Source organism: Streptomyces abyssalis, from assembly GCF_001751365.1.
GTDB lineage: Bacteria > Actinomycetota > Actinomycetes > Streptomycetales > Streptomycetaceae > Streptomyces > Streptomyces abyssalis.
Window position 1 is genome coordinate 57531 of record NZ_LJGT01000039.1, and the last position, 90479, is coordinate 148009.

Annotated in this window: 71 protein-coding genes, 2 tRNA genes and 2 pseudogenes (1 of these 75 only partly in view); 36 read left to right on the forward strand and 39 right to left on the reverse strand. The window is 71.4% G+C overall.

Annotated elements, in window-relative coordinates:
- Positions 1-835 carry the 5' portion of an allantoate amidohydrolase gene (locus tag AN215_RS14645; protein ID WP_070013938.1) on the reverse strand. Its footprint begins 395 nt before the window's first position, so the window shows 835 of its 1230 coding nt (coding positions 1-835); its start codon is at positions 833-835; its stop codon lies off the left edge, out of view.
- Positions 836-1200: 365 nt separating this feature from the next.
- On the reverse strand, positions 1201-2943 hold the full coding sequence (hutU, locus tag AN215_RS14650; RefSeq protein ID WP_079123053.1) for a urocanate hydratase: 1743 nt from the start codon (positions 2941-2943) through the stop codon (positions 1201-1203).
- A gap of 138 nt (positions 2944-3081) precedes the next feature.
- On the opposite strand from hutU, the gene AN215_RS14655 reads away from it, so the two are divergent.
- Positions 3082-4602: a type III PLP-dependent enzyme domain-containing protein gene (locus AN215_RS14655; protein WP_079123054.1), complete on the forward strand. Its 1521-nt coding sequence runs from the start codon at positions 3082-3084 to the stop codon at positions 4600-4602.
- 22 nt (positions 4603-4624) lie between these two features.
- On the opposite strand, the gene AN215_RS14660 is transcribed toward AN215_RS14655, so the two are convergent.
- A complete protein-coding gene (locus AN215_RS14660; protein ID WP_070013936.1) occupies positions 4625-5578 on the reverse strand; it encodes a LysR family transcriptional regulator in 954 nt (317 codons plus the stop codon).
- 118 nt (positions 5579-5696) lie between these two features.
- Between AN215_RS14660 and AN215_RS14665 the strand changes: the two genes are divergently transcribed.
- Positions 5697-5915 carry a hypothetical protein gene (locus AN215_RS14665; RefSeq protein WP_070013480.1) on the forward strand — a complete coding sequence of 73 codons (219 nt, stop codon included), beginning with the start codon at positions 5697-5699 and terminating at the stop codon, positions 5913-5915.
- A gap of 42 nt (positions 5916-5957) precedes the next feature.
- Here AN215_RS14665 and AN215_RS14670 read toward each other — a convergent pair whose 3' ends face one another.
- Positions 5958-7133: a 5-methyltetrahydropteroyltriglutamate--homocysteine S-methyltransferase gene (locus AN215_RS14670; protein WP_079123055.1), complete on the reverse strand. Its 1176-nt coding sequence runs from the start codon at positions 7131-7133 to the stop codon at positions 5958-5960.
- A gap of 227 nt (positions 7134-7360) precedes the next feature.
- Between AN215_RS14670 and AN215_RS14675 the strand changes: the two genes are divergently transcribed.
- Together AN215_RS14675 and AN215_RS14680 are read left to right on the forward strand one after the other, a co-directional pair.
- On the forward strand, positions 7361-8740 hold the full coding sequence (locus tag AN215_RS14675; protein WP_070013479.1) for an APC family permease: 1380 nt from the start codon (positions 7361-7363) through the stop codon (positions 8738-8740).
- 107 nt (positions 8741-8847) lie between these two features.
- Positions 8848-9594, forward strand: coding sequence for a maleylpyruvate isomerase family mycothiol-dependent enzyme (locus AN215_RS14680; RefSeq protein ID WP_070013477.1), 747 nt, complete (start codon positions 8848-8850; stop codon positions 9592-9594).
- Positions 9595-9835: 241 nt separating this feature from the next.
- Here the strand turns inward: AN215_RS14680 and AN215_RS14685 are convergent, their stop codons facing one another.
- Both AN215_RS14685 and AN215_RS14690 read right to left on the reverse strand, forming a co-directional pair.
- A complete protein-coding gene (locus tag AN215_RS14685; protein ID WP_070013476.1) occupies positions 9836-10687 on the reverse strand; it encodes a MurR/RpiR family transcriptional regulator in 852 nt (283 codons plus the stop codon).
- A 94-nt stretch (positions 10688-10781) separates the two neighbouring features.
- Entirely contained in the window at positions 10782-12302 is a 1521-nt protein-coding gene (locus AN215_RS14690) for an aromatic amino acid lyase (RefSeq protein ID WP_070013475.1), read from the reverse strand.
- Positions 12303-12438: 136 nt separating this feature from the next.
- Between AN215_RS14690 and AN215_RS14695 the strand changes: the two genes are divergently transcribed.
- Genes AN215_RS14695 through AN215_RS14720 form a run of 6 tightly spaced genes read left to right on the forward strand, consistent with a single transcriptional unit; the run spans position 12439 to position 18095 of the window.
- On the forward strand, positions 12439-13698 hold the full coding sequence (locus AN215_RS14695) for an ABC transporter ATP-binding protein (RefSeq protein WP_079123056.1): 1260 nt from the start codon (positions 12439-12441) through the stop codon (positions 13696-13698).
- A gap of 41 nt (positions 13699-13739) precedes the next feature.
- Complete coding sequence (locus tag AN215_RS14700) at positions 13740-14444, forward strand: ABC transporter permease (protein WP_079123067.1); 705 nt, start codon at positions 13740-13742, stop codon at positions 14442-14444.
- 3 nt (positions 14445-14447) lie between these two features.
- Positions 14448-15119: an ABC transporter permease gene (locus AN215_RS14705; RefSeq protein ID WP_070013474.1), complete on the forward strand. Its 672-nt coding sequence runs from the start codon at positions 14448-14450 to the stop codon at positions 15117-15119.
- Positions 15120-15148: 29 nt separating this feature from the next.
- A complete protein-coding gene (locus tag AN215_RS14710) occupies positions 15149-16102 on the forward strand; it encodes an ABC transporter substrate-binding protein (protein WP_070013473.1) in 954 nt (317 codons plus the stop codon).
- 33 nt (positions 16103-16135) lie between these two features.
- A complete protein-coding gene (locus AN215_RS14715) occupies positions 16136-17644 on the forward strand; it encodes a purine-cytosine permease family protein (protein WP_171904201.1) in 1509 nt (502 codons plus the stop codon).
- A 10-nt stretch (positions 17645-17654) separates the two neighbouring features.
- Positions 17655-18095: a hypothetical protein gene (locus AN215_RS14720; protein ID WP_070013472.1), complete on the forward strand. Its 441-nt coding sequence runs from the start codon at positions 17655-17657 to the stop codon at positions 18093-18095.
- A gap of 451 nt (positions 18096-18546) precedes the next feature.
- Here the strand turns inward: AN215_RS14720 and AN215_RS14725 are convergent, their stop codons facing one another.
- Complete coding sequence (locus tag AN215_RS14725; protein ID WP_070013471.1) at positions 18547-19938, reverse strand: cystathionine beta-synthase; 1392 nt, start codon at positions 19936-19938, stop codon at positions 18547-18549.
- A gap of 355 nt (positions 19939-20293) precedes the next feature.
- Between AN215_RS14725 and AN215_RS14730 the strand changes: the two genes are divergently transcribed.
- The 4 genes and pseudogenes from AN215_RS14730 (at position 20294) to AN215_RS14745 (ending at position 25231) form a co-directional block, all read left to right on the forward strand.
- Positions 20294-21322, forward strand: a complete 1029-nt coding sequence (locus AN215_RS14730) for an SGNH/GDSL hydrolase family protein (RefSeq protein WP_070013470.1) — start codon at positions 20294-20296, stop codon at positions 21320-21322.
- Between the two features lie 807 nt (positions 21323-22129).
- A pseudogene (locus AN215_RS14735) lies at positions 22130-22612 on the forward strand (thiolase family protein); the annotation flags it as partial.
- 292 nt (positions 22613-22904) lie between these two features.
- Complete coding sequence (locus AN215_RS14740) at positions 22905-24125, forward strand: acetyl-CoA C-acetyltransferase (protein ID WP_070013469.1); 1221 nt, start codon at positions 22905-22907, stop codon at positions 24123-24125.
- 212 nt (positions 24126-24337) lie between these two features.
- Complete coding sequence (locus AN215_RS14745) at positions 24338-25231, forward strand: hypothetical protein (protein WP_070013468.1); 894 nt, start codon at positions 24338-24340, stop codon at positions 25229-25231.
- Here the strand turns inward: AN215_RS14745 and AN215_RS14750 are convergent.
- Complete coding sequence (locus AN215_RS14750; protein WP_070013934.1) at positions 25215-25553, reverse strand: hypothetical protein; 339 nt, start codon at positions 25551-25553, stop codon at positions 25215-25217. The genes AN215_RS14745 and AN215_RS14750 overlap by 17 nt on opposite strands.
- Positions 25554-25651: 98 nt before the next feature.
- Here AN215_RS14750 and AN215_RS14755 point away from each other — a divergent pair, with 98 nt between their 5' ends.
- Positions 25652-25879 (forward strand): DUF4287 domain-containing protein, encoded by a 228-nt coding sequence (locus AN215_RS14755; protein ID WP_070013933.1) that lies wholly within the window; start codon positions 25652-25654, stop codon positions 25877-25879.
- Between the two features lie 103 nt (positions 25880-25982).
- Here the strand turns inward: AN215_RS14755 and AN215_RS14760 are convergent, their stop codons facing one another.
- The gene (locus AN215_RS14760) at positions 25983-26840 is read right to left on the reverse strand and encodes a Bax inhibitor-1/YccA family protein (protein ID WP_070013467.1); all 858 of its coding nucleotides are present in this window, start codon (positions 26838-26840) and stop codon (positions 25983-25985) included.
- 742 nt (positions 26841-27582) lie between these two features.
- Between AN215_RS14760 and AN215_RS14765 the strand changes: the two genes are divergently transcribed.
- Together AN215_RS14765 and AN215_RS14770 are read left to right on the forward strand one after the other, a co-directional pair.
- A complete protein-coding gene (locus tag AN215_RS14765; protein WP_139140745.1) occupies positions 27583-28068 on the forward strand; it encodes a DUF6153 family protein in 486 nt (161 codons plus the stop codon).
- Between the two features lie 88 nt (positions 28069-28156).
- On the forward strand, positions 28157-28795 hold the full coding sequence (locus tag AN215_RS14770) for a DUF305 domain-containing protein (RefSeq protein WP_070013465.1): 639 nt from the start codon (positions 28157-28159) through the stop codon (positions 28793-28795).
- Here AN215_RS14770 and AN215_RS29590 read toward each other — a convergent pair.
- Together AN215_RS29590 and AN215_RS14775 are read right to left on the reverse strand one after the other, a co-directional pair.
- Positions 28748-28999, reverse strand: coding sequence for a hypothetical protein (locus AN215_RS29590; protein ID WP_070013464.1), 252 nt, complete (start codon positions 28997-28999; stop codon positions 28748-28750). The genes AN215_RS14770 and AN215_RS29590 overlap by 48 nt on opposite strands.
- 28 nt (positions 29000-29027) lie before the next feature.
- The gene (locus AN215_RS14775) at positions 29028-29825 is read right to left on the reverse strand and encodes an SAM-dependent methyltransferase (protein ID WP_070013463.1); all 798 of its coding nucleotides are present in this window, start codon (positions 29823-29825) and stop codon (positions 29028-29030) included.
- Between the two features lie 178 nt (positions 29826-30003).
- On the opposite strand from AN215_RS14775, the gene AN215_RS14780 reads away from it, so the two are divergent.
- Entirely contained in the window at positions 30004-31611 is a 1608-nt protein-coding gene (locus AN215_RS14780) for an MFS transporter (RefSeq protein ID WP_079123059.1), read from the forward strand.
- A gap of 330 nt (positions 31612-31941) precedes the next feature.
- Here AN215_RS14780 and AN215_RS14785 read toward each other — a convergent pair whose 3' ends face one another.
- Positions 31942-32844, reverse strand: coding sequence for a DMT family transporter (locus AN215_RS14785; protein WP_070013932.1), 903 nt, complete (start codon positions 32842-32844; stop codon positions 31942-31944).
- Positions 32845-33111: 267 nt separating this feature from the next.
- Here AN215_RS14785 and AN215_RS14790 point away from each other — a divergent pair, with 267 nt between their 5' ends.
- Positions 33112-33438, forward strand: coding sequence for a hypothetical protein (locus tag AN215_RS14790; RefSeq protein WP_070013461.1), 327 nt, complete (start codon positions 33112-33114; stop codon positions 33436-33438).
- Between the two features lie 279 nt (positions 33439-33717).
- The gene (locus AN215_RS14795; RefSeq protein WP_070013460.1) at positions 33718-36150 is read left to right on the forward strand and encodes a SpoIIE family protein phosphatase; all 2433 of its coding nucleotides are present in this window, start codon (positions 33718-33720) and stop codon (positions 36148-36150) included.
- A 137-nt stretch (positions 36151-36287) separates the two neighbouring features.
- Here AN215_RS14795 and AN215_RS14800 read toward each other — a convergent pair whose 3' ends face one another.
- Both AN215_RS14800 and AN215_RS14805 read right to left on the reverse strand, forming a co-directional pair.
- Positions 36288-36713, reverse strand: coding sequence for an LAETG motif-containing sortase-dependent surface protein (locus AN215_RS14800; protein WP_070013459.1), 426 nt, complete (start codon positions 36711-36713; stop codon positions 36288-36290).
- 354 nt (positions 36714-37067) lie between these two features.
- Positions 37068-37153 (reverse strand) — tRNA-Leu (locus AN215_RS14805).
- Positions 37154-37617: 464 nt separating this feature from the next.
- Between AN215_RS14805 and AN215_RS14810 the strand changes: the two genes are divergently transcribed.
- Positions 37618-38409: an ABC transporter ATP-binding protein gene (locus tag AN215_RS14810; protein ID WP_070013458.1), complete on the forward strand. Its 792-nt coding sequence runs from the start codon at positions 37618-37620 to the stop codon at positions 38407-38409.
- Positions 38410-38526: 117 nt separating this feature from the next.
- Complete coding sequence (locus AN215_RS14815) at positions 38527-41082, forward strand: ABC transporter permease (RefSeq protein WP_070013457.1); 2556 nt, start codon at positions 38527-38529, stop codon at positions 41080-41082.
- Positions 41083-41237: 155 nt separating this feature from the next.
- On the opposite strand, the gene AN215_RS14820 is transcribed toward AN215_RS14815, so the two are convergent.
- The 4 genes from AN215_RS14820 to AN215_RS14835 are packed head-to-tail and all read right to left on the reverse strand — an operon-like array spanning position 41238 to position 45777.
- A complete protein-coding gene (locus AN215_RS14820; protein WP_070013456.1) occupies positions 41238-42434 on the reverse strand; it encodes a Gfo/Idh/MocA family protein in 1197 nt (398 codons plus the stop codon).
- Positions 42435-42492: 58 nt separating this feature from the next.
- Entirely contained in the window at positions 42493-43848 is a 1356-nt protein-coding gene (locus AN215_RS14825; RefSeq protein ID WP_420856236.1) for an ABC transporter substrate-binding protein, read from the reverse strand.
- Positions 43849-43892: 44 nt separating this feature from the next.
- On the reverse strand, positions 43893-44840 hold the full coding sequence (locus tag AN215_RS14830) for a carbohydrate ABC transporter permease (protein ID WP_070013455.1): 948 nt from the start codon (positions 44838-44840) through the stop codon (positions 43893-43895).
- A 28-nt stretch (positions 44841-44868) separates the two neighbouring features.
- A complete protein-coding gene (locus AN215_RS14835) occupies positions 44869-45777 on the reverse strand; it encodes a carbohydrate ABC transporter permease (protein ID WP_245694502.1) in 909 nt (302 codons plus the stop codon).
- A 207-nt stretch (positions 45778-45984) separates the two neighbouring features.
- Between AN215_RS14835 and AN215_RS14840 the strand changes: the two genes are divergently transcribed.
- Positions 45985-47178 carry an ROK family transcriptional regulator gene (locus AN215_RS14840; RefSeq protein WP_245694503.1) on the forward strand — a complete coding sequence of 398 codons (1194 nt, stop codon included), beginning with the start codon at positions 45985-45987 and terminating at the stop codon, positions 47176-47178.
- Between the two features lie 111 nt (positions 47179-47289).
- On the opposite strand, the gene AN215_RS14845 is transcribed toward AN215_RS14840, so the two are convergent.
- From AN215_RS14845 to AN215_RS14895, 11 genes are all read right to left on the reverse strand, one after another.
- A complete protein-coding gene (locus AN215_RS14845; RefSeq protein ID WP_070031184.1) occupies positions 47290-48630 on the reverse strand; it encodes an SAM-dependent methyltransferase in 1341 nt (446 codons plus the stop codon).
- A gap of 239 nt (positions 48631-48869) precedes the next feature.
- Positions 48870-50294 (reverse strand): NAD(P)/FAD-dependent oxidoreductase, encoded by a 1425-nt coding sequence (locus AN215_RS14850; protein WP_070031185.1) that lies wholly within the window; start codon positions 50292-50294, stop codon positions 48870-48872.
- A gap of 428 nt (positions 50295-50722) precedes the next feature.
- Positions 50723-51649, reverse strand: a complete 927-nt coding sequence (locus AN215_RS14855) for a Ppx/GppA phosphatase family protein (RefSeq protein WP_070013451.1) — start codon at positions 51647-51649, stop codon at positions 50723-50725.
- A 73-nt stretch (positions 51650-51722) separates the two neighbouring features.
- Positions 51723-52262 carry a DUF501 domain-containing protein gene (locus AN215_RS14860; RefSeq protein ID WP_070013450.1) on the reverse strand — a complete coding sequence of 180 codons (540 nt, stop codon included), beginning with the start codon at positions 52260-52262 and terminating at the stop codon, positions 51723-51725.
- A gap of 73 nt (positions 52263-52335) precedes the next feature.
- Positions 52336-52845: an FtsB family cell division protein gene (locus AN215_RS14865; RefSeq protein WP_070013449.1), complete on the reverse strand. Its 510-nt coding sequence runs from the start codon at positions 52843-52845 to the stop codon at positions 52336-52338.
- Between the two features lie 210 nt (positions 52846-53055).
- On the reverse strand, positions 53056-54336 hold the full coding sequence (gene eno / locus AN215_RS14870; protein ID WP_070013448.1) for a phosphopyruvate hydratase: 1281 nt from the start codon (positions 54334-54336) through the stop codon (positions 53056-53058).
- Positions 54337-54695: 359 nt separating this feature from the next.
- Entirely contained in the window at positions 54696-55676 is a 981-nt protein-coding gene (locus AN215_RS30660; protein WP_171904202.1) for a transglycosylase family protein, read from the reverse strand.
- A 350-nt stretch (positions 55677-56026) separates the two neighbouring features.
- The gene (locus tag AN215_RS14880; RefSeq protein WP_070013928.1) at positions 56027-57277 is read right to left on the reverse strand and encodes a cytochrome P450 family protein; all 1251 of its coding nucleotides are present in this window, start codon (positions 57275-57277) and stop codon (positions 56027-56029) included.
- A gap of 273 nt (positions 57278-57550) precedes the next feature.
- A complete protein-coding gene (locus AN215_RS14885; RefSeq protein ID WP_070013447.1) occupies positions 57551-57940 on the reverse strand; it encodes a DUF6479 family protein in 390 nt (129 codons plus the stop codon).
- Positions 57941-58478: 538 nt separating this feature from the next.
- On the reverse strand, positions 58479-59504 hold the full coding sequence (locus AN215_RS14890; protein WP_420856235.1) for a nucleoside triphosphate pyrophosphohydrolase: 1026 nt from the start codon (positions 59502-59504) through the stop codon (positions 58479-58481).
- 106 nt (positions 59505-59610) lie between these two features.
- Entirely contained in the window at positions 59611-60303 is a 693-nt protein-coding gene (locus AN215_RS14895; protein WP_070013445.1) for a SurA N-terminal domain-containing protein, read from the reverse strand.
- Positions 60304-60706: 403 nt separating this feature from the next.
- Between AN215_RS14895 and AN215_RS14900 the strand changes: the two genes are divergently transcribed.
- Both AN215_RS14900 and AN215_RS14905 read left to right on the forward strand, forming a co-directional pair.
- Positions 60707-61924: an alpha/beta hydrolase family protein gene (locus tag AN215_RS14900; protein WP_070013444.1), complete on the forward strand. Its 1218-nt coding sequence runs from the start codon at positions 60707-60709 to the stop codon at positions 61922-61924.
- A gap of 179 nt (positions 61925-62103) precedes the next feature.
- Entirely contained in the window at positions 62104-63459 is a 1356-nt protein-coding gene (locus AN215_RS14905) for an acyltransferase family protein (RefSeq protein WP_107374379.1), read from the forward strand.
- Here the strand turns inward: AN215_RS14905 and mfd are convergent.
- The 4 genes from mfd to AN215_RS14925 all read right to left on the reverse strand — a co-directional run bounded on the left by mfd (position 63437) and on the right by AN215_RS14925 (position 71414).
- Complete coding sequence (gene mfd / locus AN215_RS14910) at positions 63437-67027, reverse strand: transcription-repair coupling factor (RefSeq protein WP_070013442.1); 3591 nt, start codon at positions 67025-67027, stop codon at positions 63437-63439. The genes AN215_RS14905 and mfd overlap by 23 nt on opposite strands.
- Before the next feature lie 268 nt (positions 67028-67295).
- Positions 67296-67658, reverse strand: a complete 363-nt coding sequence (locus AN215_RS14915) for a hypothetical protein (RefSeq protein WP_070013441.1) — start codon at positions 67656-67658, stop codon at positions 67296-67298.
- Positions 67659-67875: 217 nt separating this feature from the next.
- A complete protein-coding gene (locus AN215_RS14920; protein WP_070013440.1) occupies positions 67876-70455 on the reverse strand; it encodes an ABC transporter permease in 2580 nt (859 codons plus the stop codon).
- Entirely contained in the window at positions 70452-71414 is a 963-nt protein-coding gene (locus tag AN215_RS14925) for an ABC transporter ATP-binding protein (protein WP_079123062.1), read from the reverse strand. The genes AN215_RS14920 and AN215_RS14925 overlap by 4 nt, the downstream gene beginning before the upstream one ends.
- 642 nt (positions 71415-72056) lie before the next feature.
- Here AN215_RS14925 and AN215_RS14930 point away from each other — a divergent pair.
- Positions 72057-72506 carry a DUF485 domain-containing protein gene (locus AN215_RS14930; protein ID WP_070013439.1) on the forward strand — a complete coding sequence of 150 codons (450 nt, stop codon included), beginning with the start codon at positions 72057-72059 and terminating at the stop codon, positions 72504-72506.
- Positions 72503-74119 (forward strand): sodium/solute symporter, encoded by a 1617-nt coding sequence (locus tag AN215_RS14935; RefSeq protein ID WP_070013438.1) that lies wholly within the window; start codon positions 72503-72505, stop codon positions 74117-74119. Before AN215_RS14930 ends, AN215_RS14935 begins: the two co-directional genes overlap by 4 nt.
- Positions 74120-74299: 180 nt before the next feature.
- Here the strand turns inward: AN215_RS14935 and AN215_RS14940 are convergent, their stop codons facing one another.
- From AN215_RS14940 to AN215_RS14960, 5 genes are all read right to left on the reverse strand, one after another.
- Positions 74300-75313: a hypothetical protein gene (locus tag AN215_RS14940; protein ID WP_070013437.1), complete on the reverse strand. Its 1014-nt coding sequence runs from the start codon at positions 75311-75313 to the stop codon at positions 74300-74302.
- Between the two features lie 336 nt (positions 75314-75649).
- Positions 75650-76306 (reverse strand): maleylpyruvate isomerase N-terminal domain-containing protein, encoded by a 657-nt coding sequence (locus tag AN215_RS14945; protein ID WP_070013927.1) that lies wholly within the window; start codon positions 76304-76306, stop codon positions 75650-75652.
- A 176-nt stretch (positions 76307-76482) separates the two neighbouring features.
- Positions 76483-79005, reverse strand: coding sequence for an SUKH-4 family immunity protein (locus AN215_RS14950; protein ID WP_070031186.1), 2523 nt, complete (start codon positions 79003-79005; stop codon positions 76483-76485).
- Between the two features lie 33 nt (positions 79006-79038).
- Positions 79039-80031 (reverse strand): SMI1/KNR4 family protein, encoded by a 993-nt coding sequence (locus tag AN215_RS14955; protein ID WP_070013435.1) that lies wholly within the window; start codon positions 80029-80031, stop codon positions 79039-79041.
- Positions 80032-80274: 243 nt separating this feature from the next.
- A complete protein-coding gene (locus AN215_RS14960) occupies positions 80275-81066 on the reverse strand; it encodes a hypothetical protein (RefSeq protein ID WP_070013434.1) in 792 nt (263 codons plus the stop codon).
- 300 nt (positions 81067-81366) lie between these two features.
- Between AN215_RS14960 and AN215_RS14965 the strand changes: the two genes are divergently transcribed.
- Both AN215_RS14965 and AN215_RS14970 read left to right on the forward strand, forming a co-directional pair.
- Complete coding sequence (locus AN215_RS14965) at positions 81367-82023, forward strand: YwqJ-related putative deaminase (protein WP_079123063.1); 657 nt, start codon at positions 81367-81369, stop codon at positions 82021-82023.
- A complete protein-coding gene (locus tag AN215_RS14970; protein ID WP_070013433.1) occupies positions 82020-82571 on the forward strand; it encodes an SUKH-3 domain-containing protein in 552 nt (183 codons plus the stop codon). The genes AN215_RS14965 and AN215_RS14970 overlap by 4 nt, the downstream gene beginning before the upstream one ends.
- 119 nt (positions 82572-82690) lie before the next feature.
- Here AN215_RS14970 and AN215_RS14975 read toward each other — a convergent pair whose 3' ends face one another.
- A complete protein-coding gene (locus AN215_RS14975) occupies positions 82691-84232 on the reverse strand; it encodes a sensor histidine kinase (protein WP_070013432.1) in 1542 nt (513 codons plus the stop codon).
- Positions 84233-84439: 207 nt separating this feature from the next.
- Here AN215_RS14975 and AN215_RS14980 point away from each other — a divergent pair.
- The 7 genes and pseudogenes from AN215_RS14980 to AN215_RS15010 form a co-directional block, all read left to right on the forward strand.
- Positions 84440-85127: pseudogene (locus AN215_RS14980) on the forward strand (hypothetical protein); the annotation flags it as partial.
- A 5-nt stretch (positions 85128-85132) separates the two neighbouring features.
- Positions 85133-85203, forward strand: a tRNA-Gln gene (locus AN215_RS14985).
- Positions 85204-85335: 132 nt separating this feature from the next.
- Positions 85336-86838 carry a bifunctional UDP-N-acetylglucosamine diphosphorylase/glucosamine-1-phosphate N-acetyltransferase GlmU gene (glmU, locus tag AN215_RS14990; protein WP_070013430.1) on the forward strand — a complete coding sequence of 501 codons (1503 nt, stop codon included), beginning with the start codon at positions 85336-85338 and terminating at the stop codon, positions 86836-86838.
- 96 nt (positions 86839-86934) lie between these two features.
- Positions 86935-87912 carry a ribose-phosphate diphosphokinase gene (locus AN215_RS14995; RefSeq protein WP_070013426.1) on the forward strand — a complete coding sequence of 326 codons (978 nt, stop codon included), beginning with the start codon at positions 86935-86937 and terminating at the stop codon, positions 87910-87912.
- A 393-nt stretch (positions 87913-88305) separates the two neighbouring features.
- Positions 88306-88914, forward strand: a complete 609-nt coding sequence (locus tag AN215_RS15000) for a 50S ribosomal protein L25/general stress protein Ctc (RefSeq protein ID WP_070013425.1) — start codon at positions 88306-88308, stop codon at positions 88912-88914.
- Positions 88915-89045: 131 nt separating this feature from the next.
- Positions 89046-89681, forward strand: a complete 636-nt coding sequence (gene pth / locus AN215_RS15005; RefSeq protein ID WP_070013424.1) for an aminoacyl-tRNA hydrolase — start codon at positions 89046-89048, stop codon at positions 89679-89681.
- A 148-nt stretch (positions 89682-89829) separates the two neighbouring features.
- Positions 89830-90378, forward strand: a complete 549-nt coding sequence (locus tag AN215_RS15010; protein ID WP_070013423.1) for a hypothetical protein — start codon at positions 89830-89832, stop codon at positions 90376-90378.
- Positions 90379-90479 lie beyond the last annotated feature (101 nt).

Below are 90479 nucleotides of genomic sequence, written 5' to 3' on the forward strand. Positions count from 1 at the left end.
CGTTGACGCCGTTGGGTTCGGCGGCGACCTTGCCGAAGGTCGCGAGGGCCCCGGCGCGCTCCGCCTCCGCGCGGGCGGCGAGCACGGTGCCGGCGTAGGTGAGCATCGGGTCGCGGCGGTCCTCCAGCCGGGTGGTGCCCGCGTGGTTGGCCTCGCCGTGGAAGTCGAACCGCCAGCGGCCGTGCGGCCAGATCGCCGAGGCCACGCCCACGGGGCAGCCGCCCGGCCCGGCGGCGTCCAGGGCGCGCGGGCCGGCGAGAGCACGTCCCTGCTCGATGTGGAGTTCGACGAACGCGCCGATGCGGGCGAGCCGTTCGGGATCGGGACCGATCGCGTCCGGGTCCTGCCCCGCACGCTCCATGGCCTGCGGCAGGGTGACGCCGTCGCCGTCGCGCAGCTCCCGCGCGTGCTCCGGCGTCAGCCCGCCCACGCTGAGACGGGAGCCGACGCACGCAAGCCCGAAGCGTGCGCCCTCCTCGTCCGTGAAGTTGACGATGCCCAGTGGTGCCGTGAACCGGGCGCCCCTGGCCCGCAGTTCGTCGAGCGCGGCGAAGGCGGAGACGACGCCCAGCGGGCCGTCGAAGGCGCCTCCGTCGGGAACCGAGTCCAGGTGGGAGCCGGTGACGACGGCGTTCCCGAGGGCGATCTCCTCCGCGCTCCGTACACCCAGCCACGCCCACTGGTTGCCGTTGCGGTCCGACTCGCAGGCCAGGCCGCGGGATTCGGCCTGGGCGCGGAACCACGCGCGGCAGTCGGCGTCCGCGCCCGTCCACGCGTAACGGCGGTAGCCGCCGCTGTCCCGGTGCCGGCCGACGGGAGCCAGGTCCCGCCACATCTCGTGGAACGAGGCGGGCGCGGGCGGACCCGGGGCCGCCTGTGCGCCCGGCAGGCGTGGCTCCGTACGGACGACGGGCGGCCGCTCCCCACGGCCGCCGCTCCGGCCGGACGCCGGGGCGCGGTCGCCACGACCGCCCACACCCGGTACGGGGTCGCCGTCGACGGAGCGGCGCGCGGGACCCGACGAGTCCGCTGCGCCCGACGCGCCGGGCGTCCGCGCGGCCCCGGTTCCGGACTCCGATCCCGCAGTGGCCTGAGCACCCGTGCCTGCCGGGGACGCGGCCCCGGCCTCGCACCCGGCGCCGCCGCCTGCCCCGGCGGGGCTCCGCGGGGATGTCTCGGCGCCCTCACCGTTCCGCGAGGTCACGCGGCCTCACCACCGTCGCCGTGGGTCCCGCCGCCACCGGCCGCGGCATCCGCGCCGGGCGCGCCCCGCGTGCCCTCCCGCATCGGCACCCGCACGTCCCGTTCGGCGGCGATCTCCTCGGCACGCTCGTACCCGGCGTCCACATGCCGTACGACGCCCATGCCCGGGTCGTTCGTCAGCACCCGGCGCAGCTTCTCCCCCGCCAGCGCCGTCCCGTCGGCCACCGTGACCTGCCCGGCGTGGATCGAGCGGCCCATGCCGACGCCGCCGCCGTGGTGGATCGAGACCCAGGTCGCCCCGGACGAGGCGTTGACCATGGCGTTCAGCAGCGGCCAGTCGGCGATCGCGTCCGAACCGTCGAGCATCGCCTCGGTCTCCCGGTACGGGGAGGCCACCGAGCCGCAGTCCAGATGGTCGCGTCCCAGCACCAGCGGCGCGGAGAGCTCACCGCTCGCCACCATGTCGTTGAAGCGCTCGCCCGCGCGGTCCCGTTCGCCGTAGCCGAGCCAGCAGATGCGGGCAGGCAGCCCCTGGTAGTGGACACGCTCACCGGCGAGCCTCAGCCAGCGGGCGAGCGACTCGTTCTGCGGGGACTCGCTCGCGGGGAACAGCTCCAGCAGCGCGCGGTCCGTCGCCGCGATGTCCTTCGGATCGCCCGAGAGCGCCGCCCAGCGGAAGGGGCCCTTGCCCTCGCAGAACAGCGGCCGGATATACGCCGGTACGAAGCCGGGGAAGTCGAACGCCCGCCCGTAGCCGTGCAGTTGGGCCTCGCCCCGGATGGAGTTGCCGTAGTCGAAGACCTCGGCACCCGCGTCCATGAAGCCGACCATCGCCTCCACGTGCCGGGCCATCGACTCCCGCGCCCGCCGGGTGAAGTCGGCGGGCTTGTCCGCCGCGTACCGCGCCATGTCGTCGAAGTCGACGCCCACGGGCAGATACGCCAGCGGGTCGTGCGCGCTGGTCTGGTCGGTGACGATGTCGACCGGGGCGCCCCGGTCGAGCAGTTGCGGCACCACCTCGGCGGCGTTGCCGAGCACGCCGACGGAGAGCGGGCGGCGCTCGTCGCGGGCCTTCGTCGCCAACTCCAGTGCGTGGTCGAGGGAATGGGCCCGCACGTCCAGGTAGCCGTGGCCGATGCGGCGCTCGATGCGCGAGGGATCGCACTCGACGCAGACGGCCACGCCGCCGTTCATCGTCACCGCGAGCGGCTGCGCGCCGCCCATGCCGCCGAGCCCCGCGGTCAGCGTGATCGTGCCTGCCAGGGTGCCGCCGAACCTCTTGGCGGCGACGGCGGCGAACGTCTCGTACGTGCCCTGCAGGATTCCCTGTGTGCCGATGTAGATCCACGAACCGGCCGTCATCTGCCCGTACATGGTGAGCCCGAGGGCGTCCAGCCGCCGGAACTCCTCCCAGTTGGCCCAGTCCCCGACGAGGTTGGAGTTGGCGAGCAGCACGCGCGGCGCCCACTCGTGCGTGCGCATGACGCCCACGGGGCGGCCCGACTGCACCAGCATCGTCTCGTCGTCGCCGAGGGTGCGCAGCGTGCGGACCATGGCGTCGAAGGAGGCCCAGTCGCGGGCGGCCTTGCCCGTGCCGCCGTAGACGACGAGGTTGTCGGGGTGTTCGGCGACCTCGGGGTCGAGATTGTTCTGCAGCATCCGCAGGGCGGCTTCCTGCGGCCACCCCCGGGCACTCAGTTCGCTGCCGCGCGGCGCCCGTACGGGTCGCGGTCCTGACATCTCCCGTGCCTCCCTGGTGTGTGCTGTCCCGGCTCCCCCGGCAGTCAGTTATTCACACACTCTACGGAGTGAATAGACCTAGTCAACATCGCGAGTGGTCCAGACCCCTGCGGGACGCGGACGTGTTTGGCTTGTCGTATGCACGACTCAAGCAGCAGCCCCGCCACCACTGCCTTCGCAGCCTCCTCGGGCTCCGCGGGCTCTCCGGCTTCCACGGCCCCTGAGACCGCCGCGGCATCCGCCCCTGCCGCGGCCTCCGCCGGGGCGGCCGCGCTCGCCGCACGCCGCGACCTGGCCGTACGCGCCGCCGTCGAGCAGGGCCTGGTCACCGAGGACCGGCATCCGATCGCCGCACTGCTCGACGTCCAGGCGATACGGGAGGCCGCCGGCGCCCTCCGCGCCGCGTTCGACGGCGTGAGCGCCCTCGGCCAGAGCGTCCAGCACACCTTCGCCGTGAAGGCCGCCTCGCTCGTGCCCGTCCTGCGGCTGCTCGCCGACGAGGGCATCGGCGCCGAGGTCGCCAGCCCGGGCGAGCTGGCCCTGGCCCGTGCGGCCGGAGTACCGGCCGGGCAGACGGTGCTGGACTCCCCCGCCAAGACCGTCAGCGAGCTGCGTGAGGCCCTCGTCCTCGGCATCGCCCTCAACGCCGACAACCCGGAGGAGCTGGCCCGCCTCGACGGGCTGATCACGCCCGGCGGGCCCGCTCCCTCGCCGGTGGGCCTCCGCGTCAACCCGCAGATCGGCGAGGGCGCCATCGGGGCCATGAGCACCGCCACCGCGACCTCGAAGTTCGGCGTCGCGCTCCACGACCCGGGGGCCCGCGAATGGGTCGTACGGGCATACCGGGAACGCCCCTGGCTGACCCGGCTCCACTCGCACGTCGGCTCGCAGGGCATGCCGCTGGAGCTGATGGCGGAGGGCGCGCGGGCCACGTACGAACTCGCCGAGGAGATCAACGCGGCCACCGGCCGGCGCCAGATCGACACCCTCGACCTGGGAGGCGGGCTCCCGGTCAACTTCGGCAGCGACGAGATGACGCCCTCGTTCGACGAGTACGCGCGGCTGCTCGCCGCGACCGTGCCCGGGCTCTTCGACGGGCGGTACGGCATCGTCACCGAGTTCGGGCGTGCGCTGCTGGCCAAGGCGGGCACGGTCCTCGCCCGCGTGGAGTACGCGAAGTCGGCGGGCGGGCGGCCCATCGCGGTCACCCACGCGGGCGCACAGATCGCGGTGCGTACGGTCTTCACGCCGGACGCCTGGCCGCTGCGGGTCGCCGCGTACGACGCCGGCGGCGGGCCCAAGCACGGCGACGAGGCCGCTCAGGACGTCGCGGGGCCGTGCTGCTTCGCGGGCGACCTGGTGGCCCGCGACCGGATGCTGCCGCGCCTGGAGGCGGGCGACCACGTGGGGCTCCTGGACACGGGCGCCTACTACTTCTCCAACCCGTTCGGCTACAACTCCCTGCCGTGGCCGGGGGTCTACGGCTTCACGGTGTCCGGCGGCGGACAGGGGCCCGAGTCAGGGTCCGGGGCCGGGTCCGGCCGTGCGGGTACGGCGGACTCCGCGGTGAACTTCGCGCCCGTACGGGAGCCGCAGTCGCTCGCGGACATCGTCGAGGGTTCGGGCGGGGCCCACAGGGACGCACTGCGGGACGCGTGAGCCCTCGCCCCGCGGAGCACCCTCACACCGCGGGTCCGGCCCCCGCGCCGGCAACGGACAGGCCCTGCTTCGCGGCGAGTTCGCCGAGCAGGGCGAGGGCGGCGGCGATGGCGGGATGCCCGTCGCTGCCGCACCGCACGACGCTCAGGAAGCGCCTGGAGGGCACGTGCCGTCCTGTCAGCGGCGTACGCACGAGGTCCAGGTGCGGAGGCAGTTGAGCCAGGCGCGGCACGAGGGCGACGCCCAGCCCGTGGGAGACGAGCGCGGCGACGAGGCTCCACTCGCGCGCCTCGTGCGCCACGTCCGGCGTGAACCCGGCGCTGCGGCAGGCGGCCAGCACGAGATGGCGTGCGGAGCAGCCGCTGAAGGGCATGCCGAGGATCCAGGGTTCGGCGGCGAGTTCCTCGAGCGCGGGGCCGTGCTCCCCGGCCAGCGGGTGGCCGGCGGTGGTGAGCAGGTCGAACGGGTCGTCCAGCAGCGGGCGCTGGTCGAAGCGCCGGTCGTTGAGCGGAGGGTTCTCCGGCATGGCCTCCACCACCGCGAGGTCCGTGTCGCCGGAGAACAACAGGTCGAAGCAGTCGAGCGGTTCGGCCTCCCGCACCCTTACGGTCAGCTCCGGCCAGCTGTGGTGGAGCTGCACCGCGAGGGGCGCCAGCAGCGCGGACGCGGCGCTCGGGAATGCGGCGGTGCGCAGCACTCCGCTCGGCTCGCCCTCGGCGGTGGCGCGCAGGTCGGCCTCCGTGCGCTGCCACAGCTCCTCGATGGCGTCGGCGTTCCTGAGAAGGGCGTGGGCGGCCTCCGTCAGCCGCACCCGCCGCCCCTGCGGCTGAAGCAGCACCACGCCGAGCTCCTTGCCGAGCTGGCGCACCTGCTGGGAGACGGCCGACGGGGTCAGGTGCACGGCCCCGGCAGCCGCCGTGACCGTGCCGTACTCCGCGATCGCCCTGAGAACCGTGAGACGCCGCAGATCAATCATGTAACCGTTGTACACGGTTCAGTGAAGAAATCGAACCTGGACCTGAACGATCTGTTCCCGGCACGCTGGCTGGTGCGAAGGCGTCACCGGCGCACCACGACGAACCGGGAGGCAGGAAGTGTCCGACTGCCCGTACTGCGGATGGCCCGACGACGAGCCCGTCCGGAATCTGTCCGAGCACCCGACGGGTGACGGCGTTCTCTTCTGGACGCGCTGCGCCTGCGGCTCCGTGCAGGCCAGGGTGCTCACCGGCGGCACCGTCAGGATCGTGACGCGGGGGAAGCCGGCGGGCCCGCGCACGGCGGCCCCGCGTACGGGCACCCGCGTCGACTGCTGAACGGGGACCGGGGCCGCCGGCGGCGTTCCGTTGCGGCCGGACTCAGCCCCACACCTCTTCCGCCGTCTCGACGATCAGCCTCAGCTTCGCCAACTGGTCGTCGATCGTGAGGTTGTTGCCCTCCAGGGTGGAGGAGAAGCCGCACTGCGGCGACAGGCAGAGCTGGTCGATGTCGACATAGCGGGACGCCTCCTCGATGCGGCGCTTGAGCTCGTCCTTGCTCTCCAGTTCGGGCCGCTTGCTCGTCACGAGCCCGAGCACGACCTGCTTGCCCTTCGGTACGAAGCGCAGCGGTTCGAAGCCGCCCGAGCGTTCGTCGTCGAACTCCAGGAAGAAGCCGTCGACGTCCAGTCCGCCGAAGAGCGCCTCGGCGACGAAGTCGTAACCGCCCGAAGCCACCCACGACGAGGCGAAGTTGCCCCGGCACATGTGCGTGGTGACACGCAGGTCGCCCGGACGGTCCGCGATCGCGCGGTTGATGTTGGCGATGTACGTCTCGTGCTGGTGCTCGGGGTCGCCGCCGATCTCGGCGACGTGGCGGCGCTGTTCGGGGTCGTTGAGGTAGGCGAGGCTGGTGTCGTCGAGCTGCAGGTAGCGGCAGCCGAGGTCGTAGACGCCGCGCACCTGTGCCGCGTACGCCTCGGTGAGGTCCGTCCAGAAGGACTCCATGTCCGGGTAGACGGCCTCGTCGATCGAGGCGCGGCCGCCCCGGTAGTGGACCATGCTGGGCGAGGGGATGGTCAGCTTCGGGGTCGTACCCTCCGCGACGGCGTCACGGAGGAAGGCGAAGTGGTCGGCGAAGATCGTCCGTTCCAGCCGCACCCGCTCGTCGACGTGCGCGGAGGGCGGCGCCCACTCGATGTCGCCGTCCGCGTTGTGGAACTTCACCCGCAGGTTGCCGTCCTGGACCTTGTTGATCCCGCCGAGCGAGTAGATGAAGTCCATGTGCCAGGACTGCCGCCGGAACTCGCCGTCCGTCGCACCCCGCAGCCCGGCCTCCCGCTGCAGCCGCACCACCTCGCGGATCGCCTCGTCCTCGGCGGCGCGCAGCTCGGAGGCGTCGATCCGCCCCGCCCCGTGGTCCTCGCGTGCGCGCTTGAGGGCGGCGGGCCGCAGCAGGCTGCCGACGTGGTCGGCGCGGAAGGGCGGCAGCGTCCGCGCGCCGCTCGTGGTAGCGGTCGTGGCAGCGGGCCTGGGCGTCGTCGGCTCTGACGTCATGGGGTGTCCCTTCTCCCGGTGGAGAACTCACCCTGCTCCGGAGTGGTCCATTCCTCAACCAGGTGTTCCGTTGTCCGGAAGTCCGTTCCGCACTCGCAGGGTTTCCGGACCGCGCGCCTGCGCTGCCGCGGCGGCAGCCGAGGGCGGTCGCTGAAAGGAAAACGACCGCATGAACGTACGGAGATGATCGGAGCCTGGATGCCCACGGCGGTGGGAAACTACAGCGCATGCCCGATTCTCACGAAGCCCCTGACGCCAAGAGCCCCACTCCCGGCGCGTCCTCGGAGGACACTCCTCTGGTCCGCGCCATCGGCCCGAAGCTGCTGATCCTCTTCATCGTCGGCGACATCCTCGGCACCGGCATCTACGCCACCACGGGGAAGGTCGCGGGCAAGGTCGGGGGCGCGCTGTGGCTGCCGTTCGCCATCGGGTTCGTGGTGGCGCTGCTGACGGCCGCCTCGTACGCGGAACTCGTCGGCAAATATCCGCGGGCCGCCGGCGCCGCGCTCTACACCCAGCGGGCGTTCAAGGTCCCCTTCCTGACCTTCATCGTGGCGTTCATGGTGATGTGCTCGGGGCTGTCGTCGGCGAGCGCCGCCGCCCTCGCCTTCGCCGGCGACTATCTGAGCGCCCTCGTCGACGTACCGCCCACGCTCGTCGCGATCCTCTTCGTCCTCGCGCTGGCCGCCCTCAACCTGCGCGGCGTCTCGGAGTCGGTGAAGACGAACGTCGTGCTCACCCTCGTCGAGCTGAGCGGCCTGCTGATCATCATCGCGATCGGCGTGTACGCGGTGTTCGCGGGCGAGGGCGACCCCGGCCGTCTCGGGGACATCCAGACGTCGGGCGACACCGGATACGCGGTGCTGACGGGCGTCATGGGCGCGACCGCGCTCGGCTTCTTCGCGTTCGTCGGCTTCGAGGACTCGGTCAACATGGCTGAGGAGACGGTCGATCCCGCCCGCAACTTCCCCCGGGCGCTGTTCATCGGCGTGGCCGTCACCGGCACCATCTACGTGCTGGTGGCGCTGGTCTCCTCACTGCTGGTGGACTTCCGGGTGCTGGAGAAGTCCAGCGGGCCGCTGCTGGAGGTGGTCGAGGCCGGCGGGGTGAGCTTCCCTCCCGAACTCTTCGCCGTCATCGCCCTGTTCGCCGTCAGCAACTCCGCGCTGATCAACATCATGATGGCCTCGCGGCTCTGCTACGGCATGGCCAACGAAGGCATCCTGCCCGCCGCCATGGGCCGTGTGCTGCCCGCCCGGCGCACCCCGGTCGCGGGCATCGTCTTCGTCTCGCTGCTGGCCGTCGCGCTCGTCTCGACCGGCGAGATCGAAGGGCTCGGCGACACGACGTCGTTCCTGCTGCTGTGCGTCTTCGCGGTCGTCAACGTGGCCGTCCTGGTACTGCGCAAGGACCGCGTGCAGCACCGCCACTTCCGCACCCCGACCGTCCTGCCCGTCGTCGGCACGCTCGCCACGGCCCTGCTGGCCAGCCCGCTCGCGGACCGCGCTGCGGACGTGTACGTACGGGCGGGGCTGCTCGTCGCACTCGGCATCGTCCTGTGGGCCGTGAACAGGGCGTTCCTGGGAATCGCCGCGCGGCGCCGATGAGTTCGCGTCCTCCCGCCGGTCGGTACGGGTGAGAGAAACGGGGCCCTGCGGGCAGGGCCGAAGAGGATTCGGGACGGCGGCGGCCGGGAGAGGCAGGCGGGAGGGCGATGGATGACGGCACGCCGAACGCGGGCGCCGCGTTGCTGGAGCGGGCGCTCGGGTACGCGCTCTGCGCCGTACGGCCGGTGACACCGGGAGCGCTGGAACGCCCCACGCCGTGCGGCCGCTGGGATCTGCGGGCGCTGCTGTGGCACACCAACGACTCGCTCGCGGCGCTCTGCGAAGGGGTCGAGGACGGGTACGTCGCGCTGGGACCGGCGGTCCCGGGCCGGGACGGTGTGCGCGGCGGTGTCCGCGTGGGTGAGCGGGGCGGTGACCCCGGCCGGGCTCCCGAGGGCGGTACGTACGGCGGCTCCGACGACCCCGCCACGGCCTTCCGTACGCGGGCGTCACGCCTCATGGGCGCATGGGCGGCCTCGGACGGACCCGCCGGCCGGCTCGTGGGCGTCGGCGACCTGCCGCTGACGGCCGCGGCCCTCGCCCGTACGGGGGCGCTGGAGATCGCCGTGCACGGGTGGGACATCGCGCAGGCCACCGGTCTGCCGCGGCCCGTACCGGCGGCGCTCGCCACCGCGCTGATGCGTACGGCACGGCAGCTGGTGCCCAGGCCCGCGGCGCGGCATCCGCTCTTCGGGCAGCCGCTCACCGTCGCCGCGGAGGCCGATCCGAGCGACCGGCTCGTGGCGTTCCTCGGCCGCGATCCGTACGGGGGGTGGCGCGGCGGCGCGCGGGACCGGGACGGGCGGGACCGGGACGGGCGGGGCGGCGCGGAGGACCCCACCGCCCCCGCCTAGCGGCACCCCGGCGGTCGTACGACGGTGCGGGCGTCCCCTTGCCTCGGGCCCGGAGGGCATGGCCCTGCGGGCGGCAGGCCGTACGCAGGCCCTCGAGCGAGCAGCTGCGGAGGCCGCACGCCGCAGCGCAGCGACCGCCGCGACGGCGGGAAACCACCACGGCGTCCGGCGGCGCCACGACCGCCGCGACCCGCTCGTTCAGCCGGCCCGCCGGGCACGGCCCGCCTCACTCCAGGCTGTGTCACTCCAAGAAGAGGCCGCGCTCGGCCGCCCCCGCGTCGAACTCCTCCAGCCTCGACTGCGCCTCCGGCAGCCCGTCGCACATCGCCTCCAGCAGCACCCGTCCCAGCAGCATCGGCGCACAGGCGGTGTCGAAGACGAGCCCCGTGCCGACGGCCGCCGGGAGCAGCAGGTCCTCGGGGTGCGCGACGGGCGCGAAGGCGCTGTCGGCGACGGTGACGATCCCCAGCCCCACGCCGCGCGCATGGTCCAGCGCCTCGGCGACTTCCTTCGGGTGACGCGGCAGCGCGAAGCACAGAAGCACGTCCGCGCCGGCCCGTACGCACCCGTCGACGCGGTCGGCCAGCATGCTGCCGCCCTCGTCCAGCAACCGCACGTCGGGGTGGACCTTGGAGGCGAAGTAGGCGAAGCCGCGCGCCTGCGCCGAGGCCGCGCGCAGCCCCAGCACCGGCAGCGTCGGACTCGCGGCGAGCATGCGGCCCGCACGCTCCACGGGAGCGGGGTCGGCCAGCAGCGCGGCAAGGTGCCGCAGGTTGTCGATCTCGGCGTGCACGGCCTGCTGGTAGGCGTTGTACGGATCGGGCTCGGCGTCCCCCGTGCCCGCGGCCGTCGCCGCGTCCGGCGCCGACTCGCGCAGGTGCCGGCGCAGCGCCGGGTAGCCGTCGAACCCGAGGGCGACGGCGAAGCGTGTGACGGAGGGCTGGCTCACCCCCGCCAGCTCGGCCAGCTCGACGCTGGAGAGGAAGGGCGCGTCGCCGGCCTGCCGCACCATGCAGTGCGCGATCCGCCGCTGGGTCGGCGTGAGCCTGTGCCCCTCGAAGAGCTTCAGCAGCCGCGCGCTCGCGCTGCTCATCCCGTCCTCCTGCGTTCGGTCGGTCGGCGGTAGGGCCGCGGGAGTGCGGCCGCGCCGTGTGGCCGCGGAACCGGACCGCGGAACCGGGCCGCGTTCACAGCGCCGAGAGCCGGTCGAGCAGACCGACGGCCACGTCTACATCATCGGACAGCGGGCGGTCGGCCATCTCGGGATCCAGCTCCGCCGCCGCCAGTTCGTAGGCCCGGCCGACCGGGAGCGCGGGATCGGGGACGGTACGGCGCTGACGCAACGCACGTATGGCCGCGACGAGTTCGCAGGCCAGCACCTGACGGTGGTGTTCGGGCATCCGCAAGGCGTGCCGGGCCGCCAGTGAGGCGAAGCTGGCCACTTCCTCCACCCCGCGGGAGAGCACGGCGTGGCCGAGTGAGGCCGGCTGAGCAAGGGAGGTCAGCTCGGCGAGCGCGGCGCCGGCCGCGTACTCGAGGATCATCACGCCGGAACTGGCCGGCGTGTCCTCGCTGAGGAAGGGACGCAGCCCCGTGATGCCGGGTTCGACGAGTGAGACGAGCCGGGCCGTGGACAGGCGGGCGGTCTGCAGCACGGCGAGCCGGAGGCCGTCGAGCGCGGCGGCTGCGTGCGCGGCGTAGAAGCTGCCGTGGTGCAGGGCGCCGTACACGCCCTGGGCGTCGGCGCTGATCAGAGGGTTCTCGGCGGCGGCGTTCAGATCGACGCCGAGCACACCGGCCAGCGTGCCGGCCGAGTCGAGCGCCGGCCCGTGTATCTGCGGCACGCAGCGGAATCCGTAGGGGTCCTGGATGCGTCCGCTGGGCGGGCCCGGCCGGTCGGGCGCACCGAGCAGCGCGCGCATCCGGGCGGCGGCGGCGACGGAACCGGGGTGCGGGCGCTCCCTGTGCACGGGTTCCGCGTACGCCTCGTAGGAGCCGCCGACCGCGAGCAGGGAGAGGGCGGCCACGACGAGCGAGGCGTTCTGCAGCCTGTCCAACTCATCGAGGGCGAGCGCCGACTGGCCGAGGGTCAGCGCGTTGCTGCTGATGAAGGCGAGCGCGTCGTTGCCGTCCAGAGGGACTGTCCGCGGCGGCGGACCGCCGGTCCAGGGCTGCTCGCCGAGGAGGGCGAGCCCCGTCTGGGCGAGGGCGGCGAGGTCTCCCGTACCGACGGCGCCGTGCTCCCGTACGACAGGGTGAGCGCCGCCTCGTACCGCCTCCAGGAGCGCGAGCACGATACGCGGATTGAGCCCGGCCCCTCCGGCGAGCAGCTGGTTCGCGCGGACGGCGAGCATGGCCCGCACCTCACGTGCGGGGATGGGACTGCCGGCGGCACCGGCGTGGCTGCGCAGCAGCCGCAGCCCGTGGCCCTCGGCGGTGGCGTCCACGTCGACGTCGCCGTCCGCGCGTACGGCGGCGCGCACGGCGTCGCCGCGGTTGGCGCCGACGCCGGTGTTGCGGCCGTAGACCCGTCCGGCGAGGGCGAGTTCGCGGGCCGCCTGCCAGGACTTCTCGACGCGGGCGAGCGCCTCGGGGCCGGGCTCGCCGAGTTCGGCGGAGCCGTGGGCGAGCTGGACGACAGCGGTGGTATTCAGCGTCCGGCCGTCCGGGACCACTCTTCGCGTGGTGTCCAAGATATGAGACGACATTCGCGTCCACCTCCTCTCACCATGGCTTCCGGCCCGGTCACCGCTGGTTCTGATTCCGCATGGCGGGCGTTGGTCACGCGCATTTCACACCCGGCCCTTGACAACTATTCAAGCCACAACGACTGTGCATGACTATATGCAGTCGGGCAAGGGACTCCGGATGATCAGCTTCGAGGCAGTCAGCAAGCACTATCCCAACGGCACCACCGCCGTCGACGACCTCACACTCGAACTCCCGGAAGGCGGCCTCACCGTCCTGGTCGGGTCGTCCGGCTGTGGCAAGACCACCACCCTGCGCATGATCAACCGGATGGTCGATCCGAGCGCCGGCACGGTCAGGGTGGCCGGGCGCGACGTGCGCGATTCGGACGCCGCCGAACTGCGCAGGAGCATCGGCTACGTGATCCAGCAGTCCGGCCTCTTCCCGCACCGGACCGTCCTCGACAACATCGCCACCGTTCCGCTGCTGCTCGGCTGGGGCCGCCGCAAGGCCCGCAGCCGCGCCGCCGAACTGCTGGAACGGGTAGGCCTGGAGGCCGAGTCGGGCGACCGGTACCCGCATCAGCTCTCCGGCGGCCAACAGCAGCGCGTCGGTGTGGCACGGGCGCTCGCCGCCGACCCGCCGGTGCTGCTGATGGACGAGCCGTTCGGCGCGGTCGACCCGGTCGTACGGACCCAGCTGCAGGACGAACTGCTGCGGCTGCAACGCGACTTGCGCAAGACCGTCGTCTTCGTCACCCATGACATCGACGAGGCCGTGCGGCTCGGCGACCGCATAGCCGTCTTCCGTACGGGCGGCAGGCTCGTGCAGTGCGCACCGCCCGCCCGGCTGCTGACCCGGCCCGCCGACGACTTCGTCGCCGGGTTCCTGGGTGCCGAGCGCGGGCTCAAGCTGCTCTCCCTGACCACCCTCGGCGAGGCGGAGGTGCCGCACGAGCCCGTCACCCCCGTCCGCACGGACGAACCGGTCGCGGAGATCCGCGTGGGCGGAAACGGCGGGTCGTACGAGGGCACCCAGGGGAACTGGCGTGTGGCGGTGACCCCTGACGGAGCGCCGGTCGGCTGGCTCGACGCCGGGGCCCTGCCCGCCGGCGGCACCGCCGGTGACGCCGGGCTGCTGCCCCTGCGGCCACTGCGCGACGAGGACTCACTGCTCGCCGCGCTCGACGAATCCGTCAGCTCCCCCGCGCGGGCGGTCGCCCGTGTGGACGGCGACGGGGTGCTGTCCGGCGTCACGGGGCAAGCGGCGCTGCACGAGCGCGCGGCCGTGCATCACACGGCGGCGGCGACAGCGGAGCCGGCGGAGCCGGGCGGCGAACCGGGCGCCGGCGGCGGCAGGTCCGGCCAGGAGGTCACTGGCACCGGCGCCGTCCGTACCGCTGAGGCGACCTCGTGACGGCCGTCGACTGGGGCTGGTTCCCCGAACACATCGGCGACATGACGGCACTCACCCTCGACCACCTCTCCATAGCGGTGCCCGCGGTGTTCTTCGGACTGGTGATCGCGCTGCCCCTGGCGGTCGTCGCCCACCGGGTGCGCAGACTGCGCGGGCTGATCCTCGGCGCGTCCAACGTCCTGTTCACGATCCCCTCCCTGGCCTTCTTCATCCTCCTGCTCCCCGTCACCGGACTCACCCGCAGCACCGCGGTCACCGGCCTGACCATCTACACCCTGGTCGTCCTGATCCGTAACTCGGTCGAGGGGCTGGACAGCGTCCCCGCCCACGCCCGCGAGGCGTCCGTCGCGATGGGCTCCCGGCCGCTGCGCACGCTGCTCACCGTGGAACTGCCGCTGGCCCTTCCGGTGATCATGGCCGGGGTGCGGGTGGCCACCGTCATGTCCATCTCCCTGGTGAGCGTGGCCAGTTACATCGGCTACGGCGGGCTCGGGCAGCTCTTCACGGACGGCTTCCAGCGCAGCTACACCACCCCCGTGATCGCCGGCGTGCTGCTGACCCTGCTTCTCGCGCTGCTGGCGGACGGCCTCCTCGTCGGCGTCCAGTACCTGTGCACGCCCTGGGCCCGGAGCCGTACGAGGACCGCCCGTACGAAGACCTCCCGTACGAGAAGGACCCGTACGAGTACGGCCGGCGCGACGACCGCGCCTTCGACGACCGCCACCACGCAAGGCAAGGGGGTCTGATCCATGCTCCAGCTCCTCGCCGACCTCGCTCGGTGGCTGACCGGTCCGGCCCAGTGGCAAGGCTCCGGAGGCATCGCCGTACGGCTTCTCGAACACCTCGAGTACTCGCTTCTGGCCACCCTCGCCGGTGCGGTGCTCGCCCTCCCGCTCGGCCTGTTCATCGGGCACACCCGGCGCTTCGCGTTCCTCGCCATCAACCTCGCCGGCTTCGGGCGTGCCCTGCCCACAGTCGGCCTGGTCACCCTGGTCTTCCTGGCGGGCGGGCTGAGCATGTGGCCCGTCTACGTGGCGCTGATCGCCCTCGCCGTGCCCGTCATCGTCACCAACACCTACGCGGGCATGACGGCCGTCGACCCGGACGTCACCGACGCCGCACGGGGTGTGGGCATGACCGGCCCGCAGGTGCTGTTCAAGGTCGAACTCCCCCTCGCGCTGCCGCTGGTGATGACCGGGCTGCGGCTGGCCATGATCCAGGTCGTCTCCACGGCGACCATCGCCGCGTACGTCAGCTTCGGCGGCCTCGGCCGTTACATCTTCGACGGGCTCGCCCAGCGTGACCTCGTCCAGGTGCTCGGCGGGGCGGTCCTCGTCGCCGTCGTCGCCGTGCTGCTCGACCTGGCGATGGCCGGCCTGCAGCGCTCGCTCTTCCGCAACCGGCCCGCCGACGCACGCTGACTCCCCTCGCCCGACCTTACGGAGAAGCCATGTCCAGCATTCCCGCCCCGCGCCGCCGGACCGTCCTGTCCGGACTGCTCGCCGCGGCCGCAGTCCCCGCCGTCACGGCCTGTTCCGGCGGCATCACCTCGCTGAAGGGCGGCGGCTCGGGCGGCTCGGGCGCCGCGGACAGCGGTGCCGGGCTCGTCATCGGCACCGCCAACTTCACGGAGAACCAGATACTCGGCCACCTCTATGCCGAAGCCCTGCGCGGCTCCGGCGTGAAGGCCACCGTCAAACCCAGCCTCGGCTCCCGCGAGGTCGTCGTTCCCGCCCTGGAGGGCGGAGACATCGACCTGCTCCCCGAGTACCAGGGCAATCTGCTGCTGCACTTCGACAAGAAGGCGAAGGAGACCGAGGCCGGCGAGCTGCAGAACGCTCTCGCGGCCGAGCTCCCCGCGTCCCTGGAGGCGCTGCCGTACGCGGCGGCCGAGGACAAGGACGTCTTCGCCGTCACACGGGAGACCGCCGAGAAGCACGGCCTCAAGAGCTACGCCGACCTGCGGAAGACCGACGGCGAGCTGGTCTTCGGCGGTCCGGCCGAGGACAAGACCAGGGTGGTGGGTCTCGTCGGCTTCCGTGAGCGGTACGACGTGACCTTCAAGGAGTTCAAGGCGCTCGACGCCTCGGGACCCCTGGTCAAGGGAGCCCTCAAGAAGGGCGACGTCGACATCGCCAACCTCTTCAGCACCGACGCCGACATCCGCGAGAACGACTGGGTCGTGCTGAGCGACCCGCTGCACATGGTGCCCGCCCAGCACGTCGTGCCGGTCGTGCGCAGCGCTGTCGCCGACGCCCCAGTGCGCAAGGCCCTGGCACGGCTCGGCACCGCGCTGACGACCAGTGAGCTGAGCAAGCTCAACAGGATGGTCGACGTGGACCGCGAGGACCCCGACGACGTGGCCGCGGAATGGGCCGCCGAGCACGGCCTCACCGAGAACTGACGCAGTACGCAAGAGACCGGAAGGACGAGCACGATGACCGCAGCCCGCGCAGAATCCCTCGTGGAGCGCCGCTCCATCGACGTCGTACCGGACGGCGAGCGGCACGGCAGCGCCTTCAGCCAGTTCACGCTGTGGCTGGGCGCCAACCTCCAGATCACCGCCGTCATCACCGGCGCGCTGGCCGTCGTCTTCGGCGCCAACGCCTTCTGGGCCGTGACCGGGCTGGCGATCGGCAACGTGCTGGGCGGAGCCGTGATGGCGCTCCACTCCGCGCAGGGGCCGCGGCTCGGCCTGCCCCAAATGATCTCTTCCCGGGCGCAGTTCGGCGTACGGGGCGCGATCGTGCCGCTGGCGCTGGTCATCGTGATGTACATCGGATTCTTCGCGAGCGGCAGCGTGCTCGCCGGGCAGGCGGTGGGCGAGCTCGCCGGGTTCGGCGAGACCCCCGGCATCGTCGTCTTCGCCGTCGTCACCGGCATCGGGGCCGCCGTCGGCTACCGGCTCATCCACGTCCTGGGGCGTTTCGCCTCGGTGATCTGCGCCCTCGCCTTCGTCTACCTCGGCTTCCGCCTCCTGCAACGCGCCGACCTGGGCACGCTGCTGGCCGACCGTGCCTTCGAACTGCCGGTCTTCCTCCTCGCCGTCGCGCTCGCCGCGTCCTGGCAGCTGGCCTACGGCCCGTACGTCGCCGACTACTCGCGCTATCTGCCCCGTTCGACTTCCGCCCGTGCGACGTTCTGGTGGACTCTCGCCGGCACGGGGCTCGGCTCGCAGTGGTCGATGACGTTCGGCGCGCTCGCCGCGGCGGCCGCGGGCGGAAGCTTCACCGGTCACGAGGTCGAGTACATAGTCGGGCTGGGCGGCGCCGGAATCATCGCCTCCGCGCTCTACTTCGTCATCGCGCTCGGCAAGCTGACGATCAACGTGCTGAACACCTACGGCGGTTTCATGTCGATGGTCACCAGCGTCAGCGGCTTCCGCGGACAGGCCGTGCTCTCGCAGCGCGCCCGTGCCGCCTACATCGGCGCGATCATGGTGGCCGGCACGGCGCTCGCGCTGCTCGGCAAGGACAGCTTCCTCACCTCGTTCAAGGACTTCCTGCTCTTCCTGCTGGCCGCCTTCACGCCCTGGTCCGCGATCAACCTCGTCGACTACTACCTGATCGCGAAGGAGCGTTACGACCTGCCCGCGTTCAGCGACCCGGCGGGCCGCTACGGCTCCTGGCGGTGGCGGGCCCTGACGGTGTACGTGGCGGGGCTGCTGGTCCAATTCCCCTTCCTGGCGACGCACTTCTACACCGGCCCGCTCGTGGCACCGCTGGGCGGAGCCGACATCTCCTGGATCGTCGGGCTGGCCGTTCCAGCGGTGGCGTACTGGCTGCTCGCACGGCACGACACCGCTCACATCCCGGACCGTACGATCCTCGGCGACGGGACCCCCGACGGGGACGCCGGCGCCTCGGGCGGCACGGGTGGCGGTGGGGCCCGGCCACCGGCGGATACGGGGGCTAGCACCACTGCCGGGAGCGGCCCCCGCGCGTAGCGTTCCGCACATGGACGCCCGCGACCCCGAGCTGACGCGAGAACTCAACGCGACGCTGCAGACCCGCAGGGAACTCGGCCAGGAGTACGAGGAGGAGCTCATCGCCTCCTTCCTGGAGAAGTTCGACAAGCGGCTGGAGACCGTCGTGGACAAGCAGATGCGCCGCCAGATGGCGGAGCAGCAGATGGTCGTGGCCCGCGGCAGCGCCCGGCCGCAGGCCGGTGGCGCCTCGCCGTCGTATCCGGAGGGCATGGGGGCCCGGCTCCTGGCGCTCGCCTCGCTGGTGCTCGCCGTGCCGCTGTCGGCGATCGCCGCCGTGAACACGGGGCTGGCCGGGCTACTGGTGTGCTGGGGCGGGATCGTGGCGGTCAACGCCGTACATGCGAAGCGGAATCTGTTCCAGTTCGGGCGGGAGCGGGAAGCGCGCCAGAAGGACGGCGACTGGGACTAGGGCGCCGGGGCGGGGCCGGGGCTCCGGCGGGGGGTGCCCCGGCGGGGTGCCGTTGCGAGGCCGCGCCGGACCGGTGACCCGGGCCCGGCCCGGGCCAGGAAGCCGTGCACACGGTAAGGGGGGTGCGCGGCACGAGCCGGGGCCCGGGACCGGGCCCGGCGACCACGGGGTGACGGGACGACGGGGACGAACCCCGGGCCCCGGCGGCGGGGAGCCGCCGCACCCCGGTGCGTACACCGGGGCGGGACGAACGGCGACCCCCCGCGGGGGCACACGCCGGTCAGGACCGGTCGCGTCCCGGCGTCCACGGATCCGGGAGCCGCTCCGGAGTTCCTCGACGCCGACACACACCACTGTGCGGTACGTCTGTCAACCACACGTTTCGGCGCGGTGACACTCTCCCGCCGCTTCACGGCCGGCCGGCCGCCCCCGCGTCACGCGGCCGCAAACATCACTTCCTGATGCCGCTCGCCAGGTACGCCAGCAGGTCCTGCCTGCTGAGCACCCCGACGGGCTTGCCCTCCGCCAACACCACCGCGGCGTCGGCGCGTTCGAGCACCGGCATCAGGTCGGCGACCGACTCGCCCGAGCCCACGTGCGGCAGCGGGTCGCTCATGTGCTTCTCCAGGAGGTCACCCAGCGACGCGCGCTGCGTGAACAGCGCGTCCAGCAGCTCCCGTTCGACGACGGAACCGACGACCTCCGCGGCCATCACATCCGGATGCCCCGCGCCCGGCTTGACCACCGGCATCTGCGAGACGCCGTACTCGCGCAGCACCTCGATCGCCTCCCCGACCGTCTCCTCGGGGTGCATGTGCACGAGCGAGGGGATCGGGCCCTCCTTGTGGCGCAGCACGTCCCCGACGCGTACGTCGGTGGCTTCGCCCTCCTCCAGGAAGCCGTAGTCGTTCATCCACTCGTCGTTGAAGATCTTGCTGAGGTAGCCCCGGCCGCCGTCCGGCAGCAGCACGACCACCACGTCCTCCGGCCCGAGCTTCCGCGCGACCTCCAGGGCGCCCACCACGGCCATGCCGCACGAACCGCCCACCAGCAGGCCCTCCTCCTTGGCCAGACGGCGCGTCATCTGGAAGGAGTCCTTGTCGGAGACGGGAACGATCTCGTCCGCCACATTCCGGTCGTAGGCGTCGGGCCAGAAGTCCTCGCCCACGCCCTCCACGAGGTAGGGGCGCCCGGAGCCGCCGCTGTAGACCGAACCCTCGGGGTCGGCGCCGACGATCCGTACCGCTCCCCCGCTGATCTCCTTGAGATAGCGGCCCGTTCCGGAAATGGTGCCGCCGGTGCCGATGCCCGCCACGAAGTGGGTGATCCGGCCTTCCGTCTGCTCCCAGAGCTCGGGGCCGGTGGTCTCGTAGTGCGAGCGCGGGTTGTTGGGATTGCTGTACTGGTCGGGCTTCCACGCGTCCGGGGTCTCCCGCACGAGCCGGTCCGAGACGTTGTAGTACGAGTCGGGGTGCTCCGGGTCGACGGCCGTCGGGCAGACGACGACCTCGGCGCCGTATGCCCGCAGCACATTGATCTTGTCCGTGGACACCTTGTCAGGGCAGACGAACAGGCAGCGGTAACCCTTCTGCTGGGCGACGATGGCAAGCCCGACACCGGTGTTTCCGGAGGTGGGCTCGACGATGGTGCCGCCCGGGCGGAGTTCGCCTGACGCCTCCGCCGCCTCGATCATCCGCAGCGCGATCCTGTCCTTGACCGAACCGCCGGGATTGAAGTATTCGACCTTTGCCAGAACCGTGGCACGGATACCCTCCGTGACACTGTTCAGCTTGATCAGCGGGGTGTTGCCGACAAGGTCGATCATGGACTCGTGATACTGCAACGTGGTCTCCGCGCGTCCGTGGGCAGCGTCGTTGCGTGCCCTTACCGTCACGATATTGCGCAACACGCGCACACCGGAGGGCCGTTGCGAAGGTTGCAGAGCGGTCCCCACGGGGCAACACAGTGTTAAGGGCGCTCAGCCCGCACGTCACACGACGCGCACCGAGCGCTCACACCGACTACCCAACCACGATGCCTCTTCATGCACTCAGGCACCATCCACCGGGGCGACACCCGGCGGTGACCGAGGGAGGATCCGCGCCACGGCCACGGTGACACACGTCCCGGGCCACGCACACCGGAAGACCCAGCACAGCCAGCACTCACGAACCATCTGCGGGAGGCGGACCAGAAACATGCCGATGTCGAAGGCTGCTAGCGCAAGAGTGGCACGGCGGATCGCGACCGCGGCCGCGTACGGCGGCGGTGGCCTCAGCCTGCTCGGCGGCGCCGCGGTCGGACTGCTCTTCACCGAAGCCCAGCTCGCCAAGCGCAGGATCGGCGGCTCGGACGACGAACCTCCCAAGGCCGACGGGGTCTACGGCGCCGACTTCGCCGGACAGCACCCGGGGCGTCCCGTCCGGCTCGGCTTCCTGGGCGACTCCACCGCCGCAGGCCAGGGCGTGCACCTTCCCCGCCAGACCCCTGGTGCGCTGCTCGCCTGCGCGCTGGCGGCCGTGGCCGAACGCCCGGTGGAACTGCGCAACGTGGCTCTGCCCGGCGCCCAGTCCGATGACCTGGAGCGCCAGGTCACGCTGCTGCTGAGCGAGCGGGACCTCGACCTCGCTCCGGACGTCTGCGTCATCATGATCGGCGCCAACGACGTCACCCACCGCATGCCGCCCTCCCGTGCCGTCCGGCTCCTCTCGGACGCGGTGGCACGGCTGCGCACCGCGGGATGCGAAGTGGTCGTCGGCACCTGCCCCGACCTGGGTTCCATCGAGCCCGTCGGGCAGCCGCTGCGGTGGGTCGCCCGGCGCCTGAGCCGCCAGCTCGCCGCGGCGCAGACCATCGCCGTCGTCGAGGAGGGCGCACGTACGGTCTCGCTCGGCGACCTGCTCGGCCCGGAGTTCGCGGCACACCCCCGCGAACTGTTCGGGCCGGACAACTACCACCCCTCGGCGGAGGGTTACGCGACGGCCGCGATGGCGATCCTGCCGACGCTGTGCGCGTCGCTGGGGATGTGGCCGACGGAGGACGAGCGGCCCGACGCGGCACGGCGCGAGAGCATCCTGCCGGTGGCGCGGGCGGCGGCGGAGGCGGTCGCCGAGGGCGGCACGGAGGTCGCGGGCGTCCGCGGGCCGTGGGCCCTCCTCAAGCACCGCCGGCGGCGCCGGCTGCCCCCCGCGGAGGAGATCGAGGCAGCGCGCTCCGAGGCGCGCTAGCCCTCCCGGGCAGGGTCCGCCGCTTGTCCCGGTTCGCCCGGCATGCGCGGCCTGCGGCGTGCCGGAGCGTGTTCGCGTGCGGTGCGTTTTTGGTTCCGGGTGCGTGCCGCTGCGGCGGCGGCTCCGGGAAGGCATGATTTACCTCCCTGTACCGGTACGGGGACCTGTTCTGGCTCCCATATGGCGGTCCGCAAATCATGCTTGAGTTTCCCGGAGCCACCGCCTCCGCGTCCCACCCCCTCCGGTCGTCCGAGCGGCTTTCCCCTGGTGGTTCCCGGACAGGTTGCGGGTTGCTGCCGTGCGGACCTTTCGGCACGTGTACGTGGCTGCGGCTCCAACCATCGGTGTTCAGGGGCCCGTTGAATCCTGGAGTGGTCCGAGAGCGGCAGCAGGTCCGACGGGAGGACGAGGCAACCGGCCGGTGGCCACCAACCGGAAGCCGCCGACGAAACGGGAGGGGGCGGGACGCGCAGGGGTGCGTGTCCGGACGCTTGCCCGTGATTTGCCGACCGGCACAGGCAAGGCTCCGCAACAGCCGGAGCGGTTCAGGGAGGTAAATCATGGGTCCGGACATGTACCCCGGAGCGGCACGCACCCGGAACCCACAAAGCACCCCGAGGCGCACACATCGGCAAACCCGCCGCGTCAGCGGCAAAAGCAAGCGCTTAGAAAAGAGAGTCCCGCATCACACCCTGCGCCCCGTGACCCCGGCGCTACGGGGAGGTAGCTTCCGCAAGGAGAAACCCGCTTCCGCAAGGAAACCCGCTTCCGCAAGGAAACGCCCTCCCGACCCCTCTTGGAGCCGTGATGCCCGAAGCAGTGATCGTCTCTGCCGCCCGCTCGCCCATCGGACGCGCCTTCAAGGGGTCGCTGAAAGACGTACGGCCGGACGACCTGACCGCCCAGATCGTGAAGGCCGCCCTTGACAAGGTGCCGGAGCTGGACCCGTCGCAGATCGACGACCTGATGCTCGGCTGCGGTCTGCCGGGCGGCGAGCAGGGCCACAACCTCGGCCGCGTCGTGGCCGTGCAGATGGGCATGGACCACCTGCCGGGCTGCACGATCACCCGTTACTGCTCCTCGTCGCTGCAGACGACCCGCATGGCGATGCACGCCATCAAGGCCGGCGAGGGCGACGTGTTCATCTCGGCGGGCGTGGAGACCGTCTCCCGTTCGGTGAACGGCAGTTCGGACGGGATGCCCGGCACGCACAACCCGCTCTTCGCCGACGCCGAGGCCCGTACCGCCGAGCGCGCCGAGAAGGGCGGTCCCGGGTGGGACGACCCGCGCGNGGCAAGGCTCCGCAACAGCCGGAGCGGTTCAGGGAGGTAAATCATGGGTCCGGACATGTACCCCGGAGCGGCACGCACCCGGAACCCACAAAGCACCCCGAGGCGCACACATCGGCAAACCCGCCGCGTCAGCGGCAAAAGCAAGCGCTTAGAAAAGAGAGTCCCGCATCACACCCTGCGCCCCGTGACCCCGGCGCTACGGGGAGGTAGCTTCCGCAAGGAGAAACCCGCTTCCGCAAGGAAACCCGCTTCCGCAAGGAAACGCCCTCCCGACCCCTCTTGGAGCCGTGATGCCCGAAGCAGTGATCGTCTCTGCCGCCCGCTCGCCCATCGGACGCGCCTTCAAGGGGTCGCTGAAAGACGTACGGCCGGACGACCTGACCGCCCAGATCGTGAAGGCCGCCCTTGACAAGGTGCCGGAGCTGGACCCGTCGCAGATCGACGACCTGATGCTCGGCTGCGGTCTGCCGGGCGGCGAGCAGGGCCACAACCTCGGCCGCGTCGTGGCCGTGCAGATGGGCATGGACCACCTGCCGGGCTGCACGATCACCCGTTACTGCTCCTCGTCGCTGCAGACGACCCGCATGGCGATGCACGCCATCAAGGCCGGCGAGGGCGACGTGTTCATCTCGGCGGGCGTGGAGACCGTCTCCCGTTCGGTGAACGGCAGTTCGGACGGGATGCCCGGCACGCACAACCCGCTCTTCGCCGACGCCGAGGCCCGTACCGCCGAGCGCGCCGAGAAGGGCGGTCCCGGGTGGGACGACCCGCGCGAGAGCGGCCATGTCCCCGACGTCTACATCGCCATGGGCCAGACCGCGGAGAACCTGGCCCGCAAGAAGGGCGTCACGCGCCGGGACATGGACGAGTTCGGCGTGCGCTCACAGAACCTCGCGGAGAAGGCGATCGCCGACGGCTTCTGGGAGCGGGAGATCACTCCCGTGGCGATTCCCGAAGGAGGGACCGTCTCCCAGGACGACGGCCCCCGCGCCGGTGTGACCCTGGAGGGCGTCGAGGGGCTCAAGCCCGTCTTCCGTCCCGACGGGCTCGTGACCGCGGGCAACTGCTGTCCGCTCAACGACGGTGCCGCCGCGCTGGTCGTCATGTCCGACACCAAGGCGCGGGAGCTCGGTCTGACGCCGCTCGCCCGCATCGTCTCCACCGGCGTCTCCGCCCTCTCCCCCGAGATCATGGGGTACGGGCCGGTCGAGGCCAGCAAGCAGGCGCTGGCGCGTGCCGGCATGGCCGTCGGGGACATCGATCTGGTCGAGATCAACGAGGCGTTCGCCGCTCAGGTCATCCCCTCCTACCGGGACCTCGGCATCGACCTGGACAAGCTCAACGTCAACGGTGGCGCCATCGCCGTCGGCCACCCCTTCGGAATGACGGGCGCGCGCATCACCACGACGCTGATCAACTCCCTGCGCTGGCACGACAAGCAGTTCGGTCTGGAGACCATGTGCGTGGGCGGCGGCCAGGGCATGGCCATGGTGCTGGAACGCCTCAACTGATCAAGCGGCGTGCCCGGGGTGTGATTTATCCCCCTGGGGTGGTGCGTTTCTCCTGCTCACGACGGACGTGACGATGGAGGCATCAGTTCACCTCTGTCCTATTCACGGCGTTTGGGACTACGGTCTTCCCCTCGGGCTCCACCAGAGGCTTCGCCGGAGCACCCGGGGGGAGGCCCACAGTCCGGGATCCGAACGGAACCAGGAGTACGTCAGTGAGCGCCATATCTCTGCTGTTGCTCGCGACCGCGGTGACCGCCGCCGCGGTCGGGGGCGCCGCCCTGCGTTCGGCGCGCGGCCTGCGCCGGCGCCTCGACGAGTGCGCGCAGGGCGCCCACGACGCCAGGGTGCCCCGGGCGCGCTCCGCCGAGGAGATCCGGAGCATCGTCGTCGAGGCGATCGCTGAGGAGCGCGAGCGGGAACTGGCCGAGGCCCGTGCGGCATGGACGGCGCAGGAGTCCGGCGCGGGGGGCCCGGACGAGGGTGCGACGCTGGCCGGACGCGGCACGGAGTACGAGATCGCTCCCGTGCTGGACGCCCTGCTGCGAGGCCGCGTCGACGAGGACGTCCTGCGGGGCCTGCGCGAGCTTCGCGACCGCGACATGCCCCAGCCGGGCATCTTCGTACCCCGGCAGATGGAGCGCGACCTGGAGCCCGCGGAGCCGGGCGAGCCGCCCGTGACGGACGAGGGCCAGGAACACCCCGGTGTGGCCGCCGCCCGTCGCCGTCACCCTTCGGAGCCCGACTTCACGCTCCGCGGCGAACCCGCTGTGCCCGCGCAGACGCCGCTGCGCGCCAGGAGCCATGCCGGTCATGAGCAGACCGTGGGCCGGCTGGAGGAGCTGGCGCAGGCCCGTACACCGCTCTCGGACGTGCGTCAGGGCCCGCTGGGGACGCTGGACGTCTACCTCTTCCAGGACGGCACGACCGTATGCCTCTCCCCGGGCCACCGCGAGACGGCCGAGGCCCTGTGCGCGGCGCTGCGCGAGGGCGACGTCCCGGTGCTGATGGGCGGCTCGTCGGTCTCCGGTGCGTACGCGCTGACCTTCGCCTACGGGGAGGGCCGCACCGCCTATCTGCTGGCGGACCGGGTCATCGCTTCCCGGTAGCGGCGGCCGCGATACGGACCGTGGCGAGCTGTACCAGGCCGACGGCGTCGGCCAGTTCATGATCCGCGTCAACCTCGCGCAGAATTTCCGCCAGATCGTGTGCGGCCACGAGCAACTGATCCCCCACGACGAAAACACCCACGTCGGGAAGCTCCCGCGGCGTGCGTCCCGGAAACTCCAGACGCTGTGCCCGGACTGCCAACTCCCGGGCCAGAGCCAGTCCTTCGGCCGCCGCGCCCCTGCGCAGACCGCTCTCCGGAAGGGTCCGCAGACGGTCCGCCGCGGGCTGCACCGCGGAGATCAAAGGGGCTGTATCGAGCACCACGCAAGCGTATGCGCCCCCCACGGACTGTTGCCAACGCCACTTCACTCAGGCACCTTGGCTGGAAGGACTCAATGAGGCAGCATCCGGAGGCGCCGATGTCCCAGATCTTCTCCGAAGAGACCCACCGGAACATGCTCACCCGCATCCCTCAATGCACAGGCCGTGAAGTATCCGACTGGCTGCGGACCGTCGACGAAGGCCCTTCCCTCTTCCGCTTCGAGGAGAAGGTGAGCTGGCTTCGCGGCGAGCACAACCTCGCCTACGGACACGCGAAAGCGATCATCCACGAGTACGACCTGCGGCGCGCTGCGCGCCATCTGTAGCCGCCCCCTCGACGACTTCTTGGAATTCCCGGACTCTTCGGGTCGCGCACATGCGAAGGGCCCGTGAGGCGTACACCGCCTCACGGGCCCTTCGTCGCGTCCGTCAGTCGTTGCCTTGAAGGATCGCGATCAGGCGCAGGAACTCCAGGTAGATCCACACCAGGGTCAGGGTCAGGCCGAAGGCGGCCAGCCAGGACTCCTCGCGGGGAGCGCCGTAGGAGATGCCGTCCTCGACCTGCTTGAAGTCGAGCGCCAGGAAGAGCGCACCGATCAGGATGCCGACGATCCCGAAGATGACGCCCATGGTGCCGCTGCGGAAGCCGAGGCCGTCACCGCCGCCGAAGACGGCGAACAGCAGGTTCACCATCATCAGCAGGACGAAACCGATGGCCGCGGCCATGGCGAAGGCGTAGAAACGCCGGGTGACCCGGATGATCCGGGTCTTGTACATCACGAGCACCGCGGTGAAGACCGCCATGGTGCCGAGCACGGCCTGCATGGCCGCACCCTCCGCGATGTAGCTGTCGACGAAATTGCTGATGGCGCCGAGGAAGAGGCCTTCCAGGGCTGCGTACGTCAGGATCAGCGCAGGCATGGCCTTGCGCCTGAAGGCCTGGACGAGTGCCAGCACCATCGCGACGAGGCCGGCACCGATGGCCAGCGGAAGCGCCAGATCGATGATCCAGGCCACGGTCGCCATGACGACGACGAGGCCGACCGTCATACCGGTGCGGGCGACGACGTCGTCCATCGTCATCCGGCCGGTCTGCGGCGGTGCGGCGGGCGGCGCCCCGTAGGGCTGGCCCACGGCCTGCGTCTGCTGCTGGGCGTACGGGTTGTTCGCGTAAGGGTTGTTCGCGTACGGGTTCCCGGCCTGCGGCTGCTGACCGGTGTCGAAACCGGCATTGCCGCCTGAGCGGCTGAACCCCCGTCGCGAGAAGACCGGGTTGCTGCTCCTCATCTCACTCCTCCATGGCCGCACGGCACGGCACTAGCCTTCAGAGTAATGCGTTAGCAAAACCAGCACGCTACTCCAGAGTCAAGAACGAAGAAAAGCGGGTCCTGGTTCCGTCTTGGTTCCGTTCTTGTACCGCACGGGGGGCCTTCCACACCGCCGTTCCGGGCCCGGACGGACGGGCGGCGGCCGAAAGCCGGACGGACCGCCGCCCGGGCGCCGTCAGCACAGCGTGTGGGTGCCGGGGACGGTGAGCGGAGTCAGCAGTGCGAGGCCGGCGACCGTCCAGGCCGCGTACTCCCCGATGTGCCCGGCCGCAGGCGGCGCAGGGCACGGGAAGCCGCACGGTGACTCCGTACGGGTGACTCCGGACGCCCAGCAGGGCGGTGCCGACGCCGACCGCGGTCGGGAGAGACCGAGCAGAGCTCCGGTGACGGTCCAGTGCGCCGGGGCCCGCTCTCGTCGGGCGCCGGGACACCGTCCAGGACTGCGGCCTCGCAGCTGCCGTGCGAGGCGAGGAGATGACCGCCTTGTCGCGCGACGTGCCGGACGGGCGGCATCCCGCACACGGCGAGTCCGCCGGGTACGAACAGGGCTCCGGTGAGCGGGAGTTGGCGTGCGCGGCCGGGCAACTCCCGCTCGTCGACCGAGGCGTAGCGGCCGGCGGGATGGCCGTCCGCGGGCGCCGGTTTCGCGCACCGGGCACAACTTCGTCTGCCCCGCCGCACGCCCCCGTACGATGACGCCCGTGATCAGTGGTCGTCCCGCGGTGTCCCCCGCACGTGCTCTCCGGGCGCGTGCCCTGGGGCTGCCGCTGCTGGTCATGGCGGTGCTGTTCGGGCTGCTCGCGATGCACGGCCTCGGGGCGACGCCCCCGCGCGAGGGCCACCCGCACGGTGCGGCGCAGCACTCGTCGGCGACAGCCGCCGACGGCCACGGAGGCACCCACGCCGGCGGGCCCGCGCGCCACGGCCACAACTCCCCTCCCCTGGCGGAGAGTCAGCACACCGCACAGGCGGACGCCTGCGAGTGCGGCGGCGCGGACGGCCACGTCTCGCACGCCGACGCGACGTGTTCGGCGACCGGGACCAGCGGCGCCCCCTCCATGGACGGCCCTGCCGCGAGTACGGCACCCGGCCCGCAGCCCGCGAGCGGCCTCGCGGGCTGCCGGTCGCGCACCGGCGGCGAACGGGCCCCGCCCTCGCTGCACCAGCTTCAACTCCTGCGCATATAGGGGCGCTCACGGCGCGGCCGACGGGCCGTCGCCGTGTCCGGCGCACCCAGACAGCAGCAACTCATCGACACGCAGGAGCAGTTCGACCATGACCAAACACGTTTCCGTACCGGACTCATCCCTCGCCCGTGGGCTGTTCGCCACCGCGTCGGCCGCCGTCGCGGTACTGGTGCTCGCCGCCTGCGGCAGCGGCGGCCAGGACCAGTCCCAGGGCGAGGGCCACGGATCGGGCCACGACAGCGGTAAGAAGCCCGCGAAGAGCGCCGGCGCCGCCGACGTCTCGTTCGCGAAGGGCATGATCCCGCACCACCGCCAGGCCCTCGAGATGTCCGGGCTGGCCTCGTCCCGCGCCGAGTCCGCGCAGGTCAAGGCTCTCGCCGAGCGGATCAGCAAGGCTCAGGAGCCCGAGATCGACAAGCTGTCCGGCTGGCTGAAGTCGTGGGGCGAGAAGGTCCCGGCCGCGAACCAGGGCCACTCGGGGCACTCCGGCCACTCCATGGCCGGGATGATGACTCCCGAGGACATGGCGAAGCTGAAGAAGATGTCCGGGGAGAAGTTCGACCGCGAGTTCCTGAAGATGATGACGGCACATCACGAGGGCGCCGTCGACATGGCCCGTACGGAGGAGTCCGACGGCTCGTACAGGCCGGCCAAGGAGATGGCCCGCGAGATCCGGCGCTCACAGACCGGTGAGATCAAGGAGATGCGCGGGCTTCTGAAGAAGTAACGCCCCCGGCGCACCGGCGTTCCCGCCGTCGCCGGCGTCCCGTACGTCGGCGCCGCCCATGCGGCGCCCGATGAACGGGGCGCCGGCGCTCAGCAGCACACCGCCCGGCAGCCCGCGCCCGCCGACGCTTCCGAAGCGACCCACGGCGTCCGCGCGGCCGTAGAGGGGCACGCTCTGCGCCGGGGTGCCCTGGGCCGCCGCCACGTACGTCAGACGGACGTGAACACCGGAGTCAGGGCTTCCGCGCGACCCCCGCGTGGATCAGCGCCCTGTGGTCCGGGATCTGCGGCCCCTGTCCGTCGGGACGCCAGCGCGTCACGGGCACCAGGCCGGGCTCCAGGAGCTCCAGCCCGTCGAAGAAGGCGAGGACCGCCTCGTGCGAACGGGCCTGCCCGTCGCTGACGTTGGAACGGTAGAAGTGCGCGGCCTGCTCGGCCTTGTCGGGTTCGGCGGTGTCCGACGTGCCGTGGGAGAGCACGAGATGACTGCCGGAGGGCAGCGGCTCCATCAGCTCCCGCACGATCCCGTACGCGGCCTCGTCGTCGGCGACGAAGTGCAGCAGGGCGACGAGCGACAGCGCGACGGGACGGTCCAGGTCGAGCGTCCCGCGCACCTCCGGCGAGGCGAGCAGCGCCGCGGGCTCGGTGACGTCGGCGTGCAGATACGCGGTACGGCCCTCGGACGCCGAGCTCAGCAGCGCCTGCGCGTACTGCAGGACGATGGGGTCGTTGTCCGCGTAGACCACACGGCACTCCGGGGCCTCCGCCTGGGCGACCTGATGAAGATTCGGTTCCGTGGGGATGCCGGTTCCGATGTCGAGGAACTGCCGGATGCCTGCCTCACGCGCCAGATGACGCGTCGCCCGGTGCATGAACGCGCGGTTGGCGGCGACCAGTTCACGCACGCCCGGCCACATCTGCTCGAAGCGTTCCCCGGCCGCGGCGTCGACCTCGTAGTTGTTCTTGCCGCCGAGCCAGTAGTCGTAGACACGTGCCGAGTGCGGCTTACCGGTGTCGATCTCGGGATTCACGGCGGTCTCCTCACGGGCCGGGCGCGGCCCCCGTCCGCACGGGGACCGGTCTCGTCGCTCTCCGGCAGGGTCTGGCCGGAGTTTATGCCCGCGGCAGCGCCGGGAAACGACGGATTCCGGACTCCGGCACGCTTCCCGTCCTGCGGGGTACCCGCCGCCACGACCGCCGCGATCCGGCATGAGCGGAGCGACCGGTCCGACCCCGTGCGACGCGGTGCGACCGGCGCGCGTGCGGAGACGGGGAGCCAGGAGCGGAGGAGGGTCATTGCCCGGAGCGAGTTCGTCCGCCGGCTCGGAGCCCTGCTCGCGCTCGCGGCGCTGGAAGGCGCTGGCCGTCTGTCTCGTCGCGGGATTCATGACGCTGCTGGACGTCTCGATCGTCAACGTGGCCCTCCCGTCGGTACGCGAGGGCCTGCACACCACCGAGTCCGAACTGCAGTGGGTGATCTCGGGCTACGCCCTCTCCTTCGGCCTCTTCCTCGTCCCCGCCGGACGGCTGGGCGACGCCCGCGGCCGCCGCCGCCTCTTCATGGCCGGTCTGGCGCTGTTCACGCTCGCCTCCGCCGGATGCGGAGCCGCCCGTACGAGCACATGGCTCGTGGCCGCGCGGCTGGTGCAGGGCCTGGGCGGCGGGATGATCGCGCCGCAGATCTCCGCGCTGATCCAGCAGATGTTCTCCGGGAGGGAGCGGAGCAGGGCGTTCGGCATGTTCGGCACGGTCGTCGGCTTCTCCACGGCCGTGGGGCCCCTGCTGGGCGGTGTGATCATCCAGGTCGCCGGTGCGGCAGACGGCTGGCGCTGGGTGTTCTACGTCAATCTCCCGACCGGCGTGGTCTGCCTGCTGCTCGCCCGACGGCTGCTCCCCGACACCCCGGGCGCGGGGAGGCGGAAGTGGACGCGGAGCCTCGACCCGGTGGGGGTCGCGCTGCTGGGCGCCGCGGTACTGGCGGTGCTGCTGCCCTTCGTCCAGGCCCAGCAGTGGCGCGGCAGCGGCAAATGGCTGCTGCTGGCCGCCGCGGCGCTGCTGCTGTGGTGCTTCGTACGGTGGGAGTCACGCTGCCCCCGGCGGGAGACGGAGCCGGTGGTGTCGCTCTCGCTGTTCCGCATCCGTTCGTACTGGACGGGCTGCCTGCTGATCCTCTTCCACTTCGCGGGCTTCACATCGATCTTCTTCATCACCACGCTCTATCTGCAGAGCGGGCTGCGCTACAGCGCGCTCCAGGCGGGGCTCGTCATCACGCCGTTCGCGCTCGGGTCGGGGGCCGCCTCGCAACTCGGCGGACGTTACGTGGACCGGTACGGGCGCGGCCTCGTGGCCTGCGGGCTCGCGCTGACGGCAGGCGGGCTGGCCGGGACCGCGATCACAGCACACCAGGTCGACGGGCCCGGCACGGCCTGGTACCTGATGGCGCCGCTGCTGGTCGCCGGGGTGGGCACGGGGCTCGTCATCGCCCCGAACCAGGCCCTCACCCTGGCCCGGGTGCCGGTCGCCCGGGGCGGGAGCGCGGCCGGCGTGCTGCAGACCGGGCAGCGCATCGGGGCCGCGGTCGGCATCGCTGGTGTCGGCTCGCTCTTCTTCACCCGGCTGGGCGCGAGCAACGGCGCCCCGGGCCCCGCCGACTGGCGCACGGCGTACCAGCACGGGCTGATGCTCTCCGTCGCCTTCGTACTGGTCGCCCTGGCGGCGGCTCTGGCCGACGTGTGGACGGACCGCAGCGCGGCCAGGGCCGCGCGCGCGGCACAGCGGCGCGGCCCGCCTGCCCGCCCGGACCGCCGCCGGCGCTGACACGGCCCGGCGTCCCGTCCGGCGCCGGGCGTGCCACGCGGCGGTTCCGGGGTGTCCCGGCCGCGGGGCGGGAGCCCGAAGCCCGGAGACCGGGGGCGAGGGAGGGGCGCTGCCCTCTCCCTGGCCCGCGCCGGGGGCAGCCGGCAGGTGGCGGCGTGCGGGAGGCACGGGCCGCCGGACGTCGCATCAGTACGTCGACCACGTCGACACGTCGACGAAGAACTCGGCGTACTCACCGGTGCCGCCCGTGGGGCGGTCGGGCGCCTTCCCGCGCGGTCCGGACCGGACCGGTGCCGGAACAGTGCGGCGAGAACGCGGGGCCGCGCCCCGCTACCGCGGGCTGCCGCTGTCGTCGAGTGCCGGCTCCTCGCCCGAGGGGCCCGCCGTGCCCGTCGGCATCGCGGGGTGGCGTCCCAGGATGAAGACGCCGCCCACCGCGGCACCCAGCCCGAGGATCTCCCCGACGATCGCCAGCGGGGTCACCCGTACCGTGTCGCCGAGGAATCCGATCCCGCACACGATCGCCGAGAGCGGCTCCGCCGCCGTCAGCGCGGGCAGGGACTGCCGCAGAGGCCCGGCTTCGAAGGCGCTCTGCACGAGCACCAGTCCCACGACGGCGGAGGAGACGATTACGTACGGCTGCCAGCTCGTGACGAGCCCTACCAGGCCGGATTCGCTGAAGACGATGCTGGCCTCGCGGGTCAGGGCGTCCTGGACTCCGTAGAGCACCCCTGCCGCACCGGCCAGCAGCGGTGGCTCCTCGGTCAGGCGCAGACGGCGGGCGACCACGACCATCACCATGGCCACCGCCACCACCGACCCCAGCACGAACCACCGCCGCAGCGCGCCGATCTGGACGTCGTCGGTGCCCTCCGGGGACCCCGCCGCCACGAACGCGGCCACGCCTCCGCTGAGGAGCACCACGCCCGCCCAGCCGGTTCTCCCCAGCCGCTGCCCGCTGATCCGCCGTGCCAGCGCCATCGCGAACAGCAGATTGGTGGCCAGCAGCGGCGCGACCCGCGAGACGTCGCCCTGGGACAGCGCCAGTGCGCTGAGAAGCTGGCCGATCACCATGAAGCCGATGCCCAGCAGCCACCGCGGAACCTTCATCAGGTCGAGCAACAGCCGGAACGAGAGGATGTCGGCGAGGGGAGCGCGCGCGGCGGCCTCCTGCTGCAGTACGTACCCGAGGCCCAGAAAACAGGCCCCGACCAGGCCGTACACATAGACCATGATCGGCATGCCACTCCACGGCGCTTGAGCAGGCCCCGCGGTGCTCGCCGAGGGCCGTCCGGATCAGGCGGGTCTGTCTGACAAGAGTCAGCATCTCCTATATGCACCGATACCGGAGGGCGGGAGGGGCGGACCTGACCTCGTATGTACGGACGCGCACCGGCCGTGCGGGTGCCCGATGGCCGGAATGGCCGCATCGGGGAACGCCGCCGACGTCGCTTCGGCAACAGCCGCACTACGCGCGTCCGTGCTGAATAGCGTTGGGCCATGAGCCTGATGACCGAGGGAGAGGCACCTGGCCCGGTGCGGTTCTACCTGGCCTGTGACGACATCGGCTGCCCTGCTCGTGCCGTGTTCGACCTGGTGATCCACGAGTCTCCCCCGCCGATCGAGGAGGACCTCTTCGGGCACATCCTGCACAGCAGCGCCCGTGCGGCCCCGTACATCGAGGAGCAGGGCTGGACGTTCACGCAGGGAATCGGCTATTGGTGCCCGACCTGCTCCAAGCCGAGGTCCGAGCGGCCCGCCCCGCCCAGGCCGGGGCGCCGCCACATCGCACGGCGTCAGCGGCGGGACCCGCGAGGCCCGCAGTAGTACGACGGCAGGAGGCCGCCGCCACCACGTGCCCAACGGGACCGGTCCCGCGCGGCGCCCCGTACCGGTGACACGGGCGGGCCCGGCCACATGCGCGCGCCGGTGCGCCCCCGCAGCCACCGCGTGCGCCCGCGAATTCCGGCCTTTCCCGCCCGCGAGGCACGCTCCCCGCTTCGATGTCCCGCTTTGGTCACAGCTGCACCCCTCTGCCCGCTGCGGTTGTATCTGTTCCCGTATGGATCGACCCTGTAAGAAACGTATCCGGGCTGGATTGGTGCCATGAATGCGTGGAGCGAGGCCGAGACCGTCGACTTGCGTGGGCCACTCGACGTCACGAGTGCGGCCACGGTGCTGCTCGACAGCGAGAGCGTGGTCATCGGGTGGAGCGAAGCCGCCGAAGACCTCTTCGGCTATGAACCCCGCGAGATCCTGGGCCGGCCGCTCGAAACGCTGATAGTGGGTCGTACGGCCCAGGTACAGCCGTTCATCGAGCTCCTCGACCGGCCCGTCAGTGCGGCCTGCCGCAGTGAGGCCTCCGTCGCCCGGCACCGGGACGGCCACCGCATCGAGCTGGCGACGACGATCTGCTCCCTGGCGGGGCCGGACGGAGCCCCCCAGATCATGGTCGCGGCCCCCCTGGAACCGCTGCGTTCCTGGGAGGCACACCAGGCCATGCTGCGCGGCCTCGCGACACAGTCCCCGATCGGCCTGGGCATCTACGACACCGACCTGCGGTTGACCTGGATAAACGCCAAGTATCAGAGCGAAATAGACCGCAAGTTCAGCGAGTACGCGGGCAAGCGCGTGAACGAGCTCTACGACGGCGGCGAGGTGATCTCGGAAGGGCATCCGCCACGGCTCGAAGACGTCATGCAGTCCGTGATCGACACGGGCGAGCCGGTGTTCGGGCTGCTCTACGAGGCACGGCCGCCCGCCGACCCGGAGCACGACCACGTCTGGTCGTGCGCGTACTACCGGCTCACGGACGCCGACGGCCACGTGATCGGTGTCTGCGAGGACGCCCTCGACATCACCGAGCGCTACCGCGCGCAGCAGCGGCTCGCGCTGACAGTGCGCGCGGGCGTCCGCATCGGCACCACCCTCGACATGATCACCACCTGTAGGGAGATCGCCGAAGTGGCCATCCCCGCCTTCGCCGACAGCGTCGCGGTGGACCTGGTCGAGGGCGTGCTGGAGGGCGAGGAGCCCCGTCTGCACGGTGAGACCCAGTCGCTCATAAGGGTGGTGGAACGCTTCGGCACCCCGTACGCGCACGCCGGGAGCGAGGACGCGCCTTCCGCGGGTCCCTACCCGGTCGAGTACGAGACCGGGTCGCCGCAGATGACCTCGCTGGTGTCCCGCAAAGCCGTCACCCTCGACGGCGGGCGCCGGGCGGAGACGGACGAGGGGGAGGAGACAGGCGCCCACTCCACGCTCGCGGTGCCCCTCCGCGCGAGGGGCACCACGATGGGCCTGGTCACCTTCCTGCGCAGCGACAACCCCGCCCCTTTCGAAAACGAGGAACTCGCCCTCGCCAACGAGCTGGCCACCCGCACCGCGCTCTCCATCGACAACGCCCGCCGCTACACGCGCGAGCGCGCGTCCGCGCTGACGCTGCAGCGCAACCTGCTGCCCCGTGGGCTACCGGAGCAGTCAGCCGTCGACGTGGCGCACCGTTATCTGCCGTCCGACATCGGACTGGGCGTCGGCGGCGACTGGTTCGACGTGATCGCCCTCTCCGGCACTCGCGTGGGCATGGTCGTCGGCGACGTGGTGGGGCACGGCGTGAACGCCGCCGCCACGATGGGCCGTCTGCGTACCACCGTCAGGGCGCTGGCCCGGCTGGATCTCTCCCCGGACGAGCTGCTCTCCCGCCTCGACGACCTCGTGCTCCAGGGCGCCGAGGACCAGGAAGCGGGTGCTGTCCCGGCCACCGACGAGGGGCTGGGCGTCGCCTGCCTCTACGCCGTGTACGACCCGGTCTCGCGGAAGTGCACCGCCGCCCGCGCGGGCCATCCCCCGGCCGCCAGCGTCGATCCCGAGGGCAACTTCAAGCTGCTCGACATTCCGCCGGGCCCTCCGCTGGGTGTGGGCGGTCTGCCGTTCGAGTCGATGGAGATCGAGCTGCCCGAGGGCAGTCTCCTCGCGCTCTTCACGGGGGGTCTCGTCCAGGACCGGGACCGCGACATCGACACCGGGGTCGCGAAGCTCAAGGGCGTGCTCACCGACCGCGAGAGCACGCTGGAGGAGCTGTGCGACCGGGCCCTGAGCGAGCTTCAGCCCGACGGCCCGGCCACCGACGACGCCGCCCTGCTCCTGGCCCGTACGCATGAACTGGGAGCGGACCAGGTCATCGGCTGGGAGCTGGACGCCGAACCCAGCTCGGTCTCCCGGGCACGGACACTGGTCCTCGACCAGCTCGCCGAATGGGACCTGGACGAGCTGGGGTTCAGCACCGAACTCGTCGTCAGCGAACTGGTCACCAACGCCGTACGGCACGCGGTCGGTCCGGTCTATCTGCGGCTGATCCGGGACCGCAGCCTGCACTGCGAGGTCTCCGACAAGGGCCACACCTCGCCCAATCTCCGGCACAGCGCGACCGACGACGAGGGTGGCCGGGGCCTGTTCATCGTGGCGCAGATGGTGCAGCGCTGGGGCACCCGCTACACACCGACGGGCAAGACGATCTGGACGGAACAGGCGCTGCCCTGACCGGACTTGGCGGGCGGGCGGGCGCGGGCGCCGCCGGGCGAACGGCCGCTGCCCGTGCTGCCGTGCCGGTCCGGGCCGGGACCAGCACGGCAGCCCGCGCCGCAGCCCGCGCCATGACGGCCGGGCTGCTGGAGCGGTCAGCTGTCGACGCGCCGTCGACGTGTCGCCGCCAGCACACCCGCGCCCGCGACGAGCACCAGGCCACCGCCGGCCGCGATGTACGGCGTCACACTGTCCCCGCCCGTGTCCGCGAGGTTGCCGCCGTCCTTCTGCTGGGCGGGCTTCCCGGCCGCGGCCTCGTCGTCGGAGTCGCCCTCGCCGCGGTCCTCGGCAGGAACGAAGTCGCTCGGCGGCTGGTCGCAGCCGATCCCGTCGCCGTCGCGGTCCAGGTGCTTCCCGTAGTGCTCGTCGCCCTTCGGGATGTCCGAGTACCCGGCCTCATAGGCGGCGGGGCAGTTCTCGAACGGGTGCTCTCCATCGTGGGCGAGTGCGGTGGCCGGGGCGAGCGCCATCCCCAGGGCGGCGGCTGTGACGACCACGGCGGCCGATGTACGGATCTTCATGGTTCTCCGTGTGTTGAGGGTGTGTGCGAGGGGTGGCGATGTTGTGACTCGCCGCCGTGGTCATTGGTTGTAAGGCTTTTCGGATGTGTTCCTGAATGCCCGCTCTCTTATGACATGTGTTCAACTTGCGGGCTGCTGCTGCGGGTTCGGCGTCGCGGCGTCCGGTGTCCGGCCGTGCTGCGTGGCGTCTTCCTGCGCCCATCGGCGCTCCACGGCGCGCGCCGTGGTCTCCCGGGTTCGGCGGTGCCGGTCAGGGGGCTTGCGCACGTCGGCGCAGCCGCGGTGTTCCCACGCTCGCGGCAGCCTGCTCCCGGCTCCGCCCGACGGCCATGCAGGTCAGCTACCTGAAATGGGTGGTGCCCGGAGCCGGACTTGAACCGGCACGGCCCTCAGGGCCAACGAGGTTTAAGCTCGTCGTGTCTACATTCCACCATCCGGGCACCGGCTCCAGGTCCGCTCGCCGGTTACTCAGCGCACGGGTTCCTATACCCCAGGGTGCAGGTAGAGCCTATCCAGCGTCAGGCCCCCAACTGCGGGGCGCCGACCCGATGTTGTCTTATTTTATGGGCAACTGACGACGCGTCAGTACCGCGTCTCCCACTTCGGAGCGTCGCTCCGATCACGTCACTGGCTCGGGAAATGACGGAAAGTCGCCGTCCGGACACTGGAATTCTTCTTCCGCCGGCGGGAGCGTCACCGGGCCCCGGGGGGAGCACCGCCGGCACCCGCCGCCCCCGTCCCGGGCTCAGGGGCGCAGTCATACCCAGGGATGAGCGCGAGATCCGGCAGTACCTCGGAAGGCTGGCCCGGATACGGGTACGGAGGGTGATCCGCGGGGGCGCACGGAAGGACAGCATGGTGTGGTCCCGAGTTCCGTACACCGTCCCGACAGGAGCGCACCTCCGTGACCACCACCTACACCTCCCGCGTACCGGATGCCGCATCAGCACCCGCCGGGGTCGCCGCGGCGCGCGCCACGGACCTCTCCAAGGTCTACGGGCAGGGCGAGACCAAGGTGGTCGCCCTGGACCGCGTCTCCGTCGACTTCCGCAGGGCCGAATTCACCGCGATCATGGGGCCGTCGGGCTCCGGCAAGTCGACGCTGATGCACTGCATGGCCGGCCTCGACTCGGTCTCCAGCGGCAGCGCCCTGATCGGTGACACCGAACTGACCACGCTCAAGGACAAGAAGCTGACGAAGCTCCGCCGTGACCGGATCGGCTTCATCTTCCAGGCGTACAACCTGCTGCCGACGCTCAACGCCCTGGAGAACATCACGCTCCCGCTCGACATCGCCGGCCGCAAGGCCGACAAGGCGTGGCTCGACCGCGTCATCGAGACCGTGGGTCTCTCCGGCAGGCTCAACCACCGTCCGAGCCAGCTCTCCGGGGGTCAGCAGCAGCGCGTCGCGGTGGCCCGTGCGCTCGCGAGCAGGCCGGAGATCATCTTCGGGGACGAGCCGACCGGCAATCTCGACTCCCGCGCCGGTGCCGAGGTGCTGGGCTTCCTGCGCAACTCCGTACGGGAGTTGGGCCAGACCATCGTCATGGTCACGCACGACCCGGTGGCGGCCTCCTACGCGGACCGTGTCGTCTTCCTCGCCGACGGACGCATCGTCGACGACATGTTCGGGCCGACTGCCGAGTCGGTGCTCGAACACATGAAGAGCCTCGACGCCAGGGTGCGTACGAGCTAGCACCCCTCCCGGCAGACATCGCCGGTCACGGCACTACCGCGCCGCGGCATCCGACGGTCGCCGCGAGCCGCAACCGCCAGAGCACGAACCAGACTTCACCACTCCCAGGACTCACCCATGCTCCGTACCGCCTTGCGCAACGTCTTCGCGCACAAGGCCCGGCTGCTGATGACCGTGCTCGCCGTGCTGCTCGGCGTCGCATTCGTCTCCGGCACCCTGGTCTTCACCTCGACCATCTCCGACGCGTACCAGAAGAGTTCGGAGAAGGGCTACAGCAACGTCGACCTCGCCATCGACGCGCCCACGGGCCCTGCCGCCGGCGCCCCCGGCAGCAAGCCCGGTGACGAGAAAGGGCTGACGCAGGCCACTCTCGAGGCGGCCCGCGAACTGCCCGGCACGGAGAGCGCCAGCGGCTCCGTCACCGGCTTCGCCGCGCTCGCCGACAAGAAGGGGAAGCTCATCGGCGAGGGCTGGCAGACCACGGGCGGCAACTACGACGCGGGCCGGGACGGCCGGAGCGAGGACGCCCGCTACCCGATGAAGCAGGGCAGCGCGCCGAAGAACTCCGACGAGGTCGCCATCGACGCCGCGACCGCGGAGCGCGTCGGTTTCGAGGTCGGCGACACCGCCCGCATGTCGGTCGACGGCCCGGTGCTGGAGCAGCGGATCGCCGGCATCTTCAACACCGACGACGGCAACGTGGCCGCGGGCGGAACCCTCGTCCTCTTCGACACACCCACCGCACAGCGGCTCTTCGCTCAGCCGGGACAGTACGACCAGATCACCCTGAAGGCCGCCGACGGCACTTCGCAGAGCGAGCTGAAGTCCCAGGCGAAGGAGCTCCTGCCGGCCGGCGCCGAGGCGGTCACCGGTAAGAAGCTCGCAGCCGACCAGTCCGAGATGATCAAGAAGCGCATGAGCGGGATGCAGACGGCGATGCTCGTCTTCGCCGGCATCTCCCTGTTCGTCGGCATCTTCATCATCGCCAACACCTTCACCATGCTCGTCGCCCAGCGCACCAAGGAGCTGGCGCTGCTGCGGGCGGTCGGCGCGGCCCGCCGCCAGGTGACGCGCTCCGTGCTCATCGAGGCGCTGGCCGTGGGCTCGGTCGCCGCGGTCGCCGGGCTGGGCGCGGGCGTCGGAATCGGTGCCCTGCTGCGTTCGCTCATGGGCAGGCTGGGCGCGACCGTGCCCGACGGGCCGCTCGTCGTCGACGGCACCGCCGTGGCCGTCTCACTCGCCACCGGCATCGTGGTGACCGTCCTGGCCGCCTGGCTGCCGGCCCGCAAGGCCGCGAAGATCCCGCCGGTGGCGGCGATGAGCAGCGTGCACGCGACGGCGACGACGCGTTCGCTGGTCCTCCGCAACACCATCGGTGCGCTGCTGGCCGGCGCGGGCACGGCGCTGGTGCTCCTCGGGGCGGGTATGGACGACCGCGAATCCGCCCAGATCCCGCTCTCGGCCGGTGCCGCGACGCTGCTCATCGGTGTCTTCGTCCTGACGCCGCTGCTGTCGCGGCCGCTGATCGCCGCGGCCGCTCCGCTGACGCGGATCTTCGGGGTCTCGGGCAAGCTCGCGCGTCAGAACTCCGTACGCAATCCGCGTCGTACCGCCGCGACCGCGTCCGCGCTGATGATCGGCCTCACGCTGATCACCGGCATGACGGTGATCGCCGGCAGCGTGCAGCAGGCCATCGAGAAGATGGCCACCGATTCGCTGAAGGCGGACTACACGGTCAGCATGGCCAGCCACACACCGCTCTCTGCCGACGTCGAGCGGAAGCTCGCCCGCGACGACCAGGTCGAAGCGGTCAGTCCGATGCGCAACTCCGCCGCCGAGGTGCGCGGTTCCTCCGCGTTCCTGACGGGCGTCAACGGCGAGTCGATCAGCGACCTGACCGACCTGAACTTCGTCTCCGGCGGCTGGGACGGGCTCTCCGGCAACAAGGCGGTCGTCGACAAGGAGACCGCCAAGGCGGAGGGCTGGAAGACCGGTTCGACCTTCCCCGTCACCTTCGAGGACGGGAAGAAGACCCGGATGACCGTCTCGGGTGTCTACGAGGGCAACGAGATGATCCAGGGCGTCATGGTCGACACCGGCACGCTCGACCCGCACACGCAGCAGATCTCCAGCATGCAGGTGATGGTCAAGACGAAGGACGGCGCGAGCGATTCGGCCAAGGCGTCGCTGGAGAAGGCCCTGGGCAACAACCCTGCCGTGCTCGTGCAGACCAAGCAGGATGTCTCGGACTCCATCGCCAAGGGCTTCACGCTGATGCTCAACGTGCTCTACGGGCTGCTCGCGATGGCCGTGATCGTGGCGGTGCTCGGAGTCGTCAACACCCTGGCCATGTCCGTCTTCGAACGCTCGCAGGAGATCGGGATGCTGCGTGCGATCGGCCTCGACCGGCGGGGCATCAAGCGGATGGTGCGGCTGGAGTCGCTGGTGATCTCGCTCTTCGGCGGGGTGCTGGGAATCGGTCTGGGGGTGTTCTTCGGCTGGGCCGCGGGTGAGATCGTCGGGCTGTCGCTGTCGACGTACTCGCTGGTGCTGCCGTGGGAGCGGATCGGGATCTTCCTCGGGCTCGCGGCGCTCGTGGGCATGCTCGCCGCGCTGTGGCCGGCGCGGCGGGCCGCCAGGCTGAACATGCTCACCGCGATCAAGACGGAGTAGCACGCGCCGCTGTCAGCAGTCACACCGTGGCCCGGCCCTCTTCGGAGGGCCGGGCCACGGTGTTCCGGGCGGGGCGCGCCGGGGATGCCGGGACCCTGATCCGGCAGCCGGAGCGGACCGGGAGCCGGACGTGATCCGGCGGCCGTACGCACCGGTCAGCCGGGGGCGTCTCCGAAGTCGGGGACCGCCAGCCGCTCCCCGCCACGCAGTGCCGACTCGTGCGCGACGATGCCGGGCAGCGTGTAGCGGGCGGAGACCCAGGCGTTGACGGTGGGCATCGTGCGCTCGTTCACGGCGGTGACGAAGTCGTCGGCGAGGAAGTGGTGGCTGCCCTCGTGCCCGTTGGGCGCGTGCGCGAACTCGCCCGGCAGCCGGGCGCGGTCGTGCACGGGCGCCGTGCCGGAGATGAACGCGTCCCGCAGTGCGGGCGAGACGTCCGCGAGCGACGGGTCGTCGGCGGAGAGGGTCGGTACGGCCTGCAGATGCTCCGAGACATCCCGCACTCCCCCCTTGTCCTGCCAGAGGCTGACGGTGGCCAGCTGCTCGAAGCTGCCCTCGGTGCCGAAGAATCGGAACCGGGACTCCCGGATGTGGGACGGGTAACCGACACGTCGGAACTCGTTCGTACGGAACGATCCGCCTCCCGCGACCTCGAAGAGCGCCGTAGCGTTGGAGAGGTCGTTGCCGAACTGGCTGACCTCCCGGTCGAACACGCCGTCGCCCCGCTCGTCACGGACGCCGAGGGCGCTGACGCTCGTCGCGTACGTCTGCCAGGCGCCCAGCACCCCGCCGATGCTGTGTGTCGGGTAGAGCAGCGGCGGATAGCTCGCCGTCTCCTTCCAGCGCTCGCCGCCGCTGTAGCGGTAGGCGTCGTAGAAGCCGAGGTCCATGTCGTGCACGTAGTCGCCCTCGGCGTAGAAGAGGCGGCCGAAGCCCCCGTCGGCGATCTTCTCGCGGGCGTAGACGGTGGCGGGGTTGTAGTGGCTGGTCTCGCCCATCATGTAGGTCAGGCCTGTCTCCTTGACGGCCTCGATGATGGCTGCCGTCTCCTCCTGCGAGACGGCCATGGGCACCGCGGAGTAGACGTGCTTGCCGGCGCGCAGCGCCTGCACGGCCAGCGGCCCGTGGGTCCAGCGCTGGGTGAAGAGGGCCACGGCGTCGACGTCCGATTCGAGCATGTCCTCGAACGAGGGCACGGTGCCCGCCAGTCCTTCCGCGGCGACGAGCCGCTCGGCGCGCTCCGGGAGCAGGTCCGTGACATGTACGGCGCCGACACCGGGGTGCAGCCGGAAGAGCCTTGCGAACGATCCGGCGAACTGTCCGGCGCCGACGATTCCGATGGAGAAGGGCACGGGCGAAAACCTTTCCTGTGCGTGCCGTCGTTGATGAGAGCTCAGCTGCGCTGCTGGCTCAGTCTCTCTGCTGGAAGAGGAAGTTGACCTGCTTGTTCGTCTCTGTGAGAGAGCTCGCCGGTGAATCGCCCGCGTAGATCTCCTCCATGGTGGGGATCATGATCGCGGTGACGTCGGCGGAGTAGTCGGTCACCGGGAAGGAGAAGGTGGTCCCTTCCTCGATGTGGCGGGTGAAAGGCGTCACGTCCAGCCCGTTCTCGCGGTGGGTGGCGACGGCCTTCTTCGTGCCTTCGGGGGTGGCGGGGAAGACCGTCGCGTCCTTGCCCACGATGTTCTGGCACTCGTCGGAGGCGAGGAAGGCGACCCATTTCGCGGCGCCCTTCTTGTTCTTCGCGTCCTTCGGTATGGAGTCCGCGAGACCGCCCATCATCGAAGCGCGCTTGCCCGTGGGGCCCTTCGGGGTCGGCGCTATGCCCAGGTCGACGCCCTTGAGTCCGGCGAACGCACCGAGCTTCCAGGAACCTTCCGTGGCGAGGGCCGCCTTGCCCGAACCGAGCTGCACCTCCGGGTAGTTGGTGTCCGAGTAATCCTCCAGCGGGGCCATGTAGCCCTTCTCGGCGAGCCCGAAATACCAATCGATGGTCTCCTGGAAGCGTTTCTGGTCGTAGTTGTAGCGCTCGCCCCACGGGTTCTTGTCGGTGTAGCTCCAGCCGTTCGAGCCGGTGAAGGCGCTCCACTGTGTCTGTCCGTGGTTCTCCCCGCCGGCGTCGCCCGTGGCCAGGCCGTAGCGCTCGACGTTGTCCTTGTCGAAGCCGGGTTCGTCGCCGCGCTTTCCGTTCGCGTCGACCGTCAGCCTCGCGAGCACCTTCTCGAAGCTGCCGCCGTCCTTGGGGTTCCACTCCAGATCGCGCAGTTCACCGTCGCTGACGCCCGCCGCCCTGGTGATCTTCTTGTTGTAGAAGACGCCGACGGTGTCCCAGTCCTTCGGGGCGCCGTAGCGGTGGCCGTCGCGCCCCATCCAGGGCTTGGCGAGGCCCGGTGCGTAGTCCGACGCCTTGATGCCGCGGGTGGGGCCGAGTTCGTCCAGCGGGCTGAGCACGCCGATCCTCTCGTACTGCGGGAACTTGGCGACGTGGTTGGTGAAGGCGTCCGGCTGGGTGCCCGCGATGAAGCTCGACGTGAGCTTCGTCCAGTAGTAGTCCCATCCGATCTGGGTGATCTTCACGCGGAGCCCGGGGTTCTTCTTGTGGAACTCCCTCGCACACGCCTCGTACGAGGGCTGCTGGGCCGAGTCCCACATCCAGTACGAGACGGTCTTCTTGTCGCCGCCGGGGCCGGCTTGCGGTGCGCAGCCCGCTGCGGGAACGACCAGGGCCAGGGCCGCGAAGGAGGCCGCGCAGGCCATGGCGGACATGCGGCGCCGGGTGCGGCGTGATGCGGTGCTCATCCCACTCTCCTTCACTTGATGCCGCTGAAGCCGATGGAGTTGACGATGCGCTTCGCCAGCAGTGCGAACAGCAGGACCATGGGCAGCGCGGCGACGAACGTGGCCGCCATCAGCCCCGCCCAGTCGGTCCCGTTCTGCGGGGTCTGCGCGCGGAAGATGCTCAGCGCGACGGTGAGCACCCGCGAGCTGTCGCTGTAGGAGACCATCAGCGGCCAGAAGTACTCGTTCCACGCGGTGATGTACGTGAGGATGCTCAGCGTCGCGATGGGCGCCGTGGACATCGGCAGGATCAGCCGGAAGAAGACACGGATCCTCCCCGCCCCGTCGATGAGCGCGGCCTCCTCCACCTCGCTGGATATCCCGAGGAAGAACTGACGCAGGAAGAAGACGGCGAACGGCATCGTCATGAACACCATCGGCATGGTGATGCCGGGCAGGCTGTCCACCAGGCCGGCTTCCTTGATCAGCACGAAGTTCGGCAGGAGCGTGAAGACGGCGGGGATCATGAGGCCGCCCAGCACGAACCCGAACACGGCGTCCCGCCCGCGCCAGCGCAGCCGCGCGAACGCGTAGGCGGCCATCGCTGCGAAGAGCACCTGGCAGAAGGTGACGAGCGTGGCGACCAGGACCGAATTGGCCAGGTAGCGCCAGAAGTCGAGCGAGCCGCCGGCACCTCCCTCCGCGAGTGCCTCCTCGGTGCTCTGCAGTCCGAAGACCCGCAGGAACCCGCCGAGGCTGAAGTCCACCGGGAGCGGTGAGGCCGGATCCTGCGCGAGCGCGGTGTTCGTGGACAGGGCCGTCCTCAGCATCCAGTAGAACGGGAAGAGCGTGATCAGGGTGATCACTGCCATCGCCGCCCAGGCGAGCGCACGCCCCCACGACAGGGGCCGTCGCTCACGCTTCCCGCGGGCCGGTTCCTCGCGGGGCTCCGCCCCGCCGCCGGTCCCGGTGTGCGTCATCGTTGCCGTCACTGCGGACCTTCCCTTCTCAGCCGAGGTCCGACCGGCCGGCGCGCATCAGCCGGTACTGCACGACGGTTATGACGGTCAGTACGAGCATCAGGGCGACGGAGATGGCCGAGGCGTAGCCGAACTGCAGGCGGTCGAACGCGAGGTCGTAGATGTACAGCTGCAGCACGTTGGTGGCGTTGGCGGGCTTGCCGTCGGTGGTGACCGAGACCGTGTCGAACACCTGGAAGGACCCGACCACCGTGATGATCAGGACCAGCGACAGGACGGGCCGCAGCAGCGGCAGCGTGATGGACCGGAACATCCGCCACTCGCTCGCGCCGTCGACGCGGCCCGCCTCGTAGACCGTCGGCGGTATGGACTGCAGGCCCGCGAAGATCAGCAGCGCCGTGTAGCCCACGTGCCGCCACACGTTCACCAGCGCGATCGTCGGTATCGCCCACGAGGCGTCGCCGAAGAAGGCGATCCTGTCGAAGCCGAGCAGTTCGATGACCTCGTTGCCCACGCCGAGCTGCGTGTCGAGGATCCACAGCCACACGATTCCGGCGACGACGTTCGAGACCAGGTACGGCGCGAGGACGATCCCCCGGAGGGCGGTCGAGCGGGTGAGCCGGTGCATCAGCACGGCTATCAGCAGCGCGACGACCGTCTGCACCCCGATGTTGACCACGACGTAGTGCAGCGTCGCGCCCAGCGAGTCCCAGAAGACCGGGTCGTTGACGAGACGGCGGTAGTTGTCGAGCCCCACCCACCTCTCCGCGGAGAGCAGGTCGAAGCTGGTGAAGCTGAGATAGACGCCGCGCAGCGTCGGCCACACCAGGAAGACCAGATAACCGAGCATCGCCGGGGCGATGAACAGCAGGGCGGTACGGGTGTCGCCGGGAGCGCGGCTGCCCGACGGCGGGTGCGCGGTCGTCGGTTTGGTCACGGCCACCGGCAGACCTCCTTGTCCGCTCGTCTTCAGGTGTGGCCACCTCGATGGACTTACTTCTATGTGGAAGTTAATGTGGGTGTCAAGGCGCTTCACATTGGAGATTCTGTGCCGGAACCGAGCATTCATAGTTCCGGACGGAACTTACCCGGCGGCTCGCCTAAGCTGAGACGCCACATCCAAGTACCGTCACGGAGGCTGCGATTGAACGGGTCAAAGGGTTCGAACGGTCCGGGCGACCCGGGAGGCCCGGCCCCGATCTGGCCGCCTCTGACGCCCGCGGAGCGCGCGGTGGCCATCGAGGTGCTGACGAACGGCCCGACGTCCCGCAGTGAGATCGCCCGGCGCCTCGGCATGTCCGGCGGCAGCCTGACCCGCCTCGCGAAGCCGCTGATCGACTCGGGCCTGCTCCTCGAAGGGCTGACCCCGGTCGCCACAGCCGGGCAGGGGCGCCCCGGGCGGCCCCTGGACATCGTCACGGACCCGTGGCACTTCGTCGGTCTGAAGATCACCGGAGAGACGGTCTACGGAGTGGTCACCACGCTGAAGAGCACGGTGGTCAGGCGTGAGGACCGGAAGCTGGGGTCCGCCGAACCTGAGGCCGTCGCCGAGGCAGCTCACTCGATCGTGCGAACGTTCGCCGAGGAGTTCCCCCACCTCGCGGGCATCGGCGTCGGTCTGGCCGGCTCCGTCCGTGAGCGGTCCGTGGCCGTCGACTCGCCGTATCTCGGCTGGAAGGGCGTGTCCTTCGCCCCGCTCCTGGAGGAGCTCACCGGGCTGCCGGTCGTGGTGGAGAACGACTTCGCCGCCCTCGTCGAGGCGGAGACGTGGTTCGGCTCGGGGCGTGGCCTCGACCGCTTCGCGGTCCTCACCATCGGCGCCGGCATCGGATACGGCCTGGTCATCAACGGTGAGCCGGTCCGTCCCTCCGACGGCTACCGCGGCACGGCGGAGCGCTGGATCCTCGACCCCAGCGGCCCGCTGACCCCGCACGGCGAGCGCGGCAGCGCCACCGCGATGCTCACCGTCCAGAGCATCGAGTACCAGGTCCGCGCCGCGACCGGCAGTACGGTCCGCTACGAGGAGATCCTCGACCTCGCCCGCCGGCAGGACCCGGCCGCGTCCCGCGTCATCGGCGAGGCCGCCCGCGCGCTGGGCATCCTCATCGCGAACATCTACAACTTCGCCATGCCGCAGAAGATCCTTCTCGCCGGCGAGGGCGTGGGACTCATGGACGTCGCAGGCAGCGCGGTCCTCGACTCCGTCGACGCCCACCGGAATCCGCACTCCGATCCCGTGAACCTGGAGACGAAGGTCTCCGACTTCCACGACTGGGCACGCGGCGCCGCGGTGCTCGCCATCCAGGTACTCGTGCTCGGCGACGGCGCCGGCGGCTGACGGGGGACGACCGGTGACGAAGGGGGGCCGGCCGGCGGGGCACCGCTCGGAGCGCCCCGCCGCCGGCCGGCCACGGACCGCGCGGCGGTCAGCCGCCGGACCGCCGCTCGCTCACGCCGCGCGCCACTCCCGGGTGCGCAGCGGCAGGCCGGACGCCCCGTCGGGAGGCGTCCGGACCGCGAGGATCTGGTTGATGCCGATCCGGTTGTGCTCGAAGGCGAGCGCCGACGCGGCCATGTAGAGCCGCCACACCCGCGCACGCCCGTACGAGGTGAGGCGCGCCGCCTCCCCGAAGGCCGCCTCCAGATTCGCCACCCAGGCACGCAGCGTCAGGGCGTAGTGCTCACGGAGCGATTCGAGGTCGCGCACCTCGAAACCGGCCTCCTCCAGCACGGCGACCGTCTGCCCGACCGGGGCGAGCTCCCCGTCGGGGAAGACGTACGCGTCGATGAACTCGTCGACCTCGTACGCCGATTCGTCCGTCACCGGGCGGCGCCCGATCTGGTGGTTGAGCAGCCGCCCGCCCGGGCGCAGCAGCCCGTACAGGTCGTCCGCGTACAGCCGGTAGCGCTCCCTGCCGACGTGTTCGGCCATTCCGATCGAGGAGATCGCGTCGTACGGACCGTCACACACCTCTCGGTAGTCCTGGACGCGGATCTCGACGCGGTCCGTCAGCCCCTCCTCCGCCACGCGCTTGCGGGCGTACGTCGCCTGCTCCTGCGAGAGCGTGATACCGACGGCGCGCACCCCGTACTCGCGGGCCGCGTGCAGCACCAGTGATCCCCACCCGCATCCGACGTCCAGCAGCCGCCCGCCCTTGCGGAGTGCCAGCTTCCGGCAGACGAGATCGAGTTTGGCGCGCTGGGCGTCCTCAAGGGTGGGCGTGGTGCCCGGAGCGGCGGGCTCCCAGTAGGCGCACGAGTAGACCATGCTCGGGCCGAGGACCAGTTCGTAGAAGTCGTTGCCCACGTCGTAGTGGTGACTGATGGCCTTGCGGTCGCGGACGCGGGTGTGCCGCACCCCGAAGCCCCTGCGCCGTTCCTCCGCAGGCGGCGCCGGCGGCGGCAACGCACCGCCGAGCGCGAGCAGTTCACGGGCGGCGGCACGCAGATCGGGATCGCGGACGCGGGCGAGGGCGGCTCGGACGCCACGGGCCGGAGGCTCCTCCTCGCTCTCGTTCCGCTCCCACATCAGGCCCGCGAGCCGTTCGAGAAGTCCGTACAGCTCGCCGTCCCCGTCGGTGTCGAGCTCTCCCGCCACCCAGGCGCGGGCCAGGCCCAGTTCGCCGGGCCGCCACAGGAAGCGGCGCAGCGCGCGGCGGTGGCGCACTCGCAGGACGGGGGCACCGGGCGGGCCTGCCTCGCTGCCGTCCCAGGCACGGATCCGGACCGGGAGAGGCGCGCCGAGCATCCGTTCGGTGAGCGCGCTGAGTCGTGACGCGACATCGGTCATTGCACACACCTCCATGCGGAAGGGGTGGAATCTCCGTACATGCAACACGATTGTCGTGCGGACCATGCCGCCTCACACACCCATTTGTTCCTGCGTCACCTCACGGCAGCGCAGGCGCATGTGCGGGAACGACGAAGGGGGCGCCCGCCCCACGGATGGCGGACGCCCCCTTTTCGCCGGGGCTCACCGATGTCTGTGCCACGTCGCGTGTCACGCGTGGCGCGTCAACGGGAGGTTCCTCAGGAGGCCCTGGCCTCTTCCCGGTCGCGGTTCGCCGCGGCCCGGCTCTCCTTGACCCGGGTCTTGCGCTCGGCCGCGGCCTCTTCCGTCGCACCGGCGGTCACCGGCGAGGCGGCCTCGTAGAACTCCTCGCGCGGGTGCTCCATCGCACCGAGGGAGACGACCTCGCGCTTGAGGAACATCGCGAGAGTCCAGTCGGCGAAGACGCGGATCTTACGGTTCCAGGTGGGCACCGCGAGCCCGTGGTACGTGCGGTGCATGTACCAGGCGAGACGGCCCTTGAGCTTGATCCGGGCCTTGCCGAAGACGATCATCGCGACGCCCTTGTGCAGCCCGAGACCTGCGACCGCGCCCTTGTTGGCGTGCTTGTACTCGCCCTGCGGGAAGCCGCGCAGGCCGGAGATGATGTTGTCGCCGAGGGCCCTGGCCTGACGCAGGGCGTGCTGCGCGTTCGGCGGGCAGAACTCGCCCTCGCCGGCGGCCAGGTCCGGCACCTGCGCGTTGTCCCCGGCGGCCCACACGTGGTCGGTGCCGCGGACCTGCATGGTCGCGTCCACGTCCACGTGTCCCTTGGGCCCGAGCGGCAGGCCGAAGCGGGCCAGCGCCGGGTTGGGCTTCACGCCCGCGGTCCACACGATGGTGCTGGAGTCGACCTCCAGGCCGTTGCTGAGCTCGACGTGCCCGCCGACGCAGGAGTTCAGCGAGGTGTTCAGATAGCACTCGATGCCGCGGCTCTTCAGGTGCTCCAGACCCCACTCGCCCAGCTTCGGGCCGACCTCCGGCAGGATGCGGGGCGCCACGTCGACGAGGATGAAACGCATGTCCTCGCGGCGGACGTTCGGGTAGTACTTCGCGGCGTCGCGGGCCATGTCCTCGACCTCGCCGACGGTCTCCGCGCCCGCGAAGCCGCCGCCGACGAAGACGAAGGTCAGCGCCCGGCGCCGTACGTCCTCGTCGCCCGTCGAGTCGGCCTTGTCGAGCTGCTCCAGCACGTGGTTGCGCAGGCCGATGGCCTCCTCAACGCCCTTCATGCCGATGCCGTTCTCGGCGAGACCGGGGATGGGGAAGGTGCGGGAGACCGCGCCCATGGCGATGACCAGGTAGTCGAAGGGCAGGTCGTACGCCTCTCCGACCAGCGGCGCGATCGTGGCGACCTTGCTCTGCTGGTCGATGGTCGTCACCCGGCCGGTGAGGACCTCCGCCTTGGGCAGCACACGCCGCAGCGGAACGACGACATGGCGCGGCGAGATGCTGCCGGCAGCGGCTTCGGGAAGGAAGGGCTGGTACGTCATGTACGAACGCGGGTCGACGACGGTGACGGTCGCCTCGCCGTAGCGCATCTTCTTCAGGATGCGCCGCGCCGCGTACAAACCGACGTACCCGCCTCCCACTACGAGGATTCGGGGACGCTCCGTGGTGCTCATGCCATCGAGTATCCACCCGCACCCGGGGGCGACCTCGTGAGGGGCTTCACAAGCATGGTCGCACCCCCTGCTACACTGCGCGGCCACGCACTGGAGCCGCTCGGGCTCCTGCTCCCCCGGCCGGAACCGCTGAGCGGTGATCCCCGCCGTGAGCTGCACTTATCGTCCGCTCCACGAGAACGGCGCCGAAGCCGCGCTCCGCCCTTCACATGGCTGGAATCCGGCGTTCACAGCCGACCGCTCGCCTCACGGCCCCTTACGGGGCTCTCACAGGTGTGATGTGCGTCCGACGAGGCGGTTTTCCACGTGAATTAATTCACGAGATCTCTTCCGGAGGTCTCCGCGGAGACGTGCGGCCACCCTTTCAAAGGAGACCGGCACTGCTCAAGTGAGGCTCCCGCAGGGGCTTCCGGCGGCTTCCGGCCGGGTCAAGTGAGGCTCCACGCAATGCCGTCGAGGATGTCGTGCTCGCTGACGACGACCTCCTCCGCCCCCGTACGTTCCATGATCCCCAGGAGTATGGCGGCCCCCGCCGCGATCACGTCCACGCGCCCCGGGTGCATGACGGGGACGGCCGCCCGCTCGTCGTGCGTCGAGGCCAGCAGCCGCTCCACGATCGCGGCGACCTGCGCGCGCGGCACGCGGGAGTGGTGGATGGCAGCGGCGTCGTAGGCCTCCAGACCCAGCGCGATGCCGCCGACCGTGGTGACGGTGCCCGCGAGCCCGACGAGAGTACGGGCCTGAGACAGCGGCACGCTCCGCTCCACCTCGTCCAGCGCCGCCGCGACGTCCGCCCGCATCGCCTCGCGCTGGGCGGGCGTGACGGGGCCGGAGAGACCGTGGCGCTCGGTGAGCCGGACGCAGCCGACGTCGACGGACCTCGCGGCACGTACCGCCTCGTCACCGACGACGAACTCCGTGGAACCGCCACCGATGTCCACGACGAGGTAGGGCTTCTCCAGATCCGTGCGGCCCGTCAGCTCCTTGGTGGCTCCCGTGAAGGAGAACTGCGCCTCCTGGTCGCCGGTGATCACCTCTGGTTCGACGCCGAGGATGTCCACGACGCCCTGTACGAACTCGTCCCGGTTCTCCGCGTCCCGCGAGGCGGAGGTGGCGACGAACCGGAGCCGCCGCGCACCGTGCTCCTCCACGGACCGCGCGTAGTCGCGGCACGCGGCGAAGGTACGCTCCAGAGCCTCCGGTGCAAGACGGCCCGTACGGTCGACGCCCTGGCCGAGGCGGACGATCTCCATCCGGCGCTCCAGGTCCTTCAGCTCGCCGGTGGCCGGGTCGGCGTCCGCGACGAGCAGCCGGATCGAGTTGGTACCGCAGTCCACGGCGGCGACGCGGGTCATGCGCTCTCCTCACGGTCCTTTCGGACGGGTCGGCCCCAGCGTATTCGCGGGCGGCTTCGCCCCGGGGCGCGCGTCAGTCCGCTGTCGTCTCCGGGGGGCCGGACGGCTCGACACAGGGGCCCTTCGCCCACCACTCCGGGAGCATCGCCAGCGCCTCGTCCCCGAGAGGGTTGACTCCCGGGCCTGCGACGAGCGAGTGCGCGACCAGTACGTGCAGGCACTTCACGCGGTCCGGCATGCCGCCTGCGCTGGGGAAACCGACCAGTTCCTCGATGGCGTCGCGGCGGGCGAGATAGTCGTCGTGGGCCGCGCGGTAGGCGTCCGCCAGCTCCGCGTCCTCGGCCAAGCGCGCCGTCATGTCGCGCATGACGCCTTCGGCCTCCAGCGTTCCGATGGCCGAGGCGGCGCGCGGGCAGGTCAGGTAGTACGTGGTGGGGAAAGGCGTGCCGTCCTCCAGCCGCGGCGCCGTCTCCACCACGTCGGGCAGCCCGCACGGGCATCGGTGGGCGATCGCGCGCAGACCGCGCGGCGGGCGGCCCAACTGTGCCTTGAACGCCGCCACATCGGCGTCCGTGGGCGGCGTGTGCTCGGTCAGCGGCGGTGGCTTTTCCATCGGTGCGGGCTCTCCCGGGATGCGGTGAGGGGGTGCGGAACGGCGGGCGGGTGGGCGGGGGTTGACCGCGGCCTCAGCGCCCGCCGGCGCCGTCGGCCTGGTCGCCTCCGCCGGTCCGCTCGCCCCTGTCGGCCTTGTCGACGCCGTCCCAGAGGTTCTGGTACCAGGCGCGGTCGGAGCCGCGGTCGGAGGGCTTGCGCGCGTCGCCCGTACCGTCGGGCAGGGTGAAGCCCGTCTCGCCGGGACGTACGAAGTGCAGGTGCTCGCGGGCCTGTTGCTCGACGTACGCCGGGTCCTTCCAGCGCGCGCGCTCCTCCCGCAGGCGCTTGACCTGCTTACGGGCGTGCTCCGCCTGACGTTGCTGTTCGGCGATCTCCGTACGCTGCGAGACGTACTGACGCATCGGATAGGCCAGCGCCACCACCAGTGAGCAGACGACGAGCGCCAGCACCGCCGCCCTTCCCGTGAGGCGGCTGCGGCGCGGGGCGCGCACGGTGCGCCCGCGAGCGCGGTAGACGCGCTCGGCTGCCCGGGTGCCGAGCGCCCTGAGTCTGGTCGCGGTGGAGAACCGATCCGCGGGCACGTTCCTCCCCTGTCCCCTTCTCAGCTGTCCGTGATGCTGCTGCGGGCCCGGCCGTGACGGTGGGCCGGGCGGGCCCCCGCCACCGTACGGGAACGGCGGCGGGGACGGGCGCAGCGACGGCACGGAGGGAACCGCGGCCCCGCCGGGCCCTGTCGGGCTCCGTCGGGCTCCGTCGGGGCGTCGGGCTCCGGGCCGGGCCTCCGGCGTACGTCAGCCCTTGTAGCGGGGGAAGGCGCTGCGCCCCGCGTACACGGCGGCGTCGTCGAGGATCTCCTCGATGCGCAGCAGCTGGTTGTACTTGGCGACGCGCTCGGAGCGGGCCGGCGCACCGGTCTTGATCTGGCCGCAGTTGGTGGCGACGGCCAGGTCGGCGATGGTGACGTCCTCGGTCTCGCCGGAGCGGTGGGACATCATGCACTTGAATCCGCTGCGCTGGGCGAGCTCCACTGCGTCGAGGGTCTCGGTGAGCGAGCCGATCTGGTTGACCTTCACCAGCAGGGCGTTGGCGGCGCCGTCCTCGATGCCGCGGGCGAGGCGCTCGGGGTTGGTGACGAACAGGTCGTCGCCGACGAGCTGGACCTTGCCGCCGAGCTTCTCGGTGATGGTCTGCCAGCCGTCCCAGTCGTCCTCGTACAGCGGGTCCTCGATGGAGACGAGCGGGTAGGACTCGACGAGCTCCGCGTAGTAGTCCGTCATCTCGGCGGCGGTGCGGTCCTTGCCCTCGAAGGAGTAGACGCCGTCCTTGTAGAACTCCGACGCCGCGACGTCGAGAGCGAGCGCGATGTCCTGCCCGATCGTGTAACCGGCCTTCTGGACGGCCTCGACGATGAGGTCCAGCGCCTCGCGGTTGGAGCCGAGGTTCGGGGCGAAGCCGCCCTCGTCGCCCAGGCCGGTGGCCAGGCCGCGCTCCTTCAGCACGCCCTTGAGCGCTTGGTACGTCTCCGCACCCCAGCGCAGCGCCTCCGAGAAGGACTCCGCACCGATCGGGGCGATCATGAACTCCTGGACGTCCACGTTGGAGTCCGCGTGGGAGCCGCCGTTGAGGATGTTCATCATCGGTACGGGCAGCAAGTGGGCGTTGGGGCCGCCGAGGTAGCGGAAGAGCGGAAGGTCGGAGGCCTCGGAGGCGGCGTGCGCGACGGCGAGCGAGACACCGAGGATGGCGTTCGCGCCGAGCGAGGACTTGTCCGCCGTGGCGTCCAGGTCGAACATCGCCTGGTCGATGAGGCGCTGCTCGGTGGCGTCGTAACCCACCAGCTCCGGACCGATCTGCTCGATGACGGCGAGCACGGCCTTCTCCACGCCCTTGCCGCCGTAGCGGCCCGTGTCACCGTCGCGGAGTTCCAGTGCCTCGAAGGCTCCGGTCGAGGCGCCCGACGGGACGGCAGCACGGCCGGTGCTGCCGTCGTCGAGACCGACCTCGACCTCGACCGTGGGATTGCCTCGCGAGTCGAGGATCTCGCGGGCTACGACGACGTCGATGGACGGCACGAGGATCTCCTTCGTGAAGTGTCTGGCTTACTGCCCAGAGCCTAACGGGCATGGGGTGGTGCCCCCGTCGGCAAGTCGTGTCGGGCGGTGGAACGGCGGGCGACGGGCAGCGAAGGAGACCAGCTCAGGGGTGCTCCGCACGGTCCCGATTTTGTTCGGGAGGGGAAGAAAAGCGGGGCGGGGCCGCGGGACGGGGGTCGCGGGACGGGGATGGGGGCGGGCGGAAGCGCGGCCGGACACGCGGCCGGACACGCGTATCGCGGATGACCGGTCGTCTGCACCGCGGGCGACCGGGCGTATGTACCGCGGACGACCGGGCGTGTGTACCGGGCGCCGTCAGCCGGCGCCGGTCAACTGCGTCAGAGGCGGAGCTCCTGGCCGGGCAGGATGAGGCCGGGGTCGGAGCCGATGAGCTCGCGGTTGCGCTCGTACAGCTTCTGCCAGCCGCCCGGCACGTTCTCCTCGTCCGCGATGGAGTAGAGCGAATCGCCCTGGGAGACCCGGTGTTCGGCGTCGTCGCTCCCGCCGGCCCCGTCGTTCCCGTCCGCGTCGCCGCGACCGCCTTCTCCTTCACGCGAGGGGCGTTCGCCGGAGTCGTCGGTTACGCCGTCGCCGGGACCGACGGGGTCACTCGGCTCGTACGGGTAGTCGCCGTCCTCGCTCTGGCCGTCACCCGCGCTGCCGTCACCGGAACCCTCCGGATCGCCGGAACCGGACGGGTCCGACGGGTCGGCCGGGTCGGCCGGGTCGGTCGAAGGCGGCTCGGACGGGGACGAGCCGGGAGATTCGGGTGAGTCGGCGGGGTCGGAGGGGCCGGCGGATTCACCGGAGCCGGGGGCGCCGCTCTCGTCCTCGGGCGCGTCCGTCGACGGCTCTGTGGGATACGGACGTTCGGCCACGGGGCCGTCCGCGACGTCTTCCGAACCGTCCGGGTCGACGTCCGGCGAGCCCGGCGAATCCTGCGAAAGACCGGCGGCCCGGGCGCAGTCGCCGAACTGTTCGGCGCCTTCGGCGTCCAGGACCCGCTCCGCCACGGTGATCTGCTGGTCACGGCTGGCCAGGTCGGGGCGTCCGGCGTACTCGGTGCCGCCGTGCTCCTCCCAGGTCTCCTGGTCCATCTGGAGCCCGCCGTAATACCCGTTGTCCTCGTTGGCGCTCCACAGTTCGCCGCTCTCGCACTCCGCGACGGCGTCCCAGGTCGTGTTGTCCGCCGCGCTCGCCGCCGTCGCACCCAGCAGCGGGATGGCGAGGCCGGCTCCCGTCACCCCTGCGGCGACCACGAAGTTGGGGGCCTGGCGGGGGCGGCGGTGGCGCCCGTTCCCGGAAAGCAGCGGCGGCATGCGGGGTGACCTCTCGTAGGGACACGGGACGTTGCGGGTGACGCTTGCGTGGTGCGAGGGGTGGTGCAGGTGCGTGGTGCTGTGCGGGGGCGTCATGCTGCGGCTCGGTGCCGCGGTTTCGTAACGCGGGGTCGTACTGCGGCGTGGTGCGCCTGAAGTGCTGTGCGGTTGCGGAGTGATGCGCGAGTGACGCTTGCGCGGCTCTGCGACTGCCGCATGAACGTAGCCTCCCGGCGTTCATCATCACAAGGTGGTGTCGTGCACATCACGCGAAAGTCACACCCGTGGTGTCCCGTCACTCCTGTCGCACAGACACCGCCGCACGCGGCGTCGTCTTCGCCGGCCCCGCGTCACTCCGTGCGCCGCTGGGGCGTGAACTCCACTGGCAGCGTGCGCAGTCCGCGCATGATCAGGCCGCCGCGCCAGCGCAGTTCGTCCGGCGGGACGGCAAGCCGCACATCGGGCAGCCGGTGCAGCAGGGTGCTCAGCGCGACCCGGCCCTCCAGTCGTGCGAGCGGCGCCCCGAGGCAGTAGTGGATGCCGTGGCCGTAGCCCAAGTGCTGGTTGTCGCGCCGCCGAAGGTCCAGTACGTCCGGATCGTCGAACTTCGCCGGATCCCGGTCCGCGGCGGCGAGCACCACGAGCACCGGCTCGCCCCCGGCGATGCGCACGCCGCCGATCTGCAGCGGCTCGGTGGCGAAACGCCACGTCGCCATCTCCACCGGCCCGTCGTAGCGCAGGAGTTCCTCGACCGCCGTGGCCAGCAGCCCGTCGTCGCCGGCGGCCAGCGCGTCGCACAGCAGCGTCCGCTGCCGCGGATTGCCGAGCAGCGTGTACGTGCCGTTGCCGATGAGGTTGACCGTCGTCTCGAACCCGGCGAAGAGGAGGATGAAGGCCATCGCCGCGGCCTCGTTCTCGGTGAGGTGCTCGCCGTGGTCGCTCGCGCGGATCAGCCCGGAGATCAGGTCCTCGTCCGGCTTCTCCCTTTTGCGGTGGATGAGTTCGGCGAGGTAGTTGCGCATCTTCTTCACGGCACGGCCGACGCCGCCGCGCGGAGGTCCCGGCTCACCGGGCTTGTGATGGCGCAGCATCATGCCCGCCCAGTCACGGAAGTCGTCCTGGTCCTCCGCCGGTACGCCGAGCATGTCGCAGATCGCGTAGATGGGCAGCGGGAAGGCGAACTCGTGGATCAGGTCCGCCTCGCCGCGCGCCGCGAAGCCGTCGATGAGCCGGTCCGTCAACTCCCTTACCCGCGGCTCGAATTCGGCGACACGGGCGGGCGTGAACGCCTTCGACACCAGACGCCGCAGCCGCGTGTGGTCGGGCGGATCGATGTTGAGCAGGTGCGTCATCAGGTTCGCGCTGCGTTCGCCCGGGATGCCGACCTTGCCCTTGCCGTGCGCCGAACGTTCGTGGTGGTGCACGGGGTTCTTGCTCAGCCGCTGGTCGGCCAGGGCCTGACGTGCGTCGGCGTAACGGGTGACCAGCCACGCCTCGACACCGCTGGGCAGCCGGGTCCTGCGTACGGGCGCGTGCTCGCGGAGCCAGGCGTACGCGGGGTACGGGTCGGCGGCGAACTCCCAGTCGAAGAGCGGGGGCATGGGGCCGCCGGCGCCGCCGGCGGGGTCGCCGGAGGCGTTGGGCACGTCAGGGGCGTCGGGCACGTCGGGCACGTCGGTGTCGTCTCGCACGGGACGACGCTAACCGGTGGCGCGGCAGGGTCCAGGGGCCTGTCCCCAGGGGGCTGTCCCCGGGGACAGGCCCCTGGGGATCCGCCCCCGGGCGTCCGGCTGCACCTGGACATGGGTCGGCCGGGTGGGGGCAGCCGGAGACCGGGTTTGGCCAGTTTGGCCGGGTTGGCCGGGTTGGCCGGGTCAGGTGTGCCCGGGGCCGCCGCTGCCGAACCCGCCGCTGCTGCCCTCGTCCCACTTGCGGGGCGGGCGTTCGTGCTCGCCGGGGTGGCTGTCGGAGTCGTAGTCGTGGAACTCGTACGGCATGCGGCGCTCGCCGTCCTGCGGCACCTCGTCGGGGACCCGGTGCCTGGTCTCGTACTCCTGAGGCGAGTTCGGGCCCTTCTCCCCGGGGCTGGACGGGCGCTGGTCGCCCCTTGCGCGGATGCGGATGCCGTAGGCGACGGCCAGGATCAGGCCGACGACGACGACGATGCCCGCGACGAGCGGCGCGATGCCCACGAGCAGATCGCGCTCGGCGGCGAGCACCGGGAGCGCCGTGAGCGAGTCGGATGCGGCTTGTACTGCGTACATGGCCCACGGGTACCCCGGCCTCGGCCGCTATGCCGGTACGGGGGCATGAGCCCGGGCGGAGTTGCCCGGGGAGCGGTGCTTCCGGGCGGGAGCGGCGCTTCCGGGCGCCCCGAGAGCCGGAACGGTGCTTCCGGGCGGGAGCGGTGCTCGCGGGCGCGGGCGGTGCTCACCAGGAGACTGCGTCCTTCCGGGCTGAGGCAGTGCTCGGGGCAGGAGCGGCGTTCCCGGCCGGGGCGGCGTTCCGAAGCGAGAGCAGTGCTCACCGAGGAGGCCCGCGCCACCAGCAGGAGCCGTGCTCCGCAGGGAGAGCAGTGCTCACGAGGGGCTCGCAGGCGGGAGCAGCACCCCGGGTGGAACAGTGCTCAGATGTGAGAGCGGTGCTCGCGGCCAGGTGCGGCGATCGTGAGCGGAACGCCGTTCCGAGGCGAGAGCAGCGCTCTCACCCAGCCCCGGACAGCCGCGCCCTGAGCCCGTGAGCACCGCTCTCGGCGAGAGCATCGCGTCAGCGAGAGCGCCGCCGTAGTCGAGAGTGGTGCTCTCATTCCGGGTCGGCGATCTCACTCTCCGCCGCGCGGATCGCGTCCCGGTACCGGCGGGCCGCTGCCCGCAGAGCCGTCTCCGGATCGATGCCTTCCGCTTCGGCGCGCACGGCCAGCGCGAGGAGTTCACCGCCGACGCCGCCGTCCGCCCCGCCTGCGCGTCCCGGGCCGCCCGGCTCCGGCGTCACGTCCAGTTCCGCCAGCCGCACCCGCTGTGCCAACTTCGCGGCCAGCGCAAGCGCGGGCTGCCCCAGTGGAATCCCCTCCGTCACCGAGTCCCGGCGCTTCTCGACGGCCTTCGTGCGGAGCCAGTGCTCCCGCACCTCCTCCGCCGTCGCCGCCTGCTCCTCCCCGAACACGTGCGGATGCCGGTGAATGAGCTTCTCCACGATGCCGCCGGCCACGTCGTCGATCGTGAACGGCTCCTCCGGGTCCTCCTGCGCGATGCGGGCGTGGAAGACCACCTGCAGCAGCACGTCCCCCAACTCCTCGCACAGCGCGCCCCGGTCGTCCTCCTCGATCGCTTCGACGAGTTCGTACATCTCCTCGATGCCGTACTTGACCAGCCCCTCGTGCGTCCGGGCCCCGCTCCACGGGCAGTCCCTGCGGATGCTGTCCATGACCTGCACCAGGTCGAGGACGCGCGCGCCGGGCAGATCGTACGAGCCGGGCAGCAGCTCCAGCTCCGGCATCGAGGTACGCCCCGAACCGGCCAGCGCTGCCAGTCCGTCGGTCAGCTGCGGCTCGCCCTCGGCGGCGGCGATGACAACGGTCGTACGGCCTTCCGAGCACGCCTCGACCAGTTCGCGGGCCGTGGGCAGAGGCCCGGTGACGACGTCGACGCCCGCCTCGCGCACGTACGGCAGCAACGGATGTTCCGGATCGCCGCACACGACGTGCCCGGCGGCGCGCAGCGCCTCCCAGGCGGGCCAGGACAGCAACCCGGGCGCCACGCGGTGGCTGGTGGTGAGGAGGACGATGCGACCGGTACGGGGAGAAGCGTTCACCCGTCGAACGTAACTCAGCGGCGGTACGGGGCCGCTCGTGGCCGGCGGAGCCGGCAGCCGAGGCGGCGCGGCCCGGCCATGCGCGGCCCGGCCCTGCCCCGCCCGGCCCTGCCCGCCTCCCGCGTCACATCTGCGGCTGCGGCTGTTGCTGCTGCCGGTCCTGCTGCTCGCCTGTGAGGTCCCGCAGCCAGGGTTCGGTGGAGTTGCCGAGAGTGGCAGCCTTCACGTCCCACTTCCCGTAGCGCGGATTGACGTCGATGTTCAGGTCCTCGGAGGTCTTGGACAGCTTCTTCCGCAGCGCCGCGTTGCCCTGCGGCGTCCGCGGGTCGATGTCAGCGGCCTTAGCCATCTTGTCGACGGCAACCTGCATGCGCAGCCAGTCGTCGATCTGCGGGGGCGCGACGGCCTGCTGCTGCAGCAGCGCCTCCTTCAGCCGCTTCTCCCCGCCCGCCTGCTTCCTCAACTCCGCGTGGTACTTACCCACTTCGCGGCGCGTGACGGACACGCCCTCGTCCTTCGCGGCCTTCTCGACGATGCGTTCACGGATCAGGCTGTCCAGGGCCGCCCGGGTCAGCTGCCCGCTGCCCTTGATCATCTCCTCGCTGCGGGGGGCGGCGCGCTGCGCGTCCCGTACCGCCTCCACCTTTGCCTGCAGCTGCCCTACGCTGATGCGTTCACCGCCGGCCACCGCAGCGGCCCCGGGGTGCGCGTCGTTGCCGCACGCGGTGAGCAGCGGCGCTGCGACGAGCAGCGCGGCCGCACCACTGACGGTGATCGCGGACCTGCGGCGACGGCTTGCTTTGGTGCTGCTGTGCATCAGCTCTCCCGGACGGCGGCTAGGGGCGTGCGGCGGTTGTGCACGACCTCGGCGTTGATCGATGTTAAGCAGCCGAGGTGGTGGAGACCACCGCTTCAGCTCTCTTCCCGGCAACGATTCGGGGTGAACCGGGCGGTTCGGAGAGGCTGTCACACCGGTCGCCACCGGTCGCCACCGGTCGCCGAGGGCGTACAAGCCCTCCCGTACGGGGTGCGTGCGGTCCTGCTACCCCTACCCGTCCTCCAGGGGACTGCCGGATGGCGGCCCCGGATCCCGCACCATAGCGTCCCGTTCCATGACATCGCCCCGTACCACCACAGTGTCCTCGGCAGCGCCACCTACGTCGTCGGACTCCCGCCGTCCCGGGGGCCGCAGGGCCTCCCGTACGCGCCGGCCGGCAGCCGTGGCTTTCGTCTCCGCGCTCGCCCTCGCCCTGCCGTCGCCCCTGCTCACCGCGGGGGAGGCCGCCGCGGCCGGGCACGCGCCGGGTGACGTACGGTCCGTGACCTTCGCCGCCGAGGCCGGTCCTGCGGAGGGCCGCCTGGCGCTCCCACGCCCCACGGGCCCGTACGCCGTCGGACGCGACACCCTCCACCTCGTCGACCGCTCGCGAACCGACCCCTGGCAACCGCAGTCCGGGCCGCGGGAGTTGATGGTGTCGATGTACTACCCGGCCCGCCACGGCACCGGCGACGGCACCGCCTCGTACATGACGCGGCCCGAGGCGAAGGCCCTGCTGAAGGGCCAGAAGCTGGACGGGAAGATCCCGGTGGAGACGGTGACATCCGTGCGGACGAACGCGCGTACCGACGCGCGTCCCGCCCGGGGACGGCACCCTCTGATCGTCCTCTCCCCCGGCTTCACGCTGCAGCGCACCACGTTGAGCGTCCTGGCCGAGGAACTCGCGGGCCGCGGCCATGTCGTGGCGGTGGTCGACCACGCGTACGAGTCGTACGGCACCTCCTTCCCCGGTGGGGGGTTCACCGAGTGCGCCGCCTGCGACGCGGTCGAGGACGCACCCGACGAGGACGAGTCGAGGGCCGTGCTGGCGAAGGTCGCCGAAGGGCGTTCCGCCGACCTCTCCTTCGTGCTCGACCGGTTGACGGGACGGCACGGCCAGCGCCCGGCCTGGCCGCACACCCGCATGATCGACCCGCACCGCATCGGCGCGGCCGGGCACTCCATCGGCGGCAACGCCGCAGCGCGGCTCATGGCCGACGACCCGCGCGTGCGAGCCGGGGTGAACCTGGACGGCAGCTTCTTCGCGCCTGTCCCCGAATCCGGCCTCGGGGGCCGCCCGTTCATGCTCATGGGCACGGCGGCGGGCCACAGCCCCGGAGGAGTGGACCCCACCTGGGAGCGGGACTTCGCCCGGCTGGACGGCTGGAAGCGGTGGCTGACCGTGACCGGCGCCGGGCACTTCACCTTCAACGATCTGCCCGTGCTGGCGGGCCAGTTGGGCATCACGGATCCGAACGCACCGTTGCCGGGCGACCGTTCGGGCGAGATCACCCGCGCATACGTGGGCGCCTTCTTCGACCGGCATCTGCACGGCCTGCCGCAGCCCCTGCTGCGGGGCCCCTCACCGGCCAACCCGGAGGTGGACTTCCAGCGTCCCTGACGGCCCCCTGCTCGACGACCGGGCGGTGCCGCGCCCTGCCGCCCGGCACCTTCCCGAGGGTCCGTGTTCATCCTCGGCTCACACGCCGATCACATCCCCTGGAGACGGGCCTTCTAGCGTCGCCCGGACGACGGTCACGGAGGCGCGGAAGCTGCCCTGCGCGGGGAGGTGGAGGGGACATCGGCACACGAGGACGCAGACGCGGGACGCGAGAGCGGCAGGGAGCCCCTGCCGTCCCGCACACCACCGGGCACCGAGCCGGACACACCACCGGGGACGAAGCCGGACACAGCGCCGGCTCCGCACCACGCCCACGGAAGGCACGGGACCCGCACTGGGACAACGTCCGGTTCCTCTCGGGCACTCTCGTCCTCGTCGGGCACATCATCGAGCCGCGCGGCGACATCGAGGGGCTGCGCTGGCTGTATCTCGTCAGCTGGGCGATGCGCGTCCCCGTATTCGTCATCGTGGCCGGGTACTTCAGCAGCGCCGGACCGCTCGGGAGACGGGAGCTGCGGCAGCTCACGGAGGCGGTGCTCGCGCCGTACCTTCTGATCGGGCTGGTGCACACGCTGGAGGTCAGGCTCCTGGAGGGGCACTGGAAGTTCTTCACCTCCCATCCCGCCTGGGGCCTGTGGTTCCTGCTGTCGCTGTTCATCTGGCGGATGCTGCTGCCGTACCTGGCCGAACTCCGGTATCCGCTGCCGACCACGGTGGCCGCCGCCCTCGCCGTCGGCTACCTCGACGACTTCACCACGGCCTTCTCCGCCGCCCGCACGGTCGCCTTCCTCCCTTTCTTCGTCCTCGGCTGGGAGCTGCGCCAGGGCCTCGCGGACCAACTGATGCACGCACGCTGGAGCCGCCATGCGGCTGTCTGTGTGCTCACGGCGACAGCGGTGACGGTCTGGTTCCTCCGGTCCAACATCGACCCGAGCTGGCTCGGCATGCACGTCCCGTACCAGGACACGGCCTATTTCGACGCGATGTGGGCGTGGGGCCAGCGCGGGGCGGTGCTGGTGTGCGGGATGCTGATCGCGCTGAGCTTCATCAGGCTGGCGCCGAAGCGGCGGCTGCCGTTCCTGACGTACCTGGGCGCGGGCGGCCTGTTCATCTACCTCCTCCATCCCCTCGTACTGCGCGCCCTCTTCCACTTCGCCGGCCTGGGGTGGGTCGGTCCGTGGCCGGAGCAGCTCGCCATGATCGCCTTCGGGTGCGCTCTGGCCGCCGTGCTGGCCTCGCCTCCGGTGCAGCGGCTCGCGGGGCCGCTGGTGCGTCCCCGGATGCCGTGGCTGTACGCGCCGGAGCGTCCCGCGGATCCCGTGGATCCCGTGGATCCCGCCGCTCCCGGGGAACACGCCGCCCCGGCCACGCGGCATCACGAATCCGCCGCGCCGCCCCGCTCCGTGGACGCCGGCACCGCCGCCGGAACGGCCGGCACCGCCGGTACGGTCACCGGCACCGCCGGTACCACCACCGGAACCCCCGGCACCGCCACAGCAACCCCCGGCACCGTCACGACCCCGGGACGGTCGTGAGGAACTCGCCCACCCATGCGAGCAGTTCGCGCCCCACGACCGGCTTGCCGCCGATGCCGCCACCCGCCTTGGGACGCGGCACCAGCACCTGCCGCGTGGCACGCTTGATCACCGAGCGCGGATAGACGCGGTTCAGGCGCAGTTCCTGCGACTCCCGAAGCTCGACGGGGCTGAAGCGGACGTTGCTGCCCTGCAGGGTGATGTCCGTGACGCCGCAGGAGCGGGCGAGCATACGCAGGCCCGCGACGAGCAGCAGGTTCTCCACGGGTTCCGGCAACGGCCCGTAGCGGTCGGCGAGTTCCTCCCGTACGGCCGCGATGTCCTCCTCGGAGTTGGCGGAGGCGATGGCACGGTAGGCCTGGAGGCGCAGCCGCTCACCGGGCGCGTAGTCGTGCGGCACGTGGGCGTCGACGGGCAGTTCGATCTTGACCTCGAGCGGGGCCTCCTCGACTTCGCCGCCCTGTTCCAGCGCGTTCCGGTAGTCGGCGACGGCCTCGCCGACCATGCGTACGTACAGGTCGAAACCCACGCCCGCGATGTGGCCGGACTGTTCGCCGCCGAGCAGGTTCCCGGCGCCGCGGATCTCCAGGTCCTTCATCGCGACGTACATTCCGGCGCCCATCTCGGTGTGCTGGGCGATGGTGGCGAGCCGTTCGTGCGCCGTCTCGGTCAGCGGCTTCTCCGGCGGGTAGAGGAAGTAGGCGTAGCCGCGTTCGCGTCCGCGTCCGACGCGGCCGCGCAGCTGGTGCAGCTGCGAGAGGCCGAAGTTGTCGCCGCGTTCGACGATGAGGGTGTTGGCGTTGGAGATGTCGATGCCGTTCTCGACGATCGTCGTGGCGACCAGCACGTCGGACTTCTTCTCCCAGAAGTCCACCACGACCTGCTCCAGCGCCTGCTCCGACATCTGCCCGTGCGCCGTGGCGATACGGGCCTCCGGCACGGTCTGCCGCAGTCGTGCCGCCGCACGCTCGATGGACTCCACACGGTTGTGGATGTAGAAGACCTGGCCCTCGCGCAGCAGTTCACGGCGGATGGCGGCGCCGATCTGCTTCTCCTCGTACGGGCCGACGAAGGTGAGCACCGGATGCCGCTCCTCGGGCGGAGTGGTGATCGTCGACATCTCGCGGATGCCGGTGACGGCCATCTCCAGCGTCCGCGGGATGGGGGTGGCGGACATGCTCAGCACGTCCACGTTCGCCCGCAGCTTCTTCAGCTGCTCCTTGTGCTCGACTCCGAAGCGCTGCTCCTCGTCCACGATGAGCAGGCCCAGGTCCTTGAACTTGGTGTCGGAGGAGAAGAGCCGGTGCGTGCCGATGACGATGTCGACCGTGCCTTCGCGCAGGCCGTCGACGACCGCCCGCGCCTCGGACTCGCTCTGGAAGCGCGACAGTGCCCGTACGTTGACGGGGAACTGCCCGTAGCGCTCTGTGAAGGTCGAGAAGTGCTGCTGGACCAGGAGCGTCGTGGGGACGAGGACGGCGGCCTGCTTGCCGTCCTGCACGGCCTTGAACGCCGCGCGCACCGCGATCTCCGTCTTTCCGTAGCCGACGTCGCCGCAGATGAGCCGGTCCATCGGGACGGACTTCTCCATGTCCTCCTTGACCTCGCCGATGGTGGTCAGCTGGTCCGGGGTCTCGGCGTACGGGAAGGCGTCCTCAAGCTCGCGCTGCCAGGGCGAGTCCGGGCCGAAGGCGTGCCCGGGTGCGGCCATGCGCGCCGAATACAGCTTGATGAGGTCGGCGGCGATCTCCTTGACGGCCTTCTTGGCCCGCGCCTTCGTCTTCGTCCAGTCGGCGCCGCCGAGGCGGTGCAGCGAGGGCTGCTCGCCGCCGACGTACTTGGTGACCTGTTCCAGCTGGTCGGTGGGCACGAAGAGGCGGTCGCCGGGCTGGCCGCGCTTGGCCGGGGCGTACTCGACCAGGAGGTATTCGCGAGTGGCGCCCTGCACGGTGCGCTGCACCATCTCGACGTAGCGGCCCACGCCGTGCTGCTCGTGGACGATGAAGTCACCGGGGACGAGCGTGAGCGGGTCGATCTGCTTGCGCCGCCGCGCCGGCATGCGGGCGGCCTCGCGGCCCGCGGCCCGCTGGCCCGACAGGTCGGTCTCGGTGAGCACCGCGAGCTTCAGCCCGGCGTCGACGAAGCCGTTGTCGAGGCAGCCGCGCGCCACGTGCACCACGGACGGCGTGATCTCGCCCAGGTCGCTCTCCTGGCGGGCGGCGATGCCCTCGCCGCTGAGGACTTCGACCGTACGGACGGCGGGGCCGTGGGCCTCGGTGACGTACACGCACCGCCAGCCGGCCGACAGCCACTCCTTGGTGTCGGCGAGGGCGCGGGCGGTGTCGCCGCGGTAGCTCTCGGGGGCGCGCATGCCCAGGCGCAGCACGTCGGCGCCCTCGGCCAGGGACTCCTCGTACGCGGCCTCGTCCTCGTCCGGGCCCGCGGCGGCGCCGGAGCTGAAGGGGCTGACCGACCACCACATCATGCCCAGCTCACGGGCGCGCTCGCGCAGGTCGGCGATGCCCCACAGGGACGCCGCGCCCAGGTCGACGGGCGCCTGGCCGCTGTCCGACATCGCGGTGGCGCTCCACGAGGCCTGGAGGAACTCCTGTGAGGTGGCCACCAGGTCCGCCGCGCGGGTGCGGACCCGCTCCGGGTCGCACACCAGCGCCATCGTCCCCTTCGGTACGACGTCGAGCAGCAGCTCCATGTCGTCGACGAGGACGGGCGCGAGGGACTCCATGCCCTCGACCGCGATGCCCTCGGCGATCTTCCCCAGCAGCTCGCCGAGCTCCGGGTGCTCCTCGGCGAGGGCCGCGGCCCGCCGCCGTACGTCGTCCGTCAGCAGCAGCTCCCGGCACGGCGGCGCCCACAGGCCGTGCTCGGCGGCCTCCAGGGAGCGCTGGTCGGCGACGCGGAAATAGCGGATCTCCTCGATCTCGTCGCCCCAGAACTCCACGCGCAGCGGGTGCTCCTCGGTGGGCGGGAAGACGTCGAGGATGCCGCCGCGTACGGCGAACTCCCCCCGCTTCTCGATGAGTTCGACGCGCGAGTAGGCGGCCGCCGCCAGCGCGTCCACGACCTCCTCCATGTCTGCGCTCTGCCCCTGCCGCAGGGCCACAGGCTCCAGCTCTCCCAGGCCCTTGACCTGCGGCTGGAGCACGGAGCGTACGGGCGCGACGACGACGCTGACCGGGCCCGTGCCCGCGTCGCCGTCCGCGTCCGGGTGCGTGAGCCGGCGCAGAACGGCGAGACGGCGGCCCACGGTGTCGGAGCGGGGAGAGAGCCGCTCGTGGGGCAGCGTCTCCCACGACGGGTACTCCACGACGCCCTCGGGCGGCAGCAGCGTGCGCAGCGCCTGGGTCAGGTCCTCCGCCTCACGGCCCGTCGCGGTCACGGCCAGCACCGGACGCCCCGAGGAGCGGGCGAGGGCCGCCACCGCGAAGGGCCGGGCGGCGGCGGGGCCGACGAGGTCGACGTGGTGCCGGTTGCCGTCGGCGGCGGCCTCGACGGCCTCCTGCAGCGCGGGGTCACGCGCGACGGCGTCGAGCAGTCCGGTGAGACTCATCAGGGGTGGCTTCCCGTCCGGGGGTGGGCAACGCGAACACCCCGCAACGGCGCTGCGCGGACGTTCCGGGGGCTTCCAAGCCTACGGCGACCCGCGGACGGGCGTGGCCCCGATCTCCCGCCGGGGACGGTGCCCGCCTTACGGGCCGGGCTGGAGCGCGGGAGCCCCAACGGCGGCAGGCACCGGCGGCCCGGTGACCTCACGGGGTCGCCGGGCCGCCGGTGCCTCGGTCATACGGCCGGTGCCGGTGCCCGGCACCCGCAGACGGTCAGCGCGTGTAGGCGCAGATCGCGAAGACGCTGATCCCGACCGAGTCGAACTCGTCCTGGTTGCCGAGCCCGATCCAGCCCCTGTGGTTGTCGGTGGGGAAGCTGCCGACGAGCTCCGCTCCCTCACCGCGGGCCTCGGCGCCGCCGCCGAGGACCTTCTTGCCCTTCGGGCACCAGACGGTGCGGCGCTCGAAGTTGCCCACGTTCTCGTTCGGCAGCGACACGACCTCGTAGCCGTAGATCTTGCCGTGTCCCTTGGGCTTGCCCTCGGGGGCCGAGTCGGCCTGAGCCGTCCAGCCGCCGCCGGCCACCACGGCCAGGGCCAGCGCTGCTGCTACGCCGAGAGCCCGGTTCTTTCGCATCTGTGCCTTACCTTCCTCACTGAGTCCGGCCCGGCGGTCGCCGGGCCGGACTCAGTATCAGGCGGAAATATGGAGAGAAGGCCGTAGACACGGACATAACCGAACAAGCTTGGCGGCATGCCGCGTTCGCCGTAGCCGGTGGCCGGTGCCATGTACCCCGCTCCCCGTGCCCTGCCCCGTGCGGGGACGAGTCCGGGCACCCGCCACGGCCGGCCCGTCACTCCGTCGCGATCGCGTTCAGCACATTCATCCGTCCCGCACGGAACGCCGGCACCAGCGCCGCCACCAGACCCACCAGCGCCGAGCCCGCGAAGACCGCGCCGATCGTCGGCCACGGGATCTGCAGCACGTTCAGCCCCTCCAGCGCAAGCAGCTGCTGCGCCGCCGCGCCCCAGCACATCCCCAGACCCAGCCCGAGCATGGCGCCGAAGAGCGCGATCACGACCGACTCCAGCCGGATCATGCGCCGCAGTTGCCGCCGTGCCAGGCCGATGGCCCGCATCAGACCGATCTCGCGGGTGCGTTCGACGACGGAGAGCGCGAGGGTGTTCACCACTCCGAGGACCGCGACGATGATCGCCAGCGCCAGCAGCCCGTAGACCATGTTGAGCATCCGCCCGACCTGGTCCTGCAGGGTCTCCTTGAAGTCGGCCTGGTCACGCACCTGGTACTGCGGATACGGCTTCAGCTCCTTCTTGAGCGCCGCGTACGCCGCGTCCTCCTTGCCGTCCTTCGCCGACCCGAACATCATCGCGCTGGACGGCACCCGGTCCTCGGGGAGATGACGGCGCGCGGTGGCGATGTCCGTGTACATCGCTCCCCTGTCGACGCTGGTCTCCTCCTTGGTGACCGCGGCCACCGTGAGCTCCGCCGTACGGCCGCCCGCGAAGGCGACCTTCAGCTTGTCGCCCGTCCTGACGCCGTGCTTCTCGGCGTAGGCAGAGCCCACCGACATCGAGTCGCGGTCGTACGCGGCCGCCAGGTCACCGGACTTCACCTCGCGGCGCAGGTCCTTCATGTACGAGGGGTCGGTCGCGGAGAGCTGCTCGGAGCCCGACTTGCCGTCGGGCGTCGTGATCCGGGCGGCGACCATCTTGTAGGACGTCACCGTCTCCAGGGACTTCGCCGCCCTGAGCTTCCTCTCCACGGCGGGAGTGATCGGCTGGCCGTTGCCGGACTGGACGATGAAGTCCGCACCGACCGAGCGGTCCAGCTCCTTGGTCGCCGAGGCGACCATCGACGACCCGACGACCGACAGCGACGCGACCAGCGCGAGCCCGATCATCAGCGCCGCGGCGGTGGCGCCCGTACGGCGGGGGTTGCGCAGCGCGTTCCGTTCGGCGAGACGCCCCACCCGGCCGCCGAACGGCCGCAGCGTCACCACCGACAGCACCCGCACGAGCCCGCCGGCGAGCACCGGCCCGACGACGATGAGGCCGAGCATCGTGAGGACGACGCCCGCCCCCAGGTACAGCGACCCCTGGGCCGCCTTCTCCGCCTGTGTGGCGGCGTAGAGGGCCGCTCCGCCGCCGGCGGTGAGCAGAGCGCCGAGGACGGCACGTACCGCACCTGCCTTGACGTCCGCGGGGGTGCCCGCGTCCCGTAGCGCCGCCATCGGGGAGACCCGGCCTGCACGCCGCGCCGGCAGATACGCCGCGAACAGCGTGACGAGGATGCCCAGCGCGAGCCCGATGGCGGGCGTCGTCCACACCACCGTCAGTTCGGACGTGCTCAGGTTCATGCCCAGCAGGCCCATGAGCTCCATCAGCCCGACAGCCAGCCCGACGCCCGCGCCGACACCCAGCAGGGACCCGATCACGCCCAGCAGCAACGCCTCCGTCAGCACCGACCTGTTGACCTGACCGCGGCTCGATCCGACGGCCCGCATCAGGCCGATCTCGCGGGTGCGCTGGGCGACCAGCATCGAGAACGTGTTGACGATGAGGAAGACACCCACCAGCAGGGCGATGCCCGCGAAGCCGAGCAGGGCGTACTTCATCACGTCGAGGAGGGCGCCCATCTGCTCCCGGCTGGAGTCCGCGGCCTCCTTCTTCGTCTGGTACGTGTACTCGCCGGCGCCCAGCGACGCCGTCACGTTCTTCTTCAGCAGCGCGTGTGTGACGCCCTTTTCGGCGGTGACCGCGATGCCCGTGTACGAGCCGGTGCGGCCGAGCAGCACCCGCTGGGCGGTGGCCGTGTCGAAGTAGACGATCGCCGCTCCGGGGTTGGTGACCTGGAACGTCGCGATCCCGGAGACGCGCGCGGTGAAGTCGCCGGTGGTGGCGATCGTCCGCAGCTCGTCGCCGAGCTTCAGGTCCCGCTTCTTCGCCGTGTCGGCGTCGACCATCACCTCGGACGCACCGCGCGGCGCGTGCCCCGAGGTGATCTTCATCGTGTCGCTGTCGCCCGCCGTCCAGTTGGCGGCGATGGTGGGGGCTCCGGTGGTGGAGCCGATGTTCTTGTCGTCGCCGTCGACGACGGTGACCTGCTCGCTGGAGACCATGCCTTCCGCCGACCGGGCCCCGTCGGCCTCGCGGGCCTCGGAGAGAGCGGAGGCAGGCACCGTGCGGGGCTTGCCGGAACGCCCGCCCGAGCCGTCACCGTCCGTCTTCTTCGGGCTGACGGTCACGTCGGCCGAAGTGGAGGCGAACAGCCGGTCGAAGGTGGTGTTCATGGTGTCGGTGAAGACGAGCGTGCCGCACACGAACGCCACCGACAGCACTACGGCGACGGCACTGAGCGCCATCCGCCCCTTGTGCGCGAAGAAGTTGCGCAGCGATGCCTTGAACACGGTCACGGCCGGCCTCCGTTGGCGCCGAACGCGTCGAATCCGTCGTCGAGGCTGCCGAACGCGGCCAGTCCGTCCGGACCGCGGCCGGCGCCGCCCGAAACGGCCTCCACACCCGTGACGCCCCTGCCGTCCTGTCCGCCGGGTGCCGGGCCCGCCGATCCGGCGGGGGGTGTCACCGTGCCGGGGTCCGTGCTCTCCGCGAGGCGCAGCATCTTGTCCAGTACGGCCTCGGCGGTCGGCCGGTACATCTCGTCGACGATGCGTCCGTCCGCGAGATAGAGCACACGGTCCGCGTACGCGGCCGCCACCGGGTCGTGTGTGACCATCACGATGGTCTGCCGCAGTTCGTCGACGGACCGGCGCAGGAAGCCCAGCATCTCGGCGCCCGCGCGGGAGTCGAGGTTGCCGGTCGGCTCGTCCCCGAAGATGATCTCGGGACGGGCCGCGAGTGCTCGCGCGACGGCCACCCGCTGCTGCTGACCGCCGGAGAGCTGGCTCGGCCGGTGCCGCAGGCGCTCATGGAGGCCGACGGTGGAGATGACCGTCTCCAGCCACTCCTTGTCGGGCTTCCGGCCGGCGATGTCCATGGGGAGCGTGATGTTCTCCAGGGCGTCGAGCGTCGGCAGCAGGTTGTACGCCTGGAAGATGAAGCCGATCCGGTCGCGCCGCAGCCGCGTCAGCTTCTTGTCCTTCAGACCGGTGATCTCCTGCTCGCCGACGAAGATCCGCCCTTCGGTGACCGAATCCAGACCGGCCAGGCAGTGCATCAGCGTCGACTTGCCCGAGCCCGAAGGGCCCATGATCGCGGTGAACTCGCCGCTCGCGATGTCCACATCGACATGGTCGAGCGCGACGACCCGCGTCTCGCCCGACCCGTACGCCTTGACCAGTTGACGGGCGGAGGCCGCGACGGCCGGACGCGCCCCGCTGCCCCCACTCCAGGGATCCGCTACAGCCGTCGTCATGGTGTGTGTTCCTCTCCCCGTTCGGTGTTCCGGTGGTTCCGGTGGTTCCGGCGTTGCCTGTCGTTCCGGCGGTCCGGCGGCTCCGCGCCGTGCGCCTGCGCGGTACGGCCCGGTGCCGCCGCGCCGCGGGCAGTGCGTCCGCAAGTGCGTGAGCTGTGAATTCGTGAGCCGTGGTGCAGTGAAGCCGTGAGCAGTGAGCCGTGAAGCAGTGGGTGAGCTTCGTCTGAAGTCTCCAGCCGCGCGGGTGCGCGCCGCGATGGTGCCCGTACCTCTTCGGATGCGGGGGCTGGCCCCACCCCCCGGCCGGGCCGCCCGGGAGCCGTCCGCGCATCCGGGCCGGCTCCGTGACAGGAGCGTATGCGGCGGCAGCGGCGCCCTCGTCCCTCTCCAGGACGATTCCGCGCGGCCGCCGACCGACGGAACACCCCTAGGGGACGGACCGCACGCACAGGGAGGCCTTGCCGCACCTGGGCCACGCCCGTACGGGACCCGGCGGCGCCGGAACGAGCACGGCTGCCATGACCATCAGTGACGATGTTGGAAATGTGAAAGGTTTCCCCGAGTCCCTTCCAACCACCTGACACTCGCCAGTAACGTGCGCTCAACCTCGGGCGTTCGGCCCCGTACGGAGGGGAGGCGCGCATGGCGTTCAGCAACGGCGAACAACGTGGGTACTTCGACGACTACGGAACGTACCGGCCCGAGCCCGCCTTTCCGCCCCGCCCGCACCACCCGCCACGCCCCTCCCACAGCCCGCCGCCGACGCGCCCGCCCAGCGTCCCCGCACACGCCGACACCGAACTGCGCCGACTGCGCACCGCCTACCGCTGGCTGCGCCGCAGCATGACGCTGATCGTGCTCGGCTACTTCACCGTGTTCCTGTGCATGGCGGCCTACCTCCCCGACCTCATGTCGCAGTCCGTGTTCGGCTCCGTCAACCTCGGGGTCTTCCTCGGGCTGCTGCTGATCCCCATCACCCTGCTGACGATCATCACGTACGAGCTCTCCGCCCGCGCCACCGTCGACCCCGTCTCCCACCGGGTGCGCATAGCCGACGAGGAAGCGCGAGAGAGCGAGGAGGAACGCAGGTGAACCCGAGCTCCGTGGACGCCGGTTCGCAGTCCCTGTCCTTCGCCATCTTCGCCGCCCTGGTCAGCATCACGCTGCTGCTGTGCATCATGACCAGCGCCGAACGCGACGACCTCGACGAGTTCTACACCGGCTTCCGCACCCTCGCTCCGCTGCGCAACGGCCTCGCCATCGCCGGCGACTACATCTCCGCCGCCACCGTCCTGTCCACCATCGGCATCATCGCCCTCACCGGCTTCGACGGGCTCCTCCTCGCCCTCAGCACCGCCCTTTCCCTGCTGCTGCTGATGGTTCTGCTCGCCGAACCGCTGCGCAACGCCGGCCGGTTCACCATGGGTGACGCCCTCACCCACCGCGCCCCCAGCCGCCTGGTCCGTCTCGCGGCGACCGCGGTCACGCTCGCCGCGCTGCTGCCCCTGATGGTCTTCCAGCTCTCCGGCGCCGGCCATCTCGTCACCCTCGTGCTGGGCTTCGAGGGCTCCTCCGTCCGTACGGCCACCATCGTCGCCCTCGGCGGCCTCATGATCGGCTATGCCGCGATCGGCGGGATGAAGGGCACGGCGCTCATCCACATCATCAAGCTCGTGGTGCTCTTCGGCGCCTCGCTGATGCTCGCCCTCCTCGTCATGGACAAGGTCGGCTGGAACCCCTCGCGGCTCGTCACCCTCGCCGACATCGGCAGCGGACAGGGCGCCGCCTACGCACGCTCCGGGCTGCTGATCCAGCCGACGTCCATCGGCAAGGTCGACCTGGTCGCCAGCTCGCTCACCGTCGTCTTCGGCGCCGCATGCCTGCCGCACGTCACGATGCGCATGTTCACCGCGAGGAACGCGCCCGACATCCGCCGCGCGATGTCCTACGCCGTCATGATCATGGCGGTGTTCGTGCTCCTCATCGCCGTCATCGGAGCCGGAGCGACCGCGCTCCTCGGCCGTGAGGTCCTCGCCGCGGGCGACCCCGAGGGCAGCACCGCGATCCTCCAGCTGGCCCGCGCGATCGTCGCCGACTCCGCCGCCCTGTCGACGTTCGTCTTCACCACCGTCTCCACGGCCGTCTTCCTGACGCTGCTCTCGTCCGTCGCCGGAATGATCCTCGCCTGCGGCAACTCCCTCGCCCACGACCTGTACGCACACGTGATGACCCGCACCGGCGAGCCCTCTCCGCGGCGGGAACAGATCGTCGCGCGCCTCGCCGCGTTCGCCGTCGGAGCCCCCGCGATCGCGCTGGCCGTACTCGTCCAGGACAAGGCGCTACGCGCGCTGATAATCCTGTCCTTCAGCATCGCCGCGTCCGCCATCGCGCCGGCGCTCGTCTACAGCCTCTTCTGGCGGCGCTTCACCCGGCTCGGCCTGCTGGGCACGCTCATCGGCGGCACGGCCGCGGCGATCGTGGTCACGGCCTACTCCACGACGATCTCCGGCACGCCCCAGTCGCTCTTCCCCGACAAGGACTTCGACATCTTCCCGCTCACCACCAGCGGCATGATCAGCATCCCCGTCGGCTTCCTGCTCGGCTGGGCTGGCACCTTCCTCAGCAGCCGCCGCAAACAGGACCAGGGACGTACGGAGTACAGGGCGGCGGAACCGCGGCTGCTCGCCGGAGCCAGGCGCCGCTGACGCGCCGGCTGCCCGGTCCCGGCCTCCCGGCGGGGCCGGCGTCCCGGCGTCGCGGCGTCGCGGCGTCCCGGCACATCGCGTCACGGTGCCGGAAAACGACCGAAGTCCCCGGCGGACGCGGGGACTTCAGGCGGACGGACCGGTACGGACGCAACGGTACGGACGGACCGGTACGGATGCTCAGCGGCCGCGGCCCCTGACCTGCCCTGGGACGGTGACGAATTCGGCAGCGCCGGAGGTCTCCCCGTCCGCTCCCTTCGCGCTCCCGGCGCTCTCCGTGCCGTCCGCCCCGTCCGCCCCGGTCCCGGGCACCTGTGCCTGCCGCCCCGACCGCCCCGTCAGCGCCGCCAGGGTGCTGCGCACCCGCGCCATGTGCCGCCTCATCTCGGCCGCGTGCTCGGCGTGTTCGCCCAGCACCCGCTCGGTCTCCCGCTCGACGGCCTCCGCCCGCACCCGTGCCCCGGCGCGCAGCTTCCCGCCCCGCGCCTGCGCCTCCTCCTGCCAGCGCCGCGCGTCCTCCTCGGCCCCGGCACGCTCCTGCCGGGCCGCCTCCAGCAACTCCTCGCCTCGATCGGCCAGTTCACCGACGTACGCCTCGACGGCCCGTCTGCGCTCGGCGAGTTCACGCTCAGCTTCCTCCGACTCGGCCGCCTGCGCCCGCTCCTGCTCGGCCAGCGCCCCCGCGCAGTGCGCCTCCGTCTCCCGGAGCGCCTCGTCCGCCTCGGTACGCGTCTGCCGCGCGGCCTCCCGCGCGGCTGCCTGCACGGCCTCGGCCTCGCTGCGTGCCGCCTCGATCCTGCGGGCAGCGGCGGCGGCCGCCTCCGCCCGCAGCAGCTCCGCTTCCTCCTCCGCGGCGGCACGGACGGCCTCGGCGTGCGCCTCGGCCTCCGCCCGGGTCCGTGCGACGTCGGCGCCGGTCGCCTCCCGTACGTCCGCGGCCTCGTCCTCGGCCAGCGCCAGCAGCCGCCGGGCACGGTCGCCCAGGCATTCGTACGTCTGCGGCGGCAGCGACTCCGCGATCCCCCGCAACCGCTCGGCCTCCGCGGTCAGTTCCGTCTCGAGCGCGGCCAGTTCGGCCATGCGCCCGCGGTCCTCCTCCTGCTGCCCGATCAGCACGGCCATCGCCCGGTCGACCTGCTCGGGCCGGTAGCCGCGGCCCCGTACAACAGCGAACGCATGCGGCGACGCACCCATGTCGAGCCCCTTACCTCAGCAACACACTCAATGGCGGAGGAACATCCTTCTCGATGAGAGCGAAGCGGTCATAGCGCGACACTCCATCCGAGTGCGTCACGAAGGCCGCGTCCTGCCCCCTGGAGCGGGCCGCACGGGTTCGAAGTCGCCGGGGATCGTGCGCGGCACCAGCGGCGATGCACGCGCGACGGTGATCGCGCAGCCCGTCACCTCACGGGCGCCGCGGACCATCCGTGCGAGTGACGTACGGCGGGACCGGCTTCCGCCCCGCAGGGTGAACGGTGTGGACGTCGCACCCGGTCCGCCTGCCCGCCCTCCGGCGCCCCGCCGGCCGTCTCAGCCGAGGAACAGCGGCACTCTCGCCGCCAGTTCGCCGAGTGCGGCCTTCTCCGCGCCGGTCGGCGCCCGGCGGCCGGTGCCGGCCAGAAGTGCGTCCTTGTCGGTGAACGACGCCGGGAACGGGGCACCGGCGATCTCTTCCAGCAGCGCGCGGGACCGGGACAGACCCTCCGCGGGGGGATCCGCCGCGTCCGGGAGGTGAGCGATCAGGTCGAGGTGGTGCAGCGTCCATTCCAGGACGTACGCGCCGAGGTAGTCCCCCACGGTGAGGACCATGTCCTGGGTGCCCACCCGGACGCCGGGGTCGGCCAGCCGCGCGGCACGTCCGGCGGCGGAACCGACGTCGTCCAAGTGGAACTTGAGCAGGCGCGGGTCCTCGTAGGCGGCGGCCAGCCGGACGGTCAGCGCGTCCAGCGGGTCATCGCCCGTCGGCGGCCGGTCCTCGACGCTCCAGTAGGCCGCCGCGTCGGCGGTCGCCTCCCCCGCGACGGGGGTGACGAGGGTGATCAGCACGTCCTGCGCGTCGATGACGAGGTGGCACACGAGGTCGCGTACGAGCCAGCCGGCGCAGCCGGACGGCCGCCCGAAGTCCTCGTCCGTGAGCTCGGCGACCGCGGCGAGCAGCGCCGTCCAGGAGCGTGAGAAGGCATCCACAGCGGCAAGGTAGTGCGGTGCCGGAACGGCGGCCATCGCATTTCGGACGGGCGCGGCGCAGGGCGCGCGGCCGCGCCGCGAGGGCCGTGCGCCGCGTCAGCCGGGGCTCGACCAACCGCTGTCGCGGGCGGATTCGAGGTGGCGGAGCGGAAGCGGAGGGGCGCTGCCGACCCGGCCTAGAACAGCCCGTCCCACATCTGCTCCAGCAGCACGGCCCACCAGTTCTCCGGCGAGGCGAGCGCCGCCGGGTCCAGCGCGGCGAGCTGAGCCTGGAAATCGACCGTCCAGCGACCCGCCTGCTCCTGCGTCAGCCCGTACCGCAGCGGCCACATCCGGCCGAGCAGCGCCAGCGCCCGTACGAACTCGGGCAGCCCGGTGCTGACGAACTGCGGCTGCGCGGGCTGCCCTTCGGGGCCTCCCTCCAGCGGTACGGCAACGATGTTCGCGGTGCCGTACTGCACGCACATCTGCTTGCCGAAGTCGTTGCCCATCACCAGGTACGAGCCCGCGTCGGCACCGGGCTGCACGCCCCGCTCCTGCGCCAGCTCGGCCAGCGTCGGCACCGGACGGCCCGGCTGCGTCTGCCCCCAGAAGAACGGGCCGACGTCCACCGGCAGCCCGGCCCACACCAGCGTCTGCCCGACGATGTCGGGCACGCCCTGCCGCGAGACGGCGTGCTGGTCGAAGCGGAAGACGGCCTGCGGCCCGAACGCCTGAAGCAGCTCATGCCCTATGGCGTCCGGCGGCACCGGAGGCACGGGCGGGATCTGGTGCTGCGGCGGCAGCGGCACCCGGAACGGGGCCGGCCGGGCCGGTCCGTCGGCGACCTGGTGCAACTCGCCCTGGTGCTCCAGGAGATGACGCATGCCCTGCTGACGGGAGGTGTGGTCGCGTCCGTACGGGGCGGTGTGCGTGACCCGTACCTGCGGCCACGTCTCGCGGATCATGCGGGCGCAGTAGCCGCCGGGCAGCTCGCAGGACTCCAACTCGGTGTGCAGCTCCACCACTTGCTGCGGAGGCACGTTCATGTTCCGCAGCTCGTGCAGGATCTGCCACTCCGGGTGCGGGGTGCCGGGGGCGGAGCGCCTGATCAGCTGCTGCTCCGAGCCGTCCGGCGCGCGGTAGCGGAGCACCGCCATGTAGCCGGGGCCGACGGTGGGCACACCGGAGGGCGGCGCCTGCTGCTGCGGATAGCCGTACGCGGGCGGCGCGGGGGCGCCGGGCCCCGCGGGCACGGCGGGCGGCGGACCGGCGGGCGGCCCCTGCTGAGGGAAGCCGTATCCCTGCGGAGGGGCACCGGCCGGAGCCGCACCGGCCGGAGCCCCGGGCGCGGGAGGCGGCGGGGCGGGAGGACCGGGAGGACCGGGAGGACCGGGAGGCGGCGGTGTGCCCGGGCCGCCCGAGGACGGGGGCGGCCCCGGGGACGCCAGCATCGTCGCGGCGTGGTGCACGTCGTCGCCGCCGGTGCCGGGTGCGCCGGGCGCAGCGGGTGGCGGCGGAGGCGTGCCGGGAGCACCCGGGCTGTCGCCGGGGCCGCTGTCGCGGAGCTGTGCCACCTCGTCGGCGGAGACCATCTGCGTCGGCACGTATCCCGGGCCGGACGGTCCGGACGCAGGGGCGGGCGAACCGGGCGCACCGGGCGCCGAACCGGTGCCCGCTTCTCCGGGCCTGGCGCCGGGTGTGCCCGGTGCGCCGGGAGGCGGCGGTACGGACGGTCCGCCGCCCCGCGAGGGCCGTCCCGCTGCGGAGCCGCCCGCGGGCGCCCGGCCCGTATCCGCGTCGGCACCGGCACCGGCACCCACCGCTCCGGGCGGACCGGGCGGACCGGGCGGAGGCGGGGGCGTGCCGATTCCGGCGGCGCCGCCCTGCGACGGGTCCGCCAGCATCGTCGCCGCATGGTGCACGCCACCGCCACTGCCACCGCCGCTGCTGTCGCCGCCGGGGCCCTGGCCGGGCGGCGGTGCCGGTGCGTCGGGCGGCATGGGGGGCGGCGGAGGCAGGCCGGGACCGTGAGCCTGACCGGGCGCCTGGCCCGATGCCTGTCCCTGCTGTCCCGGTGCCGGCTGGTCCGTGCCCTCCACAGCGGGCGACACCGCGGTGGACGGCAGGACGGGGCCCTCGGGCATCAGTTCCGTCTTGGCGTCCGCCGACGCCGGGTCGCCGGACAGGGGCGGCGCGAAGACCGTCGCGGGCGGCGACTGTGCCTCGCCGCCACCCGAACTGCTGGTGTCCGCCGCGTCCCACGGGCTGGACCCCGCCGCCGCTGACGCACTCGCGGAGGCCCCGGCACGGCCGGCACCCGCACCCGTGCTCCGCCGGTCCGGGATGCCCATCTGGTCGGCTGCCTGCTGCAGCCACTCCGGCGGGGTCAGCAGGAACGACGTGGCCTCCAGGTCCAGCCGCTGCGGCGCGGACGCGCCGGCAGGAGCGGCAGGCACCTCGGTCGGGCCGTACTCCTCCTCGTAGCGGCGGATGATCTCGCCGACCGGCAGCCCCGGCCACAGCGTCGTGTCGCCGCTGTCCCGCGCTATCACCAGCCGCGCACGCGTCACTTCGGAGCCGGGCCCGCCGGGAGGCTCCGCCCAGGCCACGAAGCCCAGGTCGAACTCCCGCACCCGCACCTCACTGTGCCGTTCGGCCGGCACGTCGCCGTTGACCCAGCGCTCCGCGCGCTCCTGAGCCTGTGCGAAGGTCACCATCGCGCGCTCACTCCCCAACCCTCAACGCCGGCCTCACACCTGGACCGCACGTGCGAAGCCGCCGTCCACCATCAGGTTCGCCACGGTCTCCAGCTCCGGCGGACTGCCCGCGAGCCGCAGCAGGAACTCGTCGAAGTCCGCGCCGCACGGCCGCATCAGCCTCTCCACGCGGGCCTGTACGTCCAGCCCGTCCTGGTCGCGCGCGTCGTCGAAGGCGCAGAACCACACCGATCCGACGGACTCGCCCTTCACCTTCACCGCGATCAGACCGCCCTGCACGAAGCCCACCCCGAGGAAGTCCTTGGTGAAGTGGTCGCGCAGACACTTGTTGATGTAGACGAGGTCGTTGACCGCGGCGTCCTCACGCACGGTGAAGAACGGCTGGTCGACCAGCAGCCCCAACTCGGCGTCCAGCGCCACCCCGCGCGGCGCGCAGCCGCCCGCGGCCTTCAGGAACGCCCGGTAGGCGCCGGGAAGTCCGTACCCCAGCCGCTCCTCGACCTCCAGCACCTGCGACTCGGTCACCGCGACCGAGTGCGGCACCTCGAAGTGCACGGGCCTGGTGTCCTGCAACGGCCGCGTACCGCCCTTGGCGTGATCGACGTTCGCCGTCGCCAGACCGCCGTGATGCCGCAGCAGCACCTTCACCTCGACGGGGATCAGCTCCATGCGGCGGCAGAACGGCACGTGATGCCACGTCCAGCCGTGCGGAGTGGCCACCGGGGACAGATCCGCCCACAGTTCGTGACCCGAGGCGTGCAGCGCGGCGTTCGCCGACACGTAGTCCGTCAGCCGCAGTTCGTCGCCGCCGAAGCCCTCCGGCGGCTCCGCGATCTCGGCGGCGGCACGCGCGTACGGAGCGAAGACGGGCAGGCCGTGCTCGTCGACCCGTACCCCGCCGGGGTGACGGGCGGCCCGCACGGGATCGGGGAAGCTCACGATCTGTCCGGCATAGGCCCGGTTGGGCGGCGCGGCCGTCGTCGGCGAAGCGTGGGGGCGTGCCCCCTCGATCCGGCCTGTCGTCATGGCGGAAGCCCCCTGCTGAACATCTGGCTGACTCGGGACAGCCTATGCGGTACGTCGGCCACCGGGCACCGCACGGGCGGGTGCGGACGATCACCCCGTACGCGCGGGATGCCGCAGGCGGAGCACCCGTACCGACTGCCGCCCGGGCGAAGGCCGTTCGGCCGGGCCGCCCGGTTCCCGGCCTGGTTCCGGGCCCGGTTCCGCGGTCCGGTTCCCGCGGCCCGTTCGCCCCCTGTTCCCCGCCTAGTTCTCCGCCGCGTCCGTCAGCTTCTCGTGCTGCTTCTCCACCAGGGACCTGGCCACCGCCTGCGGCTCGCCCGACAGAGAAACCGACATGAACGACGCCGTGTTGGCACCCGTACGGACGATGGTGAAGACCGTCGGAGAGTCCTTCCCCTTCGCGTCCTCCATCGTGAACCGCACCGAATCGTCCCCGACGCCCACGGCCTCACCCGGCTTGATCCGAAGCCGCGTCTCCTCCCCCGTGCCGATCTGCCCCGTGAACGAACTGCAGCCGCTCAGCGCCTTCTTCAGCTCCGCGAGCCACTTCTCGGCCTCGCCCGCCGCGTACGAGGACAGCAGCACCTGCTGCACCGCACCCCCCGTGCTGAGGGAACCTTTCATCAGCACACCGCTCGTGTACGCCTTGCGCTCATGCTCCGGCTCGGAATCCACCACATCGGTGATCGGGGCGCACCGCGGATCGTCCGACTCCAGCGTGTTCTGCTCGGGCAGCGCGTCCTCCTTGTTGCGCTGCGCCCGATAGCCCTTCACGTCACCGGACTTGAGCAGCGCCTCGTTCAACTGCTTCTGGTCCAGCGGCCCGACGCCGCCCCCGGAGCCGTTCCCGCCGTCACCGCCGCCGGCGCTCTCGCCGCCGCCGTCACCGGAACCGCCGCCGGTCCCCTGCTCCTTGCCGTCCTCCTTCTTCCCGCCCCCGTCGCCGCCGGCGTCACCACCGCCACTGCACGCGACAGCCGCAACGGCCAGCACCGGCACGACCACCGCCACACCGAGCGCACGCCGGACACGCACACCGAGACGACTACCCCTGCGACCACACGTGCGACTGTGTCGGTCACCATCACTGCGACAACGAACAGAGGTGCGGCCCATCACGGAACTCCTGCCTCGAAAAGAACGATGTACGCCAGATGCTGACCCCAACTGCCCCGGCCCACCACCCCTGGACTCACCCCACTTCGGAAACCATCACATCCCCATGACATGCCCACTGGCATGATCGACTCGCCCCCCACACTGCATACTTGGCCCGGCACACAGCACACACCACGCACAAACGGCAGAAGGGGCCGTGCGGGGAGGAACCACCACATGAACACCGCATCGCTCAATTCCCCGGCGTCCACCGCACCGGCAGACCCGGCCGCCGGCACGGACAGCGGGCACGGACCCCGCGCATCCGCCGCGACGGGCACATCCGCCGCATCCGCCGCCACGGGCACGCCCCGCACGCACGACGACCCCCGCGTCGGCTGGACCAGCGCACCCGACGACACCACACCCCCGCTCCACGAGCGACGCGACGGAATCCTCCCCGCAGTCGCCGCCGCCCTCTCCGTACGCGGCCGGACCCTCACCTCCACCGGAAACAAGGGCGACCAGCCACCCGCACCCCACCCCCTCGTCCAGGACTTCCTCGACACCCTCACCACCGAACACCGCGCCCGCCACACCGGCCGCTGCCCCGAGACCGTCCTGATCTCCCGCTACCTCACCACCACCGAGACCGCACGCGCCGCCAAGCGCGGCAGCCGCCGTACGGGCAGCGGCAAACCCCGGCCCCTCACCCACAGCGAAGCCCGGCGCACCCTCAAGAACGCGAAACTCACCGCCCGCCACATCCGCGAGCACGGCGACCCCCTGCACGGCAGCTACGCCCCGCCCTGCCACGCATGCGGCGCACTCCTCACCCACTTCGGCGTACGCCCCGTCGACCCCGGCACCGCGGGCGAAAAGGCACCCCGGTGAACCGGCCCACCGACCGGCGCACATCCACCACCCGCTTCCCCGTCGCCGTCGACGACGCACTGCGCACCGCCGGCTGGCAGCCCGGACGGTGGGACATGCGCCAGGCCGAGGAGTGGGCCGACACCCTCCGCGGCCACATCTCCCCCGGCGGACACCGCCACGCCGTCCTCCCCGCAGCCGTCGAAGTCTGGGCCGAATTCGGCAACCTGCCGATCGCCCCGACAGGACCCGGCCGCAACATCGCACCCGCCGGCGTGCACATCGACCCCCTGCACGCCCTCCACGCCGCCCGCACCCTCGCCGACCTCGGCCGCGCGCTGCGCACCCGGATCTGCCCCCTCGGCACCGACGGAGCCGACGCGGCCCTGCTCGCCATCGACACCGACGCACGCGTCTACAGCCTCGACCACACCGGCGACTGGTACCTCGGGCGCGACTTCGACACCGCCCTCGCGGCCCTCCTCACCGGCAGCAGGCCCGAACGGCTCACCAGACCGCCCGACGCCACCCCGGGCACGGACCCGGAAGCCACCCCGGCGGGCCCCTGAACCCGGGCCGGCGGCCGGACACGCCCTAGCGCAGGCCCGCCCCGTCCGGACGTACTGAACCTGCCGACCTGCCCGACCTGCCCGAACCACCGGACCCGGACCCACCTGACCCGCCGGACCTAGCGCAGACCCGCCCCGTCCGGACCGGCAGCCGCCGACCGCCCGGCCGGAATCACCGCGGACACCCGGAACCCCCCGGCATCCGTCGGCCCAGACACGAACCCCCCACCGAGCGCCGTCACCCGCTCCTCCATCCCCACCAGGCCGTTGCCGCCGCTCGGCAGCCCCGCACCGCCCGCACCGTCACCGTCGGCCGGACGCTCGTTCTCGACCTGCACCGCGACCTCCGCCTCGCGATGCGCCAACCGCACCCTCGTACTGGCACCCGGCGCATGCTTGTGCACATTCGTCAGCGCCTCCTGCACCACACGGAACGCGGTCTGCTCCACCCCCGCCCCGTAACCACGCGACGTACCGTCCACCGAGAGCTCCACGGACATCCCCGCCTCCCGCGACTGCCCCACCAGCGCATCCAGCTCCGACAGGAACGGCCCCTCACCCGCACCCGACTCCTCCGCCGCCGCCCCGGCCGGACCATGCGGGCCGGCCGGACCGTGCGGACCGTGCGGACCCGCCGCACCGGACACGGCTCCCGCACCGGCAGCACCCGCAGCCGCGCCCGGACCACCCAGGGCACCTGCCTTACGCGACGCCCCCTCCCGGCCCCCGTCACGCCCGTCGTCCCGGGCCGACCCCGCCGCAGCCACCGCGAACTCCGCCAGCCGCACCGACGCACCCCCCGAACCAGAACCTGACCCGGAACCCGAACCCCCCGGACCGACCTCGTGCGAACGCAGCACCCCCAGCATCGTCCGCAGCTCCGTCAGCGCCTGCCGCCCCATGTCACCCACCACAGCGGCGTTCTTCGACGCCTTCTCCGGATCCTTCAACGCCACCGCCTGCAGCGCGGCCGCATGCACCACCATCAGGCTCACCCGGTGCGCCACCACGTCGTGCATCTCCCGCGCGATCCGCGTCCGCTCCTCGCTGCGCGCCCACTCCGCACGCTCCTCGGCGCGGTCCGCCAGCAGCGCCAACTCCCGCTCCAGACCGTCCGCCCGCTCCTCCAGCGACTCCACGAGACGCCGGCGCGCGCCCACGTACAGGCCCATCAGCACCGGCGGCGCCGTCAGCACGATCGCCAGCACCACGGACATCAACGGAATGAACCACGACGGCGGATTGAACCCCGCGTCCTGGCCGATGCTCTGGTGCATCCGTATGAGCGTGATGATCACGGCAGCGGCCGCCTGCATGCCCGTCAGCAGCACCGTGATCCGGCGCGGCACATCGGCGGCGACCGCGAGGCTGTAGAGCCCGACGAAACCGAGCAGGAACCCCATCTCCGCCGGCGACAGCGCGATGGACACCAGCACGACCGCGATCGGCCACCGCCGGCGCAGCACCAGCATCGACCCCGCCACCACCCCGAGAACCACACCGGCCGCCGCCGGCAACCCGGCGTCACCTGCGAAGTTCACGCCCTGTACGGCGCACTCCGCGGCGGACGCCACGGCGAGGCCGATGTCCAGCACGGCGCTCCGCCGGCGCTTCCACCACCAAGGCCCGCCGACGGTCTCCCTGTCCCCCGTCTCGGTCATACCGACCAGCGTACGACCGGGCGCCAAGCTCTTTTCCGGCTCGTACAGGACCCGAACACTCCGTCGCCGGAACCCAACATTCCGCTCAACAGCAAGCGCAGGCGGGATGCACAACGAAAACGCTCGTTCCCCACTCGAACTGGCGAATAGCACCTGTTTTCACCGCACACCGCCACGGACATCGCGCAAGCTTCCGGCATGGTGCAAGCGAAACCCGAACTGAAGGCCCGCGCCCGGGATCTGCGGCGGGCGGGCAGGACGTACGACGAAATCGTGGCGGAACTGGGGGTGGCGAAGAGCTCGGTGTCCCTGTGGGTGCGGGACCTGCCCAAGCCCCGCCCATCGCCGGAGCGGATGCATGCGATGCGCGAGGCACGCTGGGCGCCGCACCGGGCGGCCCGCGACAGGGCGCGAAAGGAGGCGAGGGAGGCCGCGAAGCAGGAGGTCGGCACGCTGACCGACCGGGAACTGTTCCTCATCGGCGTGGGGCTCTACTGGGCAGAGGGAACCAAGAGAAAGGCGCACGACCCCCGGGAGAAGGTCACGTTCATCAACAGCGATCGGGACATGATCAAGGTCTATCTCGCCTGGCTCTCCTTGACGGGCGTGACCGCCGAACGCCTCCGTTTCTCGGTGATGATCCACGAGTCCGCCGACGTCGGAGCAGCCGAGCGCTACTGGGCGGATCTGGTCAGCAGGGACGTCACACAGTTCGGCAAGACGACCCTTAAGCGGCACAACCCGAAGACCGTCCGATAGAACGTGGGTGCCGAGTACCGAGGGTGCCTCGTCATCCGGGTTCTGAAAGGTGCTGATCTGTACCGTCGCATCGAGGGCTGTTGGTCAGGCATAGTATGTGGAGCCCGAAACACCGGAGAGGGCGAATCGGGCATAAGTCAATCCCGGGTCGACTAAGGGCAAGTCCTTGGTTTTTGGTACCAAAGATGGGGGTTCGAATCCTCCCCCGGGAGCTCAAGGTTCGAATCCGGCCCCCGGCCTCCCCCGAGGTCAGGGGCCGCTCTCGTGTCCGGATCCGGGCCACTCCGTAACCCACCGGTATCCTGCGGGTGTTCCCCCTGACCCCGTAGCCGAAGGGCACCCCCGTGAGCGCCAACCGCCCGGCAGCCGTCGTCGTACTCGCAGCGGGTGAGGGCACCCGCATGAAGTCGGCGACGCCCAAGGTTCTGCACGAGATCTGCGGCCGTTCCCTTCTCGGCCATGTCGTCGCGGCGTCCCGCAGCCTCTCCCCCGAGCATCTCGTCGTCGTGGTCGGTCACGCGCGCGAGCAGGTGACCGCGCACCTCGCCGACGTGGACGCCGACGTGCGCACGGCGGTGCAGCACGAGCAGAACGGCACCGGCCACGCGGTCCGCATGGGCCTGGAGGAGCTGTCGGGCAGCGGCGTGGCGCTCGACGGCACGGTGATCGTCGTCTGCGGGGACACGCCCCTGCTGACCGGGGAGACGCTTCAGGCGTTGGCCGGCGCCCATTCCGCGGACGGCAACGCCGTCACGGTGCTGTCGGCACACGTGCCGGACTCGACGGGTTACGGCCGCATCGTGCGCGATCCGGCCGGCGGCGCGGTGACGGAGATCGTCGAGCACAAGGACGCGACGCCCGCGCAACTGGCCCTCACGGAGATCAATTCCGGGGTGTTCGCCTTCGACGCGCAGCTGCTCACGGACGCGCTCGGCAAGGTGCGTACGGACAACAGCCAGGGCGAGGAGTATCTGACGGACGTTCTCGGCATCCTGCGCAGTGCCGGGCACCGTGTGGGTGCGTCGGTGGCGGGCGATCACCGGGAGATCCTCGGGATCAACAACCGTGTGCAGCTTGCGGAGGCGCGGGGTCTGCTGAACGGCCGGCTGCTGGAGCGGGCGATGCTCGCGGGTGTGACGGTGGTCGATCCGGCGTCGACGTCGCTGGACGTGACGGTGTCGTACGAGCAGGACGTGACGGTGCTGCCCGGCACGCAGTTGACGGGTTCGACGCATTTGTCGTCGGGCTGCGAGGTGGGCCCGAATTCGCAGTTGGCGGATACGGCCGTGGGTGCGGGTGCGTCGGTGAGCAACACGGTGGCGTCGGGTGCGGAGATCGGCGACGGGGCGAAGGTCGGCCCGTTCACGTATTTGCGGCCCGGTACGAAGCTGGGTGTGAAGGCGAAGGCCGGCGGTTTCGTGGAGCTGAAGAACGCGAAGATCGGCGAGGGCTCGAAGGTTCCGCATCTTTCGTATGTGGGTGACGCCTCGGTGGGCGATCACACCAACATCGGTGCGGCGACGGTGTTCGTGAATTACGACGGTGAGAACAAGCACCGTACGTCGATCGGTTCGCACTGCAAGACGGGCGCGGACAACATGTTTGTGGCGCCGGTCACTGTCGGGGACGGTGCCTATACGGCGGCGGGTTCGGTGATCACGAAGGATGTGCCGCCGGGTTCGCTCGCTGTGGCGCGTGGCCAACAGCGCAATATCGAGGGCTGGGTGGCGCGCAAGAGGCCGGGGAGCGCTGCGGCTCAGGCGGCGGAGAGCGCGGCGGAAGGTGCTTCGAAGGGTGCCGCGCCTGCGCCGGACCGGGAGGGCGCCGACGGCCCTCGGGGTGGCTGACGAGCGGCGACGGCTCCAGCCGGGTACGCGGGGCCGTGGGGCGGGGCGTACGGTTAAGTGACACGCACGCCCCGCGGAACTCAAGGAGACGGTGCAGTGACCGGGATCAAGACGACCGGCGAGAAGAAACTGATGCTCTTCTCCGGCCGCGCCCACCCCGAGCTGGCGGAGGAGGTTGCGGATCAGCTGGGTATCGGTGTGGTCCCGACCAAGACTTTCGACTTCGCGAACGGCGAGATCTATGTCCGCTTCCAGGAGTCCGCGCGTGGCGCCGACTGCTTTCTGATGCAGAGCCACACGGCTCCGATCAACAAGTCGATCATGGAGCAGCTGATCATGATCGATGCTTTGAAGCGTGCTTCTGCCCGCAGCATCACGGTGATCGTCCCGTTCTACGGTTATGCGCGTCAGGACAAGAAGCACCGGGGCCGGGAGCCCATTTCGGCGCGGCTGATGGCGGATCTGCTGCAGACGGCGGGTGCGGACCGGATTCTCACAGTGGATCTGCACACGGATCAGATTCAGGGTTTCTTCGACGGTCCTGTGGATCATCTTTTCGCGTTGCCTGTTCTCGCGGACTATGTGGGCGAGCAGGTGGACCGGGACAAGCTGACGGTGGTCTCGCCGGACGCGGGCCGGGTGCGGGTTGCGGACCGGTGGGCGGACCGGCTGGGTGCTCCGCTGGCGATCGTGCACAAGCGCCGTGATCCGGAGGTCGCGAATCAGGTGACGGTGCACGAGGTGGTCGGTGACGTCGAGGGCCGGGTGTGTGTCCTGGTGGACGACATGATCGACACGGGCGGCACGATCTGTGCGGCGGCGGACGCGCTGTTCGCGAACGGCGCGGAGGATGTCATGGTCACCGCGACGCACGGTGTGCTGTCGGGTCCCGCGGCGGACAGGCTGAAGAATTCGAAGGTGAGTGAGTTCGTCTTCACGAACACGCTGCCGACGCCGGGTGAGCAGGATCTGGACAAGATCACGGTGTTGTCGATGGCGCCGACGATCGCTCGCGCGGTGCGTGAGGTGTTCGAGGACGGTTCGGTGACGAGCCTCTTCGACGAGCAGGCCTGAGGAGACGGGCAGGTCGAGGAGGGGGCGGCCCGGGCGGGCCCGGCGCCCGGGCCGGTCGCCGCCCCTGCCGCTCCCGTCCGGCCGCTCCGTCCGACGGCCCCGTCCGGTCGTCCCGCTCCGCCTCGCCGGGGCAGGCCCGCCGCTCAGGTCCCGCTCCGTGATCGATTTCCGCGCGGCCTGCGTCGCCGCGTAGACTCCCGTTGTCGCTCGGCGAGGGAGGCCGTGTTCGTGCGCTGGTCGTACGGTCCCGGCTCATCCGTTATCGACGCGCGCTCTTCGCCAGGGTTCGCACGGCGTTCGTCCGTGGCCGGCTCTGCGGCGTGGCCGGTCTGTCGTGGACGGACCGAGTGACACCCCAGATGCGGGATCCGTTTCGAGTGCGAGGAGCGCAGCATGGCTGACGTCAATCTTTCCGCGAGCATCCGTTCCGAGTTCGGCAAGGGCGCTGCTCGTCGTCTGCGCCGCGAGGAGAAGATTCCCGCGGTGATCTACGGTCACGGTGAGGACCCGGTCCACGTGACGCTGCCCAGCTACGACATGATGATGGCGCTGAAGACGCCGAACGTCCTGATCCACCTGGACGTCGAGGGCAAGAAGCAGCTCGTCATTCCGAAGGCCGTTCAGCGTGAGGCGATCCGCGGCTTCCTGGTCCACGCGGACCTGCTGATCGTGCGCCGTGGCGAGAAGGTCAGCGTGGACATCCCGATCCACGTCGAGGGCGATCTGGCTCCCGGGCAGAACCTGCTGGAGCACGTGCTGGTGGCGCTGCCGGTCGAGGCCGAGGCCACGCACATCCCGGAGTCCGTCACGGTGTCCGTCGAGGGTCTGGACGCGGGTGACTCGGTCACGGCCGGCGAGATCAAGCTGCCCAAGGGTACGTCGCTGACGGTCGAGGAGAGCGACGTCGTGATCCAGGTGCTCGCGGCCCAGGCGGAGGAGCCGGAGCCCGAGGAGGAGACCGAGGGCGAGGAGGAGGCCCCGAGCGAGGTCGCCCCTGAGTGACCCGGTCCTCCGGATACGGGTCTGTTCTCCGACTGCCGCCGCGTTCCCTGGCTGCACGGCCGGGTGGAGCGCGGCGGCAGTCGTTCCGTTCCTGCTGAACGCTGCACGCCGAACTCTGAAGGACCGCACACATGACGACTGTCGCCGGTACGGGTGGTACGAGCGGTACGGGTGGTACGGGCGCGGCGGGCCCCTGGCTGGTCGTCGGGCTGGGCAACCCTGGGCCGGCCTACGAGGGCAACCGGCACAACATCGGTTTCGCCGTCACCGATCTGCTGGCTTCCCGCATCGGGGGGAAGTTCAAGGCGCACAAGTCGCGTTCGCGTGTGCTGGAGGGCCGTTTCGGGGCGCCGGGTTCGGCGTCGGGCTGCCGGGTGGTCCTGGCGCAGCCGATGTCGTACATGAATCTCTCGGGTGGTCCGGTGACGGCGCTGCGCGACTTCTACAAGGTGCCGGTGGAGCGGATCGTCGTCGTGCACGACGAGCTGGACATCGACTTCGGGCAGCTGCGTCTGAAGAAGGGCGGCGGCGACAACGGCCACAACGGGCTGAAGTCGCTGACGAAGTCGCTGGGGCCCGGGTATTTCCGGGTGCGGTTCGGTGTGGGCAGGCCTCCTGGCCGTATGCCGGTGGCGGACTATGTGCTGAAGGACTTCTCCGCCGCGGAGCGCAAGGAGCTCGACTACTTCACGGACCGTGCGGCGGATGCGGTGGAGTCGCTGCTGCTGGACGGTCTGGAGCGGGCGCAGAGCACGTACAACTCCTGAGGTCCGTGAGGGAGTTGCCCCGGGGACCGGCCGGAACGGCCGCGTACGGCACGGGGCTGGGCGGGAGGAGACGGGCGCATCCGCCTTTTACGGTCCAAGCGGGATGCGGAGGTTGACCCTCCGGGGGGTTTGCCCAAGGATCTCGGCCATGTCCTCCTCGCCGTCCTCCTCCACGGGCACCGCCTCCACGGGCACCGTCAGAACGAAGCGCAGCCGTACCCGCCGGGCCGGGGAGAGCATGTTCGGAATGCTGCTGCTGACGCGCAACATCGTGCTGAGCCTGGTCGCGCTGCTGCTGGTCGTGGCCGGGGGCTGGACGTCGTGGCAGACGGCGGGGCCCGCGCTGACGGGCGACGAGCGGGGCACGGTGCGGATCGCGGAGTGCGGCGAAGAGGTGTGTACCGGAACGTATCTCCCGGCTTCCGGCGGCAGTTCGCAGCCGAAGAAGGTGAAGGTCGCCGAGTCCGCGTCGGGCAAGGTCGGTGAGCGGCTCCAGGTGGCGTTGCGTCCGGGCACGGAGGAGGCGGTGCGTACGGGGCCGTCGGGTGCGCTTCACGGTGCGCTGCCGCTCGGTGGTTCGCTGGTGCTTGCGGCGCTCGTCTTCGTCGGCGGGATGCGGATGAAGCGGACGGCGCTGGTGCTCGGGCTGCTGGGTGTGGCGCTGATGGGTGCTTCGTGGGCCCTGCTGACGTTCTGAGGCGGTGAGCCGTACGCCGCGGGCCGTGAGCAGTGGACCATGAGCCGAGGCGTAGGACGCGAGACGTGCGGCGCGGCCGTGGCGGGGCTTCCCGCCACGGC

What these genes read in the sequence shown, in the direction of transcription:
- AN215_RS14800 (WP_070013459.1), bottom strand. Translation starts at nt 36,713, where the DNA reads ATGAAGATCCGTACATCGGCCGCCGTGGTCGTCACAGCCGCCGCCCTG.
- AN215_RS14690 (WP_070013475.1), bottom strand. Translation starts at nt 12,302, where the DNA reads ATGTCGTCTCATATCTTGGACACCACGCGAAGAGTGGTCCCGGACGGC.
- AN215_RS14950 (WP_070031186.1), bottom strand. Translation starts at nt 79,005, where the DNA reads ATGGTGACCTTCGCACAGGCTCAGGAGCGCGCGGAGCGCTGGGTCAAC.
- AN215_RS14760 (WP_070013467.1), bottom strand. Translation starts at nt 26,840, where the DNA reads ATGAGGAGCAGCAACCCGGTCTTCTCGCGACGGGGGTTCAGCCGCTCA.
- AN215_RS14790 (WP_070013461.1), top strand. Translation starts at nt 33,112, where the DNA reads ATGAGCCTGATGACCGAGGGAGAGGCACCTGGCCCGGTGCGGTTCTAC.
- AN215_RS14955 (WP_070013435.1), bottom strand. Translation starts at nt 80,031, where the DNA reads ATGACGACAGGCCGGATCGAGGGGGCACGCCCCCACGCTTCGCCGACG.
- AN215_RS14830 (WP_070013455.1), bottom strand. Translation starts at nt 44,840, where the DNA reads ATGACGCACACCGGGACCGGCGGCGGGGCGGAGCCCCGCGAGGAACCG.
- AN215_RS14720 (WP_070013472.1), top strand. Translation starts at nt 17,655, where the DNA reads ATGGACGCCCGCGACCCCGAGCTGACGCGAGAACTCAACGCGACGCTG.
- AN215_RS14845 (WP_070031184.1), bottom strand. Translation starts at nt 48,630, where the DNA reads ATGACCGATGTCGCGTCACGACTCAGCGCGCTCACCGAACGGATGCTC.
- AN215_RS14755 (WP_070013933.1), top strand. Translation starts at nt 25,652, where the DNA reads ATGTCCCAGATCTTCTCCGAAGAGACCCACCGGAACATGCTCACCCGC.
- AN215_RS14770 (WP_070013465.1), top strand. Translation starts at nt 28,157, where the DNA reads ATGACCAAACACGTTTCCGTACCGGACTCATCCCTCGCCCGTGGGCTG.
- AN215_RS14660 (WP_070013936.1), bottom strand. Translation starts at nt 5,578, where the DNA reads ATGATTGATCTGCGGCGTCTCACGGTTCTCAGGGCGATCGCGGAGTAC.
- AN215_RS14780 (WP_079123059.1), top strand. Translation starts at nt 30,004, where the DNA reads ATGAGCGGAGCGACCGGTCCGACCCCGTGCGACGCGGTGCGACCGGCG.
- AN215_RS14795 (WP_070013460.1), top strand. Translation starts at nt 33,718, where the DNA reads ATGAATGCGTGGAGCGAGGCCGAGACCGTCGACTTGCGTGGGCCACTC.
- AN215_RS14815 (WP_070013457.1), top strand. Translation starts at nt 38,527, where the DNA reads ATGCTCCGTACCGCCTTGCGCAACGTCTTCGCGCACAAGGCCCGGCTG.
- AN215_RS15000 (WP_070013425.1), top strand. Translation starts at nt 88,306, where the DNA reads ATGGCTGACGTCAATCTTTCCGCGAGCATCCGTTCCGAGTTCGGCAAG.
- AN215_RS14925 (WP_079123062.1), bottom strand. Translation starts at nt 71,414, where the DNA reads ATGACGACGGCTGTAGCGGATCCCTGGAGTGGGGGCAGCGGGGCGCGT.
- AN215_RS14860 (WP_070013450.1), bottom strand. Translation starts at nt 52,262, where the DNA reads ATGGAAAAGCCACCGCCGCTGACCGAGCACACGCCGCCCACGGACGCC.
- AN215_RS14915 (WP_070013441.1), bottom strand. Translation starts at nt 67,658, where the DNA reads ATGCGAAAGAACCGGGCTCTCGGCGTAGCAGCAGCGCTGGCCCTGGCC.
- AN215_RS15010 (WP_070013423.1), top strand. Translation starts at nt 89,830, where the DNA reads ATGTCCTCCTCGCCGTCCTCCTCCACGGGCACCGCCTCCACGGGCACC.
- AN215_RS14705 (WP_070013474.1), top strand. Translation starts at nt 14,448, where the DNA reads ATGCTCCAGCTCCTCGCCGACCTCGCTCGGTGGCTGACCGGTCCGGCC.
- AN215_RS14695 (WP_079123056.1), top strand. Translation starts at nt 12,439, where the DNA reads ATGCAGTCGGGCAAGGGACTCCGGATGATCAGCTTCGAGGCAGTCAGC.
- hutU (WP_079123053.1), bottom strand. Translation starts at nt 2,943, where the DNA reads ATGTCAGGACCGCGACCCGTACGGGCGCCGCGCGGCAGCGAACTGAGT.
- AN215_RS14855 (WP_070013451.1), bottom strand. Translation starts at nt 51,649, where the DNA reads ATGACCCGCGTCGCCGCCGTGGACTGCGGTACCAACTCGATCCGGCTG.
- AN215_RS14710 (WP_070013473.1), top strand. Translation starts at nt 15,149, where the DNA reads ATGTCCAGCATTCCCGCCCCGCGCCGCCGGACCGTCCTGTCCGGACTG.
- AN215_RS14895 (WP_070013445.1), bottom strand. Translation starts at nt 60,303, where the DNA reads ATGCACAGCAGCACCAAAGCAAGCCGTCGCCGCAGGTCCGCGATCACC.
- AN215_RS14670 (WP_079123055.1), bottom strand. Translation starts at nt 7,133, where the DNA reads ATGACGTCAGAGCCGACGACGCCCAGGCCCGCTGCCACGACCGCTACC.
- AN215_RS14785 (WP_070013932.1), bottom strand. Translation starts at nt 32,844, where the DNA reads ATGGTCTATGTGTACGGCCTGGTCGGGGCCTGTTTTCTGGGCCTCGGG.
- AN215_RS14965 (WP_079123063.1), top strand. Translation starts at nt 81,367, where the DNA reads ATGAACACCGCATCGCTCAATTCCCCGGCGTCCACCGCACCGGCAGAC.
- AN215_RS14715 (WP_171904201.1), top strand. Translation starts at nt 16,136, where the DNA reads ATGACCGCAGCCCGCGCAGAATCCCTCGTGGAGCGCCGCTCCATCGAC.
- AN215_RS14675 (WP_070013479.1), top strand. Translation starts at nt 7,361, where the DNA reads ATGCCCGATTCTCACGAAGCCCCTGACGCCAAGAGCCCCACTCCCGGC.
- AN215_RS14940 (WP_070013437.1), bottom strand. Translation starts at nt 75,313, where the DNA reads ATGGGTGCGTCGCCGCATGCGTTCGCTGTTGTACGGGGCCGCGGCTAC.
- AN215_RS14885 (WP_070013447.1), bottom strand. Translation starts at nt 57,940, where the DNA reads ATGTACGCAGTACAAGCCGCATCCGACTCGCTCACGGCGCTCCCGGTG.
- mfd (WP_070013442.1), bottom strand. Translation starts at nt 67,027, where the DNA reads ATGAGTCTCACCGGACTGCTCGACGCCGTCGCGCGTGACCCCGCGCTG.
- AN215_RS14850 (WP_070031185.1), bottom strand. Translation starts at nt 50,294, where the DNA reads ATGAGCACCACGGAGCGTCCCCGAATCCTCGTAGTGGGAGGCGGGTAC.
- AN215_RS14825 (WP_420856236.1), bottom strand. Translation starts at nt 43,848, where the DNA reads ATGTCCGCCATGGCCTGCGCGGCCTCCTTCGCGGCCCTGGCCCTGGTC.
- AN215_RS30660 (WP_171904202.1), bottom strand. Translation starts at nt 55,676, where the DNA reads ATGCCGCCGCTGCTTTCCGGGAACGGGCGCCACCGCCGCCCCCGCCAG.
- AN215_RS14975 (WP_070013432.1), bottom strand. Translation starts at nt 84,232, where the DNA reads ATGACCGAGACGGGGGACAGGGAGACCGTCGGCGGGCCTTGGTGGTGG.
- AN215_RS14740 (WP_070013469.1), top strand. Translation starts at nt 22,905, where the DNA reads ATGCCCGAAGCAGTGATCGTCTCTGCCGCCCGCTCGCCCATCGGACGC.
- pth (WP_070013424.1), top strand. Translation starts at nt 89,046, where the DNA reads ATGACGACTGTCGCCGGTACGGGTGGTACGAGCGGTACGGGTGGTACG.
- AN215_RS14685 (WP_070013476.1), bottom strand. Translation starts at nt 10,687, where the DNA reads ATGAGCAGCGCGAGCGCGCGGCTGCTGAAGCTCTTCGAGGGGCACAGG.
- AN215_RS14930 (WP_070013439.1), top strand. Translation starts at nt 72,057, where the DNA reads ATGGCGTTCAGCAACGGCGAACAACGTGGGTACTTCGACGACTACGGA.
- AN215_RS14880 (WP_070013928.1), bottom strand. Translation starts at nt 57,277, where the DNA reads ATGCCCCCGCTCTTCGACTGGGAGTTCGCCGCCGACCCGTACCCCGCG.
- AN215_RS14730 (WP_070013470.1), top strand. Translation starts at nt 20,294, where the DNA reads ATGCCGATGTCGAAGGCTGCTAGCGCAAGAGTGGCACGGCGGATCGCG.
- AN215_RS14680 (WP_070013477.1), top strand. Translation starts at nt 8,848, where the DNA reads ATGGATGACGGCACGCCGAACGCGGGCGCCGCGTTGCTGGAGCGGGCG.
- AN215_RS14655 (WP_079123054.1), top strand. Translation starts at nt 3,082, where the DNA reads ATGCACGACTCAAGCAGCAGCCCCGCCACCACTGCCTTCGCAGCCTCC.
- AN215_RS14700 (WP_079123067.1), top strand. Translation starts at nt 13,740, where the DNA reads ATGACGGCACTCACCCTCGACCACCTCTCCATAGCGGTGCCCGCGGTG.